Genomic DNA, 100,468 nt, shown 5'->3' on the forward strand with positions numbered 1-100,468 from the left:
ATTTAAGCAAGAGCCTTTTTGGACGTTCACTCTCAGTAATATATATGTACTGTTAAATGGCGATCGCTGTGCCAGTTGCGTAAGTCCTGTTAAAAAATTAGTTAAGATAAAATTTAAATTATTAGACCTCTTGCATAAATCACAAAATTAAGGGGTAGGTGTTAGGTAATACGGTTCAGTTAAGGTTTTTTGATCAAAATTCTAGATCATAAAGACGCGATAAATCGCCGTCTCTACAAAAGACTGATTATTGTGGAGACGGCGATTCATCAGGTCTCTTACCTCAACCGAACTTTTGCAAGATATCTAACGCCGATAATTTATATCAGAAGTTAACTCAGAAAATTTATGCAAAAAATTCATATTTATGTACAGCAGGGCAATATGGCTGGAGTCGCACGTAAACTAGCCAATGGTGTTGATATTGATTGCATAGAAAAGCATTCCTTGCAAACACCATTAATGTGTGCAGTTAGTAGCTCTACAGTAGACGTGGATATGATTCACTTCCTCTTGAAACATGGCGCGAATGTGAATGCTGTTGTCAAGCAAAACACCGTACTTGGGTTGGCTGTGCAGTCAGGAAATCTGGATAAAATTCAATTGATTCTAGATGCTGGAGCAGATATTAATTATCAAAGCCCAGACGGATATGATGTCTTAATCAATGCTATGCATGGTCGAAATATCTTGCAGGATCAAAACTTAATATCAACTTTAAATTTACTCATCTCTAGAGGTGCTGCTGTCAATGGCATTAGTCGCTATGGCGAATCTGCAATTAAAGTAGCTGCTCATATTGGGAGATTTGATGCTGTCAAATTATTATTGAACGCAGGTGCTAACCCAGAGCAACTGGGATGGACAGAATTAATGCATGCTATAGTTTTTGGGAGCTTAGAGCAAGTAAAGTTATTACTAGAGCAAGGAGCAGATCAAGATGTGCGCGATTGTTGGTATAGAACCCCTTGGTTATTGAGTATTCAAATGGGTGAACTACCTAAAGCCAAATTACTCCTAGCTGCGGGAGCAAATTACAACGATACGGGAAACTGCGGAAAAACGCCATTAATGTATGCGATAGAAGACAATAGGCTAGAAATCCTACAGTGGCTAATTGCAGAAAGATTGGATATTGAAGCCACTGATGATTTTGGTAACACTGCGTTAATAATCGCAGCAGAGTATGGTGCTACTGATTGTGTCAGAATTTTACTAGAAGCTGGCGCAAACCCTAGCAGAATCAATCATTGCAATGACAAAGCCATTAAGATAGTGACAAAGAAAGAAATCGTCAAAATGTTAATTGCAGCTGGTGAAGATGTGAGCGATATTAACAATGATATGCGGCGATCGCTCACCGGAATTGCCAACAGCAAATTCTTACTATCAGAACTATCACCAGAGCAATATTTTGCTGGCAAACATCCGCGCTTTGGCAAAAGCAATCCAGAATTGATGAAAATACCTTTTTGGCAGGTGATGATTTATGAGGGTTGTTCTGCTTATGACGCACAAAATACTTTTAAAGATATAGGAAATCGGCAATATAAAGTATGGTGCTATGACCGATTTGGCAGAACCATTACACAATTACCAGATGGCAGAATTGTAGAAATTGCTGGTGAGCATGAAGACTACTATGACTCTAATTTTTGTATATATAACGATGTTGTAGTTTATCAAGGTGATGGTAAATTTCAGATTTTTGGTTATCCCCAATATATTTTCCCGCCAACTGATTTTCATTCAGCTACATTAGTTGGAGAATATATATATATTATTGGCAGTTTAGGATATTGCGGTACAAGAATCTATAATGAAACCCCAGTTTATAGATTACATATCCACACATTTGAAATAGAAAAAGTAAAAACAAATGGTGAGAAGCCAGGATGGATTAGTAATCACAAAGCTTACTACAAAGAACCAGATCAAATTTATATTACTGGTGGTAAATTGTGTGTAATTGGTAATGAAGAATCAGAAGATTATATAGATAACTCTGTGGATTACGTCTTAGATTTAATCGACTTAACTTGGAGTCGCGCTACTGTTTAAATATACAGCAGATTTCAACTTCGTGAAGTGGCGCGAGTTGAGGGTTGATAATTTCTGCAGGTGAGTAATATTAACGCAGAGAGCCATTCGATTTATTGCTGAATAAAATTATACGTTTGTGTAAGTCCTGCTGAAATGTAATTCCTCAGCTACAGCAATAAAGTAGCTCAGGTGTTGTAGTCCCATCTCTTTGATACTTTATAAGTCTCAATTTTAAATAAATATATATTGGACATCTCAAAAAAGGCTACATATCATACTCGTACAGAGATTTGATTGAGGCCAGAGCAATGAGTGAAAAAACAACGTCAGAGAATTTCAGAAGTAAAGTTGTCACACAAGGGGTGCAGCGATCGCCAAATCGCGCTATGCTGCGTGCAGTAGGTTTTCAAGATGAAGACTTTAAAAAAGCAATTGTCGGTGTGGCTAATGCCTACAGCACCATCACTCCCTGTAATATGGGGATTAATCAATTAGCACTCATAGCTGAAGCTGGAATTAAACTAGCCGGGGCAATGCCGCAAATGTTCGGCACAATTACTATTAGTGATGCGATTTCGATGGGAACTGAGGGGATGAAATATTCCCTAGTTTCACGAGAAGTGATTGCTGACTCCATTGAAACCGTCTGTAATGGTCAAAGTATGGATGGTGTTATTGCCATCGGTGGCTGTGATAAAAATATGCCAGGGGCAATGATTGCAATGGCACGGATGAATATCCCGGCTATTTTTGTTTACGGTGGGACAATTAAACCCGGACACTATGAGGGCCGCGACTTGACTGTTGTGAGTTCCTTTGAGGCTGTGGGTGAATACAGTGCTGGTAAAATTGACGACACCAAACTGATGGAAGTAGAACGCCGTGCTTGTCCTGGTGCTGGTTCTTGCGGTGGGATGTTCACAGCCAATACTATGTCCTCGGCCTTTGAAGCGATGGGCATGAGTTTACCCTATTCTTCTACAATGGCGGCAGAAGATGATGAAAAAGCTGATAGCACCGAAGAATCAGCCAAGGTATTAGTAGAAGCAATTCGCAATCAACTGTTACCCCGGCACATTATCACGCGCAAATCTATAGAAAATGCTATTTCTATAATTATGGCTGTGGGTGGTTCAACTAACGCTGTGTTACATTTTCTGGCGATCGCTCGTGCGGCTGGTGTAAAACTTAATCTAGATGATTTTGAAACTATCCGTGGTCGTGTCCCGGTTTTATGTGATTTAAAACCCAGTGGTAGATATGTTGCTACAGACTTACATCAAGCTGGTGGTATTCCCCAAGTGATGAAAATGCTATTGGTACATGGATTACTCCACGGTAACTGTATCACCATCACAGGTAAAACCATCGCTGAAATTTTAGCAGATGTCCCCGATGAACCACCAAGCAATCAAGATGTGATTCGTCCTTGGAATAACCCGATGTATGCCCAAGGTCACTTAGCCATTCTGAAAGGGAATCTCGCTACAGAGGGAGCAGTAGCAAAAATTACCGGGATAAAATATCCTAGCATTACCGGTTCTGCAAGGGTTTTTGATTCCGAGGAAGAATGCTTAGATGCCATCCTTGCAGGTAAGATTAAAGGCGGTGATGTGATTGTCATCCGTTATGAAGGCCCGATTGGCGGCCCTGGGATGCGGGAAATGTTAGCACCCACCTCAGCAATTATTGGTGCAGGTTTAGGTGATGCAGTCGGGTTAATTACTGATGGACGCTTTTCAGGCGGTACTTACGGGATGGTAGTCGGACACGTTGCTCCCGAAGCCGCCGTTGGTGGTGCGATCGCTCTGGTCGAAGAAGGTGATAGCATCACTATTAATGCTAATTCTCGCTTGTTACAAATCAACATTTCTGATGCAGAATTAGCCAGTCGCCGCGCCAAATGGCAACCCCGTCCACCCCGTTATACAAAAGGCATCTTAGCAAAATATGCCAAGTTAGTTTCCTCTAGTAGTGTTGGTGCTGTCACAGACTTGGATTTATTTCATGTGTAGGGAGTAAGGGTAGAGACGCGAGATTATATCGCGTCTCTCTACAAGAGTATGAAAGACGACTTTCTGGCATTGGCTGTGAAATTTATTTCATCTTTTAGCGATCGCTGGATGTCAAAATCGGAAATGTATGCTTCTTGTTTTTTCCTGCGATCGCGACCTGTATTTACTTATCTTCATATAGTCTGCTTCTTTAGTATTTTAAAGTAGAAAGTAGTTGATTGAAAGTGTTTGTTACTACCAATGAAAGTTTTAGGGTTAATCTTGCCAGTCCTGTTGCTGCTATGCAGTCCTGCTATGGCAGTTGAGCTTAAAGGACAAAATATTGATGGTCAAAAGCTGCCTGCTAGAGCTTATTACTATGCAACTGGTGGAGTCTACAAAGTTCAGGTGCGCTTTCACAACAAACGAGCCACAATTTACTTTGAGGATGGAAACCAAACAACTATACAGTTGAACCAGCAAGCGATCGCTGACTCAAAGAATATTGAAGGTTTTGGAAAACTAGGACAATATCCTCTAAATAGAACATTCAGTGTTGGGTTGGTGTATGACAATAATTGGCTCGGTAGCAATGATAGTCAATTCCAACTGTCTAATCCGCTAGATGGGTTGTGGAAAATTAGTTTGGAGTGAATACTCATCAGACTTTAAAAAGGTTTCTCACTTCTGACAGGGTAACTCAACAATATATCCTTTGCTAGTTTCGGAGTAACTACTTAATTAATCAAGTAACATATATAAGACTTATATTTAATTTTTGAATAACTAAGCGGCTTAAAAGCTTGCCAGGCAAAGATTTCCTTTTCACAATCTGAGTAAAATTCAAGTATAATTACTAGATATATATGAACATAATAATTACATAAATGAAAGTTGGTATTCAAAATACAGTAGAAATTCTAGAGCAAGTTCACCAATTAGAGTCCACATTAGGTCTTAAAAATGAAGCCTGCCGTTCTAAATTTTTGATTCATCCTTACTTCACTTCAAAAGTTTTTTTGTTTTTGCATGGTTTTACAGCAGGCCCTTACCAGTTCGAGCCGCTTGGTAAAGCCTTCTTTAACACGGGATATAACGTTTTGATTCCTTTACAACCCGGTCATGGACGCTCAGGTGACTGGAAGTCTCAAAATCCTCCACCCCTGCCAACAGATATTGAGATTTATCAAAAATTTGTAATCAAATGGTTAGAGATTGCAAAAACGCTAGGGCAACAAGTTGTAATTGGTGGATTATCAACAGGTGGAACTTTAGCTGCTTGGCTAGCTTTAGAGCATCCTCAAGAGATTGACCGCACCTTATTGTTCACGCCTTTTTTAGGTAGCCGCTACTTAATATTCGATCAACTTATCAAAATTCTGCCAATTTACTTTGAATGGTTCAACAAAGATGCACCCGGCAATTTTGGTTATAAAGGTTTTCGTCTCAAGGCCTTACGGATATTTCTGGAATTGGGATATCAGGTTTTAGACAAGGCTCAAGGCTGTGTTTCTGCCCCAATTTTAATGGTATGTAGTGAAGCAGATAGTGTTGTTAGTCGCTCTAAACAGCAAGATTTTTTCCGAAGAGTACTTAGGCAGCAACCAAAATCCTGGTATTACTGTTTCGATGATTCGCTTCACATTGAACATCGAATGATGACAAAATTGGAAGACAATGATTATGAGGAACTGGTAATTACCCTTAGTAAAGCATTTGTTGAGAGTGATTTAACTTGGGTAGAGTTTGAGCAAATGGCAAAGCGGATAGCGCAGGGGCAAGCTCATGACCAAATCATGCAAGAACTCAACTTTGATGAACAAGTTTTTCCACAGCTATCTGCAATGATGACTCAAGGTTTTGGCTGTGAACATCTTAAATGTATTAATCCAGATTCCTAATGAGCATCGTAATTTTGCAAAAAATCGTTTTTTATGTAAAACATGATACTTGTCTTCAAATTATTAAAAAAGGAAAAAACTCTTGGGGAGCGTCGGAAAGACTGCTTGCAAGTTGATGTCTGCCTTAATTACTGTAGGGTGTGTAAGACTAAATTAGTATCGTTAGAAACATTGCATTTGACTTTGACAACTACGCTCCACCCCACGTATAGGTAATGAGCCTACCGAAATTTTACCTTGAAGTCTCCAGCAACTGCGTAGGCGTAGCCCGCACTTCTCTACGAGACGCTGCGCGTAGCTTGCTTCCACGAAGTGGTACGACAAAGCTCAGTGACCATCGCAGACATCGCCATACCAATCGGTAAAAGTCAGCGCAAGTTATTTTCAGTTACTAACATCATATTTGCTTGATTAATTATTAAACTATTGAAATTTTATATAAGGATATCTAAGTTTTCCCGACTTAGATATCCACTAGCAACATAACCTACATTTAATAGATTGTTAAGCTTATTATAATTACTAATTTTTATTTTTAAATGGTGCTTGGGACAGTTATAAATTCGTCCTTAAGTTAGATGTCAAAATTAGATATATATCTTTATCTAATATAGTTTCAAATTTAATTAAAGTTTTTATGTACAAGAGAAAGTTACTTATATAATTATACCTTCCTAAATAGTCACTAAATAAAGTTGTCTGATTTTTACCTGAAGCTTTTATATTGAGCCTAACTTCTCAAGTTGAATTAGCGCTCGCAAGAATAAAACATCAGCTATATTCAGGTGCGTTACACTGGTTAACGCACCCCACTTTCTAAGACAAGTTAGCAATGCTAGACTTTTCTAAACTTGCTACTAATTTAACTCCAAACTCTTCCTCAAACACTCCTTTTTTATAATCTAAGCTCCAAAGTTCTAAAGCACAATCATCATCTGATTGAGATGGGAAAATTAGCAGGTTTACCTGCCTAAGTTGTGGATAATACTCACATTGGACTTGAGCGATCGCACCAATTTGTCGTCTATCTAATGCTACTGCCAATCTTAAAATTGCACTTAATTGACTAACAATTTGTCGCTGTTGTTTAGTTAGCAAACTCTGGTAGTTTTCATGTTTTTTCTTGGGCGGCGATTTGCGATGATAACGTGCTATATTGGCAATAATTTCAATCTCAGTTTCTGTATAACCGAGTAATTCTCCATTGCGAATTAAATAGTAAGAGTGCTTGTGGTGAGACGAATGGCTAATATAATGACCGCAATTGTGTAATATGGCCGCTGCCCACAGCATTTGTCGCTCGTCAGTTCCCCAGTGATGTAACGTACCTTGAGTTTGGTCAAATAAACTCTCGGCAAACTTTGCCACGCGATCGCTGTATTCTAAGTTGATGTGGTATTTATCCGCCAGTTTGAGAATATTTCGTTCCCGAATTGAACTTTGGTAGCGTAGCTTATCTTCAATTAAACCGTGGGTTAACATCCAGTCTACGATTACGCCTTCTCTGAGAGAACGCTCACAAACTGTAACCGATTCACTACCCAAAAGGGTCATTGCTTCCTGTAATATGACTGCACCAGCGAGGATAACTTCAGGGCGCTTCTCTGGCATACCAGGAATCTCAGCCCTTTCGGAATTACTCAGTTTCCGCAAGCGATTTACCAACTCTTGCAAGTCTTTAAAACTAAATTGGTAGCCATTGAGAGTAGAAGGAATAGCACCTGACTTTTCCCGTGCATGAATCATCGCCAGGGTTTCAATTGTACCCGCCGTACCCACCAAACGCGGAGATTCCCCAAGCTCTAGATTTGCTAAGATTTCTTCTACAGAACGTTCCAACATCCCACGTGCAAAAGCTTGTAGATACTGAAACTCAGTGTTGCTAATCGGGTCAGTAGTGATTAATTCGCTAGTAAGTCGCACTGCACCAACTTTCGTACTGGTGAGAATGCGGGCTTGGTGACTATCGCCTAAAATCAATTCTGTGGAACCACCGCCAATATCAATAATAGTATGAGGCTGGTTGTTAAATTCCATGCCCGACAGCACGCCAAGATAGATTCGCCGCGCTTCTTCTTGACCAGAAATCAAGTTAACGCTTAAACCCAACTCCGTTTCTATTGTGTGCAAAAAATCTTTACCATTGGGGGCTTCTCGCACAGCACTAGTTGCCACAGCGATGATTGTTTCAGCGTTGATAGTTTTGGCAACTTCTTGGAAGCGTCCACAAGCCGCGATCGCCTTTTTAATTATCTCTGGTTTGAGTTCTCCAGTGGTAAGATTGCGATCGCCAAGCCTCACAGTTTCCTTTTCTCTAGCAATAATGCTGAAAGCTGGTAGTGTGGGGTCAATCTTGACTACTACCATGTGTAGAGAATTTGTTCCCAGGTCAATGGCAGCAATAATCCGATGTTGCTTAGATGGTTGAGTTGGAACACTCTCCCAGCTAGAAACTAAATTCAGCATCTAGTTTTCTCTCTTTATTAAGAAATGATGGCAAACGGTAATACGTTGGGGTAGCTAGCACTGATATTTACGACAACACACTTGCTCAGACTGAGTGCTGTTAGCGGTAGCAGGGCGTTGAGCCAGTGCTGAATATTGAGTAAATTAAAAAATACTCAGCATTCGCAACTCAGCTTGGTCGAGGGTAACTGAGCTATGTATATTCACCCTACTATTTATAACCGCAGTGACTATTTAAAGATATTTAAAGTTGCCACTTTCGCTTATGTTTTTACAAATAACAAATAACGTTATTCTATAGATGTAAAGAAGTGTGAATTCATCTATCTAAAGTTATTTGTTGATTTCTATGTTAACAACGCCAGAACGCCCCCAATCACCAATTTGGCTTGTAATTATCCGGCTTTTGCGCTGGCATAAACCAGAAGGGCGGTTAATTTTAATGATTCCTGCCCTTTGGGCTGTGTTTTTGGCAGCTTCAGGAAAACCGCCTTTACCTCTAGTTGGTGTGATTATACTGGGTACTCTGGCCACGAGTGCGACTGGGTGTGTTGTCAATGATTTGTGGGATCGGAATATCGATCCAGAAGTAGAGAGAACACGCGATCGCCCCCTCGCTTCTCGCGCCTTATCTGTGAAAGTTGGGATTGTAGTCGCGATGGTATCGTTAACTTGTGCAGCTGTTCTTGCTTTTTATCTTAACCCCCTGAGCTTCTGGTTATGCGTAGCAGCAGTACCTGTAATTCTGCTTTATCCAGGTGCAAAGCGGGTGTTTCCTGTACCGCAACTGGTGCTTTCCATCGCTTGGGGTTTTGGGGTATTGATTAGCTGGAGTGCAGTAACACAAACCATTTCCCAAGCAACTTGGTTACTTTGGGGTGCGACTGTACTGTGGACATTGGGATTTGATACAGTTTACGCCATGAGCGACAAAGAAGACGATCGCCGCATTGGTGTTAATTCTAGCGCCCTATTTTTTGGTAATTACGCCCCTATAGCCATTGGAATTTTCTTTGCTGGCACAATCTTGTTATTGTCTTGGTTAGGCGTAGTTATACATCTGCACTTAGCCTTTTGGATTAGCCTTGCAGTTGCTACTATCGGATGGGCTTGGCAGTCTCTGCGATTAAGAGAGCGATATTTACCTAATTCTGCTTATGGTAAGATGTTCCAGCAAAATGTGTGGATTGGTTTTATTTTACTTGCTGGGATGATTGCTGGATCTTTATAAGCAGGCAGGCATTGGTATTAACTTAACGTGAAACCCGTTTGCTGAGAACGTTTTGCACTCACCCCTAGCCCCTCTTCTCAGGGGAGAGGGGAGCCAGAGATTTAATTCCCCTTCTCCCTTGGGAGAAGGGGTTGGGGGATGAGGGCGTGAGGGTTGAAAATTTCCTATGCTATTTGATGCGTTTAAAAATCGTAAATCTCCTAAAATCGAATTCATCAAGACTAACCCAACCTGGCGCGTAGCGTGGGGAAACATTAATCCAAATTATGAAGATATAGCTTGGCAAGATGAAAAAATTTCTGTAATTTTACCACACACAACTTCGGAATTTCCGACGGAGAAATTAGCAATCAGTTCTAGAGGACGATTTGTTGTTGTTGGTGATGTTTGGTTAACTAACCGAGTGCAATTACTGCAAAAGTTGGGAATTGAACCTGATAGCTTTCAAGGAAGTTCTCTGCAACTAGTGGCCAATCTTTGGGAACGATGGGGTAATGAAAGTCTTAGCCAACTTGTGGGAATGTTTGCACTAGTGGTTTGGGATAGAGAGAAACAGGTGTTGAGATTGATTCGCGATCGCATCGGTGTTTGTACTCTCTATTACACTACCAATGGTTCAGCTCGTTGGATTGCGCCTCAACTGAGAACTTTAGCACCCCACCGTTCATCTGATTTAGATTTGGTGGCGTTGCGAGATTATCTTTGTTGTGCTTTTGTTCCTGGAGAACGAACCCTTTGGGAACAGGTGCGGGAACTGCGACCTGGAACCGTTTTAGAATTTCCCGACCAGAAAGTTGCAGCTTATTGGCAGCTTCAAGAACAGATTACAGCAATCGATCAACCTCTAGCATGGCATGGCGATCGCTTGCGAGAACTTCTAGACCAAGTTGTTCAAGAATATTTACCACCAGCAAATGAACCCGTTGGCGTTTTTCTTTCTGGTGGTTTGGATTCTAGCAGTATCACTGCTTTAGTAGCAAAATTCCACAAAGCACCAGTCCACACCTTCTCGATTCATTTTGGTTCAGAATGTCCCAATGAGTTAGAATTTTCCAGTCTGGTTGCATCCCATTGTCAAACGCAGCACCACATTTTAGAAATTACTTTTAAGGATATGTGGTCACACCTGCCGGAAACAATGGCTTATTTAGATGACCCCATCGGCGACCCACTGACTGTTCCCAACCTGTTGCTGGGACGACTGGCGAGAGAAAGCGTAGAAGTAGTTTTAAATGGTGAAGGTGGCGACCCCTGTTTTGGCGGGCCAAAAAATCAGCCGATGCTAATTAATAGTTTATATGGCTCTGTCACCAATCAGGATGCATTGCAAGCTTATTTAATTTCCTTTCAAAAGTGTGCTGTAGACTTACCACAACTTTTAAAACCAGAAGTTTGGACAGCAGTACAAACAGCGCCTTGGATTTTTGCAGAAGATTTATATTCCCAAGCTAGCTATCTGAATCGTTTGATGGCAATGAATATCAAATTTAAAGGCGCTGACCAAATTTTGACGAAAGTCAGTAACTTGACTCAAGCTGCTCTTTTGCAAGGTCGTTCTCCTTTATTTGACCAACGAATAGTAGACTTAAGCATGGAGATACCTCCAGAGTATAAGCTTTCTGGAGTGGAAGAAAAAGCAGTTTTAAAGCAAGCTATCGCAAATATTTTACCAGACACAATTATTCATCGTCCCAAAAGTGGCATGATGGTACCGGTGCAGTTAGGATTTCGAAAATATTGGCAGCAAGAAGCCAGAGATTTATTGCTCAATCGAAATGCATGTATCACTCCTTACTTAAACCAGTTGCCAATTCGTAATTGGTTAAACTATCAAGGAGATACTTGGAGTCGTTATGGAGTCAAGCTGTGGTTGCTTGCTAGTTTAGAAATTTGGTTACAAGTAAATCAAAAATCGCAGTAGTGAAAGCAACAAAAGGATAGGTCATGACTAAGTTGGGTTATGCCTTCGCTATCAGTGCTGGGTAATAAAGAACAATGATAAACCAGCATCTAGAAATGGCAATACCTTCTCTGCGTTCGCGCAGTGTGTCGTAGACAGACGCTACGCGTAGCTTGCTTCCCCAAAGGGGTACGGTGAGCTTCTCTTCAAGACTAGTTTAATCGTTTGCGCACATTTCTCCTAGATGCTGTCGGCAGATCCCGCATTTATCTATAATTTTGCAGAATATGAATTTAAAATATTCTAAATATTTAGAATGTTTACTCCTCCAAAGGATGATGGTTTAGCAGCTTTGATATATCTTAATATGCAAGATTGAGATCAATCTCGTAGTGTGAGCAAGTAATAGAGTATGAACAGCATGAACTTTCAGCAATTTGCAAAACAAGGCTACTTTATCCTCAGACAGAACTATCTTGAAGCAACTTTGGAATCCACTGAACTGGAGAGGTTTCACCAAAATATAGTTTTTTTCCACAAAGCAATGAGAAAGTTTTTTGAGCAACCAATCCAAGAAAGACTTTTGTTTAAATCTGATCAACCTAAAGATTTAAGAGTATCGGGATATCGTTGTGGTTATTGGCCTAAAAGCGTATATCAGGATAAATATGAAGGCAAAAAGTTTCCACTTGAATATTATCACTCCCGAAATTTTTGTGACAGTGAACGCGATAACTTCTTGATTCCTGAAAATGGATTAGAGCCTAGCTGGAAAGATAACGTTGATCAATTGCCTCATGCACAAGGCTATGAAATAGCTGGGTTTATAGATCGCCATATCCTTAAACCACTTCTAAAAAACTTAATTATCTATTTACAATCTAACTTGCTGCCATCCCTTATTCTTCAGGTTGGATCTACATATTATCGAGATCAGGTGGTGCTAAGTATGCATCGGGACAAAGGCTTTCTTCAAATTATTGTTGGGCCTGCATCGGGGCTAAGAATTCAACCTAGCAATAGTGCTAACCCTCAACCATTAACTCTTGATATTGGAGAAATACTCATTTATACAGGCTTTCAGTTTCAGGAGTATTTTGGGGAAGTTCCTGCTCTAGCCTTGGTTGAACCCCTTTTACATGAAGTTATAGCTAGTGAAGACAAAAGAATGAGTATTGTAGCTGCGGCCTTTTTGAAGATATGAACTCACTATCCCCATGCTAAGATAGCAATAAATTCGACGTTTTTGTGCTTTAATTTCAACATTCCGCCATCTAAAATGGATGTTTGAATGGTTTATCCGAAACACTACGTTTGATTTTCAGTTTCTTCAGATGTACGGAGTTTTTTCAGAAATCAAATACTAGTCCTATAAGTGAAAGGAAGTACTCAGTACTGAGGGAAATTTTGAATCTTACCTCATCCCCTGGCTTTTCATAAAAAGCTGTAGGGAAATCGAAGTCATTAGTACCAATGACAAATGACTCTGATTATATGAATATTTGCTGACTTATGTCAGCATTTTTTGTTTTAAAAACTACTGAAAAAACGAATTTTCAAGTGATTGCCGATTTTTTGTTAATTTATTTTTGATTATTTACCGAGCTAATCTCCGTTTGCGGTGTACTCTCAATATACGGTAACTACCACACTCAACCTTTGAGATCAATTACACCCAGAGGTGAATACCATGAAAAATTATGCTCAACAGCAGGAATTTATTTTAAGTCAAATCACAAATAAATATTTTCAGCGTCGGGATTTCAGTGGATGTGACTTGAGAGGAATCGACCTGAAAGGAATCGATTTAAGTGGTATTAATTTAATTGGAGCAGATTTGCGTGATGCAAATTTGTCTGGTTGTGTTCTGACTCGTGCTAATTTAAGTGGCGCAAATTTGATGCAAGCTAGCTTACGTGAAGCTAATTTGTATGAAGCATCTTTATGTGAAGCCAATTTGACTAATGCTGATTTAACAAGAGCAAATTTGTGTGGAACATTCTTATGGCGAGTGAAATTCATAGGTAGTAATCTTTGGGGTGCTTCTTTATGTGATGTGGATTTGAGAGAAGCAGACTTAAGTGAAGCCAAATTAATTGAAGCATCACTGATTGAAGCTAACTTAAGTTTTGCAAATCTCACAGGAGCAAAGCTATGTGGAGCAAAATTACTAGAAGCGAATTTGACTGAGGCTAACTTAACTAGTGCAGACTTGACATGGGCAAATTTAACTAAAGCAAACTTGAGTAAGGCAAACCTTTGGAAGACAAATTTTATTTATGCGAAGTTGCGAGATACTATTATGCCTGATGGCACAATTGAGCAACCTCAGATAGTTATTTATTAGCTAAAAGTAGCTCTGCCAAAGTGAGATAATCTTGTGATTTCGTTCCCATGCACAGCATGGAAACGAGATGCAGTATATTCAGAAATCAGAATAAGTAACGCAGTGTGCAACTTTCTCTCAAACCTAACCCCCAGCCCCTTCCCTACTAGCGTTGGGGAGCAAGACTTAAAGCCTCTCCCTGCTTCGGGGAGAGGAATGGAAATGGGGTTTTAAGAATAAGTCGCACATCGCGCTAAGTAAACTTGAAACCCAATACTTCTCCGGTTTTGGGGAAAAGGGGAAGACAAAACCTTTAACCTTTTCGCTTTTCCTAAAACTCAATTCTGAATTAAAAATGCACAAAGCGAGTTAATAGGACATGGTAACTGTATAAATGTTACAAATAACTAAATTTATGTCTTTAAGAAAACGTACATCCCGCGTTCTAGAAAATGATGAGTTAAGATTTGCTGGACTCAAAGCAATTGATGCCAATCTGGATCTTGGAGAGACTTGTAATTTAAAAATACTCACAGAAATAATTGAGTAATTACGCAGCAAGTTAGAAGCTCATAATACTGCTCTCAGCACGATTGACTCTTCCAAAGTAGAAATTGAAGAGTTAGAACAAACCTTGGGTAATTTATCAGAAAAAATGCTAATGAGAATTGGTTTTAAATACGGCAAAGATAGCCGTGAATATGAGATGGCTGGTGGAGTTCGCAAAAGTGAACGTATCCGTAAAAGTAGAGCGACTCGCTTGAAAACTATTGCACAAAAAGTATCTAGCCAAGCCACTCAACTTTTATAGATGTGTAGGCAATAGAGTTCGAATAAGCAGGCGAGGAAAAAAAGTTATTAACTAGTAATTATTTCTCCCCTGCTTGCCTCAACATTCAATGCCTAAAATTCGCGTTGTGAAAAGATAAAAATAGCGATCGCTAACAACATGGCACTATAAAGTAAGCCATAACCAGCATTCATAATCAGTGCAGTGGTGTCAGGTAGTGCTTGCAAACCATAAACGGCATCATTTTTCAAATCTAATCGAGATAAATCTGGCAAGAAAAGAAACAAAGCTTGAGTTAGACGTTCCATACCAGGGTTACGGCTAAGACGACCAAGTTGTACTAAATCTTGAGTAATATTTCCGATTAAATATACCGCAAAGGTTAAAACAGTCGCTAGCAGAGAAGCAGTAAAAACACCAAAGGTAATAGCCACAGCAGTAATTAATGACAACTGCAAAAATAAGAAAATTGCAGCAATTAGAATGCTGGCTGTAGAATGAGGAATATTACCAATTTGCAGAAATATCAGATAAATTGCTGTCATTGTGGCGACAAGCACAGCTAGAACTGCGGATAAACCCAAGTATTTGCCAACGATAATTTCACTGCGACTAACAGGTTTAGCAATTAATACTAAAACAGTGCGTTTTTCAATTTCTTTATTAATTAGTCCCGTACCAATAAATATCGTAATAATTAACCCGATGGTATTCATCGCTGCCATCCCAAAGTCTAAAAACATTTTATCTTCAGCCGTAGCTGCAAATTCAGGAAGGACGCGGAAGGCAGTGGCGAGTATTAGCGCATAAAAACCAATAATATATAGGATGCGATCGCGTACCACTTCCTGAAACACATTCTTTGCCAATACAAAAATTCTATTAATAGTCATTTGTCATTTGTCATTTGTCATTTGTCATTGGGAGGAGACAGCAAGGGAGAGACTTATTCAAGAATTCTTCCTTGTCCTCTCTACCCTACTCTTCACTGTTGCGGAGGTGGTGAACCAGAAATTAATTTACTGGTGCGATCGCATTCAATTTCTGCAACTGTAATCTTATTCTCTGAATTATTGGCTGCTGCAACTGGTTCAATGCGACAAGATTTTTTTAAGTAATAGCCTCGTGGGTTAGAACTTGGGCCTATCCAAATACTTAATAAATCTAATATATATCCAGACTTAGTATTAGCTACACGCGGTTCAACGCGCCATAGTTCCTTCTCTTCATATTTACTCAGGTTTTTTTGAATTACTCCCCTACCCAGATTTCCTACCCGTTGTTTCGCATCTAGCAACCATTTCTCTACTTCTGACCAAGGTCTTTGGGCTATTTGTTCTACTACCATTGGTTGAAGTTTTTCTAGAATTACAACACCGTTTTGAGGAATTTTTACTTGTTCTTCTGTTCTGGGAACAAAAGTACTATGTTTAAAAGTGTCTGCCTGCAAACTGGGATATTGCCGTAACCAATTATCCATCACAAAGTGAAACTGAATCCAACAACTTAGTAGCATACTACTAGCAACTAAAATTATGATTCTTTGGCGGTCTTCTGGCTTAGGAATTCGAGCTTTTGCATCAGTATCATTTCCTTCAATAAACTCTGGTATTGCTGTAATTAGTGCTGAAATTGTCGGCCAAAAAACGATTGTTCTGGGTGTAATTACATCTTGTTGATCTCCAAATGCAAAAACACTCACTAAAAATCCAGTTATTACTGCCCCGACTGGCATAAAAGTCCCAGGAACCCTCAAAGGATCTTCAGTTGTATACCAAGCTGTACCAGCAATTAAAAATAACCAACCGAAAAAGGCAATTATATCTTTGATATAACCTGTGGCACAATATGAAAGTACCCAAGAAAAAATACTTAAATAAATAAATGTCTGCCAAGAATAAGCTTTGGGTGGAATTAATATTTTTCTAATTCCTGCATAAAGTCCTTCAGCAAATTTAAAAACCCCAAAGACATCTTTTAGTAGCGTATTCATATTCCTCCATACACCTGATTAATCAATAATTACCCTCTAAATTAAACAAGTAATTTCTTGCTATTTTGAACGAAATAATAAAATAATGGTTATTGCACTATAACTCAGAGAATTTGCTATTAGTATAGTAGTAACTAAACTAGTATTTTGGAAATTAAGGGTGGTAAAACGACGCCGTTGTAGCCGCTGAGATGTTTTCGTATCCTCTTCTTTCTTCGCAAATGATTCATTTAATGAGAATAATAAAACCCTTAAAATGAAAAACTTCATCAAAAACGTAACAAAAAAAATTATACAAGCCGTTAAAATAATTAAAGTCTGTGTATTTGCTGATTTAAAATTATTAAAAAGCATATAGTTAATTAATTCTGATTTAACCTGTATTGGCAATATTGGTTCTGATCCAAAAAATATTAACCAACCAATTACACTCGAAAACAGATTAATAGAAATTGCATAAAAAGTACTGGTTTTTTTGTCAAATTTTAGTCGAGAATGCAAAACATAAGCTTCGATGGGGATAGCAATCAGTACAAATAAAAAGTCAAACAGAAATCCACCAATGGGAAAAATCCTGGGAAGCATCCAATTGTCAGGCATAAATGGTTAAGGGTAAGGGTTAACTGTAGTGAGTATAACTGGGATAGTAAGGGTGATGGGGGAAATTATCCCATTGTTCTTGTCCTTTACTATGCGGGTGTGCCACTATTCCTCTATTGATATTGTTAATAGATCGAACTGACCTTTGTACAGAGGTGTTAGAGGGGTAGTTTCTCTATCTGAGAGTACAAGAGGTTAGGTAAGATTAAAGACTGCCATAGTTATAGCTTTTCGAGAGATGACAAGGAACGGTATTGGGATTCGGACGGCGCAAGTGCGTCAAGAACGGCTTATTGGTCAAATTCACATCTACGATGGTCTGGGTAAAGGTAAATCTCAAGCGGCTTTGGGGGTGGTTTTGCGCTCCATTGGCTTGGGAATAAATACGCCTAGCAATTCTAATCGTGTTTTACTGCTGCGATTTTTAAAAGGGCCAGAACGTGATTATGACGAAGATGGCGCGATCGCAGCTTTACAGCGCGGGTTTCCCCATTTAATTGACCAGGTTCGCACCGGGAGAGCGGAATTTTTTGGAAGTGAGGAAATTACCACCTTTGACCGAGATGAAGCGATGCGCGGTTGGGATGTCGCTAAAGGTGCGATCGCTAGTGGTTTATATTCAGTTGTCGTCTTGGATGAAATTAACCCTGTTTTGGATTTAGGTTTGCTACCAGTGGATGAAGTGGTAAAGACATTAAAATCCAAACCCCAAGAGTTGGAAATCATTGCTACCGGACGCGCCGCACCCCAAAAGTTGCTCGATATTGCAGATTTGCACTCAGAAATGAAACCTCATCACCACCCAACAGCCAAAGCCCTTTTTCTTGAAGGGATTGAAATTTATACTGGTGCTGGTAAAGGCAAGTCTACTAGTGCTTTAGGCAAAGCCTTGCAGGCCATTGGTAGGGGAATTAATCATCCAGGGTCTACCCGTGTATTGATTATGCAGTGGCTTAAAGGTGGTAGCGGCTACACAGAAGACGCAGCGATCGCCGCTTTGCAGCAGTCATATCCAGAAGTGGTGGATCATCAGCGTTGCGGTGGAGATGCGATCGTCTGGCGAAATTCTCGACAAGAATTAGATTATGTAGAAGCCGAACGTGGTTGGGAAATTGCAAAAGTTGCGATCGCCTCTGGGCTGTATAAAACTATTATTCTCGATGAACTCAATCCCACCGTTGACTTAGAACTACTCCCCGTTGAACCCATTGTCCAAGCTTTACTCCGCAAACCCCGCGATACCGAAATTATTATCACTGGTCGTTGCCAAAATCCACCTGCGTACTTCGACTTGGCTAGCGTCCACTCAGAGGTTTATTGCCACAAACACTATGCTAATCAAGGTGTAGAACTTAAACGAGGTGTAGATTTTTAAATGGGGAACTTGTACTGAGCGACTTGCCTTGAGCGAAGCCGAAAGGAGTCGAAGTATGGGGAATGGGGAATGGGCAGATAACTGAATGTTGGCACATTAGCGGGAATTTGTACTTTCGGGTAGTAGAATATTTTGCACAAAGCGATCGCGTCCTGCTGCTTTTGCTTTATACAACGCCCGATCCGCTGCGGCAATCATTTCTTCTAAGTCAGAATCTGGCTGAGGGATTTCTGTCGTAAACCCAACACTAATAGTTACATGAGAACTAACTTGGGAATTTTGATGAGGAATTGCTAGTGTTCGGACAGCATGACAAATTTCGTCGGCAACATGAGTCGCCCCCTCGGTGTCTGTGTTAGGTAAAATCACAGCAAATTCTTCCCCACCATAACGGGCAACTAAATCTCCGGGACGTTTAATCATATCTTTGATAGCTTGAGCAATTTTCTGAAGACAGCGATCGCCTACCCGATGACCATAGGTATCATTATATAATTTGAAGAAATCAACATCGCAAAGAATCAGAGAAAGCGGACGTTGCTCGCGTTTTAAGCGCTGCCACTCTTGGTAAAAATACTCTTCAAACCGTCGGCGATTAGCTACTTGAGTTAATCCATCGATAGTAACTAATCGCTGCAATTCCAGATTCACAGCTTCCAGTTTTTGCTGCAACTGAGATTGCTGAATCAAGCGTTTTAGCCGTTGTCGCAAAACTGGCCAGTGAATTGGTTTGGTAACAAAATCCATTGCTCCCACTGCAAATGCACGGTCAACTGACTCTTGATCTTCAAGTCCTGTAATCATTAAAACTGGAGTGTGCTTGTTACAATCCAGAAGCTCCAACTGAGTGCAACACTCGAATCCATCCATATCCGGCATTATGGCATCAAGGAGTACTATATCAGGGTGCAATTGGTTAAAAACATTTATTGCCTCTATGCCATTTTGAGCTTCCGCTATTTGATAACCTTCTTGCTCTAAGAAATGCCGCAGTATCAGGCGAATAAAAGGTTCATCATCAACAATTAAAACTAAAGATTGGCTTTCTTGAGCAGTGGCTTTCATGGTGCTTCCCTCACAAGTTCTTTTTCTAAGGCAGTTTTAACTTGTTCATATTCCTGATACAATAGTGAAAGTAATTCTAAATTGTTTTCTAAGTTACTGCTGCGTGCCTGTACTTCTAACACCTTGCAAAGGTGAGCTAGGGTGATCGCTCCAATAGAAGCACTGCTGGACTTTAGTTTGTGTGCTGTCTTCCATATAGTCTGGATATCCTGAGTTGCGATCGCTGTGCTGATATGTTGTATTAATCTGGCTGTCTCTGTAAGATAACACTCAATTAGTTCAGCAAATGCCACATGATCTCCTCTGAGCATATTTTGCAAGGATTGGAGGATTTTGGCATCAATTTTGGTGATTTTTAATATCTGGTTTTCCCCTGATTGTAAGATATTTGACGAAGGTTGCAATTCTAGGCGCATCACTTCCCCTTGTTGTTCGATGGAAGTGAATTCAGAATTTTTTTGGGGTGGACATTTGCTCAGTGCCTGAGCTAACTCTTGCAGTTGAATAGGTTTGCTAATGTAGTCATTCATACCAGCGGCAAGACAAACTTGGCGATCGCCCCGCATGGCATTGGCAGTTATGGCGATGATATAGGGACGAAAACCTACCCCCCATTCTTGACAGATTCTCCGAGTTGCTTCTAACCCGTCCATTTTGGGCATGTGAACATCCATCAACACTACGTCAAATCGCTGTTTTTGCAGAGCTGCGATCGCTTCTAGCCCATTGCTGACGACATCTGCGCCATAACCTATTTTCTGTAGCATCAGTAGGGCAACTTTCTGATTAACAACCGTGTCCTCTGCCAAAAGAATCCGCAGTGGCAGTCGATGTCCCAAATGCCGATCTACCAAGGGGAAATGAGAAATACTGGCTAGAATCGGCTGATTTCCCAAAACACAAGTAATAACATCGTAGAGTTGAGAGTGTTTGATGGGTTTACTCAAAGAAGCAGCAAACTGGACATCATTAAAGTCAGAAGAAGTTTCTACTTTCGCTAAAGAAGTCATAATCACCAAAGGTAGATTTTGACAATTAGATTGCTTGCGGATTTGACGAGCTAGGGTTATGCCATCCATTTCTGGCATCTGCATATCTAAAATAGCAATATCAAACTGCGTTCCCTGAGCAAGTTTAACTAAAGCTTCTTTGCCAGATTTGGCAGCATAAGTTTCCATCTTCCAAGACTCAGCTTGCAAGCTGAGAATTTGGCGATTGGTTAGATTATCATCCACAATCAATAGTCGCTTGGACGCAAGCAGCGGCGAAGTGCTTAATTCAGCTTGTTCTGATTGAGCAGCCACTTTGGTAATAATGGTGAAGTAAAATGTTGAACCTGGTGAAGAGTCAGGAGATGTTGAAGGAGGCAGGAGGCAGGAGGCAGGAGGCAGGAGGAACTTTTCAGTTGGGGATTCAACCTCGGATGATTTGGAGTCATTGAACAAGAGTTCAGTGGGGATCTTTAACCCTTGCTTACTCTGGTCATACCAGGAAACTGATAGCGCAGTGTTAGGGAGTCCACCTACTCCTTCGGAGAAGCAAGCTACGTGCAGCGTCTCATAGAGAGCGTCGGGCATTCCTTCTGCCTTCTTCGATAATAATTTTCCATTATCCCATCTAGGGCTAGGATTGCCACCAACCAACCCCTGGCTTTCTACCCAAAGAGTGCCGCCCATCATCTTACTGAGCCGCTTACTAATCGCCAATCCCAGCCCTGTGCCACCATATCGTCGAGTCATGGAGACATCAGCCTGAGTGAAAGGTTGAAATAATCGCTCTATTTTCTCTGGTGCGATGCCAATACCTGTATCTTTGATCGCAAATTGAATTTCGTAGAGAAGTTGCTCTTTTTCAACAGGTATCGGGGATTGGGAAGAAGTTTTTTTATTCAACTCAAAAGTCCCCAGTTCAACACAGAGTACTACTTCTCCGGTTTCGGTAAACTTGATAGCATTGTTGAGAAGATTCATCAAGACTTGGCGCAGACGAGTCAAATCACCGACGATCTGAATGGGAACTTGGGGCTGGATCAGATAAACTAGTTCGATATCCTTTTGGGCAGCTTTCGGAGCTAAAAAGGAAATAGCTTCCTCCACACAAGCTCTCAAATCAAAAAACTGTTCTTCTAATTCCAGTTTGCCCGACTCAATTTTGGAGAAATCTAGAATATCGTTGATGATGGTGAGTAAAGTATTTCCACTACTGTGAACTATTTCCACAAAGTCTTGCTGTTGAGGTGTGAGGTCAGTATCCAGCAGTAGACCTGTCATGGCAATAACAGCATTCATTGGAGTCCGAATTTCATGGCTCATCATCGCCAAAAACTCACTTTTTGCCCGATTTGCGGCTTCTGCTTGACGTTTTGTCTGCTCTAAGGCAAAGTTTTTCAAGGTAAGTTCTTCACGTTGGCGCGTTTCTTGTTCCAGTAAGTGAGCTTGTGCTAGAGCAATACCTAGTTGAGCCGCCACAGCTTCTAGTAATTCGATTTCGTCTTGTGTCCATTGGCGAAAATAGCTGCACTGATGTAAGCCGATCGCACCATTGGGTTCTCCTTGATAGGAAGTGCGGATTGACAGCATAGATTTCAGCCCAATTTTTCGGCAGATAGGTTCAGTCATTTGCAGTAAAGGCTCAACGTAGACATTTGGAGAAGCGATCGCACTTTCTTGGGTCATCATCTGCTCGGCATGGGGATTGTTAGTCATGGGAACTTCCAATTTCAACATGGAGCAGTAACCGGGGAGCATATTATATTCTGCTACTAAAGGAATTTGCGGTGTGGGGTTACTAATGTAAGAGTGGATCAAACAGCGATCGGCTCCAAATGCTTTTCCGATTTGGGTAGCAGCCGTCTTAAAGATTTTGCTGGTGTCAAGACTTTGACGAATTTCCTGAGTAATTTGTTCAAGTAGTAGAGTGCGATGTAATTGCCGTTGCAGTGCCTCTTTCGCTCGTTTATTTTCGGTAATGTCGTGATTGATGCCGACAGTCGCAACAGTTTCCCCCTGTTCATCCTGTAAAGCGACTACGGTTGTTTCGCAAATTCCCTCACTGCCATCTTTGCGAATAAAGTGTATTTCCCCTGACCAGCGTCCTTGCTGATTAACTATTGACAAAATGTTGGCGCTTAATGTTGCGGCTACTTCCGGCTGATGCAAAGTACTCGGATGTTTAGCCAAAATCTCGGCTTTGGTATAGCCAAACATACTTTCGGCAGCAGGATTCCAGTCAATAATACTTCCAGTTAAATCTGTAATAATTACGCCATCATGCATGTTTTCAAAGGTGAGGGCTTGCCGACGCAGACTAGCTTCGGCTTGCTTGCGTAAGCAAAGCTCGTCGTAAATATCGCTAATATCTCTCTGAATGCTAATGAAGTGGCTTAACTCACCATTGTCGTCATGAATAGGAGAAATACTCAATTCATTCCAAAACAAAGTACCATCTTTGCGATAGTTGCGGAGAACAACTTTGCAACTTGTTCCAGTTTGAATAGATGAGCGCAATTCATTAAGTGCTGGTTGCTGGGTATCTGTGCGTTGCAAAAATCGACAGTTTTGCCCAATTACATCAGTAGTACTGTAGCCTGTTATTTGCTCAAAAGCAGAGTTGACGTAAATAATGGGATTGTAGGCAAGTTTGGCATCAACAATCATAATTCCATTACTGATAGCGGCAAGTGCCCTCTCCCTAAGTCTCAAGGTTTCTTCAACCAGTTTCAAATCAGTAATGTCAAACATAAACCCCCTCAGCCCGATCGCAGTTCCGGCTTCCTCAACGACACTAACAATGTCTCGCAGCCAAACAACTCGCCCATCAGCAGCTAACATCCGGTATTCCAATTCATGATTCTCGCACCTAGCAGTTGCTTCTTGACAAATACGAACAGAATTTTCTTTGTCATCTGGATGCAGATGATTAACCCAAAAATTTTCCTCGTACCACTCTGCGATCGGATAATTTAGCAAGTCTACCGCTTGCGGCCCTACGTAAATAAATCGCCAAGTTTTCAAGTCTAATTCCCAAGGGATGACTTTGACAGTTTCTAATAGCTGTCGCAAACGATTTTTACTGCCGATCAGGGCAATTTCTACCTGTTTCTGTTCAAAAATCCTGTGAGTTAACTCCTGATTGATTACTATTATTTGTTGGTTTCTTGCATTCATTGCCAAGGCAAAATAGATTGATAATGTCAGCGTGACAACAAATAATAACCCTGCGATCAATTCTAGTTGTGTTAATAATCCCGGATTTTGGATTAAAAGTCTCTGCCAGAGTATGAATACAGAGATTGAGAATAAAATCCCTAGCAACAGGGCGAGTAATTCTCGTTGACGGAAAAATATCACATTGAACCAGTTATATCGGTGCTGTTTTATCACTTATTAACTCTCTAGCACTTTCAGGGCCTATTGCACTAAATTTTACTTTTAAGTAATCTAAAATATCAGTAGGAAGGGGGCAATTACGGAATTTATTTTTAGTTAATATATTAATATGTTTATATATTGTCAAAAAAACTTAATCATTTTTGATTATAACTACACTTCTTTTGATACCAATTATTTATGAAGACACATAGAAAGAACCCTACCGCCTGCGAGGGAGGTTGGGAGGGATCAAAATATGTGCAGCTTCACCGAGAATTAGTATGAGAACTGCATCTGTACTAATACACCGTGGCGGAAGTTTGCTTACCTTTAACAAGTTGCTTTGAGCAACTTGTCTGGTTAATTGAGATGGTAGAAGGTACTACAAACCAAAAGATCCCCGACTTCTTGAAGGAAGTTGGGGATCTAAGCCTCTCGCTGGAGAGCAAATTAAATATAGTGATTCCCGCAAATTTTAAGTAGGCTACATCCGTGATCGCAAGAAAAGGGTAATGGAGATTAAAAACCAATACAGTCCAGATCAGCCCAAAACCCAGATTGTAGAGACGCGATTTATCGCGTCTTTCAAGACCAATAACCCTTAACTCAAGCGTATTGGATTAAAAACAAGGGTTAATGCCATTCGCTTGTACTTTAAATTACAGCTTCTTGGCGTTGACAATCAAAAACAACCATGTAGGAAGCATTTGGTATTTCTTGAGGAAGGTGCCGCATATAGCCATCGGCATCAGAACGGCTGCGGAAGCGAGCAACAATCTCCCGTTGCGTATTAGGAAGTAGACGAGCGATCGCCCAAGAATTGAGGCGTTCTTTATACGCAATAGTCTGATTGTCTGATTGGGAAGTTTTGTTATCCGTATTTTCTGGCATAATGATGTTAACCGTATGAAGTTTAATGAAGGGCGTTAATTAGTTTCTAGGTAGGAATGCACTAACGCTTTTTTTAATGCTGCTGCCACCTTGTTATTCGATTATTTATAAATTGTCAACACTGAGCGCTATATTTTAGACCAATTAAGTTGGAATTTTCAGGTGACAATGAATCTCAAAGCCTTAACTTGCAATTGTTTCCAGGACACAAGAATGTTCAAGCAAAAAGTTTAGCAATTATTGGGTTTGCATAATTTGTATGCATACACATAAGTAAAGTCCGCATCAGTGGTAAAACAAACATTAATGTCTGAAAACATACTATTAGAAGCTGAAGAAAAAATGAATAATAACGTCCGTAGAATTAATTAGCATGGATACACTCTTAATTTTTCTATAGTGTGATTAGTAAAGCTACATTGCAAGCATTTGCATTTTTTATAGTTAGTTGAGAATAATTAAATTTTCAGAGTTTATTGAAATATTCAAAAATGAATTTTTCTTCAGCTTTTGACTAAAGCTTTAGGGACAACATATAGTGCAATTGTTTAAATTTAAAATTCTTGACTAATCGTCACAAAATAGTTAAAATCTTTTCGACAAAATTATAGTTATCGATAATGAAAATACCATTTATAACATCAATCATCCAAAAAATAGCAGAGGAAATAGGAGCAGTAGTTTTAGTAGATCCAGAATGCACTTTTATGGGATTAATTATATTTAAAAACGGCAATAAAACCTTTTTTTGTAGTACCAGGTTTAGTATTAATTCTTTTGGCTCAGTAGCAATAGCTAAAGATAAAGCAGTTTCAAACTTTTTTATGAATAAATTTGGCTATAAGGTTACTGAAGGAAAAACATTTTTTCGTGACGAATTATGCGAAGAAATAGATAATACTAGAAATATAGATGCAGGATTTTATTATGCTCAGGAGTTGGGATTTCCTGTAATTGTCAAGCCGATTAATCTTAGTCAAGGAATGTTTGTTAACAAGGTTCACAATAAGCAAGAATATTATCAAGTAGCTAAGAAAATATTGCGAAAAATCTCAGGATTTATTGTTGAGCGATTCTATAATGGCAATGATTATAGAATTGTAGTACTTGATGATCAAGTCATTTCGGCATATCAAAGAATTCCCTTATTTATTATCGGAGATGGTCAATCTACTGTTTTGCAACTTATGCAACAGAAGCAGGAAAATTTTATCAAAAATGGTAGAAAAGAAATTATAGATTTTGAAGATTACAGAATAAAAAAAAACTTGCGAAGACGGAAGCTAAATTTTACTAATGTTATACCTAAGAATAATATAGTCTATCTTTTAGACAATGCAAATTTATCAACTGGAGGTGAGGCAATAGATTTCACCGACAATATCCATCCTGATTTTAAAAAATTAGCAGTAAATATTACAAAAGATATGGAATTGAGATTATCAGGTGTAGATATTCTTGCTAATGATATAACGTCACCAATGGGAGATTATACAATTATTGAAGTAAATGGCGCTCCTAGCTTAACTCACTATGCATCATTTGGTGAAGTTCAGACAAAAAGAGTAGAAAATTTATATCTCCAAGTTCTCAAAGTACTTGAAAACGAGAAAAATAGAGTAAATTATTGATTTTGACTGGAGGCGGAGCAGGGATCGCTCCCCTCCTGAATTCTTTTTCAATTCTAGCTATCTCTTCACCACTCCTTATCTAGTAGGGATTCAAATTCAGCTTGTAAGGCGGTTATATCCGCCAACCTTGTGACTAGTAAATTATCTTTACCAGCATCATTTAAACGTACTTTCCAATAACGAATACTGTCTGAGTTATTCAACCAAAACTTAATCACAGTATCTACCACTTGATCCAGATTCCAATCCCATTTTGCTGGAACTGATTCTACCGATTCTAAAAACGTATCTAGCGTACACGTATGCATTCCCAAGTATTGCACACCTTGTTGGGGTGGTTTTTGCCCATTTTGCTGTTGGTGATGAAAAAACTGCAAAAGTGGAGATATTCCTACAATATCAAAAGTGTATTTCATGCCAGTACTCCCAATTTTATATTACTTACAGGAAATATTTAGTTTTTTCTCTTTCTAAAATAATATCTGGAAAGGAACTAAAGCATCTGCAAAAAGTGCAGTTTTGATCTATATCATAGGCGTTAAACTTCAGCTATAAATTAGCACTTACAAGCATTGAGTGCTAATATTTATTTGAGAGTTTGATTGATTACTAAAGAGTTTCAGGTATTAATTAAGGGATGCATATATCTTTAATAATTATTTAATTAGTTACGTTACGACTTGTAAAGGCTAGATCCTCCCTAACCCACCTTTTTAAGGCTGGTGATTACTAATCAAGCGGCTATGTAATGAAATCAGCAGTCCAACACATATCCTGGACGCGATCGAGTCTGTCAAGCAAACTGCCTTTATGGAGCGATCGCACCTAAAATGCAGATGTGGTCAAGTCAAGGTAATATAAACCTAAATTCAATTGACGGTGCAGTTTTAAAAGTGTCACTTACTAAACTCGCTTTTTGATGAAAGCAGTGATACTATTTAGTTGTGTGAGGAGCAAGTTAAGAATAAAAAGCGCCTGAGGTGGAAACACGGCAACACTCCCAGGCGCTTTTAATTGGTACATAGAAAAAAGTCTTTGCAGATTCGTCCAAACCGGATTGCTATACATCGGATGTAGCAATAGCGCAATCTAAAATTCCTTAAGCCGCACCAAATTCACTTTGTAAGGCTTCATCGTTATTATCAGCGATCGTTGCCACAATGGTAATTAGCCGAGACACTTCGCCAGGAGATAACTCTGCTAAGGTGCGTGTCGAGATTACAACCACCCGGTTTTCAATAATGCCGAAACGTGCTTCAAAAGTACTAGAGCAGTTCAACTCCAAAAGATACCGCATCAACTTAGGTTCATTTTTAGCAGGTAAATTTAGAACCGCAGACCAAACCGTTATTGTGTCTTCATCGGTTGTCCCGTTGAGTTTGACAAATACTTCTACACTTCCATACTTAAACTTCCAGAGATAACCACCCTCTGGAGTGTGGCTAACCATCGCGCTATCATCTTGTTCCAAAGAGTCGATGACATTTTCAATTACCTCCAGATGGTTAATGCTTGTCGTCTCGGCGATTAACTCATTAACGGATTCGTTATTAGTTAGGGTTTCTGGGTAGTTTGTCATACAGATTTTTTCTCAACATACTCGCTCTACACATACTTTATAACTTGTAGAGGTAGTTGTAGGAGCAATCCATGAATTGCCCCTATTGATTGCAGAATTCTTCCCGCTAGCATCTGGTACTATTTTGCAAAAATGAATGGCGATTAGCTCAACCTACGTCATCATGGGCAAAGCGGTTAAAGAGAAAGTCTAAGGCATAGTTACGCAGTTGGTAGTATTGTGGATCTTCCATGATGCGGCTGCGATCGCGGGGACGCGAAAAAGGAATTTCCATAACTTCACCAATTTTTGCATGAGGCCCATTGGTCATCATTACCAATTTATCTGCTAAAAATAGTGCCTCGTCGATGTCGTGGGTAATCATCAGCACTGTACAACGGTTATCGCCCCAAATTTTGAGCAATTCTTCTTGTAACTCTTCTTTGGTAATAGCATCCAGCGCCCCAAAAGGTTCATCTAAAATTAAGACTTTCGGACGAATTGCCAAAGCACGGGCGATAGAAACTCTTTGTCTCATCCCGCCAGACATTTGCATTGGTTTCTTTTCCATTGCATCAGCCAGTCCCACCATTGCTAGATGATCGCGGACGATCGCTCTTTTTTCAGCTTGTGGTTTGTTGGGATAAACGGCGTTAACAGCTAAATAGATATTTTCAAAAGCAGTCCGCCACGGTAACAGGGCATAGTTTTGGAAGACAACCATCCTGTCTGGGCCTGGTTGGGTAATGGGTTCTCCTTCGAGTAACACTTGCCCGGAAGTGGGAAAGTTAAAACCGGATACCATATTTAGTAGCGTCGATTTGCCGCAGCCAGAGTGACCGATGACGCAAATAAACTCACCCTGTTCGACGTTGAGGTTAACGCCATCGAGTACAGTGAAGGGGCCTTGCTTTGTGGGATAGACTTTGGTAACGTCTTTAATTTCTAGGAAAGGTCTGGGGGTGGTGGTTGCAGGGGCTAATGGTTTTCCTAATGTATTTGTAGCTGTTGGGTTGCGGTTTTGCATGGTATTTGGTGTTTGAGGATTGGGGCTTAGGGGCTGGGAATTAGGAATTGGGAACTACTCGCCGCTATTTAGAGGTTTGTTAATGAAGTTCAGAGGTTCATTAATGGAGTTAAAAGGTTCATTAATGGAGTTAAAAGGTTCATTAATGGAGTTAAAAGGCTCATTAATCGAGTTAAAAGGCTCATTAATCGAGTTAAAAGGCTCATTAATCGAGTTAAAAGGCTCGTTAATCGAGTTCAGAGGTTCATTAATGGAGTTCAAAGGTTCATTAATGGAGTTAAAAGGTTCATTAATGGAGTTCAGAGGTTCGCGCGTGATGTGCTACTTCTTCCACTCCCTCTTTCTTTCACGATTTTTTTATGAAGCGAGTCTTCTTCTAGGTGCATCAAGAACAACTTCCGCGACTGAAAAATCACGTTTAATCTGCAAGCTGTTGAGATAAGCGATCGGATCGTCGGCGTTAAAGGGAGTACCATCGAACAGTTGAATCGGTTGGCGAATATAGCTAATATCCAAACCTAATTCTCGTGCAGCAGTGCTGAAAACACGCACGCGACACACCCGTTCAACAACTTCTACCCAATTTCTGGGGAAGGGAGTGTCACCCCAACGCGCCAATTGACTCATAATCCAAATTTGTTCGGTACGACTGGGGCGGTTAATGGCAGACTCAGAATAAAACTGGTGATGGGCATAGTCCCGCAACGGATGGTCTAAGCTACAAGTGAGATTATCTGGATCTTCGAGTTGAATGTATTCTAAATCAGTGCTGACGTAATCTCGCCCTGCTAAAATTTGCCGAATTTCTTGGGTATTTTCGGGATTTGCACAATACTGACAAGCTTCTAACAAAGCTTTAGTCAAGGCGATATGCGTATTTGGATAATTTTCTGCCCAATCTTCCCGCACACCAAGAACTTTACCGGGGTGTCCCAGCCAAACTTCTAAGTCGGTAGCGATGGTAAAACCGACATTTTCCACAGCAGCGCGGTAGTTCCAAGGTTCACCCACGCAGTAACCATCAATGCTTGCGGCTTTTAAGTCAGCTACCATCTGCGCTGGGGGAATGGTCTTCATGTCCACATCGCTATCAGGGTCAATTCCTCCAGCCGCTAGCCAGTAACGCAGCAGCAAGTTGTGCATAGAAGCGGGATGTACTACTCCCATTGTGTGCCGTTGGTCACGGGTGAGAATCAGGTGATTTCTGAAGTCTGATAAGGTTTGCACACCTTGGTCGTAAAAGCGTTTTGCCAAGGTGATGGCGTTACCGTTGCGAGTCATGGTAAGGGCAGTGACAACGGGCAGAGGTTGGTTATTATGTCCTCCCAAAGTTAGCCACATCGGCATCCCTGAAGGCATTTGAGCCGCATCTAAATAACCACCACTTATTCCATCTTCTATACCCCGCCAGCTACTTTCCCGCACCAGGTTAACTTCATCTAAACCATGCTTAACAAAAAAGCCTTTTTCTTTAGCAACTGCTAAGGGGGCGCAAGCTGTCAGAGGTAAAAAGCCAATTTCTAGGTTAACTTTTTCCAACCCATGACGGGCAATGTCGGCAGTTTTCCGCGCCCGAATTTTCTTAATCCGCTTCTGCTGATTGAGGAAGTAAATCATCTCACTCCGCAAACTGTAGTAGCTGGGATGTTCTACTACTTCCATCCGCTTGCGGGGTCTGGGAATATCCACTTCTAAAATGTCGCCAATTTTAGATTCGGGGCCGTTGGTTAGCATCACGATTCTGTCAGATAACAGCACCGCTTCATCGACATCATGTGTAACCATTACAGCAGTAACTTCATTTTCTTCGCAGATTTGCATCAGTTGTTCTTGCAAATTGCCGCGTGTGAGTGCATCCAATGCACCAAAGGGTTCATCTAGCAGCAGTAATTTGGGACGAATCGCTAAGGCGCGGGCGATCGCAACTCGCTGCTTTTGTCCACCTGATAACATTCCCGGTTGTTTGTCAGCATGGGGACGCAAACCCACCATATTTATATGTTTTTCGACAATGGCTTTGCGATCGCCTGCAGGTAAACCTTTCATTACCGAGTCTACGGCGAGGGCAATATTTTCTCTTACCGTCCGCCAAGGTAATAACGAATAATTTTGGAACACCACCATCCTGTCTGGGCCAGGTTTGGTGATTTTTTGTCCTTCCAAGGTAACAATACCTTCAGTTGGCAAATCCAAACCTGCAATCATATTTAATAGAGTGGATTTACCGCAACCTGAATGACCAATCAAAGAAATGAATTCTCCTTTTTTAATTTGAAGGTCGATTCCTTTGAGGGCAATATATTTGCCACCACCAGTTAATTCAAAAACTTTTTCAATTTGGTCAACAGCTACGAACATAGGAGTTAAAAGTTAAGAGTGAGGAGTGAGGAGTTGGAAGTTAAAAGTGAGGAGTGAGGAGTTGGAAGTTGATAGTTAAAAGTTGGGAGTTAGAACTTTTTCAATTCATAACTCTTAACTCCTAACTCCTAACTATTTCTGTTCTGCTGGTAAAATCTTGTTTTGAAGCCAACCCATCGCTTTATCTAGCACCAAGCCGACAATGCCGATATAAATTAGAGCCAAAATTACTTCGCTGACGTTGTTATTTTGATAAGCATCCCAGATAAAAAAGCCGATTCCGACAATACCAGACATGACGATTTCGGCGGCGATAATCGCTAACCAAGCTAAACCGATCGCAATTCTCAACCCGGTAAAAATATAGGGTAATGCCGCCGGAATCAAAATATTAGTCAAATATTCTTTGCGACTAAGTTGCAGAACTTTGGCGACGTTGTTGTAATCTTGGGGAATTTGGGTAACACCGACAGCAGTGTTAATTAAGATGGGCCAAATGGCGGTGATGAAAATTACGAATAATGCTGCGGGTTCGTTTTGTCGTAAAGCTGCTAAAGAAATCGGAACCCAAGCTAGAGGTGGTACAGTCCGCAGTAGTTGAAAAATGGGGTCTAATGCTTTGGACATGGTTTTATTCACCCCAATTAAAATGCCCAAACCAATACCAACGATCGCAGCTAGGGTATAACTGATAGCAACTCGTTGCAGGCTAGCGAGAATCTGCCAAAATAGACCTTTGTCAATGCCACCTCGGTCATAAAATGGCCAGAAAATCAGAACCCAAGTATCTTGGATAACTTGTATAGGCCCTGGTAATGTTGCACCGGGAGTCCAAGCAAATAATTGCCAAATAATCAGGAAAATTGCAATAGCGATCGCTGGTGGTATCAGGTCAGGAAATTGCTTTTGCAGACTGGATATAAAGCTATTATTAAATCTAGGGCTTGCAGGGCGTTTTTGGGCGAGTGTCATGATGTTGTATTCTCCTCAAATTTTATTTGTTATTTGTCATTTGCAAATAATCGATATCTCTAGACGCGATTAATCGCATCTCTAAACACTGACCTTCTTGATTTTGAGACTCTTCAAATATTCTTCTGGCTTTTCGGGGTCAAATTTGATGCCATCAAAAAACTCTTCTACACCACGGGATGTATTTGTCGGAATATCAGCAGTAGCAATCCCAGCTTCTTTGGCAGCTTCTTTCCAAATATCTTCGCGGTTGACTTTATTGATAAGTTCTTTAGCTTTAACGGCATTATTGTCTAGGTAATCTTTTGGCAAGAATCCCCAACGAACATTTTCAGTGATGAACCATAAATCATGACTCTTATAGGGATAGGAAACACTACCTTTTTCATCTTTCCAGTAGTAAGCAGCCATTGATTTATCATCAATTTTGCGACCATCACCCATGTCATATTTGCCTTGGTATGGATCTGCCAATATTTCAGGTGAAGAAAGGTTGAAATAATTTCGTCCAGCGAGAATTTGAGCCGCTTCTTTACGGTTGTCAAAATTATCTAACCACTGTTGGGCTTCCATAATTCCTTTTAAAATTGCTTTGGTAGCCTTGGGATTTTTATCAACCCAATCGCCTCTGATGGCAAAATATTCTTCAGGATGATTTTTCCAAATTTCTGCGGTTAATGCTGCTACGTAGCCAATTTTGTCTTGCACCAGGCGATAAGGCCAAGGGTCGCCTGTACTAAAGGCATCCATTGTTCCTGTTTTCATATTGGCTACAGTTTGCGCCGCAGGTACTGTGAGCAATTTGACATCTGCATCTGGATCTAAGCCGCCTGCTGCTAACCAGTAGCGAATCCACAAATCTTGGTTGACGTGGGGAAAGGTGAATGCAGCTGTGAAGGGGGTTGAAGATTTTAATTCTTTAAATAAAGACTTAGCGCTGGCGAGTTGTAAGCTAATACCTTTGCCTTGGTGCTTGCTTGCGATCGCAATTCCATTTCCATGTGTAATTAACTGACATAATACATACATGGGAATTTTTTGATTACCCTTGGTAATTAAACCTTCTGTAATTAAATGTGGCATTGGCATCTGCCATTGACCGCCATCTATCCCACCACCAGCAGAACCAATTTCTACATTATCTCTAGCTGCACCCCAAGAAGCTTGTTTGGAAAGGTCAACTTTAGTCATCCCATACTTGGCAAAAAATCCTTTTTCTTTAGCAATAATTAAAGGAGCCGCTTCTACAATAGGAATATACCCTAACTTGACTGTAGTAGTTTCTGGTGTTTGTTCGGGACTAATATTAACTACTGATTGAGCAGTTGGTTGTGCTTGAGTGCTTTCACCAGTGAGGTTTTCAGGAGGATTACCCAAACAGCCTTTGAGTAATACAGCACTCGCAGATACTCCAGCTGTGAAGATAAATTTGCGGCGAGAAATTTGATTAAAAAATTCTGTCATAAATATCTCCTGAAAACGTAAATGTTATTTTTTATAGCTATGACAATTTAGGCAAAAAAACTTGTGTTTATTGCATTATTAATAATTAATCAAGCTATATTTGACCAAGCGATCGCAGCCATTTCGTCAATGAAATAGCTACCTATATAAGAACTAGGTTAAATTATTGGCTCTGCTTTTCTAGTGTGATGCAGAGGTATCATTCACCTTGTTGAAATCAGTTTACAGCCTTTGAAGCCGAAATTGTTAACTTGAAATCGAGATTATTAAACAAATATTAGATTGGATGTATAAGTAAAAATTTATCTATTATCCTTAACTATAGGAATAATTTTTAAGGTATAAACTCTTATTTATGAAGACTATTATGTTTACTTTATGATTGACTATCTTTACTTCTTTTGTAACTTAAGTTTAGTAGTAATTTGTCATCTATAAGTTTTTATTTATCACAACTATTATGTTATCCTTATAATTTAGGAGCGCACTGCGATGAGAGTAAGATGGTAAGGCTGGGAAAGTTGTAGACCTAAGCAAATACCCCAAATAGATATATTTCTTATCTAGCGATCGCAACTATCTGCTGTTTCCAACACCAGGAAGAAACCCCGTCTCTTTAAGCAGCAGCCGTAGTTCTGCGTGACAAAGTTTTGTGTCTTTGTTGTTATTTGTAAAACTATTCTGATACTAATTCAATTAATGATTGCAACACATCCTTGGGTAAAGACGCGATTCATCGCGTCTCTACAGCGCAAACAATTGGGAGTAGTTCATGTAGTGTATTCGGCGTTAATCTTCACGTAGTCGTAACTCAAATCACAACCCCAAGCCTTACTCACACCATAACCATTGCCAACATTAACGGAGATTAACACCGTATCCTGTTGGAGATAAGTACCCGCCGATGCTTTTTTCAAATAAGCACTTGCTGCTGCACGGTCAAATTGCAGAGGTTGTCCATTTTCTAACATTAAGAAATTTCCTAGCTTAATTTGCAGGTTTTCTTGCTCAAAGGGCACACCTGCACGTCCGGCGGCGGCGGCGATGCGTCCCCAATTTGGATCGCGTCCAAAGATTGCAGATTTAACTAAGGATGAACCAGCGATGGTTTTGGCTATTTGTCGGGCTGAGATTTCATCATGGGCCCCTGTCACTTCCACTTCAATGAGACAGGTTGCACCTTCACCATCACGAGCGATCGCTTTGGCTAAATGCTGGCAAACTGCTGTTAACATCGCCTCTAATTTCTCTGCTTCTGCGCCCCATTCTATAATTGCTGGGGTGCGAGATTGACCATTTGCCAAGGCAATTAAGCTGTCGTTGGTGCTGGTATCACCATCCACAGTGATGGAATTAAAGCTTCTATCAGCTGCCCTTGCTAACATCTGTTGCCAAAGGTGAGACGAAACCACAGCATCACAAGTGACAAATGCCAGCATGGTTGCCATATTGGGGTGAATCATGCCGGAACCTTTGGCAATGCCGCCAATTCGTACCGGGCGGTCGCCTATAGTTGTCTCTAGGGCAATAGATTTTGTTACCAAGTCTGTAGTGATAATTGCCCCAGCTGCAGCATCTGAGCCTGTTTCTGATAGTGCTGCTACTACCTTAGGAATTCCGCTTCGCAAAGCATCCATCTTAATTCTTTGACCAATCACACCAGTGGAAGCCAATAACACAGATTCAGACGAGATGTTTAGGGCTTGGGCTATTGCCAGAGCAGATTCTAGGGTATCAAGGTAGCCTTGAGTTCCTGTAGCAGCGTTTGCTTGTCCAGCGTTGCAGAGGATGGCACGAGCGCTATGTTTGGCTTGCAAGCGTTGGCGACAATATTCTACGCAGGCAGCTTTCACTTGGCTGGTGGTGAACACACCCGCTGCGATCGCTTCCACCTCTGAGAATATCAAAGCTAAATCTGGCAACCCCGAAGGTTTCAATCCTGCGGTAATTCCCGCCGCCTGATACCCCCTTGGTGCTGTGATACCACCTGTTATTTCTTGCCAATCTGCCATTATTCTTCACTCTAACTTACTGCGGAATGCGAAATTATCAAAAATTGGGGGGATGAATATCCCTACTCACCCCCCTCGGTTTTGAATGCTGACTCGGTTCAGAAGTGAACTTATTTTTAATGACTATTACATAATTATCTGTTGTGAGTCAATCAAAATTCATCACAGTTTTCACAGTACCAAACCTCATCAAAACTTCCCCAGAAAACAGAATATTTCCAACATCTTGGGCAATACTTAGGTTCATCAGATGTTGAATTATATTCATCATCGTAATCATCTGTTGGGTCGTAGTCGTCATCTGTCCTTACGATTTGGCATAATTTTTGGGTAGAAAGCCGAGCATAAACTGGATAATCTTCATTCATAGTTTTGCGTTAGCGCAGCTCGCTGCAGGTATCGCTCTTGATAACTCCCGGAATAACATGTTGGCAACCTTAGACACTAGCTTGTTTTGTAAGTGCTTGCCGTTAAGCAACTGTTTACCTGAAGCATCAACCTTGCTTTTGAGTGTTTCTTTATAAAGAGTAATTTCGTTACCAATAGGATTGTCAGGCAAGCGGTCGTCAATTTCAATTTTGGTGATCACGTATTGCCAAAACGTCATTCGACATAAAGCTGAACCACTACCTACTTCAACTAGACTATCTCCAGACTGTTCAAGAACAGTTCCCATGCCCAGTCTGAGTTTGAAAGCGTCGTGGGGCTGCGGTTACGCTTGACTCTTTTTATATCACCCGGAAGAAATTTCACCACACGCTTACCCTTTTCACGTGTGACTTCCTTTTTCTTTACCTCTCGGACTTCTCGCTCGATCAACTGCTTGCCGTTGGTAAGAAATGCTTCAAACGGGTAGATGCGACTCAAGAGGCGTGCGCGAATCCGACTACCAAAATTAAACTGGTCGAATATCTGGTTATAGATTTTGAAAAGCTCATCGTTGACCAGTGCCTTAAGTTCAATCTCTAGGCGCTGCTCCTCGATGTCAATGTCACAAAGCCAGTCAGCATGCAGTCAAACAATCGGATCTATCTCTAGTCCAAGTTGTAAACTAATTGATTTTTGGTAAATTCTAGTTATTGATTTGTAACTTTGTGGGTGTACTTCTAACTCCCTCTGTGCTAGCCATCCCCATAGCGGCGGGACGTTTCCCGGCTTGGTGCTTTTAGTTTTACTATGTGCCTTCTCTGGGAATTGCCAAGCTAGGGACTGGCGAGTGTAGTTAATAATTGGTGACTGAACACGGTTAAGGTGTTCGAGCTTTTGCACCAGTTCGTGGATCTGATCGATGGGCTGTGGGCGGTGCATAAGAAACTGACGTTGGTTGAGTTCACCAGACTCTAAATAATTTTCTTGATCTTGAGCATAAGCAGCCATTGCCAAAGCATCAGCAGCATCAGATTTGTTAGGTAAATTTTTACCACCGCGATAGCGGCGTAACTCAATGTGACCAACCCAAAGGATCTTAATTCCTAAGTTTTCTAAAATTCTTGCCCAAAGCCTTGAGTAATGATTTTCGGTTGGTTCGAGTATTGCAATATCTACTTTGTTATCTGTGACATAATCAGCAAAATCAAAAGCTGATTTTTGGTTGGTGTTTGGCTTGGGGCTAGAGTAGAAACTAGGAAATAAGCTGTTGAGTTTAGTTCTATTTTTTTGCCAATAGGTCTTCAATCCACCGATAGGATATTGTGTTAAAATATGGCAAGTTACGCTTGATTTACTAACATCAACCCCCAAAGATGTAATCAATTTAATTATCATGGTTCTGCTGATAATTGGAGTTTTTTGATATTCGTGGTGCAAACACGAATTAAAAGACCCAGTTTTGACGCTCAAATCCTCCTAACATCCCAATACAGGGGTGCAATTCACTCTTAACGCTGGGTTTAACCCGGTAGGACTAGGGAAGGTGCGCTTGAAAAATACAACACCCCATAAATTGGTGTGCGATTCAAATCTAACGCCCCACTCCCTAGAAACAGTGGGGCGGGTGCTTTGGACACACTATCCGAAACGGTGGCAACGATGCCACCGTTTCGGATAGTGTGTCAGCTAGCCTCATCAGGCGGTTATTCCTCGTTGCTAATAAGTAATTCAACCGGGAGTCGGGTTTCATCTTCTAGAAACTGTACCAAGTCAAATAAATCTTCATTAATAGACTCATCTGATTCAGAGGAAGCTGATTCAAGTTCTTTGATGTAATTAATCAATTGATTCAATTGGGCTTCAGCTTTGAGTAGTTTGTGGTAGGTAAGATAGTAATCCCAAGTTGGATCTGGTTCTGGAATGTTTGCAGTTGTAGTCATTTTAAAAATGCTCCGTTGACATTTGTTGAATTTTTAATTTGTCATTTCGTTCAAGTAATTCCAATATTATCGAAGCTATAAAAGAGCGATCATAATGAGGAATGCCACTTGCAGAAAGCGAGAAGAGTAAAATTTTGATTTCTGCTTCTATTTCTGTATCTATACTCAGGGCTTCAAAAATTGCAAGCATACACCTTGCATAAGCTCTTACCTCTTTATGGGTTAACTTTCCTGAATCATCATTGCAAGCAATTCGTTCCAGAATATTTTTCAGCCCTTTAGTTTCACCATTAAAACCAAACATTAAACTCCTGATTCTCCTAAAAATTGCACAGCACCAGCAAGAATTTCTAATTTTTTAGCTGCATCAAGTTCATAATCAGTCATGCAAATTATCGGGTAGTCACAATTTTTATATCTCAGCTTCATATGCCGTATATAGAAATCATATTTGATTTCTGAAAAAAGCTGCGGGATAATACGGATAGAAGTATCTGTCTAATAAAAAACAATGATAAACCAGCACTTAGAAATGGCGATCGTAGAATTACAAGAATTTATCGATAGTCGTCCAGATGCCCGTGAGGTAAAAAAAGCTTTGGCGGTGAAACTAGTTTATCAAGGTTACAAGTATGAGGAAATTCAAACAATTTTAGATGTATCTGTTGGTTCAATAACTAGCTGGAAGCAAGCTTACAAGGAATATGGAATTTGCGGACTGCGCTTAAATTATAAAGGTAGAAAGAGTTACCTAAGCGATGAACAACTCCAAGAAGTATTAAGTTGGTTGCAAACTAAAGAGATTTGGGAGCTTGGTGAACTGGAGTACAAAATGGCCTTTGAATATGATGTCATCTACGAATCGAAACGAAGCTATTACGATTTATTTGAGGCAGCAGGAATTAGTTGGAAAAAAACTACTGGCTTGAATCCGAAGGCTAATCAGCAGGCGGTTGCTGCAAAAAAAAACAGATTGAAACATTGCTGGCAAACAACAGAGAGGACATAGAAGCCAGAAGGCTGAGAGTATTACTAATAGATGAGTGTCATTTGTTATGGGGAGACGTAACTGGTTATGTTTGGGGTAAAACTGACCAAGAAATAGCAATCAAAGTTGTTAACGAACGCGATAAACAGACATACTACGGAGCAGTTGATTATCAAGGGTGGCAAGTTACTTCTTAAAGCTTATAATGCTGGGAACTCAAATAATACGATTGATTATTTACGTTATTTATTAGACCAATCTCCCAACCAAAGATTACTTCTTCTTTGAGATGGTGCTTCATATCATCGTTCACATCTGGTTCAAAACTTTTTAGGTGAAATAAATCAAGATTTACCTCCAGAGCAATGGAAAATTCATTGCATTCGCTTCGCTCCCAACTGTCCCTCCCAGAATCCTATAGAAGATATTTGGTTACAGGCTAAAACTTGGGTGCAGCGTTTCTGCGCTTTAATTCCAAAATTTTCTCATTTAAAGTGGATGTTTGAGTGGTTCATCAGAAACACTATCTTCGATTTTCTGTCTCTTCAGATGTACGGAGATTTTTCAGAAATCAAATACTAGCCCTATAGTGAAAGCACCAGTACGGGAAATATTAAAACTGTTTATCTGATGAAATAATGTTCATTTCCATGAATAAAAAAGCAACAACTTTAGGATATAAAATTATAAGTAGCTAGCTATAAAACTATAAAACTTACTATTAAAATATGAGATGAAAGAGTTTAATATTGTAGTGTAATTTCTTTGAATATTGCAATATCAAATATTGAACTTTACTCAGTTTTAATTAAACAATAAAGACTAAAATAGTAATAACTATTGTTATTCTCAAAATAACTTTAAATTGAAATTAAAGTATATGCCAGGTAGAAAAGTCTTGATTGCCACTAAAACTTACCCATCAATTAGCACTAAATATAAGGAAACAGTCTGTACAGCAGGAATCTTATTAAGTGAAGATGAAAAGCCACAGCAATGGATTCGCATATATCCTATCCCTTTTAGGTACATGGATTATGATAAGCGCTATCTTAGATGGTCTATTATTAGGGCTGAAATAAGCAAAGATGAAAAAGATTCTAGACTGGAAAGCTTTCGGGCTAATCATTCAACCATAAAAATTATTAGAAAAATTGATACCTCAAATAATTTGCAGGAGAGAAAATCATTACTATTACCGCTTAAATTCGACTTAATTGAACAAATAAAAGAACAGAATAAGTCATTAGGAATAATTAAACTCCAAAGTATAAAAAGATATTAGTGTAAGCCAACCGAACGCGAATGGCAACCTAAACAACAAGCAGTGTTAGACCAACTTGATTTGTTTGAAGAATCAATTGATCTAGAAAAAATTCCTTACCAATTTGGGTATGAGTTTACTGATGAGGCAGGAGATCAGCATAAATATTCTATAAGTGATTGGGAAATTATGCAATTATATAGAAACTGTAAAGATAATTCTCAAGCAAATAATTTATTAGCAAAGGAACAGGAATTTTTAAATAAAGTCAAACAAAAGTTAGAGGGGTTTATTATAGATAAAGATTTACATTTTATAGTTGGTAATTTTTTAAATTACAGAAAATTGTTTATGATTATTGGATTATTTTACCCAAAAATAGTATAATTACAACAATCAAGTTTATTTTGAAAGGGGGAAAATGGATTATAAAGCTGAAAATATAGAGCCGTTAATTTTGACATTTGGGTATGGAAATCGGAAAAATTATGACAAATTTTTAAAATACCTAAAAACGTTTAATGTCAACTGTGTTGTGGATGTACGTTCTTCGCCTCGCGCTTGAAGTAGAAAGTGGTATGGAACAGCAATTGACAAACTTTGTAATTCCATAAATGTTAAGTATATTTCTCAAACTGCATTAGGTAACACATCTATAAAAATTGGATTTCTCCTAATCAACAAGAAGCAACGTTGGCATTATTGGAAATTACTCAAATTGGACAAAAAGGAACTATTCTTTTACTATGTGCAGAATTATAAAGTGCAAAATGCCATCGGGTATCTATTGCAAATCAATTACATGAACTTACAGGCATTGTGGTCAAACATTTAGAGTAACTTCACTTCCGATCGACCGCTCGTTTATACTCGCACTTTTAAGCAAAGAAACCTTTTTGTTACGCTTTATATACGCGAAAACGAACTTAATTTAACTAATCCCATGTCCTCACTAAAAACTTAACACTATAGTTATGATAATCTCCTCGATCAGCAGCCATTATAGAACATCAAACTACTCTTCTTATTGAGCGAAAGTTTATAATGTTCTATAAAATTGATTAAGAAAAATGATTAAGCCTAAAAATGTGTATCGTGGACACTCAATGGAAAAAATTGGTCACGGTAAAAGAGTGGTATTTAAAACAACTATCAACGAAAAAGAATGGTCTGCCGTGACTGAATTAGAGGTAAAAACAGCAATTGATGCTTGGATTGATCAAGGAATAGAGCCTTAGTTATTGGCTACATAGCTATACTTTGTGCGGACATGAATAATTGAGTTGCAAAACTGGGAGGCACAGAATAGCCGATGATTGACCCCGCCGTAGCAGTTTCGTTGGGAAATTCGTACCAACCGGGAAACCCTTGCAAGATTGCAGCCCCCTTAATAGACAAAGACTTGACCGTACCATCAGGCAACCAAATATCAGCGAACTTACTACAGTTACAGCCCTTGTGATCGGTGAAGTGCGTAGGTGCAGCCCGCCGCAGGCATTGCAGAATGGTGTTCCAAGGTAAATGTCCGAGTTTATATTTGGACTGTGTATGTCCCCCAACTCTTTCTATTAACAGTGGCGTGGGCGCATTCCCGGCTAAAAATTTCTCTAAAGCTTGTTGCTGTTTAGGTAGCAGATGTGAATTAGGCATTGTGGGGATGAGATGCGTGATCGCCTCGTACCAACTGCAAGGTGTAGCTCCCGAAGGTAGGGCAACGTGAAAACCCTTGTTTGCAATCAGGACTAACCGCCGACGCGCCTGGGGTAGCCCAAAATCAGCCATATTCACCACGCTGTAATTGACCGAGTACCCCTCTTGCTCTAAAGCTGACAGGATAATACTGAAACTCTGACTATTCTGATAACGCGGCACATTCTCCAGCGTAAACACCCGTGGCTGCAACTGTCGGATGGCTTGAGCTACTGCGATCGCAGCCGTCAGATCGTCAGCCGTTTCAATACCCTTACCTGCTTTAGCTGTATGGGCAAGGCTTACGTTGGCGCACACTGAGGAGGTGTGAAGGTAATCGGGGCGGCGGGGAAAACCTAGAAATCCTAACCGTGCTACTTCTTGCACTGTTAGTTGGATTATTCTACAGCCATACTCGCTAAAGTTGTGGTGATGGGTTTTGGCGTTCGTCCTTGACGTTACCGCAGGCATCGCCCTGCTCAAGTCTGGTTTTGTGGGGTCGAACTCCACCGCAATGACTGGACGAATCCCGGCTTGCACCATCCCCGCTTCAATCCCACCGCCACCAGCGAACAGTACTACAGCGATTGGCGCATCATCTGGAAGTGTTGGTTTTTTATATGTGTTATCAAAATTTTTGCAGACATCTAATTTTGGTGATGGCTTTTTGGTTTTCGCTTTTTTGATAAAAGCGATAATATCTTCCCTAGTTGCCAAGAGTTGTTGCATTAGACGAATCATTGGGACAGCGCTAGGGGGAATTGAGCTTATACTTTTGCTCTTCCAAACGCCGTTGTGTTTTTCCTGACAATTAAATCTCCATCACCAATCTTCGGGGCTATTTGGGTCACGTTCACCAATCACACGCGGATAAAAAACGTTTGACCCATCAAGTAGCTTTTTAGTTTCGAGGTACGGATAAAGGCATCCAACCGATTCCCCTTGTGAGGCTTTAACCCCTTTCTCTAAGAATTTTTCGGGTGTTGCAGATAACTCAAGTATTACTGATTTTGGCTTCGGAAGTAGCGTATGACTTGGGACTGTTTTAGTCATGCAACTGCACTCCTCACCAGTTCATCTGCCACTTCAAAAATCCCCAGTTGCCCAATGTAAGGAATTGGTGTAATCTCTCACAGATTCTCTAATTGCCAATGATACTGAAGAGGCATCCCCCAGCCAGATGCAACTTGTGAAAACTTGCAATCAACTATTGTGACAATGCCAATAACTTGACCGCGACGTAGAGAGATTAATTCTGGTATAGATACACCCATGCTTTGAAAGAAGATAGAGGCGATTTCATATTCCTTCTTGGTACACTTTTTCGCTGCATGGATGAGAATATCACCCCGGTAATTGATGGGTCAGCCACGATTTTCTATGTCTTTGGTGGAGTAAATAATTCCCCATGCCCAAGGCTGACGAACGGATATCGCTTTCATAACAGTGCCTTCTGAAAATTCAGTAGTTGTTGGGCTAGAGCAATCGCCTCCAGTGGGCGGGTACACCATCGCTGTTTGCAGGACTTAGATATCGCTGGTATTGTTGTAAAAGTTGTTGGTAAGTTTCAATCATTCTCAGTTGGCTACCTTGCGTAGAAAACGATTGTAAAATTCCTGTTCTAATCCGTCAGCAGCAATTTCTTTCAGCGCAACTATTTATTAGTTGGGGGTATTATGATAGTGAGAAAATGACGGATAGGTTTTTAAGTCTTATGCTTGTATAAAGAGATATTAGAAATAAGGAATGGATATTTTAATCCGACTCCCTATCTGATTTTTGCTTTATCCTAATTGTTCTAACAAATTCACCAAATCGTTAACTGATGAGAAATCTAAAAGGGCTTCACCTAGTGCCTCTAATTCCTCAATAGGTAAAACTCGAATTCGCTCGATTAGTAAAGAATTAACTTCTCCAAAACGGCGATTTAGCAGGCGATTTAAAAACTGAAATGCTTCTTGTTGCTTTCCTTTCTGTAAAATATCTTGATAGATAACAGATTCCTGCATAATATCCTCCCGTAAAAATTGACGAATTAAATCTTTTTCAAACCTTAAACCTGCAAATATCTCTGTACATCCAGCAATATTCTGCCTTTCATCCTTATCTGAAATTTTAGCGATATTTTGAGCTACTTGGGATAATAAAGCGGCAGGTGAATCAGTTCGAGTTAAAGGCGCAAGAGGCAATAGCGCTGGATTATTCAGAAACAAAGCTGAATCTTGTTCCCATAACTGTATAACTTGATAACGGTGATTTGTGAACTCATCCGTGTATTCTTCAGTAAATGCAATAGGGTCACTGCTTTGTTGCAAGAAGATCACGACTTGGGTTACTGGTGTGTTATATTGCCGTTTTAATCTCACGTAATAGTCTAATACCCGCGAAGGAATTGGCGGATTAGATTTGGGGAGAGTTTGAAACTCAATGTGCAAAATCCGGCTATTTGTTTGCAAAAATGTGACATAATCTGCGCGAATTGGATCTATTGAAAGTTCAGTTTTAAGTACTGTAACTTCTGTAGTTTTATTTGGTAGCAACCACTTGGCAAACTCAGCTAGATACAATTCAGCTAAGTACTTGGCAGTATTATCGTAACTCAATTTCTTTCACCCTTATTTCAATGAAGATTTAGTTTTTCCAATCCAGAACGTAGGTATGTCGATTTCTTGTACGCGGTTTTCACTACCCCGCAAGCGCATTGGTTCAATCAACTGCACATAGTCCACAATGACCAAACTGACTGACCCGCAACGAGCTTGTATATCTTGCAAATCACCCTTGATTTGTGAGGTGGTGATTACAGGGTTGTCATTTAACCAAAATGGTAGCGCCATCGCGTCAGCACAAGCTTGAGCCAAAGGATTCCAGTGAGATTCCCGGAGTACATTGCGTTTAAAAAGCAGGTCAGCAGGAACATGGGGCGCTGCCAGCCTTGAGAGAGTCTTTTTGACCATTTGTGAAGCGGACATCTCTAAAGCAAAATAAGCGGTTGTTAACCCGCTAGCAGCAGCCCTAATACCAATATCTAATGCCCAGGTGGACTTGCCGATCCCGCCGCGACCTCCAACAACAGTCAAAGCACCGAAGGGCATCCCACCAATCACCGAATCCAAATCATAGAATCCGGTGGGGACATTCACCTCAATCGCATCTTCACCGTTGTTGGGCAATTCAATCTCGGCATAAACGTCAGGAATGATGTCAGCCATTAGCTTCATCTGACAAGGCACAGTCAATTGGCGCAACTCTAAAAGTTTTCGTTGTCCCATTTCAATGACTGAAGTGGCAGTAGTTTCAGTCAAGGGGGCATCCATTGCTGTACGCGCCATGTGTAAAGCAGTTTGGATCACCGCTCTCAATTGTGCTTTTTCTCGAATTAACTCTGCTAAGGCATCGACGTTAACTGCTGACACGCAAGAGTTAAGCAAGGACGTAAGTTTATTTCTCCCGCCAACATTATGCAACAAGCCATGAGATTCCAGCCAACTGGTGACAAATAATAAATCCGTTGGTTTTACAGAGGCATTGACAGAAATTCAAAGCTCAGGAGTAAGCTAGCACTAATCGCAAGAAACCAGTAACGACCGAGATAACCTAGGCGAAATTCTAACAACGACTCTTGTACTCCAAACAGAGTCATCCAAAATGCAATACCCGCCGTCAAATAATCAAGCATTAGCCAGTTGTCAGTTGTCATAGCATAATCTGTTGCACAGATGCTTTATCCAGCGATCGCTTCTTCACCAAGTTGGCATCTGAGTAGTATGAAAGTGGATTTGTATCCATTTTCTTCTTTCAAACATCTGATCGCTTGATTAATGTCTTAATGAAGTTATAAGTATTTCAACTTACAATTAGTCCAACTTCTGCTTTTACCTGTCCCAAATCTTTTTCAAGTTACACAGGCACAACCAATGACTAGTTCAATGAACCAACAAATCTTACTCAACAGCCGTCCGATTGGAGAACCGAAAGAGAGTAATTTTGCGTTGGTCAAAACACCAATTCCAGAACCAGGAGAAGGCGAAGTTCTCAATCGCACAATCTACCTGTCGCTTGACCCTTATATGCGTGGTCGGATAAGCGATCGCTCGTCTTATGCTGCTCCAGTAGAACTGGGGTCTGTGATTGTCGGTGGCACAGTTAGCCAAGTGATGAAATCTAACCATCCCCAATTCTCAGCCGGAGATTTTGTGCTTGGTTATGATGGCTGGCAAGCCTATGGGATATCGAAAGGTGAAACGTTACGTAAGCTAGACCCTAATCAAGCTCCCATCTCCTATGCCTTGGGAGTAACAGGAATGCCCGGAATGACGGCATATTTTGCTCTGCTTGATGTTGGACAACCCCAGGCTGGCGAAACGGTTGTGGTCTCTGCTGGTGCTGGGGCGGTGGGTGCTGTAGCAGGTCAGAATTGCCCTAATCAAAGGCTTGAGGGTTGTGGGAGTGGCTGGGAGTGATGCCAAATGTGATTATGTGGTGAAAGAATTAGGATTTGATGCCTGTATTAACCGTAAAACTCAGGATTTGAGTTCCGTCTTCAAATCCACTTGTCCCAACGGGATCGATGTTTACTTTGACAATACAGCTGGTTCCATTTTAGAAGCTGTATTGCAGCAAATTAATAAAGGAGCAAGAATCCCATTGGTTGGGTTAATCTCGCAGTATAATGCCGAAAATTTGCCCCCTGGTCCTAATTTAATGCCACTGCTAATTAAACGGGCATTAATCAAAGGGTTTCTTGTAAGTGATTACCAATATCGGCAGGCAGAGTTTGTTAAAGATGTCTTCAGGTGGCTGCAAGAAGGTAAGCTCAAGTATAAAGAAGATGTTGTAGAAAAACTAGAAAATGCCCCACACGCTTTCATCGGCTTATTACAAGGCAAAAACTTCGGCAAGCTGATTGTTCAAGTTAGCAGCGATCCCACACAATAAGCATACTTGATGAACGAGTTATAAGCAGTTTTAGCAGCTTGGGAGTTATATAAAAAATTGGTGATACTATTGTCAAAACTCAAGGTTCAACCCATCGCTTACCGCCACTCTCCATTCGCTACAATTTGTTAGTAACACCGAAGTGACCAGTAGGAAAAGCAATTGACCCAAAGTTCATTCACCTTACCCTGCCGGAAATTGAAGATTACAATCCTAACAGTAGGTTCAAGGGGAGACTTGCAACCATACTGTGCTTTGGCTATTGGCTTGATGCGTGCGGGGCATGAAGTAACGCTCGCAACGCATGAGAACTTTGAACCATTTGTGAGGAAATTCGATTTAAAGTTTGCGCCTATCGCTGGAAATATGCAAGAGTTTTTGCAATCTGAACAAGGGCAGCGATTGATTGCGGGAGAAAAGTTGAAAAAAGAAGAAGGAGATAAGCTTTTGCTTGAGCAGTTGGAATCTGCTTGGCTAGCGTGTAGTGGGAGCGACGTGATTATCTACACGCCGCTAGCTACCTTTGGATATCACATTGCAGAGAAATTAGGCGTACCTTGCTTTTTTGCATCAGTTATGCCGTTGACTCCCACAGGGATGTTTGGGTTTTTGAGATTTGCTCAAATAGCTAAAAACCCGCTAAAGAAAGCGATCAACTATGGCAGCTACTTGCTGGTAGAGTTCTTGTACTGGCAAAGATATCGTCCACTGCTCAATAACTTCAGAACAGAAACTTTGAAATTGCAGCCTTTACCATATTTGGGTAGACGCTTCAGACAGAAGACTCCGGCAAATGTATCACAAATCCCTGTTTTGTATGGATTTAGTTCACACGTGATCCCAAAACCTGATGACTGGCCGCATTGGGCGTATGTGACTGGTTTCTGGTTTATTGACTTTGCCTCCGAATACGAGCCACCCCTGGAACTAAAGGATTTTCTTGGACGAAAGCAATTACCTTTGTGTTTTGGGTTTGGGAGCATGACAATGCCAAATCCAGAGAACCTCACACACTTTATCTTGTCAGCTTTGAAAAAGACGTGTCAACGCGGCATTATCTTGTCAGGCTGGGGAGAAATCGGTAGAAGTGTCGGTATTAAAGATTCGTTACGCGCATTTGTGATCGACGAAGTTCCCCATGATTGGCTTTTTCCTCAATTGCCAGCAGTAGTACATCACGGAGGAGCTAGTACAACGGCGGCAGTGTTACGTGCGGGGACACCATCAATTACTGTACCCTTTTTTGCAGATCAGCCAGTTTGGGGTGAAAAGCTAACTCGGTTGGGAGTCAGCCCACAACCGATACCGTACCACAAGGTATCAGAAAAAACTTTAGCAGAGGCGATTAAAGTAGTACTGGGCGATGAGAAGATGCGCTCCTTGGCTCAAGAGTTGGGAGAGAAAATCAGGGGTGAGGATGGGGTGGCAAATGCTATTGAAGCATTCCATCAGCATTTGGGGTTAATTGAGTAAGTTAATAACTTTGGTCTGCTCTGGTAGTCATAGCAATAAACGAAACGACTGGTATCTGTCGAATCGGCGTAGCGATTAACAGAGATGCTCTTAGTAGAAAAGCAAATTGGTGACAAAATTAAGATGTTAGACACCCATATATCTAGTAATGATTAGTGGAATTTTTGAAAATTGTGTTGGCTCAAAGGATATTGAAGCTACTCTGAAATATTGGGCGGAGTTCGGTTATCGAGAAGTTAACAGGGGAGAACTTTGGGCAGAACAAGCAGGGTTACTCTACGGACATGAGTCTGATTTGACATCTATACGACTACAAAACAGCAACTCGGCAGATCATGGATTAGTGCGGGTGATGTGGTGGAAACAACCTCGCAATGAAGGTTTAGGTGACACTTTGCCTGTTGTTGTCGGTAGCCGATGGTTTGCATCTCTGACGAAAGATATTTATGCGGTAGCCGATGCATTTACCGACGACAAAGCCAATGGGGGTGACTGGATTTATACAGAACCAGTTCGGGCTATTGAAGCTACAGGTAATAAGGGAACTGGCTTATATAATCGCTTTGTTGGTGTGAGGGAAATGTTTGTGATTGGTTGTGAAACCCGACAGGCATTTTTCCAGCGATATAATTACAATCGTCCTGGCTACGGCACAGTTGATCCGAGTTCTCCACTATCGGTAAGTGAAGGAACTCACTCTAGCTTCATCACCTCTGACCACGCCTTAGCATCGTTTTATGCAGATTTTTTTGGACTTATACCATTAGTCTCTAATGGTAAGCGATCGGGCTATCAAAAACCCTCTACTCGCCAGATATTAATGCTTTGTCAGGGGCAAGAGTTTTATCTTTCGGCTTTCGCTTCACCTAAAACTAATGTAGGACTTTTGCAAGTCTATAGTCCACTTTACCCTACGCCAGATAAACGGGAATACTCTCAACCTGGTTCAATCGGATTGAGTCTTTTCACTTATCGAGTTGAGGATATTGCCGCTTTTCATCAGCGCGTTAGGAGCAGCACTGCTACTAGCGTTACAACAATTATCTCTAATGAATTTGGTGAACTCTGTTTTGGGTTAGTTGCACCAGATGGAATGTATTGGGTGATAGTTGGTTAGATTTAGTAGTCTATAAAACTTATACCAATTTGAAAAATGTTTGCCGGTTAGAGCAACATGAAACGCGAGGACGCACATTAACTCTGAAAGTCAAGTTTTCTGATTATCAGCGTTAAACCCGCAGTAAAACAATGCTTGCTCACATTAGTAAACTCTCTACGATTTTTGAGTTGAGATAGCCAAAGCACAGTTTGAGTCGATTGATCTGGAGAACTGCAGCATCAGGCTACTGGGCATTTTCTTGTCCAACAGTTTCTGATTACATGGTGTGCCAATTAGAAGCCAGAGAGCGGATTTTTTGAAGTTCCGATGGAGAGAGCCGCTCCAAGTTACGCAGTATGGTTATCATACGTGGCTGCTCTTTTAGCAAGTCGTAATGACGAGCCAGGAAGTCCCAATAAAAAAAGTTGAAAGGACAAGCATTTTCAGTGGTGCGTTCACTATGATTGTAAGTACAATTCAAGCAATAGTCTACTCATATTGTTGATGTAGTTAGCAGAAGCAGCATAAGGCTTAGATGCAATCATTCCACCATTAGCAAACTGCCCCATGCCAATGACATTGGTTTGCATTACCCAATCGTAGCCATCAATAAAAGCAGCATGAAACCAGTCTTCAAGTTCTTGGGGGGAGATACCTGCAATCAAAGCAAAGTTGTTTAACACCATCAACCGTTGAATATGATGAGCATAACCTATTTGTTTAACCTGAGTTAGAATTTGGTGCAGACAATTCATCTGTGTATCGCCAGTCCAATAAAAAGCAGGCAGTGGATGAGTGTGGTTAAACCAGTTACGTTCTGAATAGTCATCATCTAGGTAAACATAAACACCGTGCATATACTCTCGCCAGCCAAGCACCTGACGGATAAAGCCTTCAATGCTGTTTAGCTCCCAGTTGCTGCTGTTGTTTAAATATGCAAGTTGTGCCGCCTGAACAACTTCCAAGGGATGAAGCAATCCAATGTTGAGATAAGGTGAAAGCATCGCGTGCCACATTGTCTGTTCGCCAGTCACCATCGCGTCCTGGTATGGCCCGAATGAAGACAAACGTGTTTCGATAAAAAACTTCAGTATAAGTAGTGCTTGCTGTCGCGTTACACGCCAGAGGAAGGGTTCTAATTGCCAGTAACTTTGATTGTCCTGGATGCTTCAGATTGCTTAATGAAGTTAATAACATCTTGTGTAATTGAGTCTGGTTCAAACCATAAAGCTTCGGGTAAGGTCAGTTTGCCCTTGGGTGGTTTGCGATTTTGCTTGTCAAAGTTCCATCGACCACCAACAGGTTGGTTGCCCTCCATGAGAATGTTGAAGTGCCGCCGTCCCTGACGATAAAAGTCTTCCATGATTAAACGTTTGCGACCACCGGCCCATTGTTGAAACTCTTGGTCACTCCAGATGAAACGATTATTGGGTGTAAAAGTGACTTGAATTGGAAGTTCTAGCTTTTGAATCAACGCAACAAAAGGGCGATCCGTTGGAGTCATCACCCGCAGTTCGCTAATTTGGTATGAATTTATCCATTCAACTAAAGGTGTTTTGAAGTCTTGGCTTTGAGTGTATGTGACTGCCCAGCCTTCACTGAGTAGTTCTGCGGCGAAGTGACGCATGGCTGACCAGACCAGTACCAGTTTTTGCAAATGGTAAGGAAGTTGGCCTGCATGAGTTAGAGATTCAATAAAGATTACGGGAGTCTGTTGCTTTTGTTGCAAGCAACTTTGCAGCGCTGACTGCCCAGCCCAAAGTTGATCTCCGAGAACCCAAACACCAATAGTCATGCCCTTGCTCCCTCTCATACCGTGCGTTGGCAATGTGATGACAAAATGCTACTCAATCAAGTGTAACATTATTGTTACAAAAACTTTCTCAGTGAAAAAGCAGATGAAAGCCCAAAAGCGCTAGTGCTAATGTACTATTATGGTGAGAAATTTCTCAAATATATCGAATCACAAATTAAAGAGAGAATAGTCGTTCCCGCCGCTTGGTAAAAATGGTAATACTTCAACAACAATGCAGACGAGGAAGATAGGTCATGTGGATATGGATGCCTTTTACGCATCGGTAGAGCAGAGGGATAACCCTAGCTACCGAGGAAAACCGTTAGTCGTTGGTGGCAGTCCCAATCAGCGAGGCGTGGTTGCAGCAGCCAGTTATGAAGCTCGTAAGTTTGGTATTTACTCCGCGATGCCGTCAGTAACCGCTTTTGCCAAATGCCCCGGATTGATATTCGTCAGACCGAGATTCGACGTTTACCGAGAGATTTCTACTTCAATCCACGCCATATTCAAACGCTACAGTGATTTAGTGGAAGGAGTTGCGCTAAATGAAGCATACCTGGATGTTACTGAGAATAGGTAAAATATCACCTACGCTTCTACGATTGCAAGATATATTAAAACTGCAATTTTCCAGGAAACGAAATTGACGGCAACCGCAGGTGTGTCAATTAACAAGTTTCTTGCAAAAATGGCATCAGGGCAGAATAAACCCAATGGACTAACGGTGATTTTACCGGAGGATGCGATCGCCTTTGTAGTACAGCTGCCGATTGAGAAGTTCCACGGTATTGGAGAGGTGACGGCGGCTAAAATGCACTCACTCGGCATTCATAGTGGTGCAGATTTGAAAGAGCGTTCGTCTCTGACGTTGCCGCAGGCATCGCTGACTGAGCTAACACACCATTTTGGTAAAGCAGGTCATTATTACTATAAGATTGCCAGAGCAGAAGATGACCGCCCAGTTGAGGCGAATCGGGTTCGTAAGTCCATAGGTGCAGAAACTTCATTTGCACAGGACTTAAACGACGTTGGTCAGATGTTGCAAGAACTCGAACATGATTGCCCAAATTGTCGAGCAACGGTTAGAGCAACATGAAACACGAGGACGCACATTAATCCTGAAAGTTAAATTTTCTGATTATCAGCAGTTAACCTGTAGTAAGACAATGCTTGCTTGCATCAGTGAACTAGATACGATTTTTGAGATAGCCAAAGCGCTGTTTGAGTCGATTGATCTGGAAAACTGCAGTATTAGGTTGCTGGGCATTTCCTTGTCCAGTTTGGATAACGCCAAACAAACCCAAGTGATTCAATTGCCATTATTTCAGAATGGGAACATCATATTTTAGGGTAGGTATAGTCTGTTCAGACGCTGACAACTCGGTTATTGTCAGAGAGCGAATCAACTCCCGAATCACATCAGTTGCAGGTCTACCTGTACTTGCACAATATTTTTCAAGTTTTTCGCTTTCAGCAGATGCAAGATTTATTGTGATTCGTTTGACAGCCCATTTTTTGTTCATGACTTGTTATATTGATCAAATTTAATGAATTATCTAGACTTGAAATGCCTTGTGCAATACTTAACAAATATATAGATGTTAACCACACCATACTTGCCGTAAAACCATTTTTAGCACATCCCTCCCCAGAGTATTTACTTGTAGCCCAAAACTTCACTGATAAATCATTTATATGAATTTTAGAACATTTGAAATGAGCTTGTATTTTTGGTAAATATTGTTAAGCAAAGCGCAATCAAAGTTAGCCAATCAAGAGGCGTATAATCGGCAAGTATTGCCAATTAAATTTAGTAAACCTTATCTTCATTCAATTGCATCTAATATTCATTTGCTCTTTACCCAAGGGTGAAATTGACTAACTACTCTGGATATAGACTTTCATTCAAGCACCATATTTAACTCTATAACTTAACGAAACCTTAACTTAATGCCTCTAGAAAATTTTCTAGGAGCATTAAAGTTTAATAATTTTGGTTCTTCAGTATCTGTTATGCTAAATTATTAGTTAGATATCAAAACTAGGTTCAAAAATAAAGCTCAAGAGCGCGAATCAGTGCTAAACACCATAAATAACTAGTAAATAATGTTGATTTTTGTTGCCTAGTAAGCGTTTCATGGCTTTTTTGAAAGTAATTTAGCATGATATATTAATTTTTATTCAGTCAGAGCCTAATTTACTCACAGAAATCATCAACCCTCAACTCGCGCCACACGTCAGACGGTTGCCACCCAGAGTTGCCAACAGAGCGTAGGGGGCGATAGTGTTCTGAAATGTATTCGGATTCGGATTCAGAAACGTAGTCTTCAATGTACACAGGTGGATTTGGTTCTTTATAAAGTCCCCTATTTATTTCCCTTTTCAAGTGCTGTCTTGGACTCCTTGCCACGCTAGGTTTTTCTTATACAGGTGGCCTTCTTTGAGTCTTGCACCCGTTGGCAGCAATTGAAATTCTCGTGCAGTGGGTTGTTTACTTGCAGGAACAGTCAGATTGCGCGGAGAGTCCGTAAAGGCGTTAACCTCAGTTGTAGCAAGCATAAACATTTATATTTAGCAGCAGTCGTTATGACCTTAACACCAGTAGGCAATACGGAGCGACCAAAGAATGAACGGATACTATTAGCCTCAGTTAAGTCAGAAGTTACTTCTCGATTAAGGCAATCTCTACACAATGCTGTGCTGATTAATTTAGGGAAGGAATCACAGCCGCAACAGGTAAAAAGACCTTGGAATGCAGAGAGAAAAATTGGCTTCAAACCTGCTGAGGCTCTGCCAGAGAGTACAACTATTTTATCCGTTTTTGATTCCCAAGAAGTAGCAGGTAAACTGTTAATTTTAGGTGCGCCAGGGTCAGGGAAGACCACGACACAATTAGAACTGGCTCAAGAATTAATCCAACGAGCCCAAGAACAGCCTGATTATCCCGTTCCAGTTTTATTCAACTTGTCCTCTTGGAAAGATGATCGACAATCTCTAACGGATTGGTTATTGGCAGAACTTAAATCTAAATATGGTGTTTCAACTGAACTGGGTAAAGACTGGGTAGGTAATCAGCATTTATTACTATTACTTGATGGTTTAGATGAACTTGAGCCACAACGTCAAGAACTTTGTGTCCAGGCAATTAATCAATTTTTATTAGGGGGAAATAGACCGCTTCTTCTAGTTATTTGTAGTCGGAGTGAAGAAGATGGGAGTTATTCCACTCAATTGCAGCTGAATGGTACTATTTACTTGCGACCTTTAACTAACAATCAGATTTGCGATTATCTCAGTAAAATTAAATATAGAGACTTGTGGTCAATCATCAGTATTAATTTAGACTTACTAGAGTTAGTTAGAACTCCCTTATTCCTCAGTATTACTATTTTAGTATTTCAAGACATATCTCTTGAAAAATGGCATTTGAGTTCTAAAGCAGAGCGTTATCAGTATTTGCTAGATGCCTATATCGGACGTATGTTAGCACAAGATATTAATAGTAGGGCATATTTGAAGCACAAACCTCCTAATGCTAGGAAAACGCGAATGTGGCTCGTTTGGCTAGCAGGGCAAATGCTTTTAAAATCGAAAACAGAATTTTTGATTGAAGAAATGCAGCCTAGTTTGTTAAAAAGTAAAATTCCCAAAATTATTTATAATTTGATTGTCTGGGGAGTTATACAAATGCTGATTAATGGGCTGATTTTGGGGATGTTAGGGGTAATTTTGGGGCTTGTTGGGGTGACTGGAGAGGTTAGTGTCCTTGGAAGGGTTATTAATCATGAAGTGAGTGGAGGGGTGATTATCGGTTTTTTATGGTTGGTTCAGGGTCTGAATGGAGGGATGATTATCGGTCTGATTGTCGGGCTAATTAATGGTTTATTTGGTGAGATAATAGAGGACAAACTTGAAAATACAGGTTTAATTCAGTCTGATAAATTTTCTCATAAAACCATGATAAAATGGCTAATTATCGGGCTGATTTGGGGGATAATCAATCAACTGATTTCTGGGACGATTACAGGAGTGATTATCGTGCTGATCTGGGGGCTGATTATCGGACTGATTAATGGGTTAATTGGAGATAAAATTGAAGCACTTGAAACTCGAAAAACTTTTCATTATTTCTTAAAAAATGAGTTAACTTTTGGGATGTTAGGGGAATTTAATAATTTAGCAATAGAAAGTAAAACTATTCCTAACCAAGGTATTTGGCAATCTGTTAAAAATACATTTAATTTATCAGTATTGTATTTTTTACCTTCTACCATATTAATTTTTTTAATTCAAATAATTCAAGGAAATAATAGTTTAAATAAGTCAGCTTTAATTTCTAGCTTAATGTTTGGGTTATTTTTTGGATTATTGGTGGGGATACTTAGAAGTGGAACACCTGTTATTAAACACTTTGCCCTACGCCTTATTCTCTACCGCAACGGCTACATCCCCTGGAACTACGCCCGTTTCCTCGACTACTGCACTGAGCGTATGTTACTCCAGCGTGTTGGCAGTCGTTACCGCTTCATCCACAAACTTCTGCAAGACCACTTCGCCCAAATGGAGTTTAAACGTGATTGAAAAAGATTGAATTGACTCACTACTTTAATAATATCTTTTTAGCTACAGCTTTCCTCTATCCCAACTCTCCACCGCCACATACTCCCCACTGAAAACATAAAAGCCCTCGCCTCCAACAGCGCACCACCAGAAACCCCCCTAGCTCCCAGTAGTCCTTCACTGCTCCAGGTTGCCACTGTCGAGAAACGAGATTGTAGACTTGTACTGGAGTGACAATCGCTAAATCTGCAATAACCTCCACGTTCTTCCAGCCGGGAGGTAGTTCATCATAACTCTTGACTCCATCTAGTAGTTCAGGAATGGTCAAGCGTTCGGTAGTAGATTTAACTGGAGTAAGGGTAGTGCTGCTGATAATCAGAAAATAAGTTTTTCGGCAGTGAGAGCTTACGCGAATGATCTGGTTGCCTAAAATATTTATATTAAAGAACTTTCAATTACGTAGCTTGCTGCTAGCTAGAGGCTAGGATTACGAATTACGGATTAGTATAAGTGGGTGTGTCAGAGTTTTGTCTTTACAGACAATGTATGATTCTTGGGAACAGGGAGCAGAATAAAGCGTGATAAAAGCAGAAGTAGCGTCTTACGGATGTTGGCGATCGCCGATAACAACAGACCTAATTACCGCAAGTATAATTGGGTTGGGACAAATTGCCCTCTGTGGCGAAGAGATTTACTGGAGTGAGTTACGACCATTAGAGTCAGGTAGAAATGTCATAGTGCGGCGGGGTACAGATGGTAAAATCCAGTCCCTCACGCCTAGTGGCTTCAATGTGCGTACTCGTGTGCATGAATATGGTGGCAGTTCCTTTCTTGTGGTGAATGGCACTGTTTACTTTTCCAACTTTATTGATCAACGCCTATATTATCACCAGAGCGATCAAGAGCCACAAGCCATCACCCCAAAAGCTGCCACACGCTATGCAGACGGTGTTTTTGATCGTCAAAACAACCGAATTATTTGTGTGTATGAAGATCACACAGATGTGACAAAGGAGGCGAGTAATAGTTTAGTCGGCGTGGAACTAGACGGAGATCATAAAATCCAACTATTAGTATCTGGAAATGACTTTTATGCTTCGCCTCGCCTTAGCCCGGATGGTTTACGTTTAGCTTGGCTGACTTGGAACCATCCTAATATGCCTTGGGATGGGACTGAACTATGGGTTGGGGAATTAAAGGCAGATGGTTCTTTGGGAAATACTCAAAAAATTGCTGGGGATTTAGATGAGTCTATTTTTCAGCCACAGTGGTCGCCAGATGGTCAGTTGTATTTTGTTTCTGACCGTACAGGTTGGTGGAATATATATCGTTGGCAAGATGAAAATTTAGAAGCGCTAACTCAAATCGAAGCAGAATTTGGTCAGCCGCAATGGAATTTTGGGATGTCCACTTATGCTTTTGGGTCTGCCAACCAGATTATTTGTATTTATACCCAGCAAGGCATTTGGTATTTAGCAAGCCTTGATACACTAACACGTCAGTTAGAACTAATAAATACGCCCTACACAGATATTAGCTCTCTCCACGCCACCTCTAAACAGGTGGTTTTTCGCGGAAGCTCGCCAACTCAATTAGCAGCAATTGTCCGTTTGGATCTGACAACTAAAGAGCTAGAAGTACTACGGTGTTCTAGTGATGTAACTATTGATGCTGGTTATCTTTCTTTACCCGAAGCCATTGAGTACGAAACATCTGATGGCAAAACAGCATACGCCCTTTTCTACTCACCTCGAAACAGTGACTATACGGCTCCAGAGACTGAAAAACCGCCCTTGATTGTCAAAAGTCACGGTGGCCCCACCGCAGCAACTTCTAGTAGCCTCAATTTTAGCATTCAGTATTGGACTAGCCGAGGAATAGCGGTTTTGGATGTAAATTATGGTGGCAGTACAGGGTACGGGCGGGAGTATCGGCAACGGCTGGATGGAAACTGGGGAATTGTAGATGTGGATGATTGTGTTTTTGGTGCGCGTTACTTAGTGTCACGGGGAGATGTAGACGGCGCTCGTCTAGCCATTTCCGGCGGGAGTGCAGGTGGTTACACAACGCTTTGTGCCTTAACTTTCCGAGATACTTTTAAAGCAGGAGCCAGCTATTTTGGTGTCAGTGATTTGGAAGCTTTAGTTCGGGATACACATAAGTTTGAATCACGCTACTTGGATCGTCTGGTTGGCCCTTATCCACAACAGCGTCAGATTTATCAACAGCGCTCGCCAATTAACTTTAGTGAGTGTCTAGCCTGCCCAATGATTTTTTTTCAGGGATTAGAAGATCGAGTAGTTCCGCCCAATCAAACTGAAGCAATGGTTACAGCGCTAAGAACAAAAGGTGTACCTGTGGCTTATGTTGCTTTCGAGGGTGAACAACATGGTTTCCGCAAAGCCGCAAACATCAAGCGTTCTTTGTCAGCAGAACTTTACTTTTATTCACGAATTTTCAATTTTGAAATTGCCCAACCAGTTGAGCCTGTAGTCATTGAAAACTTTTAGCTAAGTAGCTGTAATCAACTGCGGACACTAGAACAACGATTCAGTAATCAGAATCGTGACGAAAAATCGAGTTTTGAGCAGGAGTCGGACCAAAATGAGGCTTTGATTTTTTAAACATTTGTCAGCTATCACTAAATCTGACCACTGTTTTGAATTGCTATGCTTGGCATCAGTATTGGGATATATGGATTTAAAAAGGAGGCTGCCGGAGCTTAATTATAATTCGAGTTATCAGCTATAAAAGTGATAGCTATAATCAGAGAATAGTCTTTAAAAAAAACACTCTTCTGCTCATTATGAAATAAGTTTTAATGCACAAACTAATTTATTAAAATGGTGTATTTATGAGCAACAATCAATTATCCAAGAGACATAACGACAATAGACTGTACACTAGATTAGTTACTACACTCAAGATTCTTCAGGTTGTCGGCTTTTTTATTGTAGCCATTTTTTTCTCATAATATTTTCAATATTTGTCCGAGCTTTAAATTTTGGTGGAGGTAATATATTTATTCTCTTGCCTTTAATTTATTTAATTATTCCCTGTATTATTATATATATTCTGACAGCAGCTTTAATAGCAATCATTGACCTTTTAGGTCGTATAGAAAGGAATACAAGGTCTGAATAATAGCTGATGAATAAAGCTTTTAGACCGACAAGGGGATTAGTGAATCGGTGTTCTAGTTGCCAAATGAGATTTTTGGTTGAGGGACTATGGAAAACATTCTGCATATTGATTCAAGTCCACGGGGCGATCGCCTTAATGTGAGTAGTCTGCGATACTTAACGACAGCCTTGAGCGCACTTCACTCTTGAGAGCGATCGCAATTCTTTGGCAGTGCAATTGATATTATTGCGCTCGACAGCAAATGATTAAACCAGTATTAATCGCTACTCAGTTAACTTGTGCAGTCCAATTTCTGATTTGCTAGAGCCTTCTCTAGGCTTCTGACTTTTCCCATTAAGTCTCGAACAGCAGACTGACAAAGGGTTTAGGGAACAGCACCGCATATATGGTACAGTAATTAAAATCGGGTGCTAAAGGTGACGAGCAATGCTGGACTGGTGGGAAAAGAATTTTGCAACTTGTGAGTTGGGCGATCGCTGATTAAATGAGCGTGCAATGTCTATAGGCTATGCTCTGAGTCTTGGCTTTGGCAAAGCACTGTCGGAAATCTTCAACAGTGGAACTGTACTCAAGAGAGCCTATGAGTTTTTGCCAACCCAAAAGTGGAATTTGCCAAAGTAATAGAGCCGCACTGTCAAATGATAGCGGAAACTGTTGCAGAATACGATGTAGTGCTGTGTGTCGGAGACACTACTTTTCTTGATTATGGCAGTATTGTGGCTAAAAAAAAAGGTTATGGCCCAATTGGCAAGGGAGGTAACGGTCTAATATTACACAGTGCTTTAGCTATAGAACCGATAAATGGTCAATCGATAGGTTTGTTGTGGCAAAAACTCTGGAATCAAGAGCCCAAAAAAAAGCCACCCAAAAATGAAACACCAGCCAAGAAGAAAAAACGACAAGCAACAGCAAGAATTGAAGCGCGAAAACGTCCCTTTGAAGAGAAAGAATCTTATAGGTGGGTAGAGGCACTTACCGTTGTAGAAAGCCTTGTAAGTGAGGATACACGAGTGGTTCGTACTTTCGACCGAGAAGGTGATATCACAGAAGTTTTTGATAAAGTTCGTCAACTTCAACACACGGGAGTTCTCGTTCGCGCAGCTCATAACCGCAGTTTAAATTCTGATAGCGAACGTCTCTGGTCAAAACTGGAAAGCCAACCTATCAGCCTGGAACAGGAAATCGAATTACCTCAAACTAGTAACTGACTTTTCCCGTTATCTCCTTGATTGAGCGATGTCTACGACAAGCCGCTGCTGCGTCTACGCTTACTATACCCCTAGCCCAAAACCCTATTCTCTCGTGAGTTATTGTCACTAATATTAAGTTATTGAGAATAAAGTCTAGTCTAAAACTCTTGCTACTTGGTTGTTTCATCACTTAACGGGAAAAGTCAGAAAGAACATTTGGGTGGTTTAACCAGTATCATCGTCTCAGCAAAGATTATGAGCGTCTACCCTCCATGAGTGAAGCTGCAATATATGCTGTGATGACTCGTATCATACTGCGTCGTCTTATAGCCTAAAGATTTACTTTATAAATAGTCTCTTAGTGAGATAGGTTCATAAAGTAAAATCTGAAACAATATAATTAGCTTAACTAAATATTAGTCTTACGTAAGTTTAGGTATACATATATTTAATCTTCTAAGGGCTTGAATTTTCTTGAGTACAGTGTAATACTGCTAAGTTAAACACCTGTAAATTGAGCGATGATTAGTACTTTATCGAAAAAACCCTGTACTAACTTATAAATAAGTCTTTTCGGTCTTCCTTGAAGTTATGCACAAATGAACTTGGTTAGCCATGTCTGTGGTTTAAGAAATATACCTGTCTATAGAATTAAGGAATGAGAGCTAGTGAGCGTAAATCAATTAACGTCTGAGCAATCATTGACTAGTGACTCCCATCTAGATTTAGAAACCGATGTTTTAGTAATTGGTGGCGGTCCAGCTGGTGCTTGGGCTGCTTACAATGCTGTGGCTAGTGGAGCCAGGGTGATTTTGGTAGACAAAGGCTATTGTGGCTCTAGTGGGGCAACTGCATCTGGTGGAACTAGTGTGTGGTATGTAGCTAACCCCGACCAACGAGAAATGGCTATGGCCAGCCGGGAAGCTTTAGGAGGGTTTTTATCAGAACGAGATTGGATGGAGCGAGTTTTAGATAGAACTCATGCTAATCTGCATCAGTTGGGTGGCTGGGGTTATCCGTTTCCCTCCAACCAACAAGGACAACCTTACTATCCTTCTCTCCAGCAAGGCGCAGAGTATATGCGTTTGATGCGTAAGCAAGTTAAAAAAGCTGGAGTGCAAATTCTTGACCATAGTCCCGCTTTAGAATTATTAGTAGACCAAACCGGAGCAGTAGCCGGGGCAAAAGGAATACGCCGTCAAGCGGGTGGACGCTGGACGGTACGAGCCGCAGCAGTAGTTATTGCTACTGGTGGTTGTGCCTTCTTGAGTAAAGCTCTAGGTTGTAATGTCCTTACTGGCGATGGTTATTTAATGGCGGCTGAAGCTGGGGCGGAAATGTCCGGAATGGAATTTTCTAATTCTTATGCCCTTACCCCTGCCTTTGCTTCTGTCACTAAAGGAGCTTTCTACCGTTGGGCAACATTTACTTATGAAGATGGCACAGTAATTGAAGGTGCGGGTTCTCAACGGGGACGCTCGATAATTGCCAAAACTTTGCTGACTCAACCTGTATACTCTAGCCTTCACGAAACTCCAGAAGAAATCCGAGCTTGGATGCGAACCATCCAGCACAATTTCTTCCTACCATTTGACCGTAAAGGAATTGACCCCTTCACCCAACGCTTTCCTGTAACTCTGCGTTTGGAAGGCACAGTAAGAGGTACTGGAGGGATACGGATTATTGATAATTCTTGTGCAACTTCAGTACTCGGACTTTATGCAGCCGGAGACGCAGCCACACGCGAGTTAATCTGTGGTGGTTTTACAGGTGGTGGTAGCTACAATGCTGCTTGGGCAATGTCTTCTGGCTATTGGTCAGGACAAGCGGCAGCTAACTATACTCGTCAATTGGGAGCAAAAGCCAACCAAAGACAAGTACATTCAGTTGGTCAGGCGGCTGTTAGTTCTGACAGTAATCACACCTTTAATCCCCAAGAAGTTATTCAAGCCACCCAAGCAGAAGTATTACCTTATGACCGCAACCTCTTCCGTACTGAACAAGGCTTGAGTGATTCTCTTGGACGATTACATAGTTTGTGGCGAGAAGTTCGTCATAGTACTGCTCCATCTGATAGCCAAGTATTACCAGCCAGAGAAGCGGCAGCAATGGTTGCCACTGCTCGTTGGATGTACACTTCAGCACAAGCTAGGAAAGAAACTCGCGGAATGCATAAACACCAGGATTACCCCCAGCAAGATGCTAATCAACAATATCGGTTAATTAGTGGTGGATTAGATACAGTCTGGGCAAAACCTGAACAAGAAATTGTCAATAAGGAGTTAGTAACACTGTGATTGAATTAGTCAGTGAGTCTCGCTGTATTCAATGTAATCTTTGCATCACTGCCTGCCCTACCAATGTATTTGATGCAGTACCAGGACGCGCGCCGAAAATTGCTCGCCAGAGTGATTGTCAAACTTGCTATATGTGCGAACTGTACTGTCCTGTAGATGCGTTGTATGTTGATCCCAACGCTGATGAATCAGTCCCAGTGGATGAAGAGGCTTTAGTAGCTGCTGGGTTACTGGGCAGTTATCGCAAAAACGTCGGTTGGGGAAAAGGACGCACACCTGCGGCTAAAACCGAAAAGTCTGCTTACTACTATCCAAAGATGCGAACTAGCAGCAATTTGCCGACAGATGCTCAAGGCAGAATTTTGCCTTGGGGAACACAGCAAACTAATTCCTAATTCCCACTCCCCACTCTATGAGTTCCCAAGTAATTAAGTGCAGTTTTCTTCATCGTCTTTTAGTTCCACTTACAACTGTTGCACTGTTATTTACTCTTACAGGTTGTACTTCCCAACAAAGCCAGTCCAACAACTCAACAGTAGCTTCATCTAATATAAGAGCAAATTCAGCAGAGCCAAAAACACTGGTTTTAAAAGTTGGTTTTATTAGTTCGGAAAGCAAATTACCAATTGGCCCAGAGGGTTGGGCATTGCAAAAAGGAACGTTAACTCCTGCACTCAAAAGCCTGGGTGTGACAGAGGTCAAATTTATTCCTTTTGTGGGAGGCCCAGCCCTTAACGAAGCCTTAGTTAGCGGTCAATTAGATATGGGTTTGTATGGCGATACCCCAGCTTTAGTTGGTCGAGCCGCGGGTCTTCCCACCCGATTGATTAATCAGACAAGAGTTGGTCAGAATGCTTGGCTAATTACCAATAAAAATGATGTAAAGTCAGTTGCACAACTTAAAGGTACAAAAATCGGGGTGGCTAAGGGTACTTACCCTCATAGGTATTTGATGGGTTTGTTAGAAAAAGAAGGACTGGCTAAGGATGTGAAGATAGTACAAATTCCATCTGCCGATGCCAAGCCAGCTTTGGAACGGGGAGATATTGCCGCCTATCCCTTTGCAATGGGGGCAGGGCCAACATTAGCTTCTCAGGGATTCCCAGTGATTGACCAAGCCAAGGATCATCAGGGATTAGTTGGGACAGGGGTAAGTGTGGTGACAGAGAATTTTCTCTCTCGTCACCCAGAACTGCCACAAAAGTGGAATCAAATTAGGCAACAAGCTTTGCAGGAAATCAAAGCTAATCCAGAGGAATTTTATCAGTTTGCGGCTCAGGTAAGTGGAAATGTGCCGTTGGCGATCGCTAAAGAATCCTACCCCTTAGACCTTTATCCCACAGAACCTTTTACACCCCAAGGATTAAAACTTTTAAATTCCACCAAGCAGTTTCTCGCCGAGCAAAAATTGTTGAAATCTGATTTTGATATCAAAGATTGGCAAATTCCCAATTATTAAAAGTGTTTCCATGTTTGGCCTCGCTCTTGGGGCAAGTTCCGCCCTTTCCCTTTTCTGACTTTTAAAGGAGTAAATTTCATGACTTACACTCGTCAAGATGCTTCTCAGGTTAACTTAGCTGCCGATGTATTAATTATTGGCGGCGGCCCATCTGGTACTTGGGCTGCTTGGAATGCAACTACCAATGGCGCAAAAGTCGTTTTAGTAGATAAAGGTTACTGCGGTACAAGTGGCGCAGCCGCCGCATCTGGTAATGGTGTTTGGTACATTCCACCAGACCCAGAACAACGCGAAGCAGCAATGGCAAGCCGGGAAGCGATGGGAGGTTTCTTGGCAGATCGACAGTGGATGAAGAGGGTATTAGATCGCACCTACGACAACATTAACTTTCTTGCAGATGAAGGCTACCATTTTAGTGTTGATGCTGATGGAAAAGTTATTCGTCGCTCCTTGCAAGGCCCAGAGTATATGCGTTTTATGCGGAAAAAGATTAAGCAAGCAGGAGTGAAAGTTTTAGATCACAGCCCCGCTTTAGAGTTGTTGGTAGATGCAGAAGGTGCTGTTGCTGGAGCGAAGGGAATTAATCGTCAAACTGGGGAACGCTGGACAGTTCGAGCCGGAGCAGTTGTGATTGCGACGGGCGGCTGTGCTTTCTTGAGTAAAGCTCTTGGTTGTAATGTCCTCACAGGAGACGGTTATTTAATGGCAGTTGAAGCTGGTGCTGACTTCTCTGGGATGGAATTTTCTAATGCTTATGCCATCTCTCCAGCTTTTTCTTCTGTCACCAAAACTCGATATTACGATTGGGCTTCTTTTACGTATGAAGATGGCACAGTTATTGAAGGTGCAGGTTCTAAGCGCGGTCGTTCAGTTATTGCCAAAACATTGCTGACTCAGCCAGTATATGCGCGTCTCGACCAAAATATGCATGAGGAAACCAAGGCTTGGATGCGAAAGTCTCAGCCTAACTTCTTTATAGTGTTTGATCGTGCTGGTATTGATCCCTTTAGTCAAAGATTTCCGATAACTTTGCGTTTGGAAGGAACTGTACGCGGTACTGGTGGGATTCGGATTACTGACCATACCTGTGCTACCTCAGTTAACGGACTCTATGCGGCGGGAGATGCTGCTACTAGAGAGTTAATCTGCGGTGGTTTCACAGGTGGTGGTAGCCATAATGCAGCTTGGGCAATGTCTTCTGGCTATTGGTCTGGACAATCTGCTGCTAACTATGCACTAAGTTTAGGAGGAAAAGCCAGCCAGCGTAGTGTACAGGGGGTTGGTGCAGCGGGATTACATGGTGAAGGTCATCAGAAATTCTCTCCTGATGAAGCGATCGCCGCAACCCAAGCTGAAGTTTTCCCTTATGACCGCAACCTCTTCCGCACTGCGACAGGGTTAAGTGAATCTCTAGAAAGACTAGATCACCTCTGGCAAGAAATCCGCCATAGCCACACACCAGATGATAGCCAAATTGTGCGATCGCGCGAAGCGGCGGCGATGGTTGCGACTGCACGGTGGATGTACAACAGTGGTTTACAACGTCAAGAAACTAGAGGTATGCACAAACGCATGGATTACCCACAACAAGACCCCAACCAGCAATATCGGCTGTTGAGTGGTGGATTAGATAAGATTTGGGTCAAGCCTGAGTCTGTAGTTACAAATCGGGAATTAGTATCTGTGTGATTATTGCAAACTGGAGACTATTTCAGATTTGATTTAGTGTTTGTTAATGAAAAGCTCCACTTACAAGAGGGTGGAGTTTTATGTTTATTATTTTTAAATCTTTGTAATACTAATTCGTAATTTGTAATACTCGCCTTCATGCGAGAAGCAAGCTACGTAATTCGTAATTAAAATATCTAAAAAAGTCCTATTCCAAGCGTTTTACAGCACTTTGCCTAACTTCTCAAATAATATATCCTTTGTCAATTTAGTATAACTTACGTCTTATTACAGTGCGAGGCTTTTAATGAATGACAAGATTATGCGAATTGAACTTGCATCTGCCAAACATGAAGGCATATTTAATGAATGGGGAAAATTTGATCGCATTGAAACAAAAACCTGTCGCCCTGTGATGGATGGTAAGAGACTGCCTTCTAATGACAAACCTGTAATTATTGCATTTCTTATTGATGAGTTAGAAGAACCTGTAGGAAAATTTAGATATTTTAATATTAACCCTCGCAATCGTTCGGCAGAATTTGGATACACCGTCAATCCCAAATATAGAAATCAAGGATTAGGCACAAATATGTTGGTTTTGATTATCAACAACTTATTTAAAACCACAGATTTTCATAAGTTTTATTGTCAAACTGCTGCTTTTAATATTGCCTCAATTAAATTACTAGAAAAGCTAGAATTGAAAAAAGATGGAATATTAAGAGAACACCATGAATTAGATGGCAAGCTGTGGGATGATTATATTTATAGCATTTTGCGTAGCGAGTGGGAAATCAGCAAAATATTCAATTATTAAATATCTGTAGGGTAGAGAATTCCTTACTTTTAACTCTTTCTAACCAAGCAATAAAGGATATATATGACTACGACTGTTTCTTTTGACAGAGTTTCTGATATTTACGATGCTACAAGAGGCTTTCCGCCAGGGGTTTCTGAGCAGGTGACTGACTTTATTTTGAACTTAGTTTCGTCAACACCAGAGACTAAGTTCTATGAAACGGGCATTGGTACAGGTAGAATTGCTGTTCCCATCGCTAAAAGGGGTTATTCATATACAGGTATAGATGTTTCAGAAAAAATGTTAGCGGAACTACATCAAAAACTAGAGGGTGTTTCCCACAAACTAACAACTGTTCAAGGAGATGCTACTGCCTTACCGTTTGAAGATAATTCTTTTGATGTAGCGTTGACAGTTCATGTATTTCATCTCATTTCGGCTTGGAAACAAGCACTAGCAGAAATTCGCCGCGTCCTGAAACCAGGCGGAATTTACCTCTATAGTCACGGTCAGGCTAATGCTACTGTGCCTAGTGAGGATACTCATCTTCAGAGGTGGGAATTTCTTCAGCGTTGGCGGGCTATTTTAGATGGCTATGGTCATCCTTTACCTCGTTATGGTGCGACTCAAGAGGAAGTATTAGCAGAATTGGAAGCACAAGGCGCAACTTTAGAAACAGTAATTGCAGCTAAATGGCCGTTTAAACAGACTCTTGGCAAACTGCTAGAAAATTATGAACACAAAACCCAAAGTGCATCTTGGGCAATTCCTGATGAGATCTTTGTCCCTGCTGTGCGAGATTTACGTGAGTGGGCTTTAGAGCATTTTGGTTCTCTAGATTACGATTTTTCTGAGGAACGCAGTTTCAAAATTGTTGTGGTACGTAACTGGGCTTAATCAAACGGATTAGTTTGAATCACAAAAATTATATACCTGACTTTTAAAATAAGTAAGGGTGTAAGAGTGCAGGGGTGTATGTATGTGTACCTAAAATCTTTACACCCTACCCTATACCCTTACACCACTTCTCTAACCCTCTTCTATCACTCTTGCGAGAGAATAATCTCAAAGCTTTATAGTGTAAGGATTTATAACCTGAGACCCGCCTGTTTCATCAGAGGTAGGATGCGATCGCCAAAAAATTCTAGGTCTTCCTTAAAATCATAAAAGCTCAATTGCAGACCGTTAACACCAGCCTTTTTCAACTGTACAAACTGCTCGACTACCTGCTGTGGTGTACCGATGACCTCGATATTACCACCAATAGCTCGGCGCTTTGGTGCATCTTTACCCACGCGACCCTTCCAAGCGTGCGCGTCACTATCGAATCTGCTAAAGCCCAAAGGAGCAGCTGGGTCGGCGTGGGCGACTATAGCATCGTGGTAAGCCCAAGTTTCGCGCTCAGTTTCGCGGCTGATTACCATCGGGTTGAGGAGTGTTCGGACTTTGCGGCCAATGTCGCGCGCAGCCTGCTTTACTCTTTGGGTATGTGTGGGTAGCACTTCAATGGCACTGGCAAAGTCAGAACCCTCTGGGCTGGTGATAAACACAATGTCAGAGTAGCGTGCAGCGAAGGAGATACCAGCGTCTGAGCCAGTAGCATTGACTAGCACTGGACGACCGTATTTCGGTTTAGGTGTAACGTAAGCACCATTGAGCTTCCATGAAGACTTGCCCTCAAATGAGAAGTTCTCATCGTCACCCCACAGGCGTTGCAGCACTTCGATGAACTCGGCGGCAATTTCATAGCGATGATCGTGTTCAATGCGTTTCCAACCAAACATCTCGTGTTCAACAGCGCGATGTCCAGTCACGACGTTGATGCCCCAGCGACCCCCTGATATATGGTCTAGCGTTGCGCCGTACTTGGCTAAGTGCAATGGATGAATTGGTCCATATAACACATGGATGCTAGAGATCAGCATAATCTTCTGTGTCAGGCTCGTGAGCGCAGCAGTGGTCACGAAAGAGTCTAGCGCTTGACCATTGAACACACCGCCATAACCACCTTTGGGTAGCCACTGTGACAGGGCAAACACCAAGTCAAAGCCCAGCGCCTCAGCGTGCAGCACAAGAGCTTTATTGTATTCAAAGCTCCAGTCGGTGGTGCGTGGTAGTGTGGAGGCACTCCAACCGCCTGCCTGGATTGGCAGAAACAACCCTAACAATATAGGCTGTTTCAATGCTTGAGAGAGGGGGCTTTGGGCAAAATCTGTCGGAGCTGCAAAGCGATCACAACCGACAATTGAACCGGGGCGGTGGCTAAGAATCATTGTTCAAATTGTGTATATAAAGTGGTTATAGCGTTTAATTTTTAGATTGATACAAATAGGAGGCAGTGCGCTGAGTCCAGCACTGCTCTAGGGTTTTCCTTGTTGAGTGCGATTACCGTCAACTGCCGTGCAGCTCTTGAGCAGAGGGTAAATTTCATTCTACAAATACTGGAATGTGCGCTGTTCATCTAAAGAAGCAAGCTTGAGAATATGCCGCTTGTTTTTTCTGCTCATATATGCAAACATCATTTTAAATACTACGGTATATTGACTAATTTACCGTAGTTAGCTGCTCAAGAAATTAAAAATTTACTGCCAAGCAAACTTTCAACGCTGATTACAAAGATTCTGAAAAGCTATGTCTGAGGGAAGTTACAGGATTTGGATTCCCGTTGACGGCAACTGCCTTATGAATTACGACACATAGGAGCAAAATATGACTGCTAGCATAGCTCGTCCAGCTTGGACAATTGAATTTGAAAATGAAACTATTGATAGGTTAATTGATAAACACGCTCCTCATATTCCGAAAAAGCGGTTGCAGGAGCCAAAAGCGATCGCCACAACAGAAGAACTAGAAAATTTCTACCACTTGCGGATTGGTGGTGCAGCCCATGACCTATTTATTGTTCAAGTTGTTGCCAATGTCATTGATAAAATTTCCGATCCGGAATTGCAGCTATTTTTAAGTCGGCAATTGGGTGATGATGGCGCACATGCAGAAAATACTCGTCGGCGTGTAGAGGCATTATTTGGTCACGATCCCATTGAGGATATCCGAAAGCAAGTGCAAAAGCACTGGGACTTTATGGGAGATGTGCCGCTACGTGGCTGGCTAGGCTTTTTAGCCTTCGAGCTGCACTATGAACATCATATTGTTACGATTGGCTCATTAAATCGACGTTTGTCACGCCTGTACGATCCAGAATCGACAGGCTTTGCTACAGCGAGAATCATTCCAGATGAAACATTCCACCGTGCGGGCGTTGCAGAGTGGTGGCTACGTAAGTTTGACCAAGCCTCATCAACTGAAAAAGCTGAGTTAGCAGCACAGGTAATAGAAGCAGACGAAGAAGTGCAACGCCGTCGGAATCCCTATCTCAAAGAGCATGAAAAGATTAGCCGTCGTGCCCTTGGAATTCAAGTTGAGGGAACAGATGTAATTTACGATACTTGGCGGCAAGAGGTACTGTCTTACTTCTTGAATATTCCAGTTTCCAAACTGCCCAAGCTCGTAAGCATTAAAGATTAGGAATTGGGTAAGAGTTATCACAATACACAATACCTCAAGGAAACAATTATGACTGCAACTTTGACTCGAACTTGGAGTGTAGAGTTTGAAAAAGAAACTCTGGAAAAACTATTTAGCAAGCACGCGCCCCATGTGTCATTGACTCGTGAACACCCTAGTCGTCCACCAATTACAGAAGCGGAAAAAGAGAATTTCTACCAATATTGGGCTGCTACTGGTGGTCATGATTTGTCTATTGTGCAAGCCGCTAGTAAGGCAATCTTGTTAATTCCTGACCCAGATTTGCATTTAATCTTGAGTAGACAAATTGGTGATGACGGTGCACATGCGATCGCTTTTCGTGAAAGAGTAATTGCTCTGACTGGACGCGATCCCATTGATGATATCCGTAAGGAAGCAGAACGCCATTGGGAATTTCTAGAAGACGTACCGTATCGCAACTGGCTGGGATTTCTGGCTTGGGAATTACACTACGAACATCATATTCTGCCCCAGGTGTGGTTCAATAAACTGACATCAAAAATTGGTGATGCGGTATTAGCAGCACAAAGTAGTGAACGATTCAGTGATGATGAAGCAGTGCATCGCGTGACAATTGCTAATTGGTGGCGTAAAAAGTTTGAGCAAGCCTCACCTAATGAACGAGTTGAACTTGCGGCACAATTATTAGAACTAGATGAAGAAATTCAGCAACGACGTGCTGCTTATATTAAACAGCGTTGGCAAGACGCGGAAAACTTTAATGGAGCCAATAGCCAAGGCATTGAACCAATATATGATGCTTGGCGTAAAGAAGTAATTTCTTACTTGCTAGATATTCCTAATCCTCAACTCACTTCTATCAGTGAGTAATTAAGTAGATTTAATCAAGATTCACTTATGTTTAATCGACTGATAAATCAGAGGGACTGGTTAAAGTTTTTTAAGCAACCAGGAATTCGCTCATTTGCTCTACTATTTGTCATAGGTTTAGGCTTGAGTTTGGCGATCGCTTCCTGTACTCCTAGTAATTCAGCTAATACACCTACAGAAAAACCCCAGACTAGCAAGTTAACAGTGCTGAAAATGGGGCATCAAAAAGGTATGGCACTGCTGAATATTATCAAAGCCCAAGGCAGCCTAGAGAAGCGCTTACAACCTCAAGGTATTTCTGTAACATGGAATGAATTTTCCTCGACTGCACCTTTACTTGAGGGAATGGGTGTAGGTGCGATTGTTTTTGGTGGTGGCGGTGGTACAGGAAGTGTCTTTGCTCAAGCCAGCGATAAACCTTTCGTGCGAGTGGCTGCGAGTACGAGTAGTACCAGAAGTTCAGCAATTCTAGTGCAAGAAAATTCACCTATCAAGTCTCTCGGTGACTTAAAAGGTAAGAAAGTCGCTTTTGCCAAAGGCGCGAGTTCGCAATATATGATTGTACGTGCGCTAAAAAAGGTAGGTTTAGAATACAGTGATATTAAACCTGTCTATCTAACTCCAGCCGAAGCTTTACCAGCCTTTGAGCGCGGTGATTTCGATGCATGGGTAATATGGGACCCTTATACTGCTGAAGCTGAACGTCAGCTTCATACTCGTCTGTTGGCAGATAATACTACAGTGTTTGGTGAAAAAGCTTCTATAGAAAGCTCTGCATTCTATTACGCTGCTCCAGATTTTGTCCGCGATCATCCAGACATTGTAAAAATAATTTTGCAAGAACTGGAAAAAGCAGGTAACTGGTCTAAAAACAACTACAAAGATTCAGCCGAACTCCTTTCCAAACTCTACAAAGTTGATTTAGCAACAATGGAAATTGTAGAGAAGCGGGGTGGCGATCGCAAGGTATTACCTGTAACTAATGAAGTTCTCACAGGGTTACAAAACATGGCAGACAGCTTCTACGAGCTAAAAGTTATTCCCAAGAAAATTGATGTCAAAGATAAAAACTACAACTGGGTTCCTGACCAGAAGTGGTAAAGCATACCTTTATGTCCGGGCTTTGTTGCATGAAACAGAAAAAGACACACCTTCTCTCAACAGAGTTGATAATTAGTCTTCTACTTTATAATTGTTCGGCTTGCCTAACTGAATCATGCGATTAAGTGTAGCACATAGGTAAAATTTACCATTTTCCCTATTTATGCAACAACGCCTGGAAAGTCTATAAATACTTACCGACAGCGATCGGCAATTCATTTTCAATAGTTTGCAGTCGCCGAGAAAAATCATCCAAAATACTGCCAAGGACGGTATCAGATTGGCGAACCGGGGCATAGACGATATGGGGGGAAAGCACATCAAAGCCAGTAAACTGAAGGATGCCTCGTTGGATTGGGCGAAGGATAGCATGGATATCACCATGAAACCCATCTTCAAGATAAGCATCTTTTGTTGCACCTACAGTTAATGAAAGTATTGCTTTCTTGCCTCGAAATCGACCTGTTTCATAAATGTGTCCACTACCATACACACGACCCATTGCAAAGACACGATCAACCCATCCTTTCAAAATAGCAGGCACACTAAACCACCACAGGGGAAATTGCCAAATCATCAAATCACACCATTCCACTTTCTGAATTTCAACTTCAATTTCTGGGGTAAAGCCTTCAACTTCAGTCGCGTACATCTCTTCGATTTGCTGTTTGAAGTAATCAGGATCTTTTGTAGAGAGAAAGTTGTGGCGATCGGATACGGGATTGAATTTCATAGCATATATATCTGAGTATTGAACCTCGTGTCCAAGTCCTTTGAGTGTATCAATTGCTCTCTGAAACAGCGCTCCATTAAAACTTTTGAGTTCTGGATGAGCAAAAACAATCAAAACCTTCATAATGTTTCTCCAAATCTGTGGAATTTGAGCTTTTCTTTGTCAAGAGGGTAGATGGGTGCAATACCACCGTGCTCTGATGATCGTTGGTTTTTTGATGCAAGATAGTTCGGTTGAAAATGACTACTTTGAAACTGAAGCGGGCTTTGCGGTTTGAAACTGCATCCAGGTGATTGCCACCACGATCGCAAATCCACCGACTATTTGCATTACAGTTAAGGTTTGACCAAACCAAACCCAGGCGAGAACACCCGCAATCACAGGTTCCAATGTGGCAGCGATCGCGGCTCGTTGTGCCTTAACCCGTTGAATACACCAGAAAAACAGCAGATAGGGCAGCAAATTTCCTGCAAGACCTACATAGATAACCTTCAAGATATTCTCCGGTGCAAGCAGCGTCCACGGAACACCTTGAGTCAACTGGTAGGCAAGCCAAACTAAACTGGCAACAGCAAACGTCTTCAACATCACACCAATGGTTTCCTTGGTTGTACTTACCTGTTCGCTCAACACAATGTAGGCAGCGAAAAAGATTGCCGTACCCAAACCAATGAGAATTCCTACCCACTCAATCGGTTCTCTGTGACTGGCAAATAAATTAGAAACCAGCAGCACTCCCACAACAGAAAGACTCAGGGCAACCAACACAGGTCGAGGAGGCAGAGATCGAGAAGTTAGAGCAGTCCATAGGACAACTAAAACGGGAGCCATAAACAATAGAACGATCGCAACAGCAACAGGCAACCGTTGAATTGCCAGGTAATCAGCACCCACCAGTCCCACGAGAATTAGCCCCAGGACAAAGTTTTGGCGGTTGAGTGGTCTTGCATGGGCACGTCCGAACAAACAATCTAGAAGAGCAAATCCAAATGTGGCGATTATCGCACTTCCTCCAGCTAACTCAAGTGGCTGCACACCGGCAAGGAATAAACCGTTGGCAACATTTGCCGCGATCGCCCAGGCAAACACAGTCAAGATCATTGCCAATAGCCCCAATTGATTTGGTTCCCATAAATTTGGTAAGTATTGTCCCAGGTTGAATCGAGATTTCCAGGCAGCAAGAAGCGGTTTGATTGCCATCATTCCAAACTCAAAAATATTTAAATTTTTGATAGTTTAACTTTCAACTAAAAATACGGTAGCACTGGATAGTTGAAATTTCAACTATTTTTTTGAGATAATTCTTACATGACCTCTACATCTCAACTGGACAATCAACGCAACTCGGTCTGGCGGCTCTTTATCACTGCCAACGTCAAGCTTCTTGATCGCATTGGCGAAAAGTTTTCTCAAGCAGGGCTGCCCAGCATGGATTGGTATGATGTGTTGCTGACGCTCAAAGAATCACCAGAGCATTGTTTGCGCTTGAGTGAATTAGCACAGAAAACCCTATTAAGCCGGAGCAATCTGACTCACCTAGTTGATCGCCTGGAAAAAGCCGGATTGCTCTATCGAAAAAGCTGTCCCAGCGATCGACGGGGTACCTATGCAGTGCTGACGGAAGCCGGATTAGAGATGCAACAGAAAATGTGGAAAGCTTACTCAGAGGGCATCGCAGAATATTTTGGTTGTTACCTAGATGATGAAGAACTTCAAGTGATGCAGCGAGTGTTAAAGCGAATGCTTGCCGCAGCTTCTAAATGAACCCAACAGAAGTGTTAGCCCACCACAAATAAATATGAAATTGGAGTAATAAAAGCCTGAAATGTTTACCAAGCAATAGTTTAAGATGACATTCCGCAGGAAAGACTTGAGATACTTCAGCCCAACCGTCAGTTCTCATATCCCAAGTTCTCACGGTACAGCTATCGTTGGTATCCCATAAACAACACGAATTAGACAGCTAGGGCTACAAGGCTGTAACTTGCCTTTTGTATTAATTTGTGGGACATTACTCTTTATAAAATACTAAATTTCTATCGATTTACTGTAGTTTAGACTGGTAATTTTATCGAAAATAGAGTCAATAGGTAAAAATTTAGCTTTTAGTTTACTAATCAAGTGCTTGCCTACACATACTAAAAATGAGCCAAATTATAGAAGAAGTTCTGGCAGCTAATCTTACTTACACTGAAAACTTCGGTGATAAGGGTAATCTCACCATACCTCCATCTCGTCGATTTGCAATTCTCACTTGCATGGATGCTCGACTTGACCCAGCTAAATTCGCTGGATTAGCTGAAGGGGATGCTCATGTAATTCGCAATGCAGGTGGACGTGCTAGCGATGATGCAATTCGCTCTTTAGTGATTTCTTACAAGTTACTTGGTACTCGTGAATGGTTTGTAATTCATCATACCAATTGCGGAATGGAAACCTTCACAAATGAAATCATCGGTAATTTACTTGCTAGTAGCCTCAAAACAGCCAAACTGGATGAAACAGGTTGGTCTGATATTGGGTCTGGGTCGGGATCAAGCGAAGGCAAGTTTATCAATTGGCTGACTATTGATGATCTTGCCAAAAGCGTTTATGCAGATGTGCAAAGAATTCGTTTGCATCCATTAGTTCCCCTTGAAATTCCTATTTATGGTTATATTTATAATGTCAAAACAGGACAATTAATTGAAGTTACTGAAGCTACAAAAGTTGGTCAAGTTGGGTAATTTCATCATCTCGAAGAAGAAAGTGTAGAATAAAAATACTAATCCCCAGTCTCTTCAAGGATACAGCTAGCCAATAGGGGGTCAATGAGTAAATATTTAATCAATCGATTACTAATTGCTATTCCGACTTTAATTGCCATCAGTATTGTGATCTTTACTATTCTGGCATTAGCACCAGGCGATCCAATGGGAGAATTTGCCCTGAATCCTTCGATCACAGCTGAAGTTCGGGAAAATATCAGAAAATCTTTAGGTTTAGATCAACCAATTTATATCCGCTATGTCAAGTGGTTTACCGCTTTTATCAGTGGAGATATGGGCTATTCCTTTACTAGCCGCAGTCCAGTAATTGGTTTAATTCTCCAACGGGTGCCGACAACCTTGTGGGTGGTTGGTTCTGCTTATCTTTTTGGTATATTGCTGGCTATCCCTTTAGGAGTAATTTCGGCTCTCAAACGCAATACTATTGTTGATACAGTTTTGACTACTTTAGTTTTTTTTGGGTTTTCTTTACCAACATTTTTTACAGGATTACTGTTTATTATTATCTTCAGTATACAGTTAAAATGGTTCCCTTTTATCTACAATAGTACTTTACAGGTAACAGATTGGCAGAGCTTTATCGCTCAAATTAAACAATCTGTTATGCCTATTTGTGTATTAGGAATTTTGCAAACAGCAATGCTGATGCGCTTTGTGCGTTCAGAGATTTTGGAAAATATCCATCAAGACTATGTGCGTACTGCTTATGCTAAAGGATTACCCAAATTCTTGGTTATCAATCGTCATGTTTTGCGGAATGCGTTAATTCCTGTAGTTACCTTAGTAGCCTTGGATATTCCAAGTGTCTTTACAGGCGCTCTAGTGACAGAAAAGGTTTTTCGGGTTCCGGGTATAGGTGCTTTATTAATTGATTCCATTTATAAGAATGACACACCAGTAGTCATGGCAATTACTTTTATATATGCAATTTTGATTGTTATTTTTAACCTAATTGCAGATATTCTCTATGGGTTACTAGATCCTCGCGTCAAGTATACAAAATAGCTAAAAAATTCAAAATTAATCAAAAATAGAGTCATTCCTCTGGCTGTTAGTAGTATACAAATTAAATATAGAACATCTTTTATGTTGAAGCGATCGCCTAATCAAAGTTCAGAACCATCCAAATTTTTAGTTTCTCCAGCATCAACCAATCTTGTTTTTAAGCAAGAAACCCTCACACAAGAAGCATGGGGCAAGTTTCGCCGTAATCGTCAAGCTATGTTTGGGATTGTAGTCTTGCTAATTATAGTATTAAGTGTTTTGTTTGGGCCATTTATTTATAATATTCCCCTCAACAAAATTGACTTTGCTCAATCCACTCTTGGCCCTAGTTGGGTACATCCATTTGGTACTAATGATTTAGGTCAGGATATATTAGCGAGAGTATTGCATGGCGGCAGAATATCGATCGCAGTCGGAATTTTTTCGATGTTAGTAGCCATGAGTGTCGGTACACTGATCGGCGCACTTGCTGGGTTTTATGGCGGCTGGCTGGATATTGTTTTGATGCGTTTGACAGATTTGTGTTTAGCTTTACCACGACTGCCATTATTATTACTAGTGATATTTTTGTTTCGGGACGCCCTCAAGGTGATTGCCGGGCCAGAAATAAGTATATTTGTGTTGATAGTACTGGTGATTGGTGGACTCAACTGGATGTCTGTGGCTAGATTAGTGCGAGCAGGTTTTTTGACAGTGCGGGAGTTAGAATTTGTCACAGCAGCACGCGCCCTTGGTGCTTCCCCTGCACGGTTGATTTGGGTTCATATTTTGCCCAACGTCATTAGTCCCGTACTAGTTGCTGCTACTCTTTCAGTAAGTACTGCGATCGTTACCGAATCAACCCTGAGCTTTTTTGGTTTAGGTTTTCCACCTGATGTGCCAACTTGGGGGCGAATGCTTAACGAAGGGCAAAACTTTCTAGAATATGCTCCCCACATAGTTATTTTCCCTGGCACAGCAATATTTCTCACTGTGTTAAGCATTAACTATATAGGTGATGCTTTACGAGATGCGCTAGATCCGAGATTGTCGTAAATTCATAGGGATTGGAAAACTCTTGCTTCATCCCCAATCGTTCACTTTAGCTGCCAATCTTTAATATTCCAGGTGCGATCGTCCCAAGGAGTTGAATCTATACCAGTGAGTCTGTTACTGACTCCATTAACATTAGCGCGAGAAATTAATGGAATTACAGCTTGCTCTTTAATTAACAAGTCGTTCATCTGAATAAATAATTGTCGGCGTTTTTGTGAGTCTAATTCTGTATTGGACTGTAACCAAAGCTTGTCATATTCAGGGTTACAGTAACGAGAACTATTCGGTTTAGACCAATTATTTTTCTTTTGGGAAATCTCATTACAAGTCCACGCCTTCAGATAACTACCTGGATCTGGGTTACTATTGCCACCACTAAACATTTGTAAATCAGCGTGAAAGTGAGCAAGAGTGTCTGGGTTAGCAGGGTCACTAGAAAAGAAAATACTTGAATCGATACTCTTGAGTTCTACCCCCACGCCAATAGAAGTTAGTGATTGTTTAATGATTTCCTGAGTTTTCTGGCGGACTGGGTTGACTGAAGATTGAAACAAAACCTTGAGCTCTACACCATTTTTATCCCGAATGCCGTTGCCGTTGGTATCTTTCCATCCAGCTTCATCCAATAAAGCAGCAGCTTTTTTCAAGTCAAATTCATATTTCGTATTGGTTGAATTATAAATATCTGGCGCTACCAGGATATTTGTAACAGCACGACCAGTTTGACCATATAACTGTTGATTAATAGTGTCACGGTCAATAGCATAATTAAAAGCTTGACGCACTTTCAGGTTTTTAAAAAAAGGATGGGGGAACTCTATGCTGGAGCGTTCACCGTCTTTGGTTTGTTTGTTAGGGTCAGTTTGATTAATAGTAATCCGTTCCAAATAAGAACCAAAGACGATATCTAATCTACCTTTTCCTGCTGCCTCCAGCTGCTTAAGAATTGGAGCTTCTACTTGGAGGTTCCAGGCAAAATCTGCATCTCCAGTCTGTAATACTGCTCTAGCAGCTGAAGTTGCATCCCCACCACCTTTAAGTTCTACTCGCTTAAAAAAAGGTTTATTTGCTTCGTGGAAAAAGGAATTAGCTTCATAAACAACAATGTCACCAGGCTTGAAGTCCACTACTTTGTAGGGGCCAGTTCCTACAGGAAGTAGATTAGCTGGCGCTTCTCTGGCGTTGCTACCGTTGTATTTCTCGAATATATGACGAGGTATGATTGACCCATTGGAACCAGTAAATGGCAATGACCAACCTGGGTTAGGCTCCTGGAAATTGATTTTAACGGTATAGTCATTCAAGGCTTCAACGCTTTTGACAGCTTGATAAGTAGCAGCAGTGGTTGCACCTACAGATGGATTACTAACAAATTGGTAGGTAAACACCACATCCGCAGCCGTAAAAGGTTTACCATCAGACCATTTGACTCCTTGTTTAAGTTTCCAAGTCACTGATTTACCATCTTTTGCTACTCCACCGTTCTCTAAAGAGGGGATTTCTGCTGCGAGAAAGGGGACTAGCTTACCATCTTTATCAAAGCTGGCCAAGGGTTCGTAAGTAATTCGACTGGCTTCAAAGTCTTTGTTACCTTGAGCTAGATGGGGATTAAGAATAGTTGGTGCTTGCCAATAGAGAAGCTTTAAGGTATTACTAGCAGCACTAGCATTACTTGCGGCTGTTGGAGTAGAGGCGGTTGGAGATTGAGAATTTGGAGAAGAACAAGCAGTTAGCAGCAAAATACTAAGCAACGACTGAGCAAAAATCTGACTCCTACTGAATTTATTGAATATGGTCATGTTGGATTGTCTCTAACGGTTTAAGCTAAATCTAAAGGGGCGATCGCCTAATTTTAGATTGTTAATTACGAATTACCCTTCGGGTGACGCTCCTGCGTCGCTAACGGTGCACTAACGGCAGTTGCTTCTCCTTATCCTTAGGGAGACGCTGCGCGTAGCTTGCTTCTCCGTAGGAGTACAAGTCGGGAAACCCACTGTTAGCGCCTGCCTCACGAATTACTCTAATATCCTGCTTGCTTATTGACTACATTCTGTAAGGGCTGACCAGCTCGGTAGCGCTCTAGATTATCGAGAAACAAGTTGGCGATGCGTCCTTTCAATGCTGGGGAAATTGCGAAAGTATGAGGTGTAATAAATAGGTTAGGTAACGACCATAGAGAACTTTCTGGTGGTAGGGGTTCAATAGAAACTGTGTCTAATCCTGCACCTGCAATCCAGCCTTCAGTTAGAGCCTTAGTTAATGCTGATTCATCTACAACCGCACCGCGACCCACATTAATTAAATAAGCATGACTGGGTAGCGATCGCAGTACTTTTTCATCAATTAAGCCTTTGGTTTCTGGTGTCAAAGGTGTCGCAAGAACTATATAGTCAACTTCTGGCAATAATGCGTGCCATTCATCTGTACCAACGATTTTATCAAAATTTGGTAACGGTTCAGGATGACGGCGACCACCCCAAACTCTTGCCCCAAATGCTTTAGCACGAGCTGCGATCGCCTGACCAATATTCCCAGTACCGAGAATTAACACAGTTGAATTTGCCAACTCTGGCAGTACCAACCAGCTTTTTCGCCAATTGCGTTGATCGTGAGCAGCTTGCAGTTGCCGTAACTGCTTGGCGTGATAGAGAATCAAAGTCAATACAAATTCCGAAATCGGAATCGCATGAACCCCCGCACCATTAGTCAGAATAATATCGTGTTGGAGAAAAATGGGTGTGAGGATGTGATTCACACCTGCACTAGGAGTCTGTTGCCAACGTATTCCAGGCGCAGCTGCTAGCACTTTATGTAGAGTAGTCGGCTTCAATTTGAACCCATTAAGATAAACTTCTGCATCACTAGCATCACCATCAAAATTACCATCACTATCTACTCGCACAAATTGCGTATCCGATGGTAGGTGTGGCTCAATCTCGGCGGTAAGCTCTATAGGTAGAATTAGTTTGACCACGGTTTAATCCTTCATAAAATTACTTTAATATCCTGCTGACTACTCATCTACCCAGCAATAATATTAGTTAGGTAGAGTAGACAGCGATCGCAATACGTTTTCAATTTAATTTTTGTTAACAGTCAACAATCATAAGTGAATTGCTCCTCCTGCCTCCTGCCTCTTTCAAATACCTACTGGTTCAGGTTGCCTGACAGGAGGTGTTAAGCTAGCTTTGCCCAGTAAGAGATGGTCACGCAGGGTTTTGCCTGTATACTCTTTGCGGAATAAACCCCGGCGCTGCAACTCTGGCACGACAAAATCGACAAACTCCTCAAATGCGCCAGGAAGATAAGCTGCTGAAATAATGAAGCCATCCGCTTCACCATTTTTAAAGCTTTCTTCTAGCTGATCGGCAATTTGAGTGGGTGTTCCCACCAAATGAGGGAGCAATATGCCTTCAGCGTAAAGCCTACCAATATCTCTGAGGGTCAAACCTTCTTTCTTGCTTAGTCTCAGAGCCAGTTCAAAAAGTCCTCTGATCCCACCAACTTGCACATCTTTGACTGGTTCATCCAAGGGAAGTTGGGAAAAGTCATAGTCCATGTGGCTGGAGAGAGTAATCAGTCCTGCAATCGGATCAACTAGTTGATTGTGAAAGGCTTGTTTCTCTTTTGCGATCGCTTCTGTTTCTCCAATAAAGGGAATTACTGCCGGAAATATCTTGATATCATCGGGATTTCGCCCATATTTCACAGCCCGTGACTTGACATCATCGTAGTAGGCTTTGCGACCTTCTGGTGTCGGGTCAATTTCAAAGATAATTTCTGCCCAACGAGCGGCAAATTCCTTACCTCGGTCAGACGAGCCAGCTTGCATGATTGCTGGACGAGCTTGAGGCGATCGCGGCACTGTCAATGGACCCTGTGACTTGAACCATCGCCCCTCATGGTTAATGTGTCTAACTTTGGTGGGGTCTGCAAACAAGCCTGTTTCTTTATCTAAAACTAATGCGTCTTCTTGCCAACTATCCCAGAGTTTATAGGCGACTTCGATAAACTCGTCCGCTTTGTCATAACGAATTTCATGTTCTAAATGTTCTTCAAAACCATAGTTTTTCGCCTCAGCTGTATTGTGGGATGTCACCACATTCCAAGCAATACGCCCCCGTGAGAGATGATCTAATGATGCAAAGGTACGAGCCAAATCAAAAGGAGCCGAGTACGTGGTGGAACGGGTAACGCCCAATCCGATGTATTCGGTTGCAACTGCCATCGTCGCCACAACAAAAGCGGGGTCAAGAAAAGCAGCACCTTGAGAGCCATAGCGCAGAGTGTCTGTGATACCTGCACCGTAACGACTGGGAATCATCAATCCATCTGCAAAGAACACAAAATCAAACTTGCCTCGTTCGAGAATTCGACCTAGATTTTGGTAAAACTCCGGTCGCAAAAAGTTCAAGTCATTGAGAGGATGTCGCCATGCAGGATGACTATGAGTTATGTGAGAGGCAATCAGAAATCCGGCTAGATGCAGTTGTTTTGTCATTAGGGATTGGGGATTGGGAATAGATAGTAGTATTTTTTACTCAAAATTCAAGCTTTAACTAGGAAGGCAGCTATGCAATCTCATGTCTCCTGCCCTTTTCACGTATACAAAGTGAAAACTGGGATTTGTTCGTTAAGTACCCAGTTGCCAACTTCGTGGACTTTGTAAACTACTGGATCATGCAGGGTATGAGTACGGACGTTGCGCCAGAAGCGATCAAAGCCATATTTTTTGGCAGCAGTACGAGTGCCTGTCACTTCAAAAATCTTGCTAGTTGTCTCTAGGGCAACTCGTGTGCTGAATACTTTCGCTGTAGCAACAGTAACGGCAACTTCGCCCCGTTCTTCGGCACTCAGTTGTTCTCCCTTCTCCCATGCACCTTGGATGACGGTGTTCACATAATCCACATGACTAATGGCTGCTCTCAAATCCACCCACAAATTACCGTATTGCTCGATGATATAAGGGTCTTGGGAAGCTTTTTCAGCAGGCGAAAAAATCCAAGGACGGGTTGTGGAAAGGGTATACTTTCGGGCTTGTTCAAATGCTCCTAGTGCAATTCCCAGGTAGAAGTTGACAAACACAATTTGGATGAGCGGGCTAACCAGAGTAGCGAATGGGCTAGGATGATCGGTGGAATCGGGATTTCCTAGTACTTCATCTCGATAGACGAGAACGTTGTGAAACTCGACGCTACCGCTATCGGTTTGGCGCTGTCCGATGTAGTCCCAATCGTCATTGAAGACGATACCTTCTCGATTCTTGGGCAGAGGCGCAAAGAGAATTTTACCCAAGTCTTCGCGGATGGCAGCAATCACTACGATATCTCCGCTTCTTGCACCAGTGGAAAAGTTTTTAGTGCCATTGAGACGAAAATTTTCTCCATCTGGGGTAAGGGTCAAGTTAGGGTCACGAGGATTAACCGAATCACCCCAAAGCCAATTATTACGAGCGGTTTCAGTGTAATATTTCGCTATTTGCTCTGGTCGCCCAAGCAATCCAGTGTTTGCTAGATTCACGTAATGATAGCCAATCAATTGAGCAAGGGAACCATCACCTTTAGCAATTTCTCGTACTACTTGCAAAGCAGTAACCCAGTCGCTACCAAATCCGCCATACTCTTGTGGAACCAGAAGCTTGAGCAAACCACTTGCACGCAGACGATGCAGTTGTTCTGTAGGAGTCCCTCCTTTGATATCTCTCTCAACTGCCGTTTGAGCAAACTCTTCGGCGATCGCACTAGCCAAAGTGATATATTCTTTTGATTCTCTAGATGCTGCTACAACCATATTCAGTATCCTTATTGATGAATTTTGAGTTTTCTAGAATAAGTTAGATATCGCTTCTAAATACGGTAAGTCAATGAGTTTATAGTAGTTTTTCTGATTTGTGAATTGCCCATACCCCACGAATTAAAATGCACCATGACGAGGTGGATTAACGCCATTGAGGTAATAGTTACCCACGTTGATATACTTCCAGCGCACGGGATCGTGTAAGGTATGAGTGCGAGCGTTGCGCCAGTGGCGATGATGGTTGAATTGCTCTAAGGTGGATTTGGTACCACTTAGTTCAAAAAATTTGTTGGTGATAAAAATACAGGCTTCATCGGCAAATGCTTTAGCTTCGGCAACTGCGATCGAAGCTTCTGTGGCGCTGGTTGGAGTTTGCTCTTGAAAAGCGCGATCGATAAACTCTCCGGCTCGCTTTAATAATGCCTCTGCGGCATGAAGTTTCACTGATATTTCACCTACGCCGTAGATGATTAATGGTTCTTCATAGCCATGTTCAAAGTCTGTTTCTATCCACGGTCGAGTATAGTTACGAATAAAGTGAATAGCATCTTTATATGCTGCTTTAGCAATGCCGACATCGACTGCGGCATGGATGATTTGGGCAACGGCTCCGATGGTTGTTTGTTCTTCAAATGCTAGATAATGGCGCAGGATATCCCGCTCTTGTACTTGGATATTCTCAATGATTGTAGTCCCACTGGCAGTAGTACGCTGTCCCATCCCTGACCAATCATCAATTATGTTTAAACCAGGGTTATGGCGAAGGGCAAACACAATTACGGTTTTGTCATCATCGTCTAATGCAACTACCGGGACAATATCGGCAAATAAAGCTCCAGTCGAGTAAAACTTTTTGCCATTCAAAACATAACCTGTATCCGTGCGCGTTAGACGAGTTTTAAAAGCTACAGCAGTTTTAGTGCCAACTTCGGTAAAAGCATTGCCAAAGCGTTTACCTTCCAGCACTAGCCTGAAGAAGTGACGCTTTTGCTCTTGAGTGCCATTAAGCCGAATTGCCTCTACCATATAAAGGTGATTTTGGGGGATTTGTCCAATGCTGGAGTCAGCTTCAGACAAAAGTTTGATCACTTCTGCTAAGGTGACATTAGAAACACCAGCCCCGCCATACTCTTTGGGGACAGTGATTCCCTGGAGTCCGCTATTTGCCAGTTTTTCTAACTCTGTATAGGGCAATCTCCGATCGCGATCGCGTTCTGCTGCCTCTTGGGCAAATTCTGTCGCTAATTGTTGGGCTATTTCAATGGCTTCTTGATCGCTAGTAATAATATGTGCAGTGCGTTCCCGATTAGGGTTGTCATAGGCATCGCTTGTGAAAATTTGAATCATACTGACTTTCTCCTGGACATAAACTTCAAATGTCTCTGAGGTTATACTACAGGTTGTAAGCGTTTAACCCTTGGTATCACCTCTGCGGCAAAGCGATCTAACTCCCGTGCAAAGGGATAGAACTGCAACATAAAGGTTTCAACACCGATGTCTACAAAGTCAAGAATTCGAGATGCCACTGTGTCATAACTGCCTACTAAACCAGCCGCCGTACCACCGTTAGTACCTACATGGGGATACTTCTCAAAAGTTTTGAACATAACGGTAGCGGGATCATTTCCATTCAAGATGTTTGGCATATATGGCTCAGTTTCCTGTGCTTGCAAAAATGTCAGCCGCTCTAGTTCTTCTTGGGCTTCTTTGTCAGTTGGACGAGCAATAATAAACGCTGACATCCCAAACCGTAGCGGCTGGAGTTGCTTGCTCCTTCTGCGGGAGACATCAGTAATAATCTTGCGGACTTCTGCAATCGGCTGACCATTAATAAAGAAGACATCTGCCTCTTGAGCCGCTAAGGATCTAGCTGGATCTGATTCACCCCCCAGGTAAACTCGTGGACGAGGTTGAGCTAGAGGTGTTGGGCGATAGCTTAGATCCTGAATTTGAAAGTATTCGCCTTGATAGTTTACTCTTTCGCCACTCCATAGAGCCTTGACAACTTTAATCCAATCTTCAGAGTAACGGTAACGTTCATCATGTTCAGGAAAGGGAATACCAGCCTTTTCCATTTCTGTGCGAAACCAGCCACTAACCAAGTTAATGGAAAATCTGCCATTACTAATAGCATCAATACCCAGTGCCATCTTTGCTAAGACAGCAGGATGAAATAATAAGGGCTTAATTGCTGCAATAATCTCAATTTTTTCAGTGGCTTCAGCGAGGGCCGCTGCTGCTGTCCAGGTTTCTAGTTGATCAAAATCTTGGTCGTAACAATTGATGATGTGTTGTGCGAGGAGAGTAGATGAAAAACCTACTCGTTCCGCTTGAATCAAAAGCGATCGCGCCCTAGCATAACTGGCATCAAATGGATCTTCGGGTTGATTTAGCGGTCCCCAGTTTCCATAGACCGGAATCCAAATTCCATAGCGTGGTTCAGTCATGGTCGCTTTGCTCCAATTTAAATGAGAACTACCAGTTACAAATCAGTTATTCAAAATATCTGCGATCGCTGCTTAATCCTAATTAAAAAGACTCTCAAAAGACTACAAATTTTAGAGCCAAATATCCATTTTTTATGTTCATAAACAAAATCATGCTTTTCACACATATTTTGTTTATTAAACAGACATTCAAAGAACTGGCAAAATTAAACTAGGTTCATAAACTACGGTAAGTCTATCGGCTTAAAGCTGTTAAATGATAAACTAGGAAACACTTTACAAGGCTAGGTAAGGCAAGTCAAGCTTTTCTTGAAGAATGTCAGATTTTGGTGTTTGTTCTCGCTGTTCTCTTTACCATTGCCAATATGACAGGCACAGCAGAAGTCTTCAACCTTCTGATTTTACTTGGGTTGCAAACGAGATATGGTCATTTTAAGGCAGGCGACAGCTTCAAAAAACAAGATAGGGTCATTTTTCATCAAGACTGAAGACGATTGGCGGCTTTCAAACCAACCTAAGACACATACTGTAAAAGGGGTTACTGTGGCCGGGTAGCAAGACTATATCGCTATAATTCAAGAGATACGGACGTGTGCCTCTCACTTTTATGATGCTTGAGGAATTAACAGTCAACTGGGCTATATTGAATAGCAAATTAAGCCATCCACTCAGTCCACTGGGGGGCATCTATAACCAGTTGAGCAAACTTTTGAAGGTAAGCATCCTCAAACTCCAAGATCACACCCAATCGCTCATCACCCGTTAGCGTACTGAGTAGTTCTTTAATAGATTCCATTCCGTACTCAATTCGTTCAATTACCAACTGAGCATAATATTTCACCCATTTCCACCAGGATTCATGAAGTATTTCCACTTCTTCTACTTCTGTGTCTATATCCCCCCGATTATTATCTCCATCTTCATTAATGGGGGGTGTAGACGGCGCATTAATTCCATACTGCATCTGCATTCTAGCCGCATAAGCCGCCTGAAGCTCAAGTGACTCTTGGCGTTTACGTTCCTTCTCTTCCCTTTGCCTCTGCCGATAAGAAAGTACCTTCTGGATAAACACGACATCCTCAGTATTCAACCGATGATACCTAACCCTCTGACCATCCTCCTGTGGTCTTCGTGACTCAGTAGACAAACCGAGTTACGAGAGGAACTGTCCCAAAATCCACAAAGCAGACTCTGATTGCGGGATAGTGAGGTTGAGAACCCCCAAAACGTGAGATGCGTTGCGTTTCGAGAACTCTGCCAAAACTTGAATCATCGCCTCGTCGCCTTTAATCTCAACCCCAGCCATCAGATCCATCAACACCGCTCTCAGCCCCAGCCGATGACGCATTAACCATGCGAAGAAATAAATTTATTTGTCTTCATAACTAAAGTCAGGGGCTTGTACCTTTAATTACGAATTACGAATTATTTGGTTAAGAGTTGCGCTTTGCCTGACATGATCGCAAGGAGTGGTTAAAGCCAGGGGATCTGAGATTTGGCGTAGCGGTGCGATCGAAACACGCTGTTGTGATGACCTGGCACATACAGACGGGCTGCCGCTTCGGGATATTCCCTAAAGTAAGGAATGATGTATTCCCACACGACTTTGCCATCCGGCGTGACCTCAAACAGCCGACCCGTTGCCGCCTCAGTAATATGCGTATTACCATTTAGCAGTCGCTGGGCTGACCCCATGTAGGGCGAAAAGAATGCAGTGCGTAGCTCGTCGGTATATTCCCACTCAATTGTTCCATTGATAGGATTCACCTCAATGACGCGTGAGAATGGAGTCGCAATCCCAGGTCGGAAATTGCCGTTATCGAAAATCAAGATATTGCCATTGTCCAGTTCTATAGGCGTATGCTGTTGGGCAACCTGGTCAGGACCAATCTGCCAGACAATATTCCCTGTGCGTTTGTCTACAGCGAGCACACCCGATGTCGTTCGCAGGCTGATCAAGACCAACTCTCCTTGCGCCAACCAAAGCCCATTGATCAACGGCCAGTGATAGCGGTCGAAACCCGGATAGATCGGAAAATCTGCGGGGTTAAGATGTTCCCAGACGCGCCAGAGCCAGACTAGTTCACCGGCTCGGTTCACCTGCTTGATCACATCTGCGTAAATCGTCCCATCTGGCAGATTATGAGCAGTACTGCCACCCACAATCTGTTTGGCAAAATCTAATGGCAGCGGCTCAACTGTCGCATAGAGCAGATCGCCGTTGGGCAACCACTGTGCATCGTGGTGATGGAAATAGTCGGTGTATTGCCATACTATTTGTCCATCAGGTGTTACCTCAAAGAAAGCGCCTCCATGCCACAGTGACCAGGCGGGGTAGAGGTTCGGTGAATCGGGGTGATTGCCGTTGTAGCCCATATTGCCATTAGGCAGAAGCACAGCATCTCGTCCCGGACGATAGGGCAGTTGCCAGGTGTGGACGATGGTTCCCTCGATGTCAATCAGATAAACCTTGCCTGCGTCGGTTTGGGGCGCAAACAGTGTATAACCACCCGCACAGCGGCTGTAATCGACTGCAATTAATCCCACTCCCCGTCGCCGCAGCGTCACTGGGTCAACATTAGCCGCCGTACCAGTTGCAATATCAGTCACTTTCCATCTCTTTAAAGGTGAATTTAGAGGTTGCTTCCACTGCCGCCAATGACGGTCACCAGAATAAATTAAACTACTATATTTTGATCAATTTATCGTATTTTTATATGCATTGTACAGCATTGTAGGAGGCAGCACAATTGTTATCGAGTATCAAATTAAAAATTAAATGTCGCCAATAGGTTTAAGTGGAGGATAATTTTATTTTACTTTTACTCTTCTATCTCAATGGAGCAAGAGGATAGTCGCTACGATTAAACAATTGGGTCAAATTTGACACTTACCCAAAACAGACACGCAGTTGGTAGACCTTTAGTCTACTACCATCAGCCAATCGCCCACCACAGACATACACGCGCTATCATTATTAATCCAAATCTGCCACTGCTCCAAATACCCATTCCAGTCAATATCTTTAGCATTAGCTATCTTACGATAATGCTCATACCGCCACAATTGTTGGGCGCATTCTGTAGCTGATTGTGAAACAGCATGAAACATGTAACCGTTCACAGCATCAATTTGAGGTGTGATTAAAATGGGTTGTAAATACAGATAAAATATTATTAATCACTTCCAATTAATTCTTAATAACCCAATTGAATGACTCGATTTGTACATGAGGAATTTGCTCGCATATTACCTTGAAGAACTGTTAAAACCTTATGGGGGACATAATCAAGATAGCGACAGCGGAATTTAAGATTGATGGAAATTGTCAGCTAAAATAATGAGGATAGTTATAGTTCTTAGCCAATGAATATCAATATTGATATACCTGATGAGGTACGCGTTTATGTAGAGGCACAAGTGATGGCAGGTGCCTATAGCAGCATTGGCGAATATTTTCTCTCATTGGTACAGCAAGACCAAAAACACAAGGCACAAGTGAAATTAGAAGGACTATTGAAAGAAGGTATTGATTCTCTTGGGCAGAAAGTAACACCGGAATATTGGCAGAATTTGCGTTCTACCGTTTTAGGTTAGAACAGCATGGGGAACCAAAACTATACATGAACTATCGGTTAATTGTCAAAAACCGGGCAACGCAAGATTTGCGACATTTGGCAAATTATATATTGGTTAATGGGAATACGGATGCAGCAGTTAAATTCTTAAATGCTGCGGAATTAACCTTTGCTCAGTTGTCAAAGACTCCTGAAATGGGAAAGGTAACGCAAAGCTCACTCGCTGCCGGAAGCGAAGGGAGCGAAGTGAGGAACGAATGCAGCGAACAAAACTGTAGACGGTCGGTGCAGCGCTTTGTTCTGTCGCTTGTTAGACCGTTAAAGTTTTCTTGTTACCATAAGCAAATATCTTTCTTTTTTCAGGATTAGAAATTACTTCGCGCCAAAAAACGCCAGCATTTTTTCGAGCGCGCCTGCACTGTGCATCCGATCTCCATTTTCTAAAGACTCCTGCGCTGCCTGTGCCGCTCTTTTTCTCATTTGGTTTTCGTAAGAAGCAATAGCAGTTTGTATCTCACTAAAATTTTCGTTGCACAAACACTGGCTCAATTCCAAAGCATCAAGCATAGCCATGTTTGCGCCTTCTCCTGCAAAGGGCGGCATTACATGTGCGGCATCGCCGAGCATGGTTAAGTTGGGCAGGGTTTCCCAGTTTTGATTCAAAGGCATACAATAAATGGGTCGCCCAATAAAAGGTGTGGCTGCATTTTCAAACAGTTCGTACCAGATACTGCTCCATTCGGAATATTCTTCTTTGAGCCATGCCAGCATTTGTGTTTTATCATAATAATCTAAGCCACTATTTGCTGCCCAGTTTTCATCTGTTTTGAAACTTGCGTAAAAAGTTAGGTCACCATTGCCTTTGGGACCCATCAATAAATTCTTTGTATTTCCAAAAGCCATTATTTTTCCGCCATTTAGCAATGTATAAATATGAGGCGTTGCTTTTTGTGCATCAGAAATATTGCCTTCAAGCATTGTAATGCCTGAATAAAAAGCTTTGATGTCTGTGATGTATGGACGGATTTTAGAATTAGCGCCATCAGCAGCAATGACAATATCTGCGTAAGCAGATGAACCGCTTTTGAAATGCAACAACCAGCCCACATTTTGTTTTTCCATTGAAATAAAATGGCTGTCCCACACAACTGTTTCCAGTTGTAAAGATTCCAGCAACATATTTCGTAATAGACCACGGTCTATTTCCGGCCGAAAATGTTCACTATTAAAATCTTCATCAGGTTTGGTTTCGTGGTCGCTAAAAAATATTTCTGCACGTTCATTCACGATAACCATTTTATCGGCACCGGGACGAAAATTCTTTTTAAACTCGCTTAATAAATTTGCTTTGCGTAAAGCCGCCATTCCCGACCCTTCATGCATATCAAGCGGCGAGCCTACCATACGAGCATCTTTATTAAAATCTCGTTCATACACTTTTACGTTTGCACCTTTGAGTTGTAAAAGTCGTGCTAAGGTTAGTCCACCGGGACCGCCACCAACTATAGCGATTTGTTTATTTTGTATCCACTTAGCTACGACTTCATCCATAAGTTCCATAAATCTCATTTTCACGTATGCAGCAACGCCGCGCGCAAGTGACAGAACTATTTATTATAAAACCCATCCCAGATAGTCAGATAAAAATCGACCTTTTAAGGGTAACTTTTAAGCGATACCTACAAGGGTCTATTCTGTATAGCTCCCGCCCCAGGTGCTTCTTGCTAATAAGGAGTGATTAATAGGCGTTAGGAAAGTGAATGACCTACACTGCCACCATCAGTGAGAGGTTAAGAGAATCTCACTTTTGTCAATTAGAAATTATGCTGAAAATTTGGCAAATGGGAGGTATTAACTTAACTTTTGTACTGAACTGATGGGTCAAAAATGAATGATGCCTATTAAGATGACGCGTAGGCATAGCCCGCCGTAGGCATCACCTACTCAAAAATTCTGTTTCTAACCCTGAGTTTTCACAATATTTTAAGTACTATTGCTTATTGACAAATTTTATTCAACTTTAACCTCTGACGAATGTACTGCCACCAACCAATCGCACACCACAGACGTACACGCCTGTACAAAGTTAACCCAGACCTGCCACAGCCCTAAGTATCCATTCCAAAAGAGTTCACCATCAGCAACGCCGACAGCCTCACCAAGCTGGAAAATTAGCAGTTGGTAGAACTTACCAGCACTGTCGATTCCTTGGTGCATTTTCAGCTTCAGCCCCTTCCACCTTGGTTCGCCGGACTTTCCACTTGAGTAAATGTTTGGGCAATGTCAAGGGATTGAGTGTCAATGACGGGTGTGGTTAACTCTATATTATTAGTGACTGACACAGATTCACTAACAAATAGTTTATCCCGATTTAACCACCGCTCGAAAATCGAATCACACTCGTCATCAGGGGCAACAAATTGATAAACACACTCTCGGTCATCCCGTGAACCAAGCCGACCCACATAATCCAGTTTCAAATCAATTTTGGCAAGTAGTTTCTGTGCGATCGCCACAGGAGTAAGTTTTTCTGAAATAGTGACGTTCAAGTAATTCTTGATAACGTGCCGATACTTTACAGCCAGCGCTTTAAACTCCACCATTTTCTCATCAGTTCCACGTAACTGAACGTCTGGTGTAAGAAACTGCAACAGATTCAGATTTTCGAGTAACAACACAGCAGGCAATAGCTGCCCCTTGTTAAAATCTGGTTTTCATATCGAATTCTCTCCAGCTTCTAGTTGTGATTTCGCCCGTTTAGCATCACAGTCCGTCAGAAACTCTCGCCCCAGTGTCAAATAGTAGTGCATCCGCAGTTGGGGATACCACCCATTATCATCTTTCTCGACCAAATCAGGGGTTACGTCAATTTCGTAGTGACGGGACAATTGGGCCTTGCGTTGCTGATGTCGTTCGGTTTTCGTTTTCGCTCTTTTGTCTTGCAGCTTCTTGAGTTCAGCCCCAGAGAGTTCATCAGCTTGCGCGATCGCCTGACACTCTGCAGCATACAATTCAACAGATGCCGCTTTAACCGACTCGATTACAGCCCCACTCTCGTCATCCGATACATCCTCAGCATCAATAATGGTGTACCCATCTTCGACCAAACCCGTAAGCACAGATTCTCGATAGCGCCGCATCTCAACATTAATCACGGAACCACGCTTGCTTTAAGTCTGCAAAGATTCGGGCTGAAAATTCTGGTCAACATAGCTGTAATCGTCATTATCCGCCGCCGACAACAGCGCAATATTAGCTTGTGTTGCGACGTGCTGACTTCTGAGCAATCCCCCGATAAATGTGGAACCATTGCCCACAAGCAACATCCCCCACTCTCTCACTCAAATATGACGGTCAACTGTTTCCTGTAGGCATGCCAACATCTGACACACAAAGTTAACTGGCTGTACTCCCTGAAAAATCCCCCAAACACTATCAAAATGTCCTCGAATACCGATAGATACCCCGGTTTCTAAACTTGGAGAAACGATAATCAAATCATACTAGGTCAAAATCTCGTTTAGGTGAGCAATACACCCAAAAGCTGGATGAGAGGGGTCAGCAACAGATTCGCTGTCTATTCTCAGGATTGGCAATTTAGGGAATTTATAGTGAGAACAAAGGTCATGTGATTGATCTGTACTTTGGAGGCAGAAGTAGTAATGTCTGCGAACGCAAATTTCTTGGTTACAAAAGCTATACCAACTGGTAATAGCCTTTAGTAATACCAATTCTCTAAAATCAGGCTACAGATGAGATAATAAGATTAAACCAGATGAAAGATGAACAATGTCAGGGGTATATCAGCTAGAAATTAAAGAGACTGTCGCAGAACTCAAAGATTTACTGGCAAGACAAAAAACTGCGGCGGCTAAAGAAAGAGTGCAGCTACTGTATTTACTCAAAACAGGGCATGGTCAAACAATTTCTCAAACCGCAGAAATAATCGGTCGAAATCGAGTCACCCTACACAAGTGGATTCGACAGTATAAAGCAGGCGGTATTGAAGGATTATTAAAACAAAAATCAATGCCTGGAAGACCAAGAACCATCCCAAACTGGGCACAAAAAGCATTAGATAAAAGATTGCAAGAACCACTTGGGTTTAATGGTTATCAAGAAATCGTCGAGTGGCTAGAACATAACTTGGGAGTAAATAGTTGCTACAAGACAGTACACAAGCTTGTGTATTATCATTTGGAATCATCCCCGAAAATTCCTCGCCTTAAAAGTGTTGAACAACAACAGCCACTTGTAGAGGCATTTAAAAAAACTTTGCAGACAACTTAGCAATGCTCCATTGGTTTTGTTTGACAGTTTTATGTACAACTAAAACTATTCGTTTTTGCTGTGAGGATGAAACTCGAATTGGATTGAAAACAATTACAGGGCGCAAAATCACACGCAAGGGTGTCAAACCAGTTGGTGTACATCAATGGCAGTTCAAGGCAACGTATTTATATGGAATCATCGAACCACTTACTGGAGAGAGCTTTTTTTGGGAATTCTCACATCTTAATACTGAGTGTTTTCAGATATTCCTTAATCTAGTTTCTCAACCTAAAAGCTGATTCAGTACTAATTATTCAACTCGATAATGGTGCATTTCATAAAGCCAAACGTCTTTCCTTGCCAGATAATATCATTTTATTATTTCAGCCGGCACATTCAAAGAGAGTTAAATCCAATTGAGCAAGTTTGGCAATATCTTAAACGCCGACTTCGTTGGTTACTACCCAAAAACCTTGATGATTTACGTGCTGCTCTCTACCTTGAAATTGACAAATTAACCAAACCAATTATTGCATCTATTGCTAGAAGGCGATATATTTTAATGGCTTTATCTGTAGCCGGATTTTAGAGAATTGGTATAAGAGGAAAAGACGAGACATTAATAGTGCAGAAATCAAAATATTTTTACGTAAATTTATCAGTAAATAATGTGAATAATATGCAAAGATGTGTTTGGAAGCAAAGACATTTAAGTAAATACTGTAATATATAGTCAGTGTTAGGTTATTAAAATGTTCTGTATTTTCAAATTAGACATTTACGCATGATTGCCTAGAAGAAGGGTATAAAAGTATATTTATAACTCAGAGTTGACTATTGACTATTTTCTCTTCTAGTAGGATTTAGGTACTGGTAAAAAACTAAATATGAAAGCTGAATTTTTAATCACAAACAAGCCTGAAACCCATGCAGGTCAAGAAAAATACACATCTGCATATAGGTTTTAGGCTCTTTTGTGGCTACTTTTTGTTTAAGTCCGACTAACAGCTCCCTTCAAAACTGAAATTACTGAAAAAATAGATTAAGGTAGGTAAAAGTTATGGCAGATATCATTGGAACTAACGGTAACGATACCCTAAACGACGATGGCTACGGTCACACCTTGACTGGTGGAGGCGGCAACGATATTTATTCGATACCAGACTATTCTGATACTCTGATCATTATCACCGATTTTGGTGGCGTAGGTAAAGGTATAAATCCATCGGCAGGGGTCATTGCCGAAGTAGATAGATTAGAATTTTTTTCTTATTCTCCTCATGATAGTTCCCTGAATGCCAGAAATTTGGTGCCGACCCAAAATGGTACCAATCTAGAAATCACCTTCTTGAAAGTAAATGATTTTAAAGTCATCCTGCAAAACTTTGCCTTGGAAAATCTGGATAACCTAAGCTTATCTACAGGAGCCACTGTAGACTTGGGCAATATAGAGTTTTCTGGGCAAACTACCATTACTGACAGCTTTGATGTCTTCAATTATGACTCCACTCAAAGTACTATCTTCAATAAGAACACAGTCACCTTCCTTAACGATCTGAACAATAATGTTAGCGGCTTTGACAATTCAGATGATGTCATCAATGGTCAGGGGGGTGATGATATTATTGACGGCAAAAGTGGCAACGATTTACTGCGAGGTGGCGCAGGTAATAATACTCTGATTGGTGGTGTGAGCAATGATACCTTGGATGTTGAATATTCAACAGGCAACAACATTCTCAACGGTGGCACTGGTGATGATTACTTGAATGCTGGGGCTTCATCCGGTAATAACCTGCTATCTGGTGGCGATGGCAATGATACTCTCTACACCTCTTACATTCAAAACGTTTATAATTATATAACCTCATCAGGGAATAACACCCTCAACGGTGGCGCTGGTGATGATTACTTGAATGCTGGGGCTTCATCCGGCAATAACTTGCTATCTGGTGGCGATGGCAATGATACTCTCTCCACCTCTGGTGTTTCTAATTATCCAGCAGCTCCTAATTTTACCTCATCAGGAAATAACACCCTCAACGGTGGTGCTGGTGACGATACCTTGAGGGCTGAAGCTTCATCAGGCAATAACCTGCTATTAGGTGGTGATGGCAATGATTATCTTGATATCTCTAGTCTTTCCATTTACAGTGGTGTTGCCTTGTCTTCAGGCAATACTCTCAACGGTGGTGCTGGTGACGATACCTTGAGGGCTGAGGATTCACCAGGAAATAACTTCTTCTTTGGGGACGATGGCAATGATTCCATTTATCTAAATTTAAAGAATCAAACGGTAGATGGGGGTAAGGGTGACGATTTGTTGTCTGTTGATTACAGTTCTTACAGCCCTACTACAGGAGGGATAACAACGACATTCAATCCTACTACTAACATTGGTTCAATTAAAGCGGATGCGAATCAGGTCAGTTACAAGAATATCGAACGATTAAATATCTCAGGTACAGGTTACAATGACAACATTGTGGGGAATAGTGGCAACGATACCCTCTCCACGGGCAATGGTGGCAATGATACCATAGATGGGGGTGAGGGTGAGGATGTACTGTCCGTCGATTACAATTATACTGCTACAGAAGGAATTACAACGACATTCAATCCTACTAATAACACTGGTTCAATTAAAGCGGGTACGAATCAGGTCAGTTACAAGAATATCGAACGATTAAATATCTCAGGTACAGGTTACAATGATAACATTGTGGGGAATAGTGGCAACGATACCCTCTCCACAGGCTATGCTGGCAATGATACCATAGATGGGGGTGAGGGTGAGGATGTACTGTCCGTCAATTACAACGGTGAAAACGACAGTAATGCGCCGATCGCAACAAATTACAATGCCACTACTAACACTGGCTCAATTAGGTTGGGTACGAATCAGGTTAATTACAAGAATATCGAACAATTAAATATCTTAGGTACAGATTACAACGACTTGATTGTGGGGAATAGTGGCAACGATACGCTCTTTGGGGGCTATGGTGGCAACGATACTCTAACTGGTGGCGCTGGTAATGATAAATTTGTTTACAGTGTCGCCCCCTATTATAACGGCGAAAATACTGAGACTATTACCGATTTTGGTGGTGTAGGTAAAGGCTCAAATCCTTCAGCAACGGCAATTGCCTTCTTAGACACCTTGCAATTTACAGATAATGGATTCACTGCTCAAAATCTGCAATTAACTCATCATGGCAACAACTTAGAAATTGGTTTTGAAAATCTCGGTGATAGCAAAGTCATTCTGCAAAACTTCCTCTTAGAAAACTTGGATAATTTGCCAGCAACTTCTTCACGACCTGCTATTGGCAATATCCTGTTTTATGGACAAACTAGTGTCACTGACAGTTTTGATGTGTTTGATGCAAATTCCACTCAAACTAACCTGTTCAATAAGAACACTGTTACTTTCCTCAATGATCTTGATAATAATATTACAGGTTTTGACGACTCTAATGATGTCATCAATGGTCAAGGGGGTAATGATATCATCCACGGATTGAGTGGTGATGACATACTTAGAGGTGGTACTGGTAATGATTTTTTGATTGGTGGTACTGGTAATGATTTTTTGATTGGTGGTACTGGTAATGATTTTTTGATTGGTGGTACTGGTGATGATTCTCTGATTGGTGGTACTGGCAATGATTCTCTAATTGGTGATACTGGCAATGATTCTCTAATTGGTGGTATTGGTGATGATTCTCTGATTGGTGGTACTGGTGATGATTTTCTCATTGTTGATAATTCACCAGGCAATAATCTGCTCTGTGGTGGCAATGACAGTGATGGTTTAACTCTTTCTTCTGCCGATGGCAATAACACCCTTAACGGTGGCGCTGGTGACGATAACTTGAGTGCTAGCAATTCACCAGGCGATAACTTACTCAATGGTGGCGATGGCAATGATTCTTTCACCGTCTCTATCAACGACGACTCTCGCTTATATGGCAATAACACCCTTAACGGTGGCACTGGTGACGATTCTTTCGATGCTCAGTATATATTAGGCAATAATTTATTTTATGGGGGCGATGGCAATGACTCGTTCTTGTTCAGTGCTCGAAAGACTTCCTCCTTAGTGACTACAACTGTAGATGGAGGAACAGGTGACGATACATTGCAGTCTTTCTATTATGACACCAATTTGACTGGGGAAATCACTTCAGCTTTTAATGCTACTACTAACATTGGCTCGATTACACAAGGCAAAAATCGGCTTAACTACAAGAATATTGAACAATTAGACATCATAGGCACAATTTACAACGATAATATTGTGGGCAGCAATGGCAACGATACACTCTCCGGCAGTGATGGCAATGACACCCTCAATGGTGGTACTGGTGATGATAATTTGAGTACTGACAGTTCAAAGGGTAATAGCCTGATGGATGGTGATGATGGCAATGATTCTCTTAGTGCCTTTGGCTACTACGACGAGTACCGAGAGTTTCATCTCAGTGCTATCTCTGGGAATAACACCCTCAATGGTGGAGCTGGTGATGATAACTTAGTTACTAACTATTCATCAGGCAATAACCTACTGTCTGGGGGCAATGGGAATGATTCTCTTAGTGCCTCTGGGTCAGACTCCTTATACTCTTTCTACGGAGTTTATACTGTCTCTGGCAATAATACGCTCGACGGTGGTGCTGGTGACGATCGGTTAATTGTTGATTATTCATCAGGCGCTAATCTGCTCTTTGGGGGGGATGGGAATGATTCTCTTAGTGCCTTTTACACATCTGGTAATAATACCCTTTATGGTGGTAATGGCAATGATATCCTCACAGGTGGCAAAGGTAATGATAGCCTAACTGGAGGATCTGGTACTGATAGCTTTGCTTTCAATAGTTACAATGAAGGTGTAGATAGACTTGATGACTTCAACACCAGCAATGAATTGATTCAGGTATTAGCTATTGGTTTTGGTGGCGGATTATCAATAGGTTCACTTAAGACAAGTCAGTTTACCCTGGGAACATCTGCCACCACTAGCGAAGAGCGATTTATCTACAACAGAGCTACAGGTGGATTGTTCTTTGACCTTGATGGCAGTGCGTCTGGGTTTACTCAAGTACAATTTGCACAACTAGATACTGGATTGTCACTAACCGAAAAGAATTTTATAGTTGTTTAATCTTTGATTAGTGCTTTGCTATCCAAGCATTACGGTTTGCGAGGTGCTATTTTTAGCATCTGGTAAACGATAGTGCCAATCGAATGGCACTTTCTTTCATAAAGGTAGCTTTCTCCCCAACGCCTCATTCAAGGTGTAGACATCTGCAATTTTGATTCTGTGCCGAAGAAATCAAACCATCCATTCAGCCCACTGGGGCGCATCTGTCACAAGTTGAGCAAACTTTTGAGGGTCAATAGACCTCTTGCAAAAGTCCCAAATGCGTGAGACAAGTAAGTTAGAGTTTGGTAGCATCTATGACCTACGAACAGGTAAAGAGCTGAAGTCAGAAGACTTTACAGCAATGTGTGGTGTACGTCCAGATACTTTTAACGAGATGGTAGAGGTAGTGCGTTAAGCCTAACGGCATGGCTTCGCTTACCGCTTGAGCAAACAAAACAGAAAACAGGACGACCGGGTAAATTAAGTTTAGAAAACCAATTGTTGATGACATTAGAATACTGGAGCAGAGCCGGAGATGCTCCGCCTCCGGAGAGTACCGTACCTACTTTCATATAGGTCAATCTTGGGGAATAAACGAGTCTACAGCTTACCGAATTATCCGAAAAATAGAAGATACGCTGACTAAATCTAGGGTGTTCACACTTCCAGGCAAGAAAAAACTTGCGACTTCTAATCATCAGTTAAAAGTCGTAGTGGTTGATGTAACAGAAAGTCCGATTGAACGCCCTAAAAAAAACAAAAAAAGTTCTACAGTGGCAAAAATAAACAGCATACGCTGAAGTCACAAGTAGTGGTAGACCAAGCAAATGGCAAAATCATCTGCACCGCTCATGGCAAGGGTAGAGAGCATGATTTTCGGATATTTAAAAATAGTCAAGTTAGGTTGAGAGAAGATATAGAGTGCTTGGGTGATAAAGGTTCTCAAGGTATTCAGAAACTGCATAGGAAGAGTCGGATTCCGAAGAAAAAGCCCAGAGGAGGTAAGTTAACCTCTGAAGATAAAAAGAGTAATCAAGAATTAGCTAAAATCAGGGTTTTAGGTGAGCATGTACATCGGAAGCTCAAGGTATTTAAAATTTTGTCCCTTACTTATAGAAATCGTCGAAAAAGATTTTGTTTAAGGTTTAATTTGATTGCTGCTCTCTACAATTATGAGCTTTGTCTCCCCAAAACCAGATCTTCCTAAGCGACTTTTGCAAGAGGTCTAATGGATTCAGCACTTATCTTCATCGAATGTGACATCTAATGTCCAATGAACAGAGTTTTCGCTCCCCCAGTGCTGTCGAATTGCACTACCAAGGAAAGTTAGCATCACTAGCGAGGCTGGAGATGTAAAATTGCACCTGATTGCTAGTCTTATTCCAATGCTGAATTGAACGCACTACGATTCAACAACACAATACTCCAATCACTTGTTACAGATCATCTTTCTCGGAACCGAATTATTTATTACAGCAGTTTTCAGATGAATAGACTACAGTGGACAAACCAACCCCAAGAATCGTCAGAGGAGATTTGCTCATTCAGAATCTGAGTTAAAACTT

The 100,468-nt window shown here is 41.4% G+C and carries 89 protein-coding genes and 8 pseudogenes; 48 read left to right on the plus strand and 49 right to left on the minus strand.

Going from position 1 to position 100,468, the window contains the following annotated elements; translation table 11 throughout:
* Positions 1 to 348: 348 nt before the first annotated feature.
* From V7K60_RS31955 to V7K60_RS31975, 5 genes are all read left to right on the plus strand, one after another.
* A complete protein-coding gene (locus V7K60_RS31955; protein WP_334931807.1) occupies positions 349 to 2,061 on the plus strand; it encodes an ankyrin repeat domain-containing protein in 1,713 nt (570 codons plus the stop codon).
* A gap of 290 nt (positions 2,062 to 2,351) precedes the next feature.
* Positions 2,352 to 4,058, plus strand: coding sequence for a dihydroxy-acid dehydratase (ilvD, locus tag V7K60_RS31960; RefSeq protein WP_334931809.1), 1,707 nt, complete (start codon positions 2,352 to 2,354; stop codon positions 4,056 to 4,058).
* Positions 4,059 to 4,106: 48 nt separating this feature from the next.
* Entirely contained in the window at positions 4,107 to 4,265 is a 159-nt protein-coding gene (locus V7K60_RS31965) for a hypothetical protein (RefSeq protein WP_334931811.1), read from the plus strand.
* A 33-nt stretch (positions 4,266 to 4,298) separates the two neighbouring features.
* Complete coding sequence (locus V7K60_RS31970) at positions 4,299 to 4,691, plus strand: hypothetical protein (protein WP_334931813.1); 393 nt, start codon at positions 4,299 to 4,301, stop codon at positions 4,689 to 4,691.
* 233 nt (positions 4,692 to 4,924) lie between these two features.
* Positions 4,925 to 5,938 carry an alpha/beta hydrolase gene (locus V7K60_RS31975; protein ID WP_334931815.1) on the plus strand — a complete coding sequence of 338 codons (1,014 nt, stop codon included), beginning with the start codon at positions 4,925 to 4,927 and terminating at the stop codon, positions 5,936 to 5,938.
* A gap of 816 nt (positions 5,939 to 6,754) precedes the next feature.
* Here the strand turns inward: V7K60_RS31975 and V7K60_RS31980 are convergent.
* A complete protein-coding gene (locus V7K60_RS31980) occupies positions 6,755 to 8,404 on the minus strand; it encodes a Ppx/GppA phosphatase family protein (protein ID WP_334931817.1) in 1,650 nt (549 codons plus the stop codon).
* A 349-nt stretch (positions 8,405 to 8,753) separates the two neighbouring features.
* Here V7K60_RS31980 and V7K60_RS31985 point away from each other — a divergent pair, with 349 nt between their 5' ends.
* The 6 genes and pseudogenes from V7K60_RS31985 (at position 8,754) to V7K60_RS32010 (ending at position 14,672) form a co-directional block, all read left to right on the plus strand.
* Positions 8,754 to 9,635, plus strand: coding sequence for a 4-hydroxybenzoate solanesyltransferase (locus V7K60_RS31985; protein WP_334931818.1), 882 nt, complete (start codon positions 8,754 to 8,756; stop codon positions 9,633 to 9,635).
* 166 nt (positions 9,636 to 9,801) lie between these two features.
* Positions 9,802 to 11,556 (plus strand): asparagine synthetase B family protein, encoded by a 1,755-nt coding sequence (locus tag V7K60_RS31990; RefSeq protein ID WP_334931820.1) that lies wholly within the window; start codon positions 9,802 to 9,804, stop codon positions 11,554 to 11,556.
* 523 nt (positions 11,557 to 12,079) lie between these two features.
* Positions 12,080 to 12,739 (plus strand): hypothetical protein, encoded by a 660-nt coding sequence (locus V7K60_RS31995; protein WP_334931822.1) that lies wholly within the window; start codon positions 12,080 to 12,082, stop codon positions 12,737 to 12,739.
* A gap of 31 nt (positions 12,740 to 12,770) precedes the next feature.
* Positions 12,771 to 12,902: pseudogene (locus tag V7K60_RS32000) on the plus strand (IS630 family transposase); the annotation flags it as partial.
* Between the two features lie 323 nt (positions 12,903 to 13,225).
* Positions 13,226 to 13,882 carry a pentapeptide repeat-containing protein gene (locus V7K60_RS32005; protein WP_334931824.1) on the plus strand — a complete coding sequence of 219 codons (657 nt, stop codon included), beginning with the start codon at positions 13,226 to 13,228 and terminating at the stop codon, positions 13,880 to 13,882.
* A 394-nt stretch (positions 13,883 to 14,276) separates the two neighbouring features.
* Positions 14,277 to 14,672, plus strand: a pseudogene (locus V7K60_RS32010) (hypothetical protein).
* A gap of 92 nt (positions 14,673 to 14,764) precedes the next feature.
* On the opposite strand, the gene V7K60_RS32015 reads toward V7K60_RS32010, so the two are convergent.
* The 3 genes from V7K60_RS32015 to fraC all read right to left on the minus strand — a co-directional run bounded on the left by V7K60_RS32015 (position 14,765) and on the right by fraC (position 17,244).
* Positions 14,765 to 15,544 (minus strand): ABC transporter permease, encoded by a 780-nt coding sequence (locus V7K60_RS32015; protein WP_334931826.1) that lies wholly within the window; start codon positions 15,542 to 15,544, stop codon positions 14,765 to 14,767.
* A 92-nt stretch (positions 15,545 to 15,636) separates the two neighbouring features.
* Positions 15,637 to 16,644, minus strand: a complete 1,008-nt coding sequence (gene fraD, locus V7K60_RS32020) for a septal junction protein FraD (RefSeq protein WP_334931828.1) — start codon at positions 16,642 to 16,644, stop codon at positions 15,637 to 15,639.
* 60 nt (positions 16,645 to 16,704) lie between these two features.
* Positions 16,705 to 17,244, minus strand: coding sequence for a filament integrity protein FraC (gene fraC / locus V7K60_RS32025; RefSeq protein WP_334931830.1), 540 nt, complete (start codon positions 17,242 to 17,244; stop codon positions 16,705 to 16,707).
* 238 nt (positions 17,245 to 17,482) lie between these two features.
* Between fraC and V7K60_RS32030 the strand changes: the two genes are divergently transcribed.
* A complete protein-coding gene (locus V7K60_RS32030) occupies positions 17,483 to 18,619 on the plus strand; it encodes a cob(I)yrinic acid a,c-diamide adenosyltransferase (RefSeq protein ID WP_334931832.1) in 1,137 nt (378 codons plus the stop codon).
* Positions 18,620 to 18,715: 96 nt separating this feature from the next.
* Here the strand turns inward: V7K60_RS32030 and V7K60_RS32035 are convergent, their stop codons facing one another.
* The 3 genes from V7K60_RS32035 to V7K60_RS32045 all read right to left on the minus strand — a co-directional run bounded on the left by V7K60_RS32035 (position 18,716) and on the right by V7K60_RS32045 (position 24,945).
* Entirely contained in the window at positions 18,716 to 19,684 is a 969-nt protein-coding gene (locus V7K60_RS32035) for a PleD family two-component system response regulator (protein ID WP_334931834.1), read from the minus strand.
* Positions 19,681 to 24,066 (minus strand): PAS domain-containing hybrid sensor histidine kinase/response regulator, encoded by a 4,386-nt coding sequence (locus V7K60_RS32040; RefSeq protein WP_334931835.1) that lies wholly within the window; start codon positions 24,064 to 24,066, stop codon positions 19,681 to 19,683. Before V7K60_RS32040 ends, V7K60_RS32035 begins: the two co-directional genes overlap by 4 nt.
* Before the next feature lie 642 nt (positions 24,067 to 24,708).
* Positions 24,709 to 24,945 carry a hypothetical protein gene (locus V7K60_RS32045; RefSeq protein WP_094351436.1) on the minus strand — a complete coding sequence of 79 codons (237 nt, stop codon included), beginning with the start codon at positions 24,943 to 24,945 and terminating at the stop codon, positions 24,709 to 24,711.
* Between the two features lie 620 nt (positions 24,946 to 25,565).
* Here V7K60_RS32045 and V7K60_RS32050 point away from each other — a divergent pair.
* Positions 25,566 to 26,576: a cyanophycin synthetase gene (locus V7K60_RS32050; RefSeq protein ID WP_334931837.1), complete on the plus strand. Its 1,011-nt coding sequence runs from the start codon at positions 25,566 to 25,568 to the stop codon at positions 26,574 to 26,576.
* A 65-nt stretch (positions 26,577 to 26,641) separates the two neighbouring features.
* Here the strand turns inward: V7K60_RS32050 and V7K60_RS32055 are convergent, their stop codons facing one another.
* The 13 genes from V7K60_RS32055 to V7K60_RS32115 all read right to left on the minus strand — a co-directional run bounded on the left by V7K60_RS32055 (position 26,642) and on the right by V7K60_RS32115 (position 38,580).
* Complete coding sequence (locus tag V7K60_RS32055) at positions 26,642 to 26,992, minus strand: hypothetical protein (RefSeq protein ID WP_334931839.1); 351 nt, start codon at positions 26,990 to 26,992, stop codon at positions 26,642 to 26,644.
* A 683-nt stretch (positions 26,993 to 27,675) separates the two neighbouring features.
* Complete coding sequence (locus tag V7K60_RS32060; protein WP_334931841.1) at positions 27,676 to 28,155, minus strand: YbjN domain-containing protein; 480 nt, start codon at positions 28,153 to 28,155, stop codon at positions 27,676 to 27,678.
* Between the two features lie 148 nt (positions 28,156 to 28,303).
* Positions 28,304 to 29,161 carry a nitrate ABC transporter ATP-binding protein gene (locus tag V7K60_RS32065; protein ID WP_334931843.1) on the minus strand — a complete coding sequence of 286 codons (858 nt, stop codon included), beginning with the start codon at positions 29,159 to 29,161 and terminating at the stop codon, positions 28,304 to 28,306.
* Positions 29,162 to 29,215: 54 nt separating this feature from the next.
* A complete protein-coding gene (locus V7K60_RS32070) occupies positions 29,216 to 29,422 on the minus strand; it encodes a hypothetical protein (RefSeq protein ID WP_334931845.1) in 207 nt (68 codons plus the stop codon).
* A gap of 96 nt (positions 29,423 to 29,518) precedes the next feature.
* Positions 29,519 to 31,519, minus strand: a complete 2,001-nt coding sequence (locus V7K60_RS32075; RefSeq protein ID WP_334931847.1) for an ABC transporter ATP-binding/substrate-binding protein — start codon at positions 31,517 to 31,519, stop codon at positions 29,519 to 29,521.
* Positions 31,520 to 31,651: 132 nt separating this feature from the next.
* Positions 31,652 to 32,491, minus strand: coding sequence for a nitrate ABC transporter permease (gene ntrB / locus V7K60_RS32080; protein ID WP_334931849.1), 840 nt, complete (start codon positions 32,489 to 32,491; stop codon positions 31,652 to 31,654).
* Between the two features lie 81 nt (positions 32,492 to 32,572).
* Positions 32,573 to 33,955, minus strand: a complete 1,383-nt coding sequence (locus V7K60_RS32085; RefSeq protein ID WP_334931851.1) for a CmpA/NrtA family ABC transporter substrate-binding protein — start codon at positions 33,953 to 33,955, stop codon at positions 32,573 to 32,575.
* A gap of 770 nt (positions 33,956 to 34,725) precedes the next feature.
* The gene (gene argJ / locus V7K60_RS32090; protein ID WP_334931853.1) at positions 34,726 to 35,967 is read right to left on the minus strand and encodes a bifunctional ornithine acetyltransferase/N-acetylglutamate synthase; all 1,242 of its coding nucleotides are present in this window, start codon (positions 35,965 to 35,967) and stop codon (positions 34,726 to 34,728) included.
* A gap of 148 nt (positions 35,968 to 36,115) precedes the next feature.
* On the minus strand, positions 36,116 to 36,268 hold the full coding sequence (locus V7K60_RS32095) for a hypothetical protein (RefSeq protein ID WP_334931855.1): 153 nt from the start codon (positions 36,266 to 36,268) through the stop codon (positions 36,116 to 36,118).
* 63 nt (positions 36,269 to 36,331) lie between these two features.
* Positions 36,332 to 36,643, minus strand: coding sequence for a hypothetical protein (locus V7K60_RS32100; RefSeq protein ID WP_334931857.1), 312 nt, complete (start codon positions 36,641 to 36,643; stop codon positions 36,332 to 36,334).
* 338 nt (positions 36,644 to 36,981) lie between these two features.
* Complete coding sequence (locus V7K60_RS32105; RefSeq protein ID WP_334931859.1) at positions 36,982 to 37,731, minus strand: IS110 family transposase; 750 nt, start codon at positions 37,729 to 37,731, stop codon at positions 36,982 to 36,984.
* A 308-nt stretch (positions 37,732 to 38,039) separates the two neighbouring features.
* On the minus strand, positions 38,040 to 38,276 hold the full coding sequence (locus tag V7K60_RS32110) for a hypothetical protein (RefSeq protein WP_334931861.1): 237 nt from the start codon (positions 38,274 to 38,276) through the stop codon (positions 38,040 to 38,042).
* 1 nt (position 38,277) lies between these two features.
* The gene (locus tag V7K60_RS32115) at positions 38,278 to 38,580 is read right to left on the minus strand and encodes a hypothetical protein (protein ID WP_334931862.1); all 303 of its coding nucleotides are present in this window, start codon (positions 38,578 to 38,580) and stop codon (positions 38,278 to 38,280) included.
* Positions 38,581 to 38,787: 207 nt separating this feature from the next.
* On the opposite strand from V7K60_RS32115, the gene V7K60_RS32120 reads away from it, so the two are divergent.
* From V7K60_RS32120 to V7K60_RS32140, 5 genes are all read left to right on the plus strand, one after another.
* Complete coding sequence (locus V7K60_RS32120; RefSeq protein WP_334931864.1) at positions 38,788 to 39,285, plus strand: helix-turn-helix domain-containing protein; 498 nt, start codon at positions 38,788 to 38,790, stop codon at positions 39,283 to 39,285.
* A complete protein-coding gene (locus tag V7K60_RS32125) occupies positions 39,258 to 39,461 on the plus strand; it encodes a hypothetical protein (RefSeq protein ID WP_334931866.1) in 204 nt (67 codons plus the stop codon). Before V7K60_RS32120 ends, V7K60_RS32125 begins: the two co-directional genes overlap by 28 nt.
* A 683-nt stretch (positions 39,462 to 40,144) precedes the next feature.
* On the plus strand, positions 40,145 to 40,549 hold the full coding sequence (locus V7K60_RS32130) for a hypothetical protein (RefSeq protein ID WP_334931868.1): 405 nt from the start codon (positions 40,145 to 40,147) through the stop codon (positions 40,547 to 40,549).
* A 42-nt stretch (positions 40,550 to 40,591) separates the two neighbouring features.
* Positions 40,592 to 40,915: a hypothetical protein gene (locus V7K60_RS32135; RefSeq protein WP_334931870.1), complete on the plus strand. Its 324-nt coding sequence runs from the start codon at positions 40,592 to 40,594 to the stop codon at positions 40,913 to 40,915.
* A 683-nt stretch (positions 40,916 to 41,598) separates the two neighbouring features.
* Complete coding sequence (locus V7K60_RS32140) at positions 41,599 to 41,766, plus strand: hypothetical protein (RefSeq protein ID WP_334931872.1); 168 nt, start codon at positions 41,599 to 41,601, stop codon at positions 41,764 to 41,766.
* 7 nt (positions 41,767 to 41,773) lie between these two features.
* Here the strand turns inward: V7K60_RS32140 and V7K60_RS32145 are convergent, their stop codons facing one another.
* From V7K60_RS32145 to V7K60_RS32175, 7 genes are all read right to left on the minus strand, one after another.
* Positions 41,774 to 42,958, minus strand: coding sequence for a DNA cytosine methyltransferase (locus V7K60_RS32145; protein WP_334931874.1), 1,185 nt, complete (start codon positions 42,956 to 42,958; stop codon positions 41,774 to 41,776).
* Between the two features lie 81 nt (positions 42,959 to 43,039).
* Positions 43,040 to 43,270: a hypothetical protein gene (locus V7K60_RS32150; protein ID WP_334931876.1), complete on the minus strand. Its 231-nt coding sequence runs from the start codon at positions 43,268 to 43,270 to the stop codon at positions 43,040 to 43,042.
* A gap of 77 nt (positions 43,271 to 43,347) precedes the next feature.
* Positions 43,348 to 43,491, minus strand: a complete 144-nt coding sequence (locus V7K60_RS32155; protein WP_334931878.1) for a hypothetical protein — start codon at positions 43,489 to 43,491, stop codon at positions 43,348 to 43,350.
* A gap of 90 nt (positions 43,492 to 43,581) precedes the next feature.
* Positions 43,582 to 43,728, minus strand: coding sequence for a hypothetical protein (locus V7K60_RS32160; RefSeq protein ID WP_334931880.1), 147 nt, complete (start codon positions 43,726 to 43,728; stop codon positions 43,582 to 43,584).
* Positions 43,729 to 44,001: 273 nt separating this feature from the next.
* Entirely contained in the window at positions 44,002 to 44,820 is an 819-nt protein-coding gene (locus tag V7K60_RS32165) for a DUF4351 domain-containing protein (protein ID WP_334931882.1), read from the minus strand.
* Positions 44,821 to 44,832: 12 nt separating this feature from the next.
* On the minus strand, positions 44,833 to 45,648 hold the full coding sequence (locus V7K60_RS32170; protein WP_334931884.1) for a replicative DNA helicase: 816 nt from the start codon (positions 45,646 to 45,648) through the stop codon (positions 44,833 to 44,835).
* Between the two features lie 86 nt (positions 45,649 to 45,734).
* Positions 45,735 to 45,917 (minus strand): hypothetical protein, encoded by a 183-nt coding sequence (locus tag V7K60_RS32175; RefSeq protein ID WP_334931886.1) that lies wholly within the window; start codon positions 45,915 to 45,917, stop codon positions 45,735 to 45,737.
* A 217-nt stretch (positions 45,918 to 46,134) separates the two neighbouring features.
* Between V7K60_RS32175 and V7K60_RS32180 the strand changes: the two are divergent.
* From V7K60_RS32180 to V7K60_RS32190, 3 genes and pseudogenes are all read left to right on the plus strand, one after another.
* Positions 46,135 to 47,155: pseudogene (locus V7K60_RS32180) on the plus strand (NADP-dependent oxidoreductase).
* A gap of 162 nt (positions 47,156 to 47,317) precedes the next feature.
* The gene (locus V7K60_RS32185) at positions 47,318 to 48,628 is read left to right on the plus strand and encodes a glycosyltransferase (RefSeq protein ID WP_334931888.1); all 1,311 of its coding nucleotides are present in this window, start codon (positions 47,318 to 47,320) and stop codon (positions 48,626 to 48,628) included.
* Between the two features lie 148 nt (positions 48,629 to 48,776).
* Positions 48,777 to 49,745, plus strand: a complete 969-nt coding sequence (locus tag V7K60_RS32190; RefSeq protein WP_334931890.1) for a hypothetical protein — start codon at positions 48,777 to 48,779, stop codon at positions 49,743 to 49,745.
* Positions 49,746 to 50,004: 259 nt separating this feature from the next.
* Here V7K60_RS32190 and V7K60_RS32195 read toward each other — a convergent pair.
* Positions 50,005 to 51,522 (minus strand): annotated as a pseudogene (locus V7K60_RS32195) (cryptochrome/photolyase family protein).
* A gap of 262 nt (positions 51,523 to 51,784) precedes the next feature.
* On the opposite strand from V7K60_RS32195, the pseudogene V7K60_RS32200 reads away from it, so the two are divergent.
* From V7K60_RS32200 to V7K60_RS32210, 3 genes and pseudogenes are all read left to right on the plus strand, one after another.
* Positions 51,785 to 52,159 (plus strand): annotated as a pseudogene (locus tag V7K60_RS32200) (Y-family DNA polymerase); the annotation flags it as partial.
* Positions 52,160 to 52,165: 6 nt separating this feature from the next.
* Complete coding sequence (locus tag V7K60_RS32205) at positions 52,166 to 52,618, plus strand: hypothetical protein (protein WP_334931974.1); 453 nt, start codon at positions 52,166 to 52,168, stop codon at positions 52,616 to 52,618.
* Positions 52,578 to 52,871, plus strand: a complete 294-nt coding sequence (locus V7K60_RS32210; RefSeq protein ID WP_334931892.1) for a DinB/UmuC family translesion DNA polymerase — start codon at positions 52,578 to 52,580, stop codon at positions 52,869 to 52,871. Before V7K60_RS32205 ends, V7K60_RS32210 begins: the two co-directional genes overlap by 41 nt.
* Here V7K60_RS32210 and V7K60_RS32215 read toward each other — a convergent pair.
* Entirely contained in the window at positions 52,842 to 53,045 is a 204-nt protein-coding gene (locus V7K60_RS32215) for a CopG family transcriptional regulator (RefSeq protein WP_334931894.1), read from the minus strand. The genes V7K60_RS32210 and V7K60_RS32215 overlap by 30 nt on opposite strands.
* Before the next feature lie 859 nt (positions 53,046 to 53,904).
* The gene (locus V7K60_RS32220) at positions 53,905 to 54,081 is read right to left on the minus strand and encodes a hypothetical protein (RefSeq protein WP_334931896.1); all 177 of its coding nucleotides are present in this window, start codon (positions 54,079 to 54,081) and stop codon (positions 53,905 to 53,907) included.
* 27 nt (positions 54,082 to 54,108) lie between these two features.
* On the opposite strand from V7K60_RS32220, the gene V7K60_RS32225 reads away from it, so the two are divergent.
* A complete protein-coding gene (locus tag V7K60_RS32225; protein ID WP_334931898.1) occupies positions 54,109 to 56,103 on the plus strand; it encodes an NACHT domain-containing protein in 1,995 nt (664 codons plus the stop codon).
* Positions 56,104 to 56,158: 55 nt separating this feature from the next.
* On the opposite strand, the gene V7K60_RS32230 is transcribed toward V7K60_RS32225, so the two are convergent.
* Complete coding sequence (locus V7K60_RS32230; RefSeq protein ID WP_334931900.1) at positions 56,159 to 56,410, minus strand: hypothetical protein; 252 nt, start codon at positions 56,408 to 56,410, stop codon at positions 56,159 to 56,161.
* A 250-nt stretch (positions 56,411 to 56,660) separates the two neighbouring features.
* Here V7K60_RS32230 and V7K60_RS32235 point away from each other — a divergent pair, with 250 nt between their 5' ends.
* The 10 genes and pseudogenes from V7K60_RS32235 to V7K60_RS32275 all read left to right on the plus strand — a co-directional run bounded on the left by V7K60_RS32235 (position 56,661) and on the right by V7K60_RS32275 (position 67,539).
* The gene (locus V7K60_RS32235; protein WP_334931902.1) at positions 56,661 to 58,592 is read left to right on the plus strand and encodes a S9 family peptidase; all 1,932 of its coding nucleotides are present in this window, start codon (positions 56,661 to 56,663) and stop codon (positions 58,590 to 58,592) included.
* 1,126 nt (positions 58,593 to 59,718) lie between these two features.
* A pseudogene (locus V7K60_RS35495) lies at positions 59,719 to 59,847 on the plus strand (IS4/Tn5 family transposase DNA-binding protein); the annotation flags it as partial.
* A 17-nt stretch (positions 59,848 to 59,864) separates the two neighbouring features.
* The gene (locus V7K60_RS32240) at positions 59,865 to 60,434 is read left to right on the plus strand and encodes a hypothetical protein (protein WP_334931904.1); all 570 of its coding nucleotides are present in this window, start codon (positions 59,865 to 59,867) and stop codon (positions 60,432 to 60,434) included.
* A 188-nt stretch (positions 60,435 to 60,622) separates the two neighbouring features.
* Positions 60,623 to 60,751, plus strand: a pseudogene (locus tag V7K60_RS32245) (transposase); the annotation flags it as partial.
* A gap of 333 nt (positions 60,752 to 61,084) precedes the next feature.
* Positions 61,085 to 62,713 (plus strand): FAD-binding protein, encoded by a 1,629-nt coding sequence (locus V7K60_RS32250; protein WP_334931906.1) that lies wholly within the window; start codon positions 61,085 to 61,087, stop codon positions 62,711 to 62,713.
* Positions 62,710 to 63,108 (plus strand): ferredoxin family protein, encoded by a 399-nt coding sequence (locus V7K60_RS32255; protein WP_334931908.1) that lies wholly within the window; start codon positions 62,710 to 62,712, stop codon positions 63,106 to 63,108. Before V7K60_RS32250 ends, V7K60_RS32255 begins: the two co-directional genes overlap by 4 nt.
* A gap of 17 nt (positions 63,109 to 63,125) precedes the next feature.
* Complete coding sequence (locus V7K60_RS32260) at positions 63,126 to 64,172, plus strand: ABC transporter substrate-binding protein (protein WP_334931910.1); 1,047 nt, start codon at positions 63,126 to 63,128, stop codon at positions 64,170 to 64,172.
* A 78-nt stretch (positions 64,173 to 64,250) separates the two neighbouring features.
* Positions 64,251 to 65,861 (plus strand): FAD-binding protein, encoded by a 1,611-nt coding sequence (locus V7K60_RS32265; RefSeq protein WP_334931912.1) that lies wholly within the window; start codon positions 64,251 to 64,253, stop codon positions 65,859 to 65,861.
* 286 nt (positions 65,862 to 66,147) lie between these two features.
* Positions 66,148 to 66,660 carry a GNAT family N-acetyltransferase gene (locus V7K60_RS32270; protein WP_334931914.1) on the plus strand — a complete coding sequence of 171 codons (513 nt, stop codon included), beginning with the start codon at positions 66,148 to 66,150 and terminating at the stop codon, positions 66,658 to 66,660.
* Positions 66,661 to 66,723: 63 nt separating this feature from the next.
* Positions 66,724 to 67,539, plus strand: coding sequence for a class I SAM-dependent methyltransferase (locus tag V7K60_RS32275; protein ID WP_334931916.1), 816 nt, complete (start codon positions 66,724 to 66,726; stop codon positions 67,537 to 67,539).
* 191 nt (positions 67,540 to 67,730) lie between these two features.
* Here the strand turns inward: V7K60_RS32275 and V7K60_RS32280 are convergent, their stop codons facing one another.
* Complete coding sequence (locus V7K60_RS32280) at positions 67,731 to 68,915, minus strand: LLM class flavin-dependent oxidoreductase (protein ID WP_334931918.1); 1,185 nt, start codon at positions 68,913 to 68,915, stop codon at positions 67,731 to 67,733.
* 436 nt (positions 68,916 to 69,351) lie between these two features.
* Between V7K60_RS32280 and V7K60_RS32285 the strand changes: the two genes are divergently transcribed.
* From V7K60_RS32285 to V7K60_RS32295, 3 genes are read left to right on the plus strand one after another with little or no spacing between them, the layout of a single operon-like run.
* The gene (locus V7K60_RS32285; protein WP_334931920.1) at positions 69,352 to 70,167 is read left to right on the plus strand and encodes a hypothetical protein; all 816 of its coding nucleotides are present in this window, start codon (positions 69,352 to 69,354) and stop codon (positions 70,165 to 70,167) included.
* Positions 70,168 to 70,215: 48 nt separating this feature from the next.
* On the plus strand, positions 70,216 to 71,019 hold the full coding sequence (locus V7K60_RS32290; protein WP_334931922.1) for a hypothetical protein: 804 nt from the start codon (positions 70,216 to 70,218) through the stop codon (positions 71,017 to 71,019).
* A 27-nt stretch (positions 71,020 to 71,046) separates the two neighbouring features.
* Positions 71,047 to 72,120, plus strand: a complete 1,074-nt coding sequence (locus tag V7K60_RS32295) for an aliphatic sulfonate ABC transporter substrate-binding protein (protein ID WP_334931924.1) — start codon at positions 71,047 to 71,049, stop codon at positions 72,118 to 72,120.
* 184 nt (positions 72,121 to 72,304) lie between these two features.
* Here V7K60_RS32295 and V7K60_RS32300 read toward each other — a convergent pair whose 3' ends face one another.
* Together V7K60_RS32300 and V7K60_RS32305 are read right to left on the minus strand one after the other, a co-directional pair.
* The gene (locus V7K60_RS32300) at positions 72,305 to 72,976 is read right to left on the minus strand and encodes an NAD(P)H-dependent oxidoreductase (protein WP_334931926.1); all 672 of its coding nucleotides are present in this window, start codon (positions 72,974 to 72,976) and stop codon (positions 72,305 to 72,307) included.
* 120 nt (positions 72,977 to 73,096) lie between these two features.
* On the minus strand, positions 73,097 to 74,056 hold the full coding sequence (locus tag V7K60_RS32305; RefSeq protein WP_334931928.1) for an EamA family transporter: 960 nt from the start codon (positions 74,054 to 74,056) through the stop codon (positions 73,097 to 73,099).
* A gap of 105 nt (positions 74,057 to 74,161) precedes the next feature.
* On the opposite strand from V7K60_RS32305, the gene V7K60_RS32310 reads away from it, so the two are divergent.
* The 4 genes from V7K60_RS32310 to V7K60_RS32325 all read left to right on the plus strand — a co-directional run bounded on the left by V7K60_RS32310 (position 74,162) and on the right by V7K60_RS32325 (position 77,661).
* On the plus strand, positions 74,162 to 74,617 hold the full coding sequence (locus V7K60_RS32310; RefSeq protein WP_334931930.1) for a MarR family winged helix-turn-helix transcriptional regulator: 456 nt from the start codon (positions 74,162 to 74,164) through the stop codon (positions 74,615 to 74,617).
* Between the two features lie 380 nt (positions 74,618 to 74,997).
* Complete coding sequence (locus V7K60_RS32315) at positions 74,998 to 75,579, plus strand: beta-class carbonic anhydrase (protein ID WP_334931932.1); 582 nt, start codon at positions 74,998 to 75,000, stop codon at positions 75,577 to 75,579.
* Between the two features lie 84 nt (positions 75,580 to 75,663).
* A complete protein-coding gene (locus tag V7K60_RS32320) occupies positions 75,664 to 76,626 on the plus strand; it encodes an ABC transporter permease (protein ID WP_334931934.1) in 963 nt (320 codons plus the stop codon).
* Positions 76,627 to 76,707: 81 nt separating this feature from the next.
* A complete protein-coding gene (locus V7K60_RS32325) occupies positions 76,708 to 77,661 on the plus strand; it encodes an ABC transporter permease (protein ID WP_334931936.1) in 954 nt (317 codons plus the stop codon).
* A gap of 41 nt (positions 77,662 to 77,702) precedes the next feature.
* On the opposite strand, the gene V7K60_RS32330 is transcribed toward V7K60_RS32325, so the two are convergent.
* From V7K60_RS32330 to V7K60_RS32375, 10 genes are all read right to left on the minus strand, one after another.
* On the minus strand, positions 77,703 to 79,460 hold the full coding sequence (locus V7K60_RS32330; RefSeq protein ID WP_334931938.1) for a peptide ABC transporter substrate-binding protein: 1,758 nt from the start codon (positions 79,458 to 79,460) through the stop codon (positions 77,703 to 77,705).
* Between the two features lie 221 nt (positions 79,461 to 79,681).
* Entirely contained in the window at positions 79,682 to 80,635 is a 954-nt protein-coding gene (locus V7K60_RS32335) for a D-2-hydroxyacid dehydrogenase (RefSeq protein ID WP_334931940.1), read from the minus strand.
* A 165-nt stretch (positions 80,636 to 80,800) separates the two neighbouring features.
* Complete coding sequence (locus tag V7K60_RS32340; protein WP_334931942.1) at positions 80,801 to 82,162, minus strand: LLM class flavin-dependent oxidoreductase; 1,362 nt, start codon at positions 82,160 to 82,162, stop codon at positions 80,801 to 80,803.
* Between the two features lie 98 nt (positions 82,163 to 82,260).
* Complete coding sequence (locus V7K60_RS32345) at positions 82,261 to 83,451, minus strand: acyl-CoA dehydrogenase family protein (RefSeq protein WP_334931944.1); 1,191 nt, start codon at positions 83,449 to 83,451, stop codon at positions 82,261 to 82,263.
* A gap of 123 nt (positions 83,452 to 83,574) precedes the next feature.
* Positions 83,575 to 84,804 carry an SfnB family sulfur acquisition oxidoreductase gene (locus V7K60_RS32350; protein WP_334931946.1) on the minus strand — a complete coding sequence of 410 codons (1,230 nt, stop codon included), beginning with the start codon at positions 84,802 to 84,804 and terminating at the stop codon, positions 83,575 to 83,577.
* Between the two features lie 41 nt (positions 84,805 to 84,845).
* Positions 84,846 to 85,904 carry an LLM class flavin-dependent oxidoreductase gene (locus V7K60_RS32355; RefSeq protein ID WP_334931948.1) on the minus strand — a complete coding sequence of 353 codons (1,059 nt, stop codon included), beginning with the start codon at positions 85,902 to 85,904 and terminating at the stop codon, positions 84,846 to 84,848.
* 655 nt (positions 85,905 to 86,559) lie between these two features.
* A complete protein-coding gene (locus V7K60_RS32360) occupies positions 86,560 to 87,051 on the minus strand; it encodes a hypothetical protein (RefSeq protein WP_334931950.1) in 492 nt (163 codons plus the stop codon).
* A gap of 6 nt (positions 87,052 to 87,057) precedes the next feature.
* Positions 87,058 to 87,252, minus strand: coding sequence for a hypothetical protein (locus V7K60_RS32365; RefSeq protein ID WP_334931952.1), 195 nt, complete (start codon positions 87,250 to 87,252; stop codon positions 87,058 to 87,060).
* Between the two features lie 125 nt (positions 87,253 to 87,377).
* Positions 87,378 to 88,514: an aryl-sulfate sulfotransferase gene (locus tag V7K60_RS32370; protein WP_334931954.1), complete on the minus strand. Its 1,137-nt coding sequence runs from the start codon at positions 88,512 to 88,514 to the stop codon at positions 87,378 to 87,380.
* Between the two features lie 312 nt (positions 88,515 to 88,826).
* Positions 88,827 to 89,027 carry a hypothetical protein gene (locus tag V7K60_RS32375; RefSeq protein ID WP_334931956.1) on the minus strand — a complete coding sequence of 67 codons (201 nt, stop codon included), beginning with the start codon at positions 89,025 to 89,027 and terminating at the stop codon, positions 88,827 to 88,829.
* A 243-nt stretch (positions 89,028 to 89,270) separates the two neighbouring features.
* Between V7K60_RS32375 and V7K60_RS32380 the strand changes: the two genes are divergently transcribed.
* Positions 89,271 to 89,501 (plus strand): ribbon-helix-helix domain-containing protein, encoded by a 231-nt coding sequence (locus V7K60_RS32380; RefSeq protein ID WP_334931958.1) that lies wholly within the window; start codon positions 89,271 to 89,273, stop codon positions 89,499 to 89,501.
* A 26-nt stretch (positions 89,502 to 89,527) separates the two neighbouring features.
* On the plus strand, positions 89,528 to 89,851 hold the full coding sequence (locus V7K60_RS32385) for a type II toxin-antitoxin system RelE/ParE family toxin (protein ID WP_334931960.1): 324 nt from the start codon (positions 89,528 to 89,530) through the stop codon (positions 89,849 to 89,851).
* A 3-nt stretch (positions 89,852 to 89,854) separates the two neighbouring features.
* Here the strand turns inward: V7K60_RS32385 and V7K60_RS32390 are convergent, their stop codons facing one another.
* The 5 genes from V7K60_RS32390 to V7K60_RS32410 form a co-directional block, all read right to left on the minus strand.
* Positions 89,855 to 91,033: an FAD-dependent oxidoreductase gene (locus tag V7K60_RS32390; protein ID WP_334931962.1), complete on the minus strand. Its 1,179-nt coding sequence runs from the start codon at positions 91,031 to 91,033 to the stop codon at positions 89,855 to 89,857.
* Positions 91,034 to 91,492: 459 nt separating this feature from the next.
* Positions 91,493 to 91,699: a hypothetical protein gene (locus tag V7K60_RS32395; RefSeq protein WP_334931964.1), complete on the minus strand. Its 207-nt coding sequence runs from the start codon at positions 91,697 to 91,699 to the stop codon at positions 91,493 to 91,495.
* 8 nt (positions 91,700 to 91,707) lie between these two features.
* Entirely contained in the window at positions 91,708 to 92,169 is a 462-nt protein-coding gene (locus V7K60_RS32400) for a hypothetical protein (protein WP_334931966.1), read from the minus strand.
* 27 nt (positions 92,170 to 92,196) lie between these two features.
* Positions 92,197 to 92,637: a hypothetical protein gene (locus V7K60_RS32405; protein WP_334931968.1), complete on the minus strand. Its 441-nt coding sequence runs from the start codon at positions 92,635 to 92,637 to the stop codon at positions 92,197 to 92,199.
* A gap of 15 nt (positions 92,638 to 92,652) precedes the next feature.
* Positions 92,653 to 92,808: a hypothetical protein gene (locus V7K60_RS32410; protein WP_334931970.1), complete on the minus strand. Its 156-nt coding sequence runs from the start codon at positions 92,806 to 92,808 to the stop codon at positions 92,653 to 92,655.
* A 463-nt stretch (positions 92,809 to 93,271) separates the two neighbouring features.
* Between V7K60_RS32410 and V7K60_RS32415 the strand changes: the two genes are divergently transcribed.
* The 4 genes and pseudogenes from V7K60_RS32415 to V7K60_RS32430 all read left to right on the plus strand — a co-directional run bounded on the left by V7K60_RS32415 (position 93,272) and on the right by V7K60_RS32430 (position 100,110).
* Positions 93,272 to 93,772: a helix-turn-helix domain-containing protein gene (locus tag V7K60_RS32415; RefSeq protein ID WP_334930554.1), complete on the plus strand. Its 501-nt coding sequence runs from the start codon at positions 93,272 to 93,274 to the stop codon at positions 93,770 to 93,772.
* Between the two features lie 307 nt (positions 93,773 to 94,079).
* Positions 94,080 to 94,343 carry a hypothetical protein gene (locus V7K60_RS32420; protein WP_334923007.1) on the plus strand — a complete coding sequence of 88 codons (264 nt, stop codon included), beginning with the start codon at positions 94,080 to 94,082 and terminating at the stop codon, positions 94,341 to 94,343.
* Between the two features lie 471 nt (positions 94,344 to 94,814).
* Positions 94,815 to 98,921, plus strand: a complete 4,107-nt coding sequence (locus V7K60_RS32425; protein ID WP_334931972.1) for a beta strand repeat-containing protein — start codon at positions 94,815 to 94,817, stop codon at positions 98,919 to 98,921.
* A 296-nt stretch (positions 98,922 to 99,217) separates the two neighbouring features.
* Positions 99,218 to 100,110 (plus strand): annotated as a pseudogene (locus tag V7K60_RS32430) (IS5 family transposase).
* Positions 100,111 to 100,468: the final 358 nt, after the last annotated feature.

This window comes from Nostoc sp., from assembly GCF_036917555.1.
In the GTDB taxonomy this organism is placed as follows: Bacteria; Cyanobacteriota; Cyanobacteriia; order Cyanobacteriales; family Nostocaceae; genus Nostoc.

Excerpts from the sequence above, each read along its gene's own strand:
- V7K60_RS31955 (WP_334931807.1), top strand. The coding sequence starts at position 349 with ATGCAAAAAATTCATATTTATGTACAGCAGGGCAATATGGCTGGAGTC.
- ilvD (WP_334931809.1), top strand. The coding sequence starts at position 2,352 with ATGAGTGAAAAAACAACGTCAGAGAATTTCAGAAGTAAAGTTGTCACA.
- V7K60_RS31965 (WP_334931811.1), top strand. The coding sequence starts at position 4,107 with ATGAAAGACGACTTTCTGGCATTGGCTGTGAAATTTATTTCATCTTTT.
- V7K60_RS31970 (WP_334931813.1), top strand. The coding sequence starts at position 4,299 with ATGAAAGTTTTAGGGTTAATCTTGCCAGTCCTGTTGCTGCTATGCAGT.
- V7K60_RS31975 (WP_334931815.1), top strand. The coding sequence starts at position 4,925 with ATGAAAGTTGGTATTCAAAATACAGTAGAAATTCTAGAGCAAGTTCAC.
- V7K60_RS31980 (WP_334931817.1), bottom strand. The coding sequence starts at position 8,404 with ATGCTGAATTTAGTTTCTAGCTGGGAGAGTGTTCCAACTCAACCATCT.
- V7K60_RS31985 (WP_334931818.1), top strand. The coding sequence starts at position 8,754 with ATGTTAACAACGCCAGAACGCCCCCAATCACCAATTTGGCTTGTAATT.
- V7K60_RS31990 (WP_334931820.1), top strand. The coding sequence starts at position 9,802 with ATGCTATTTGATGCGTTTAAAAATCGTAAATCTCCTAAAATCGAATTC.
- V7K60_RS31995 (WP_334931822.1), top strand. The coding sequence starts at position 12,080 with ATGAGAAAGTTTTTTGAGCAACCAATCCAAGAAAGACTTTTGTTTAAA.
- V7K60_RS32005 (WP_334931824.1), top strand. The coding sequence starts at position 13,226 with ATGAAAAATTATGCTCAACAGCAGGAATTTATTTTAAGTCAAATCACA.
- V7K60_RS32015 (WP_334931826.1), bottom strand. The coding sequence starts at position 15,544 with ATGACTATTAATAGAATTTTTGTATTGGCAAAGAATGTGTTTCAGGAA.
- fraD (WP_334931828.1), bottom strand. The coding sequence starts at position 16,644 with ATGAATACGCTACTAAAAGATGTCTTTGGGGTTTTTAAATTTGCTGAA.
- fraC (WP_334931830.1), bottom strand. The coding sequence starts at position 17,244 with ATGCCTGACAATTGGATGCTTCCCAGGATTTTTCCCATTGGTGGATTT.
- V7K60_RS32030 (WP_334931832.1), top strand. The coding sequence starts at position 17,483 with ATGACAAGGAACGGTATTGGGATTCGGACGGCGCAAGTGCGTCAAGAA.
- V7K60_RS32035 (WP_334931834.1), bottom strand. The coding sequence starts at position 19,684 with ATGAAAGCCACTGCTCAAGAAAGCCAATCTTTAGTTTTAATTGTTGAT.
- V7K60_RS32045 (WP_094351436.1), bottom strand. The coding sequence starts at position 24,945 with ATGCCAGAAAATACGGATAACAAAACTTCCCAATCAGACAATCAGACT.
- V7K60_RS32050 (WP_334931837.1), top strand. The coding sequence starts at position 25,566 with ATGAAAATACCATTTATAACATCAATCATCCAAAAAATAGCAGAGGAA.
- V7K60_RS32055 (WP_334931839.1), bottom strand. The coding sequence starts at position 26,992 with ATGAAATACACTTTTGATATTGTAGGAATATCTCCACTTTTGCAGTTT.
- V7K60_RS32060 (WP_334931841.1), bottom strand. The coding sequence starts at position 28,155 with ATGACAAACTACCCAGAAACCCTAACTAATAACGAATCCGTTAATGAG.
- V7K60_RS32065 (WP_334931843.1), bottom strand. The coding sequence starts at position 29,161 with ATGCAAAACCGCAACCCAACAGCTACAAATACATTAGGAAAACCATTA.
- V7K60_RS32075 (WP_334931847.1), bottom strand. The coding sequence starts at position 31,519 with ATGTTCGTAGCTGTTGACCAAATTGAAAAAGTTTTTGAATTAACTGGT.
- ntrB (WP_334931849.1), bottom strand. The coding sequence starts at position 32,491 with ATGACACTCGCCCAAAAACGCCCTGCAAGCCCTAGATTTAATAATAGC.
- V7K60_RS32085 (WP_334931851.1), bottom strand. The coding sequence starts at position 33,955 with ATGACAGAATTTTTTAATCAAATTTCTCGCCGCAAATTTATCTTCACA.
- argJ (WP_334931853.1), bottom strand. The coding sequence starts at position 35,967 with ATGGCAGATTGGCAAGAAATAACAGGTGGTATCACAGCACCAAGGGGG.
- V7K60_RS32095 (WP_334931855.1), bottom strand. The coding sequence starts at position 36,268 with ATGACGACTACGACCCAACAGATGATTACGATGATGAATATAATTCAA.
- V7K60_RS32100 (WP_334931857.1), bottom strand. The coding sequence starts at position 36,643 with ATGGGAACTGTTCTTGAACAGTCTGGAGATAGTCTAGTTGAAGTAGGT.
- V7K60_RS32105 (WP_334931859.1), bottom strand. The coding sequence starts at position 37,731 with ATGATAATTAAATTGATTACATCTTTGGGGGTTGATGTTAGTAAATCA.
- V7K60_RS32110 (WP_334931861.1), bottom strand. The coding sequence starts at position 38,276 with ATGACTACAACTGCAAACATTCCAGAACCAGATCCAACTTGGGATTAC.
- V7K60_RS32115 (WP_334931862.1), bottom strand. The coding sequence starts at position 38,580 with ATGTTTGGTTTTAATGGTGAAACTAAAGGGCTGAAAAATATTCTGGAA.
- V7K60_RS32120 (WP_334931864.1), top strand. The coding sequence starts at position 38,788 with ATGATAAACCAGCACTTAGAAATGGCGATCGTAGAATTACAAGAATTT.
- V7K60_RS32130 (WP_334931868.1), top strand. The coding sequence starts at position 40,145 with ATGCCAGGTAGAAAAGTCTTGATTGCCACTAAAACTTACCCATCAATT.
- V7K60_RS32140 (WP_334931872.1), top strand. The coding sequence starts at position 41,599 with ATGATTAAGCCTAAAAATGTGTATCGTGGACACTCAATGGAAAAAATT.
- V7K60_RS32145 (WP_334931874.1), bottom strand. The coding sequence starts at position 42,958 with ATGATTCGTCTAATGCAACAACTCTTGGCAACTAGGGAAGATATTATC.
- V7K60_RS32150 (WP_334931876.1), bottom strand. The coding sequence starts at position 43,270 with ATGACTAAAACAGTCCCAAGTCATACGCTACTTCCGAAGCCAAAATCA.
- V7K60_RS32155 (WP_334931878.1), bottom strand. The coding sequence starts at position 43,491 with ATGGGTGTATCTATACCAGAATTAATCTCTCTACGTCGCGGTCAAGTT.
- V7K60_RS32160 (WP_334931880.1), bottom strand. The coding sequence starts at position 43,728 with ATGGTGTACCCGCCCACTGGAGGCGATTGCTCTAGCCCAACAACTACT.
- V7K60_RS32175 (WP_334931886.1), bottom strand. The coding sequence starts at position 45,917 with ATGACAACTGACAACTGGCTAATGCTTGATTATTTGACGGCGGGTATT.
- V7K60_RS32190 (WP_334931890.1), top strand. The coding sequence starts at position 48,777 with ATGATTAGTGGAATTTTTGAAAATTGTGTTGGCTCAAAGGATATTGAA.
- V7K60_RS32210 (WP_334931892.1), top strand. The coding sequence starts at position 52,578 with ATGATTGCCCAAATTGTCGAGCAACGGTTAGAGCAACATGAAACACGA.
- V7K60_RS32215 (WP_334931894.1), bottom strand. The coding sequence starts at position 53,045 with ATGAACAAAAAATGGGCTGTCAAACGAATCACAATAAATCTTGCATCT.
- V7K60_RS32220 (WP_334931896.1), bottom strand. The coding sequence starts at position 54,081 with ATGCTTGCTACAACTGAGGTTAACGCCTTTACGGACTCTCCGCGCAAT.
- V7K60_RS32225 (WP_334931898.1), top strand. The coding sequence starts at position 54,109 with ATGACCTTAACACCAGTAGGCAATACGGAGCGACCAAAGAATGAACGG.
- V7K60_RS32240 (WP_334931904.1), top strand. The coding sequence starts at position 59,865 with ATGATAGCGGAAACTGTTGCAGAATACGATGTAGTGCTGTGTGTCGGA.
- V7K60_RS32260 (WP_334931910.1), top strand. The coding sequence starts at position 63,126 with ATGAGTTCCCAAGTAATTAAGTGCAGTTTTCTTCATCGTCTTTTAGTT.
- V7K60_RS32265 (WP_334931912.1), top strand. The coding sequence starts at position 64,251 with ATGACTTACACTCGTCAAGATGCTTCTCAGGTTAACTTAGCTGCCGAT.
- V7K60_RS32270 (WP_334931914.1), top strand. The coding sequence starts at position 66,148 with ATGAATGACAAGATTATGCGAATTGAACTTGCATCTGCCAAACATGAA.
- V7K60_RS32275 (WP_334931916.1), top strand. The coding sequence starts at position 66,724 with ATGACTACGACTGTTTCTTTTGACAGAGTTTCTGATATTTACGATGCT.
- V7K60_RS32280 (WP_334931918.1), bottom strand. The coding sequence starts at position 68,915 with ATGATTCTTAGCCACCGCCCCGGTTCAATTGTCGGTTGTGATCGCTTT.
- V7K60_RS32285 (WP_334931920.1), top strand. The coding sequence starts at position 69,352 with ATGACTGCTAGCATAGCTCGTCCAGCTTGGACAATTGAATTTGAAAAT.
- V7K60_RS32290 (WP_334931922.1), top strand. The coding sequence starts at position 70,216 with ATGACTGCAACTTTGACTCGAACTTGGAGTGTAGAGTTTGAAAAAGAA.
- V7K60_RS32295 (WP_334931924.1), top strand. The coding sequence starts at position 71,047 with ATGTTTAATCGACTGATAAATCAGAGGGACTGGTTAAAGTTTTTTAAG.
- V7K60_RS32300 (WP_334931926.1), bottom strand. The coding sequence starts at position 72,976 with ATGAAGGTTTTGATTGTTTTTGCTCATCCAGAACTCAAAAGTTTTAAT.
- V7K60_RS32305 (WP_334931928.1), bottom strand. The coding sequence starts at position 74,056 with ATGATGGCAATCAAACCGCTTCTTGCTGCCTGGAAATCTCGATTCAAC.
- V7K60_RS32310 (WP_334931930.1), top strand. The coding sequence starts at position 74,162 with ATGACCTCTACATCTCAACTGGACAATCAACGCAACTCGGTCTGGCGG.
- V7K60_RS32315 (WP_334931932.1), top strand. The coding sequence starts at position 74,998 with ATGAGCCAAATTATAGAAGAAGTTCTGGCAGCTAATCTTACTTACACT.
- V7K60_RS32320 (WP_334931934.1), top strand. The coding sequence starts at position 75,664 with ATGAGTAAATATTTAATCAATCGATTACTAATTGCTATTCCGACTTTA.
- V7K60_RS32325 (WP_334931936.1), top strand. The coding sequence starts at position 76,708 with ATGTTGAAGCGATCGCCTAATCAAAGTTCAGAACCATCCAAATTTTTA.
- V7K60_RS32330 (WP_334931938.1), bottom strand. The coding sequence starts at position 79,460 with ATGACCATATTCAATAAATTCAGTAGGAGTCAGATTTTTGCTCAGTCG.
- V7K60_RS32340 (WP_334931942.1), bottom strand. The coding sequence starts at position 82,162 with ATGACAAAACAACTGCATCTAGCCGGATTTCTGATTGCCTCTCACATA.
- V7K60_RS32345 (WP_334931944.1), bottom strand. The coding sequence starts at position 83,451 with ATGGTTGTAGCAGCATCTAGAGAATCAAAAGAATATATCACTTTGGCT.
- V7K60_RS32350 (WP_334931946.1), bottom strand. The coding sequence starts at position 84,804 with ATGATTCAAATTTTCACAAGCGATGCCTATGACAACCCTAATCGGGAA.
- V7K60_RS32355 (WP_334931948.1), bottom strand. The coding sequence starts at position 85,904 with ATGACTGAACCACGCTATGGAATTTGGATTCCGGTCTATGGAAACTGG.
- V7K60_RS32365 (WP_334931952.1), bottom strand. The coding sequence starts at position 87,252 with ATGCGTCATCGGCTGGGGCTGAGAGCGGTGTTGATGGATCTGATGGCT.
- V7K60_RS32380 (WP_334931958.1), top strand. The coding sequence starts at position 89,271 with ATGAATATCAATATTGATATACCTGATGAGGTACGCGTTTATGTAGAG.
- V7K60_RS32385 (WP_334931960.1), top strand. The coding sequence starts at position 89,528 with ATGAACTATCGGTTAATTGTCAAAAACCGGGCAACGCAAGATTTGCGA.
- V7K60_RS32390 (WP_334931962.1), bottom strand. The coding sequence starts at position 91,033 with ATGGATGAAGTCGTAGCTAAGTGGATACAAAATAAACAAATCGCTATA.
- V7K60_RS32395 (WP_334931964.1), bottom strand. The coding sequence starts at position 91,699 with ATGCACCAAGGAATCGACAGTGCTGGTAAGTTCTACCAACTGCTAATT.
- V7K60_RS32410 (WP_334931970.1), bottom strand. The coding sequence starts at position 92,808 with ATGTTGCTTGTGGGCAATGGTTCCACATTTATCGGGGGATTGCTCAGA.
- V7K60_RS32415 (WP_334930554.1), top strand. The coding sequence starts at position 93,272 with ATGTCAGGGGTATATCAGCTAGAAATTAAAGAGACTGTCGCAGAACTC.
- V7K60_RS32420 (WP_334923007.1), top strand. The coding sequence starts at position 94,080 with ATGGTGCATTTCATAAAGCCAAACGTCTTTCCTTGCCAGATAATATCA.
- V7K60_RS32425 (WP_334931972.1), top strand. The coding sequence starts at position 94,815 with ATGGCAGATATCATTGGAACTAACGGTAACGATACCCTAAACGACGAT.